Origin of the sequence: Sphaerisporangium sp. NPDC005289 (assembly GCF_040607455.1) — a bacterium.
GTDB lineage: Bacteria > Actinomycetota > Actinomycetes > Streptosporangiales > Streptosporangiaceae > Sphaerisporangium > Sphaerisporangium rhizosphaerae.
Genome location: NZ_JBEXGS010000011.1, coordinates 1 through 112333, shown reverse-complemented (window position 1 = coordinate 112333; position 112333 = coordinate 1). Strand labels below are relative to the sequence as shown.

The 112333-nt window shown below is 70.9% G+C and carries 108 protein-coding genes, 4 tRNA genes, 4 pseudogenes and 1 riboswitch (1 of these 117 cut by a window edge); of the genes and pseudogenes, 56 read left to right on the top strand and 60 right to left on the bottom strand.

Annotated elements, in window-relative coordinates; translation table 11 throughout:
- Both ABZT47_RS20615 and ABZT47_RS20610 read right to left on the bottom strand, forming a co-directional pair.
- A protein-coding gene (locus tag ABZT47_RS20615) for a hypothetical protein (protein ID WP_354844175.1) crosses the window boundary here: on the bottom strand, positions 1-97 show its 5' portion. The gene continues 728 nt to the left of window position 1, outside the view; 97 of the gene's 825 nt are visible here — the first part of the coding sequence; the start codon lies at positions 95-97; the stop codon falls past the left edge of the window.
- A gap of 188 nt (positions 98-285) precedes the next feature.
- The gene (locus ABZT47_RS20610; protein ID WP_354844172.1) at positions 286-2877 is read right to left on the bottom strand and encodes a tetratricopeptide repeat protein; all 2592 of its coding nucleotides are present in this window, start codon (positions 2875-2877) and stop codon (positions 286-288) included.
- 673 nt (positions 2878-3550) lie between these two features.
- Here ABZT47_RS20610 and ABZT47_RS20605 point away from each other — a divergent pair.
- Positions 3551-4021 carry a hypothetical protein gene (locus ABZT47_RS20605; RefSeq protein WP_354844169.1) on the top strand — a complete coding sequence of 157 codons (471 nt, stop codon included), beginning with the start codon at positions 3551-3553 and terminating at the stop codon, positions 4019-4021.
- Between the two features lie 114 nt (positions 4022-4135).
- Here the strand turns inward: ABZT47_RS20605 and ABZT47_RS20600 are convergent.
- Positions 4136-4429 (bottom strand): annotated as a pseudogene (locus ABZT47_RS20600) (NADAR family protein).
- Between the two features lie 423 nt (positions 4430-4852).
- Positions 4853-5536: a hypothetical protein gene (locus ABZT47_RS20595; RefSeq protein WP_354844166.1), complete on the bottom strand. Its 684-nt coding sequence runs from the start codon at positions 5534-5536 to the stop codon at positions 4853-4855.
- 836 nt (positions 5537-6372) lie between these two features.
- Between ABZT47_RS20595 and ABZT47_RS20590 the strand changes: the two genes are divergently transcribed.
- On the top strand, positions 6373-6930 hold the full coding sequence (locus tag ABZT47_RS20590; protein ID WP_354844164.1) for an SRPBCC family protein: 558 nt from the start codon (positions 6373-6375) through the stop codon (positions 6928-6930).
- A 442-nt stretch (positions 6931-7372) separates the two neighbouring features.
- Here ABZT47_RS20590 and ABZT47_RS20585 read toward each other — a convergent pair whose 3' ends face one another.
- The 3 genes and pseudogenes from ABZT47_RS20585 to ABZT47_RS20575 all read right to left on the bottom strand — a co-directional run.
- A complete protein-coding gene (locus ABZT47_RS20585) occupies positions 7373-7516 on the bottom strand; it encodes a hypothetical protein (RefSeq protein WP_354844161.1) in 144 nt (47 codons plus the stop codon).
- A gap of 224 nt (positions 7517-7740) precedes the next feature.
- Complete coding sequence (locus tag ABZT47_RS20580) at positions 7741-8178, bottom strand: hypothetical protein (protein WP_354844646.1); 438 nt, start codon at positions 8176-8178, stop codon at positions 7741-7743.
- Positions 8179-8191: 13 nt separating this feature from the next.
- Positions 8192-8410 (bottom strand): annotated as a pseudogene (locus ABZT47_RS20575) (DUF4277 domain-containing protein); the annotation flags it as partial.
- A gap of 694 nt (positions 8411-9104) precedes the next feature.
- Between ABZT47_RS20575 and ABZT47_RS20570 the strand changes: the two are divergent.
- Positions 9105-10283: a cellulose binding domain-containing protein gene (locus tag ABZT47_RS20570; RefSeq protein ID WP_354844158.1), complete on the top strand. Its 1179-nt coding sequence runs from the start codon at positions 9105-9107 to the stop codon at positions 10281-10283.
- 466 nt (positions 10284-10749) lie between these two features.
- On the opposite strand, the gene ABZT47_RS20565 is transcribed toward ABZT47_RS20570, so the two are convergent.
- Positions 10750-10822, bottom strand: a tRNA-Arg gene (locus ABZT47_RS20565).
- A 155-nt stretch (positions 10823-10977) separates the two neighbouring features.
- Complete coding sequence (locus ABZT47_RS20560; protein ID WP_354844155.1) at positions 10978-11211, bottom strand: RNA-binding S4 domain-containing protein; 234 nt, start codon at positions 11209-11211, stop codon at positions 10978-10980.
- A gap of 185 nt (positions 11212-11396) precedes the next feature.
- Here ABZT47_RS20560 and ABZT47_RS20555 point away from each other — a divergent pair, with 185 nt between their 5' ends.
- Entirely contained in the window at positions 11397-11966 is a 570-nt protein-coding gene (locus ABZT47_RS20555; protein ID WP_354844152.1) for a hypothetical protein, read from the top strand.
- A gap of 192 nt (positions 11967-12158) precedes the next feature.
- Here the strand turns inward: ABZT47_RS20555 and ABZT47_RS20550 are convergent, their stop codons facing one another.
- The 5 genes from ABZT47_RS20550 to ABZT47_RS20530 all read right to left on the bottom strand — a co-directional run bounded on the left by ABZT47_RS20550 (position 12159) and on the right by ABZT47_RS20530 (position 16064).
- A complete protein-coding gene (locus ABZT47_RS20550; RefSeq protein WP_354844150.1) occupies positions 12159-12614 on the bottom strand; it encodes a MaoC family dehydratase in 456 nt (151 codons plus the stop codon).
- Positions 12615-12623: 9 nt separating this feature from the next.
- Positions 12624-13031, bottom strand: coding sequence for a TIGR03668 family PPOX class F420-dependent oxidoreductase (locus ABZT47_RS20545; protein WP_354844623.1), 408 nt, complete (start codon positions 13029-13031; stop codon positions 12624-12626).
- Between the two features lie 189 nt (positions 13032-13220).
- Entirely contained in the window at positions 13221-13859 is a 639-nt protein-coding gene (locus ABZT47_RS20540) for a maleylpyruvate isomerase N-terminal domain-containing protein (RefSeq protein WP_354844147.1), read from the bottom strand.
- 150 nt (positions 13860-14009) lie between these two features.
- Positions 14010-14960 carry a DUF418 domain-containing protein gene (locus tag ABZT47_RS20535; protein ID WP_354844621.1) on the bottom strand — a complete coding sequence of 317 codons (951 nt, stop codon included), beginning with the start codon at positions 14958-14960 and terminating at the stop codon, positions 14010-14012.
- A 447-nt stretch (positions 14961-15407) separates the two neighbouring features.
- Positions 15408-16064 carry a cadmium resistance transporter gene (locus ABZT47_RS20530; RefSeq protein WP_354844144.1) on the bottom strand — a complete coding sequence of 219 codons (657 nt, stop codon included), beginning with the start codon at positions 16062-16064 and terminating at the stop codon, positions 15408-15410.
- 244 nt (positions 16065-16308) lie between these two features.
- Between ABZT47_RS20530 and ABZT47_RS20525 the strand changes: the two genes are divergently transcribed.
- Entirely contained in the window at positions 16309-16788 is a 480-nt protein-coding gene (locus tag ABZT47_RS20525; protein WP_354844141.1) for an NUDIX hydrolase, read from the top strand.
- 135 nt (positions 16789-16923) lie between these two features.
- On the opposite strand, the gene ABZT47_RS20520 is transcribed toward ABZT47_RS20525, so the two are convergent.
- A complete protein-coding gene (locus ABZT47_RS20520; RefSeq protein ID WP_354844139.1) occupies positions 16924-17229 on the bottom strand; it encodes a hypothetical protein in 306 nt (101 codons plus the stop codon).
- A gap of 1184 nt (positions 17230-18413) precedes the next feature.
- On the opposite strand from ABZT47_RS20520, the gene ABZT47_RS20515 reads away from it, so the two are divergent.
- Positions 18414-18737 carry a hypothetical protein gene (locus ABZT47_RS20515; RefSeq protein WP_354844136.1) on the top strand — a complete coding sequence of 108 codons (324 nt, stop codon included), beginning with the start codon at positions 18414-18416 and terminating at the stop codon, positions 18735-18737.
- Positions 18738-18869: 132 nt separating this feature from the next.
- Here the strand turns inward: ABZT47_RS20515 and ABZT47_RS20510 are convergent, their stop codons facing one another.
- Positions 18870-19688 (bottom strand): sugar nucleotide-binding protein, encoded by an 819-nt coding sequence (locus ABZT47_RS20510; RefSeq protein WP_354844134.1) that lies wholly within the window; start codon positions 19686-19688, stop codon positions 18870-18872.
- A gap of 44 nt (positions 19689-19732) precedes the next feature.
- On the opposite strand from ABZT47_RS20510, the gene ABZT47_RS20505 reads away from it, so the two are divergent.
- The 3 genes from ABZT47_RS20505 (at position 19733) to ABZT47_RS20495 (ending at position 22113) form a co-directional block, all read left to right on the top strand.
- On the top strand, positions 19733-20575 hold the full coding sequence (locus tag ABZT47_RS20505; RefSeq protein ID WP_354844131.1) for a helix-turn-helix domain-containing protein: 843 nt from the start codon (positions 19733-19735) through the stop codon (positions 20573-20575).
- Positions 20576-20649: 74 nt separating this feature from the next.
- Complete coding sequence (locus tag ABZT47_RS20500) at positions 20650-21261, top strand: dihydrofolate reductase family protein (protein ID WP_354844128.1); 612 nt, start codon at positions 20650-20652, stop codon at positions 21259-21261.
- Positions 21262-21498: 237 nt separating this feature from the next.
- Positions 21499-22113 carry a hypothetical protein gene (locus ABZT47_RS20495; protein WP_354844125.1) on the top strand — a complete coding sequence of 205 codons (615 nt, stop codon included), beginning with the start codon at positions 21499-21501 and terminating at the stop codon, positions 22111-22113.
- Between the two features lie 97 nt (positions 22114-22210).
- Here the strand turns inward: ABZT47_RS20495 and ABZT47_RS20490 are convergent.
- Positions 22211-22300 (bottom strand) — tRNA-Ser (locus ABZT47_RS20490).
- A gap of 392 nt (positions 22301-22692) precedes the next feature.
- Positions 22693-23256, bottom strand: a complete 564-nt coding sequence (locus tag ABZT47_RS20485) for a YceI family protein (RefSeq protein WP_354844122.1) — start codon at positions 23254-23256, stop codon at positions 22693-22695.
- Positions 23257-23357: 101 nt separating this feature from the next.
- Between ABZT47_RS20485 and ABZT47_RS20480 the strand changes: the two genes are divergently transcribed.
- On the top strand, positions 23358-23858 hold the full coding sequence (locus ABZT47_RS20480; RefSeq protein ID WP_354844119.1) for a MarR family transcriptional regulator: 501 nt from the start codon (positions 23358-23360) through the stop codon (positions 23856-23858).
- On the opposite strand, the gene ABZT47_RS20475 is transcribed toward ABZT47_RS20480, so the two are convergent.
- Both ABZT47_RS20475 and ABZT47_RS20470 read right to left on the bottom strand, forming a co-directional pair.
- Positions 23839-25434, bottom strand: coding sequence for a long-chain fatty acid--CoA ligase (locus tag ABZT47_RS20475; RefSeq protein ID WP_354844116.1), 1596 nt, complete (start codon positions 25432-25434; stop codon positions 23839-23841). The genes ABZT47_RS20480 and ABZT47_RS20475 overlap by 20 nt on opposite strands.
- Before the next feature lie 192 nt (positions 25435-25626).
- The gene (locus tag ABZT47_RS20470; protein WP_354844113.1) at positions 25627-26166 is read right to left on the bottom strand and encodes a SigE family RNA polymerase sigma factor; all 540 of its coding nucleotides are present in this window, start codon (positions 26164-26166) and stop codon (positions 25627-25629) included.
- A gap of 293 nt (positions 26167-26459) precedes the next feature.
- Between ABZT47_RS20470 and ABZT47_RS20465 the strand changes: the two genes are divergently transcribed.
- The gene (locus tag ABZT47_RS20465) at positions 26460-27401 is read left to right on the top strand and encodes a hypothetical protein (RefSeq protein ID WP_354844110.1); all 942 of its coding nucleotides are present in this window, start codon (positions 26460-26462) and stop codon (positions 27399-27401) included.
- A gap of 2 nt (positions 27402-27403) precedes the next feature.
- Entirely contained in the window at positions 27404-28246 is an 843-nt protein-coding gene (locus tag ABZT47_RS20460) for a MauE/DoxX family redox-associated membrane protein (protein ID WP_354844107.1), read from the top strand.
- Between the two features lie 124 nt (positions 28247-28370).
- Here the strand turns inward: ABZT47_RS20460 and ABZT47_RS20455 are convergent, their stop codons facing one another.
- Positions 28371-29168, bottom strand: a complete 798-nt coding sequence (locus ABZT47_RS20455) for a hypothetical protein (RefSeq protein ID WP_354844104.1) — start codon at positions 29166-29168, stop codon at positions 28371-28373.
- A 276-nt stretch (positions 29169-29444) separates the two neighbouring features.
- Positions 29445-30626, bottom strand: coding sequence for an ATP-binding protein (locus ABZT47_RS20450; RefSeq protein WP_354844101.1), 1182 nt, complete (start codon positions 30624-30626; stop codon positions 29445-29447).
- Between the two features lie 337 nt (positions 30627-30963).
- On the opposite strand from ABZT47_RS20450, the gene ABZT47_RS20445 reads away from it, so the two are divergent.
- The 4 genes from ABZT47_RS20445 (at position 30964) to ABZT47_RS20430 (ending at position 33696) form a co-directional block, all read left to right on the top strand.
- Positions 30964-31752, top strand: a complete 789-nt coding sequence (locus ABZT47_RS20445; protein WP_354844099.1) for a M15 family metallopeptidase — start codon at positions 30964-30966, stop codon at positions 31750-31752.
- A 153-nt stretch (positions 31753-31905) separates the two neighbouring features.
- Complete coding sequence (locus ABZT47_RS20440; protein WP_354844097.1) at positions 31906-32529, top strand: hypothetical protein; 624 nt, start codon at positions 31906-31908, stop codon at positions 32527-32529.
- Positions 32526-33116 (top strand): hypothetical protein, encoded by a 591-nt coding sequence (locus ABZT47_RS20435; RefSeq protein WP_354844094.1) that lies wholly within the window; start codon positions 32526-32528, stop codon positions 33114-33116. The genes ABZT47_RS20440 and ABZT47_RS20435 overlap by 4 nt, the downstream gene beginning before the upstream one ends.
- A 13-nt stretch (positions 33117-33129) precedes the next feature.
- Positions 33130-33696, top strand: coding sequence for a hypothetical protein (locus tag ABZT47_RS20430; RefSeq protein WP_354844091.1), 567 nt, complete (start codon positions 33130-33132; stop codon positions 33694-33696).
- Here the strand turns inward: ABZT47_RS20430 and ABZT47_RS20425 are convergent.
- Positions 33632-34951, bottom strand: coding sequence for a hypothetical protein (locus ABZT47_RS20425; protein WP_354844088.1), 1320 nt, complete (start codon positions 34949-34951; stop codon positions 33632-33634). The genes ABZT47_RS20430 and ABZT47_RS20425 overlap by 65 nt on opposite strands.
- Before the next feature lie 76 nt (positions 34952-35027).
- On the opposite strand from ABZT47_RS20425, the gene ABZT47_RS20420 reads away from it, so the two are divergent.
- The 4 genes from ABZT47_RS20420 (at position 35028) to ABZT47_RS20405 (ending at position 37918) form a co-directional block, all read left to right on the top strand.
- Positions 35028-35942, top strand: coding sequence for an NUDIX hydrolase (locus ABZT47_RS20420; protein WP_354844084.1), 915 nt, complete (start codon positions 35028-35030; stop codon positions 35940-35942).
- A gap of 79 nt (positions 35943-36021) precedes the next feature.
- Positions 36022-37053: a permease gene (locus ABZT47_RS20415; protein ID WP_354844081.1), complete on the top strand. Its 1032-nt coding sequence runs from the start codon at positions 36022-36024 to the stop codon at positions 37051-37053.
- 5 nt (positions 37054-37058) lie between these two features.
- Positions 37059-37766, top strand: coding sequence for a TIGR03943 family protein (locus ABZT47_RS20410; RefSeq protein ID WP_354844618.1), 708 nt, complete (start codon positions 37059-37061; stop codon positions 37764-37766).
- 62 nt (positions 37767-37828) lie between these two features.
- Positions 37829-37918 (top strand) — tRNA-Ser (locus tag ABZT47_RS20405).
- A 101-nt stretch (positions 37919-38019) separates the two neighbouring features.
- Here the strand turns inward: ABZT47_RS20405 and ABZT47_RS20400 are convergent.
- On the bottom strand, positions 38020-40452 hold the full coding sequence (locus ABZT47_RS20400) for an AAA family ATPase (RefSeq protein ID WP_354844079.1): 2433 nt from the start codon (positions 40450-40452) through the stop codon (positions 38020-38022).
- Positions 40453-40566: 114 nt separating this feature from the next.
- Between ABZT47_RS20400 and ABZT47_RS20395 the strand changes: the two genes are divergently transcribed.
- Positions 40567-41523, top strand: a complete 957-nt coding sequence (locus ABZT47_RS20395; RefSeq protein WP_354844077.1) for an NAD(P)H-quinone oxidoreductase — start codon at positions 40567-40569, stop codon at positions 41521-41523.
- A gap of 15 nt (positions 41524-41538) precedes the next feature.
- Entirely contained in the window at positions 41539-42063 is a 525-nt protein-coding gene (locus tag ABZT47_RS20390) for a bacterial proteasome activator family protein (protein ID WP_354844074.1), read from the top strand.
- 84 nt (positions 42064-42147) lie between these two features.
- On the opposite strand, the gene ABZT47_RS20385 is transcribed toward ABZT47_RS20390, so the two are convergent.
- Positions 42148-42945: an HAD family hydrolase gene (locus ABZT47_RS20385; RefSeq protein WP_354844071.1), complete on the bottom strand. Its 798-nt coding sequence runs from the start codon at positions 42943-42945 to the stop codon at positions 42148-42150.
- 238 nt (positions 42946-43183) lie between these two features.
- Here ABZT47_RS20385 and ABZT47_RS20380 point away from each other — a divergent pair, with 238 nt between their 5' ends.
- Positions 43184-43387: a cold-shock protein gene (locus ABZT47_RS20380; protein WP_189164413.1), complete on the top strand. Its 204-nt coding sequence runs from the start codon at positions 43184-43186 to the stop codon at positions 43385-43387.
- Between the two features lie 159 nt (positions 43388-43546).
- Here ABZT47_RS20380 and serS read toward each other — a convergent pair whose 3' ends face one another.
- The 4 genes from serS to ABZT47_RS20360 all read right to left on the bottom strand — a co-directional run bounded on the left by serS (position 43547) and on the right by ABZT47_RS20360 (position 47898).
- A complete protein-coding gene (gene serS / locus ABZT47_RS20375; protein ID WP_354844067.1) occupies positions 43547-44806 on the bottom strand; it encodes a serine--tRNA ligase in 1260 nt (419 codons plus the stop codon).
- Positions 44807-44903: 97 nt separating this feature from the next.
- The gene (gene pheA / locus ABZT47_RS20370) at positions 44904-45824 is read right to left on the bottom strand and encodes a prephenate dehydratase (RefSeq protein ID WP_354844064.1); all 921 of its coding nucleotides are present in this window, start codon (positions 45822-45824) and stop codon (positions 44904-44906) included.
- Positions 45825-45962: 138 nt separating this feature from the next.
- Entirely contained in the window at positions 45963-46382 is a 420-nt protein-coding gene (locus ABZT47_RS20365) for a DUF4446 family protein (RefSeq protein WP_354844061.1), read from the bottom strand.
- Positions 46383-46404: 22 nt separating this feature from the next.
- Entirely contained in the window at positions 46405-47898 is a 1494-nt protein-coding gene (locus ABZT47_RS20360) for a glycosyltransferase 87 family protein (RefSeq protein ID WP_354844058.1), read from the bottom strand.
- 640 nt (positions 47899-48538) lie between these two features.
- On the opposite strand from ABZT47_RS20360, the gene ABZT47_RS20355 reads away from it, so the two are divergent.
- Positions 48539-51103, top strand: a complete 2565-nt coding sequence (locus tag ABZT47_RS20355) for a hypothetical protein (protein WP_354844055.1) — start codon at positions 48539-48541, stop codon at positions 51101-51103.
- A 595-nt stretch (positions 51104-51698) separates the two neighbouring features.
- Here the strand turns inward: ABZT47_RS20355 and mptB are convergent.
- From mptB to ABZT47_RS20340, 3 genes and pseudogenes are all read right to left on the bottom strand, one after another.
- A pseudogene (mptB, locus tag ABZT47_RS20350) lies at positions 51699-52604 on the bottom strand (polyprenol phosphomannose-dependent alpha 1,6 mannosyltransferase MptB); the annotation flags it as partial.
- A gap of 448 nt (positions 52605-53052) precedes the next feature.
- The gene (locus ABZT47_RS20345; RefSeq protein WP_354844052.1) at positions 53053-53796 is read right to left on the bottom strand and encodes a glycosyltransferase; all 744 of its coding nucleotides are present in this window, start codon (positions 53794-53796) and stop codon (positions 53053-53055) included.
- 1092 nt (positions 53797-54888) lie between these two features.
- The gene (locus tag ABZT47_RS20340) at positions 54889-55239 is read right to left on the bottom strand and encodes an STAS domain-containing protein (protein ID WP_354844049.1); all 351 of its coding nucleotides are present in this window, start codon (positions 55237-55239) and stop codon (positions 54889-54891) included.
- Between the two features lie 269 nt (positions 55240-55508).
- Here ABZT47_RS20340 and ABZT47_RS20335 point away from each other — a divergent pair, with 269 nt between their 5' ends.
- Positions 55509-55967, top strand: coding sequence for a hypothetical protein (locus ABZT47_RS20335; protein WP_354844046.1), 459 nt, complete (start codon positions 55509-55511; stop codon positions 55965-55967).
- A gap of 136 nt (positions 55968-56103) precedes the next feature.
- Here the strand turns inward: ABZT47_RS20335 and ABZT47_RS20330 are convergent, their stop codons facing one another.
- Both ABZT47_RS20330 and ABZT47_RS20325 read right to left on the bottom strand, forming a co-directional pair.
- Complete coding sequence (locus tag ABZT47_RS20330; RefSeq protein ID WP_354844043.1) at positions 56104-57231, bottom strand: HAMP domain-containing sensor histidine kinase; 1128 nt, start codon at positions 57229-57231, stop codon at positions 56104-56106.
- 46 nt (positions 57232-57277) lie between these two features.
- The gene (locus ABZT47_RS20325; protein ID WP_354844040.1) at positions 57278-58006 is read right to left on the bottom strand and encodes a response regulator transcription factor; all 729 of its coding nucleotides are present in this window, start codon (positions 58004-58006) and stop codon (positions 57278-57280) included.
- Positions 58007-58287: 281 nt separating this feature from the next.
- Between ABZT47_RS20325 and ABZT47_RS20320 the strand changes: the two genes are divergently transcribed.
- The 4 genes from ABZT47_RS20320 to ABZT47_RS20305 all read left to right on the top strand — a co-directional run bounded on the left by ABZT47_RS20320 (position 58288) and on the right by ABZT47_RS20305 (position 60831).
- Positions 58288-58455 (top strand): hypothetical protein, encoded by a 168-nt coding sequence (locus tag ABZT47_RS20320; protein ID WP_354844038.1) that lies wholly within the window; start codon positions 58288-58290, stop codon positions 58453-58455.
- Position 58456: 1 nt separating this feature from the next.
- Positions 58457-58726: a DUF6412 domain-containing protein gene (locus ABZT47_RS20315; RefSeq protein ID WP_354844035.1), complete on the top strand. Its 270-nt coding sequence runs from the start codon at positions 58457-58459 to the stop codon at positions 58724-58726.
- 112 nt (positions 58727-58838) lie between these two features.
- Positions 58839-59507, top strand: coding sequence for a membrane protein insertase YidC (gene yidC / locus ABZT47_RS20310; protein WP_354844032.1), 669 nt, complete (start codon positions 58839-58841; stop codon positions 59505-59507).
- A gap of 124 nt (positions 59508-59631) precedes the next feature.
- Positions 59632-60831: an arginine deiminase gene (locus ABZT47_RS20305; RefSeq protein ID WP_354844029.1), complete on the top strand. Its 1200-nt coding sequence runs from the start codon at positions 59632-59634 to the stop codon at positions 60829-60831.
- Here ABZT47_RS20305 and ABZT47_RS20300 read toward each other — a convergent pair.
- Together ABZT47_RS20300 and ABZT47_RS20295 are read right to left on the bottom strand one after the other, a co-directional pair.
- Positions 60814-61248 carry an ATP-binding protein gene (locus tag ABZT47_RS20300; RefSeq protein WP_354844026.1) on the bottom strand — a complete coding sequence of 145 codons (435 nt, stop codon included), beginning with the start codon at positions 61246-61248 and terminating at the stop codon, positions 60814-60816. The genes ABZT47_RS20305 and ABZT47_RS20300 overlap by 18 nt on opposite strands.
- Before the next feature lie 152 nt (positions 61249-61400).
- Entirely contained in the window at positions 61401-63287 is a 1887-nt protein-coding gene (locus tag ABZT47_RS20295) for a PAS domain S-box protein (protein WP_354844023.1), read from the bottom strand.
- Positions 63288-63448: 161 nt separating this feature from the next.
- Between ABZT47_RS20295 and ABZT47_RS20290 the strand changes: the two genes are divergently transcribed.
- The gene (locus ABZT47_RS20290; RefSeq protein WP_354844020.1) at positions 63449-64012 is read left to right on the top strand and encodes a methylated-DNA--[protein]-cysteine S-methyltransferase; all 564 of its coding nucleotides are present in this window, start codon (positions 63449-63451) and stop codon (positions 64010-64012) included.
- Positions 64013-64077: 65 nt separating this feature from the next.
- On the opposite strand, the gene ABZT47_RS20285 is transcribed toward ABZT47_RS20290, so the two are convergent.
- The 4 genes from ABZT47_RS20285 to ABZT47_RS20270 form a co-directional block, all read right to left on the bottom strand.
- On the bottom strand, positions 64078-65430 hold the full coding sequence (locus ABZT47_RS20285; RefSeq protein ID WP_354844018.1) for a cytosine permease: 1353 nt from the start codon (positions 65428-65430) through the stop codon (positions 64078-64080).
- A riboswitch (TPP riboswitch) is annotated at positions 65421-65547 on the bottom strand. Its footprint overlaps the gene before it by 10 nt.
- A 24-nt stretch (positions 65548-65571) precedes the next feature.
- Positions 65572-65904, bottom strand: coding sequence for a rhodanese-like domain-containing protein (locus ABZT47_RS20280; RefSeq protein ID WP_354844016.1), 333 nt, complete (start codon positions 65902-65904; stop codon positions 65572-65574).
- Positions 65905-66101: 197 nt separating this feature from the next.
- Entirely contained in the window at positions 66102-66980 is an 879-nt protein-coding gene (locus tag ABZT47_RS20275; protein ID WP_354844013.1) for a DNA-formamidopyrimidine glycosylase family protein, read from the bottom strand.
- Positions 66981-67055: 75 nt separating this feature from the next.
- Positions 67056-68462, bottom strand: a complete 1407-nt coding sequence (locus ABZT47_RS20270; RefSeq protein WP_354844011.1) for an LCP family protein — start codon at positions 68460-68462, stop codon at positions 67056-67058.
- A gap of 273 nt (positions 68463-68735) precedes the next feature.
- Here ABZT47_RS20270 and ABZT47_RS20265 point away from each other — a divergent pair, with 273 nt between their 5' ends.
- Together ABZT47_RS20265 and ABZT47_RS20260 are read left to right on the top strand one after the other, a co-directional pair.
- Positions 68736-70103, top strand: a complete 1368-nt coding sequence (locus ABZT47_RS20265; RefSeq protein WP_354844008.1) for a hemolysin family protein — start codon at positions 68736-68738, stop codon at positions 70101-70103.
- Positions 70100-71140 (top strand): hemolysin family protein, encoded by a 1041-nt coding sequence (locus tag ABZT47_RS20260; protein WP_354844005.1) that lies wholly within the window; start codon positions 70100-70102, stop codon positions 71138-71140. Before ABZT47_RS20265 ends, ABZT47_RS20260 begins: the two co-directional genes overlap by 4 nt.
- Before the next feature lie 395 nt (positions 71141-71535).
- Here ABZT47_RS20260 and ABZT47_RS20255 read toward each other — a convergent pair.
- Positions 71536-71618 (bottom strand) — tRNA-Leu (locus ABZT47_RS20255).
- Between the two features lie 93 nt (positions 71619-71711).
- Here ABZT47_RS20255 and ABZT47_RS20250 point away from each other — a divergent pair.
- The 7 genes from ABZT47_RS20250 to pknB all read left to right on the top strand — a co-directional run bounded on the left by ABZT47_RS20250 (position 71712) and on the right by pknB (position 80549).
- Positions 71712-72452 carry a DUF3662 and FHA domain-containing protein gene (locus ABZT47_RS20250; protein ID WP_354844003.1) on the top strand — a complete coding sequence of 247 codons (741 nt, stop codon included), beginning with the start codon at positions 71712-71714 and terminating at the stop codon, positions 72450-72452.
- A gap of 17 nt (positions 72453-72469) precedes the next feature.
- A complete protein-coding gene (locus tag ABZT47_RS20245) occupies positions 72470-72937 on the top strand; it encodes an FHA domain-containing protein (RefSeq protein WP_354844001.1) in 468 nt (155 codons plus the stop codon).
- A complete protein-coding gene (locus ABZT47_RS20240) occupies positions 72934-74226 on the top strand; it encodes a Stp1/IreP family PP2C-type Ser/Thr phosphatase (protein ID WP_354843999.1) in 1293 nt (430 codons plus the stop codon). The genes ABZT47_RS20245 and ABZT47_RS20240 overlap by 4 nt, the downstream gene beginning before the upstream one ends.
- 30 nt (positions 74227-74256) lie before the next feature.
- The gene (locus ABZT47_RS20235) at positions 74257-75600 is read left to right on the top strand and encodes an FtsW/RodA/SpoVE family cell cycle protein (RefSeq protein WP_354844615.1); all 1344 of its coding nucleotides are present in this window, start codon (positions 74257-74259) and stop codon (positions 75598-75600) included.
- Positions 75597-77051, top strand: coding sequence for a penicillin-binding protein 2 (locus ABZT47_RS20230; protein ID WP_354843996.1), 1455 nt, complete (start codon positions 75597-75599; stop codon positions 77049-77051). The genes ABZT47_RS20235 and ABZT47_RS20230 overlap by 4 nt, the downstream gene beginning before the upstream one ends.
- The gene (locus tag ABZT47_RS20225; RefSeq protein WP_354843994.1) at positions 77048-78598 is read left to right on the top strand and encodes a serine/threonine-protein kinase; all 1551 of its coding nucleotides are present in this window, start codon (positions 77048-77050) and stop codon (positions 78596-78598) included. The genes ABZT47_RS20230 and ABZT47_RS20225 overlap by 4 nt, the downstream gene beginning before the upstream one ends.
- A gap of 82 nt (positions 78599-78680) precedes the next feature.
- Positions 78681-80549, top strand: a complete 1869-nt coding sequence (gene pknB / locus ABZT47_RS20220) for a Stk1 family PASTA domain-containing Ser/Thr kinase (RefSeq protein WP_354843992.1) — start codon at positions 78681-78683, stop codon at positions 80547-80549.
- 239 nt (positions 80550-80788) lie between these two features.
- Here the strand turns inward: pknB and ABZT47_RS20215 are convergent, their stop codons facing one another.
- The 3 genes from ABZT47_RS20215 to ABZT47_RS20205 are packed head-to-tail and all read right to left on the bottom strand — an operon-like array spanning position 80789 to position 82187.
- Positions 80789-81361 carry a gamma-glutamyl-gamma-aminobutyrate hydrolase family protein gene (locus ABZT47_RS20215; RefSeq protein WP_354843990.1) on the bottom strand — a complete coding sequence of 191 codons (573 nt, stop codon included), beginning with the start codon at positions 81359-81361 and terminating at the stop codon, positions 80789-80791.
- Positions 81358-81516: a hypothetical protein gene (locus tag ABZT47_RS20210; RefSeq protein ID WP_354843988.1), complete on the bottom strand. Its 159-nt coding sequence runs from the start codon at positions 81514-81516 to the stop codon at positions 81358-81360. Before ABZT47_RS20210 ends, ABZT47_RS20215 begins: the two co-directional genes overlap by 4 nt.
- A gap of 56 nt (positions 81517-81572) precedes the next feature.
- The gene (locus ABZT47_RS20205) at positions 81573-82187 is read right to left on the bottom strand and encodes a class E sortase (protein WP_354844612.1); all 615 of its coding nucleotides are present in this window, start codon (positions 82185-82187) and stop codon (positions 81573-81575) included.
- A 252-nt stretch (positions 82188-82439) separates the two neighbouring features.
- Between ABZT47_RS20205 and ABZT47_RS20200 the strand changes: the two genes are divergently transcribed.
- Entirely contained in the window at positions 82440-82685 is a 246-nt protein-coding gene (locus tag ABZT47_RS20200; RefSeq protein ID WP_354843986.1) for a cell division protein CrgA, read from the top strand.
- 126 nt (positions 82686-82811) lie between these two features.
- On the opposite strand, the gene ABZT47_RS20195 is transcribed toward ABZT47_RS20200, so the two are convergent.
- Positions 82812-83687 (bottom strand): rhomboid family intramembrane serine protease, encoded by an 876-nt coding sequence (locus tag ABZT47_RS20195; RefSeq protein ID WP_354843983.1) that lies wholly within the window; start codon positions 83685-83687, stop codon positions 82812-82814.
- Positions 83688-83872: 185 nt separating this feature from the next.
- On the bottom strand, positions 83873-84406 hold the full coding sequence (locus ABZT47_RS20190) for a peptidylprolyl isomerase (protein ID WP_354843980.1): 534 nt from the start codon (positions 84404-84406) through the stop codon (positions 83873-83875).
- 190 nt (positions 84407-84596) lie between these two features.
- Between ABZT47_RS20190 and ABZT47_RS20185 the strand changes: the two genes are divergently transcribed.
- The gene (locus ABZT47_RS20185; RefSeq protein ID WP_354843977.1) at positions 84597-85067 is read left to right on the top strand and encodes a hypothetical protein; all 471 of its coding nucleotides are present in this window, start codon (positions 84597-84599) and stop codon (positions 85065-85067) included.
- Positions 85068-85223: 156 nt separating this feature from the next.
- A complete protein-coding gene (locus ABZT47_RS20180; protein ID WP_354843974.1) occupies positions 85224-86507 on the top strand; it encodes an AI-2E family transporter in 1284 nt (427 codons plus the stop codon).
- A gap of 19 nt (positions 86508-86526) precedes the next feature.
- On the opposite strand, the gene ABZT47_RS20175 is transcribed toward ABZT47_RS20180, so the two are convergent.
- From ABZT47_RS20175 to lpdA, 4 genes are all read right to left on the bottom strand, one after another.
- Positions 86527-86730: a DUF6203 family protein gene (locus tag ABZT47_RS20175; RefSeq protein ID WP_354843971.1), complete on the bottom strand. Its 204-nt coding sequence runs from the start codon at positions 86728-86730 to the stop codon at positions 86527-86529.
- A 77-nt stretch (positions 86731-86807) separates the two neighbouring features.
- Positions 86808-87311 (bottom strand): RICIN domain-containing protein, encoded by a 504-nt coding sequence (locus ABZT47_RS20170; RefSeq protein ID WP_354843968.1) that lies wholly within the window; start codon positions 87309-87311, stop codon positions 86808-86810.
- A gap of 10 nt (positions 87312-87321) precedes the next feature.
- A complete protein-coding gene (locus ABZT47_RS20165) occupies positions 87322-87831 on the bottom strand; it encodes an RICIN domain-containing protein (RefSeq protein WP_354843965.1) in 510 nt (169 codons plus the stop codon).
- Between the two features lie 105 nt (positions 87832-87936).
- Positions 87937-89337: a dihydrolipoyl dehydrogenase gene (lpdA, locus tag ABZT47_RS20160; RefSeq protein ID WP_354843962.1), complete on the bottom strand. Its 1401-nt coding sequence runs from the start codon at positions 89335-89337 to the stop codon at positions 87937-87939.
- A 489-nt stretch (positions 89338-89826) separates the two neighbouring features.
- Here lpdA and ABZT47_RS20155 point away from each other — a divergent pair, with 489 nt between their 5' ends.
- The 6 genes from ABZT47_RS20155 (at position 89827) to ABZT47_RS20130 (ending at position 94048) form a co-directional block, all read left to right on the top strand.
- Positions 89827-90225 (top strand): hypothetical protein, encoded by a 399-nt coding sequence (locus ABZT47_RS20155; RefSeq protein ID WP_354843959.1) that lies wholly within the window; start codon positions 89827-89829, stop codon positions 90223-90225.
- A gap of 148 nt (positions 90226-90373) precedes the next feature.
- Positions 90374-90976, top strand: a complete 603-nt coding sequence (locus ABZT47_RS20150) for a helix-turn-helix domain-containing protein (protein ID WP_354843956.1) — start codon at positions 90374-90376, stop codon at positions 90974-90976.
- A 61-nt stretch (positions 90977-91037) separates the two neighbouring features.
- The gene (locus ABZT47_RS20145; RefSeq protein ID WP_354843953.1) at positions 91038-91580 is read left to right on the top strand and encodes a DinB family protein; all 543 of its coding nucleotides are present in this window, start codon (positions 91038-91040) and stop codon (positions 91578-91580) included.
- A 349-nt stretch (positions 91581-91929) separates the two neighbouring features.
- On the top strand, positions 91930-92712 hold the full coding sequence (locus tag ABZT47_RS20140) for an alpha/beta hydrolase (RefSeq protein ID WP_354843951.1): 783 nt from the start codon (positions 91930-91932) through the stop codon (positions 92710-92712).
- Between the two features lie 537 nt (positions 92713-93249).
- Complete coding sequence (locus ABZT47_RS20135; protein ID WP_354843948.1) at positions 93250-93663, top strand: ribonuclease domain-containing protein; 414 nt, start codon at positions 93250-93252, stop codon at positions 93661-93663.
- A gap of 7 nt (positions 93664-93670) precedes the next feature.
- Positions 93671-94048, top strand: coding sequence for a barstar family protein (locus ABZT47_RS20130; RefSeq protein WP_354843946.1), 378 nt, complete (start codon positions 93671-93673; stop codon positions 94046-94048).
- A 27-nt stretch (positions 94049-94075) separates the two neighbouring features.
- Here the strand turns inward: ABZT47_RS20130 and ABZT47_RS20125 are convergent, their stop codons facing one another.
- Positions 94076-94927: a DUF72 domain-containing protein gene (locus ABZT47_RS20125; RefSeq protein ID WP_354843943.1), complete on the bottom strand. Its 852-nt coding sequence runs from the start codon at positions 94925-94927 to the stop codon at positions 94076-94078.
- 72 nt (positions 94928-94999) lie between these two features.
- Between ABZT47_RS20125 and ABZT47_RS20120 the strand changes: the two genes are divergently transcribed.
- Positions 95000-95542, top strand: coding sequence for an NUDIX hydrolase (locus ABZT47_RS20120; protein WP_354843940.1), 543 nt, complete (start codon positions 95000-95002; stop codon positions 95540-95542).
- A gap of 8 nt (positions 95543-95550) precedes the next feature.
- Here the strand turns inward: ABZT47_RS20120 and ABZT47_RS20115 are convergent, their stop codons facing one another.
- Positions 95551-96666 carry a hypothetical protein gene (locus tag ABZT47_RS20115; protein WP_354843937.1) on the bottom strand — a complete coding sequence of 372 codons (1116 nt, stop codon included), beginning with the start codon at positions 96664-96666 and terminating at the stop codon, positions 95551-95553.
- Positions 96666-97709, bottom strand: coding sequence for a hypothetical protein (locus ABZT47_RS20110; RefSeq protein WP_354843934.1), 1044 nt, complete (start codon positions 97707-97709; stop codon positions 96666-96668). The genes ABZT47_RS20115 and ABZT47_RS20110 overlap by 1 nt, the downstream gene beginning before the upstream one ends.
- Before the next feature lie 173 nt (positions 97710-97882).
- Between ABZT47_RS20110 and ABZT47_RS20105 the strand changes: the two genes are divergently transcribed.
- Genes ABZT47_RS20105 through ABZT47_RS20095 form a run of 3 tightly spaced genes read left to right on the top strand, consistent with a single transcriptional unit; the run spans position 97883 to position 100411 of the window.
- Positions 97883-99100, top strand: a complete 1218-nt coding sequence (locus ABZT47_RS20105) for a helix-turn-helix transcriptional regulator (protein WP_354843932.1) — start codon at positions 97883-97885, stop codon at positions 99098-99100.
- Between the two features lie 26 nt (positions 99101-99126).
- Positions 99127-99621 carry a glutathione peroxidase gene (locus tag ABZT47_RS20100; RefSeq protein WP_354843928.1) on the top strand — a complete coding sequence of 165 codons (495 nt, stop codon included), beginning with the start codon at positions 99127-99129 and terminating at the stop codon, positions 99619-99621.
- Positions 99622-99667: 46 nt separating this feature from the next.
- Positions 99668-100411 carry an N-acetyltransferase gene (locus ABZT47_RS20095; RefSeq protein ID WP_354843925.1) on the top strand — a complete coding sequence of 248 codons (744 nt, stop codon included), beginning with the start codon at positions 99668-99670 and terminating at the stop codon, positions 100409-100411.
- Between the two features lie 98 nt (positions 100412-100509).
- On the opposite strand, the gene ABZT47_RS20090 is transcribed toward ABZT47_RS20095, so the two are convergent.
- From ABZT47_RS20090 to ABZT47_RS20075, 4 genes are all read right to left on the bottom strand, one after another.
- A complete protein-coding gene (locus ABZT47_RS20090; protein WP_354843922.1) occupies positions 100510-101265 on the bottom strand; it encodes a hypothetical protein in 756 nt (251 codons plus the stop codon).
- On the bottom strand, positions 101262-101756 hold the full coding sequence (locus ABZT47_RS20085) for a sigma-70 family RNA polymerase sigma factor (protein ID WP_354843920.1): 495 nt from the start codon (positions 101754-101756) through the stop codon (positions 101262-101264). Before ABZT47_RS20085 ends, ABZT47_RS20090 begins: the two co-directional genes overlap by 4 nt.
- Positions 101757-101840: 84 nt before the next feature.
- Positions 101841-102764 (bottom strand): RNA polymerase sigma-70 factor, encoded by a 924-nt coding sequence (locus ABZT47_RS20080; RefSeq protein ID WP_354843917.1) that lies wholly within the window; start codon positions 102762-102764, stop codon positions 101841-101843.
- The gene (locus ABZT47_RS20075) at positions 102761-103678 is read right to left on the bottom strand and encodes an FAD-dependent oxidoreductase (protein ID WP_354843914.1); all 918 of its coding nucleotides are present in this window, start codon (positions 103676-103678) and stop codon (positions 102761-102763) included. The genes ABZT47_RS20080 and ABZT47_RS20075 overlap by 4 nt, the downstream gene beginning before the upstream one ends.
- Positions 103679-103716: 38 nt before the next feature.
- Between ABZT47_RS20075 and ABZT47_RS20070 the strand changes: the two are divergent.
- From ABZT47_RS20070 to fmdA, 4 genes and pseudogenes are all read left to right on the top strand, one after another.
- Positions 103717-104091: pseudogene (locus ABZT47_RS20070) on the top strand (DUF4232 domain-containing protein); the annotation flags it as partial.
- A 583-nt stretch (positions 104092-104674) separates the two neighbouring features.
- Complete coding sequence (locus ABZT47_RS20065; protein ID WP_354843912.1) at positions 104675-104917, top strand: hypothetical protein; 243 nt, start codon at positions 104675-104677, stop codon at positions 104915-104917.
- Between the two features lie 86 nt (positions 104918-105003).
- Entirely contained in the window at positions 105004-105285 is a 282-nt protein-coding gene (locus tag ABZT47_RS20060) for a zinc ribbon domain-containing protein (protein WP_354843909.1), read from the top strand.
- Positions 105286-105321: 36 nt separating this feature from the next.
- The gene (gene fmdA / locus ABZT47_RS20055; protein ID WP_354843906.1) at positions 105322-106575 is read left to right on the top strand and encodes a formamidase; all 1254 of its coding nucleotides are present in this window, start codon (positions 105322-105324) and stop codon (positions 106573-106575) included.
- Positions 106576-106682: 107 nt separating this feature from the next.
- On the opposite strand, the gene ABZT47_RS20050 is transcribed toward fmdA, so the two are convergent.
- From ABZT47_RS20050 to ABZT47_RS20040, 3 genes are read right to left on the bottom strand one after another with little or no spacing between them, the layout of a single operon-like run.
- A complete protein-coding gene (locus ABZT47_RS20050; RefSeq protein WP_354843904.1) occupies positions 106683-109427 on the bottom strand; it encodes a bifunctional YncE family protein/alkaline phosphatase family protein in 2745 nt (914 codons plus the stop codon).
- A 3-nt stretch (positions 109428-109430) separates the two neighbouring features.
- On the bottom strand, positions 109431-110789 hold the full coding sequence (locus tag ABZT47_RS20045) for an ABC transporter permease (protein WP_354843901.1): 1359 nt from the start codon (positions 110787-110789) through the stop codon (positions 109431-109433).
- Positions 110786-111868, bottom strand: coding sequence for an ABC transporter ATP-binding protein (locus tag ABZT47_RS20040; RefSeq protein ID WP_354843898.1), 1083 nt, complete (start codon positions 111866-111868; stop codon positions 110786-110788). The genes ABZT47_RS20045 and ABZT47_RS20040 overlap by 4 nt, the downstream gene beginning before the upstream one ends.
- Positions 111869-112333: the final 465 nt, after the last annotated feature.

Sequence of the window (112333 nt, the reverse complement as noted above, 5' to 3'; positions counted from 1 at the left end):
CGCCGGCCAGGTCGTGCCGGGCCAGCCACTCGCCCGCCAGTCGCAGATCGGCCGAACGGACCGATGGGCCGGCGTCGGATAACGGTTCACGAGTCACAGCGCCTCCTTTGTCGCAAGGTTTGTATCAAGATGATGCGTCATAGCTTGCGACAAAGTCAACGTCCCGCGCTCGGACGCCGTCCGGACAAAGGAGAAGGCCCGCCCCGGGTTTCCCTGGTGACGGGCCTTCCGGCCGGCGCGGCCGACAGGACTCCAATACCTGACCTTCTGATCCGTGGAGGAACGTCAGCCCGTCCCTGACAGGTCCTTCAGATGGGCGGCGACCTCGTCCGCCTCGGGGACGTCGAGCGCCTGGTAGAGGGCCAGTGCCTGTCGCCAGTGATGGCGGGCCTCATCGATGTCGCCATCGGCCTTCGTGGCGTGGGCGAGGCCGTTGTGGGCGCGGGCCTGCTGGTACCGATCGCCCAGCTGGCCGGCGAGGTCGAGCGCGAGGATGTACTGGTGGCGGGCCTGTTCAGGCCGGCCACCGGCCAGATGTGTCTCCCCCAGGTCGTTGCGGACGTCGATCTCGCCCATGGGATTGCCGATCTCGTGCCAGAGGGCAAGGGAACGGTGGAGATGGTCCACCGACTCGTCGAGATGGCCCTGCCTTCGGTACACCGCGCCCAGGTTGTTCAGCGCCGCCGCCTCGCCGGAGCGGGTCGCGATGTCCCGGGCCACGGTCAACGCCTGCCGGTGATGGTCGAGGGCCTGCTGGTACCGGCCGAGCCGCTGGTGCACGTAGCCGAGCTCGTCCAGCGCGCTCACCTCACCGATCCGATCGCCCAGTTCGCGAGCCAGAGTGAGGGCCCACCGCTGGTACTCGAGGGATCGTTCATAGTGCCCGAGCCGCTCAGCGACCACGCCGAGGTTGCCGAGCGCCCGGATCTCACCGACCCGGTTGCCGATCTTGTCGAACAGGCTGCGAGCCTGCTGGTGGAAGTCGATGGCCTCCCGGTAGCGGCCGGACCGCTCGGCCACCACACCGAGGTTGCCGAGTGCGCGAGCCTCACCGGCAGGGTCGTCGATCTCCCGGGCCAGGTCGAGAGACCGCCGAAGATGTTCCGCCGCCTGGGGGTGCCGGCCCCGACGGAGACAGCCGATGCCGAGGTAGGTCAGCGCATGGACCTCGGCGGCACGGTCGCCGCTGCTGTGGGCGGCATCGCGCGCGTGGGTGTGAGCGGCGACGGAGTCGGCATAGTGGCTTCCGGCATCCAGGTAGCGGAACAGGGTGGTGGCGATGCGGGTGGCGTGGGACGGCCAGCCATGTGCGGCGGCATGACCCGCCGCGGCGATCAGATTCGACCGTTCTTCGTCGAGCCATCCGCGGGCGGCCGCGAGATCTTCCAGAGGCGGAATGGACATGACAGATGGGGGTACGCGTGGCCGGCTGTGCTGTTCGGCCGGGATCAGCAGGTCCATCGCGGCCGAGGCCGTGAACAGGTGGTAGTCGAAAAGGCGGGTGAGAGCGGCGCGGCGGGCGGCCGGGCGATCCTCCTCGTCGGCACGATCGGCGGCGTACGCACGAACCAGGTCGTGGAAGAAGAATCGGCCCGGGACACTCTGCTGCAGAAGATGATCGCCGCATAACTCGTGCAGCCGCCGGCCGGTGGTCCGCACGTCGTGGTCGGTCAACGCCGCGGCGGCGTACGCGTCGAAGTCCTGGCCAGGGTGGACGGCGAGGAGGCGCAGCAGCCGTTGGCGGTCGGGCGACAGCCCCTGGTAGGACAGCCGCAGCGCCATTTCGACGCCGGTGTCCAGCCGATTGTGGCGGTGGCGCGCTTCGAGCCGGTCCGCGTGGTCGGTGACCGTCCAGTCGGCCTTGGCCCGCATGTGCCCCGCCAGCAGGGCCAGCGCCAGCGGCAGGTGCCCGCAGCGACGCGCCACCCTCTCCAGGGCGGCGGGATCGTCCCCCATGGCGACGCCCGGCACGGCCGAGAGGAGGTAGTCCTGTGCCTCGCCGGGCGCGAACACGTCCAGCGTCACCTGCGTCGATCCCGGAAGGGTCGTCAGGCTGCGCCGGCTGGTGACCAGGGCGACGCATCGGGGGTCGTCGGGTAACAGGGGCTCGACCTGCTGCTCGGTGGCGGCGTTGTCCAGTACGACGAGAGTCCGGGTGCCGGCCAGCCGTCTGCGGTAGGCGGCCGCGCGGTCCGCGAGGCGGGGTGGGATGAGCGTGGCCGGCATGCCGAGGAGCCGGAGAAACCCGTCCAGGACCGCATCCGGCTCGGCAGGTGGCTGAGCCGGGTCGGGGTGGAATCCTCGTAGATCCACGAACAACACGTGGTCGAACGGCTCGTCGGCGGCCAGCACCCGGCCCACCTGGAGTGCGAGCTGTGTCTTCCCGACACCGGCCATGCCCTGGATGGCCGAGACGACCGTCGCGCCGGCATTGCCGCCCTGCCGTAGTGACCGTCGAAGCCGGTCGATCTCGGAAGAACGCCCGATGAAACCGGAAACGCTCCCGGGCAAGGTGCCCTGCACTCGTACCTGACGCGCGGCCTGCGTCTCACCGTGGATGACGCGGAGCACCTGACGCCACTGCGCGAGATAGCCGGCATCGTCGTGCAGCGCCTGTACCACCGCGACCAGCAGGTCGTCGTTCACCCGCCGGCGTCCGGGCCGGAAGCAGTCCGCGATGGTGCTCCTGCGTGCCAGCTCACCGGAGGGCCGGCCCGCCGCGAGCCAGGCGGCGTTGATACGGTCCTTGATCACGTTGTACGACGGGTTGCCGGCCCAGATCTTCAGCCGCTGGGCCTTTTCGATCAGTTCGTCCAGTGACCGTGCCTCGCCCGGATCCGGTAGCGGGACACCGTCTGCGGCGGCGGATGTGCGCACCCACTCTCCTCATGACCTCCGCCGCCCCCCCGCGGCGTCCGATCTTCGCAACGGTAGTGCGCGCCTCGGCGCCCGCCAAGTGCGAGCGTCCGGGATCGTCCGGGAATCCGCGCCACGGGCCATCCACCCGCCACCATCGGTGTCGCGCCGGCCGTGCCGGCCGGTGTGAAGGACGACGTCTGGGGCGGATCACCCAGCCCGAACGGGGAGAGAACATGCGACGAAGCATCCGGATCACACGGACGCACTGCCGACGCCGTACGTCGGCGACCTGATGAACGACAATGTGCTGACAGTCAAGATCTGGCGGGGCTGACCTGCCGCACCGGATGGCTCACCGGCCCGCCAGGCGGTGAGCCATCCGCGCGCCCGCCGACGGCTCACTCGGAAACAACACACCAAGTGAAGCCAGGCCGCCACCGCGGCTCGCCTCACGTGACGACACGGCCGGCCCGGCCGTCAGTGGTCGTCCCGGTCAGGCGGAGCAGTTCGACTTGCACGAAAGCCGATTCGGACGGAGCGGCATCGACGTAACTTCCAACGCCAATCGCCTACTTATTGACATCAACAAGACTTCATTGACCAGAGAGGTCGCAGAAAAAGACAGATGACCCCTCGCAGAAATAGGTAAAGTCGGCGCGACCGCACTGCTTGACCATCGAATGGGAACAACATGCGTCCGCACCCTCTGTCACTTGCCCTTCTGCTGTCCTCCCTGACCGTTGCGGCCTGCGGCAGCGGCGAGCCCGAAGGCGCGGACACACCGCAGGAGACATTAACGAGACTCACCGCGTTCATCGCCAACGACAAGGGCGAGGACGCTTGCGATCTGATGTCGCCGGCCGCGCAGGAGTTGTTCGCGCGCGAGAATGAGATGAGCACCTGTGAGCAGGCCGTCAACCTGTTCCACGGCAGGATCACCGATGCGGACGCCTATCGGAAGATGGTTCCCTCCGGCCTCAAGACAGAAGGCGCCAAGGCCGAGGTCAGTGGATATTGCGGCGAAGGATGGACTCTCTCCGCGGGCACAAAGCCATCGGAGACCCCCAACAGGCTGGGAACCTTGACACTGCGCAAGACCGAGAAGGGCTGGCTGATCCACGACTACGTCAGCAGCAGGAGCTACTCAAGCTGCGGCGGGTGAGCCGACACGATCACCTCCGCGACGCCAAACCACCCTCGCGCAACCCCTCGGCCACACCGGCAACGAGCCTAGCAGCGCCGACTCCGACCGCCCCTGGCGCGCCCCAGCACGCGATCATGCCATGACCGAAGGCGAGCGCCGAAGAACCTGCCTTACCTCCATCAGAGCGAACCCCAGCAGGTTCAGTCCGTGCCACGACTCCGGATTCTCGGCTTCCTCGTCGTCGGCCGCCAATCCGATCCCCCATACACGATCGACGGGACTCGCCTCCACCAGCACCCGCTCACCAGTTCCCAGCAGGAACTCCCGCAAGTCGGCATGCTGCTCGAACTACTCCGCCGGCCACCACTGCGACAGACACCCGGCCCCGGCCCCACCGGAACGCGGAGGTCGATGCCCCCAGAACATCAAGTACTTGATCCGCTCACCCCGCTTCGCCACCTCGACCAGTCCAGCCACATCCCGCACATCGACCGCCTCCGCCATGCCCGCACCCTCCCAAATCAGGATGGTTCAAGCCAACACCTTTCCGAGTGATCGCGTACGTCCCGCTTTTCAGGCGGAACAACCACGCTGCTGGCGTACCGCAGACCATGGTCAGAGAGTTGTGACCAACTGTCGAAAGACGCTCCCGTGCGGGGATGTTGCTATCACTGCTGCTGTCAACGCAGCCATGGTCATCCCGTGACGAGGCGTGCGGCAGCCTACCTTGGCCCGCGGAAGATCAGTGGCGGACGGCCGGTCGAGCCGTCCGCCACCCGCCACCGCACCCGTGGAGGAACTCGACGCCACCACACCCTTGTCTCTCTCACCCGCTGCCCTTTCGTGCCGTCATCGACGATGTGCCAGCGCCCGGCCCAGCAGCCGCGCCGCCTTGCGGGGCACCCCCATGCTCTCCGGGATGGTGACTCCTCTGTCATTCAGCATTCCCCAGCACGACAGGTGAAGTCCGTTCTCCCAAGAAGAGACGGCACCCTCGGAAAAGCAGGCGAGAAGACCGCTCCGCAGGGCGGGCGCGTCGGCGAGAAGCCGATCCGAGACGAACAGATCGCCGGGTAACAACGTTTCGGTGTCCTTCATCAGCGTGTGCGTCGTAGGCGTGGAGATTGCGACACCGATTTCTCCGTACAACGGGTCGGCATCCACGATGATGCGGCGCACGAGGTCGACGAAGTCACACCCGCGTTCGCGCGCCCTGCGCAGCTCGGCGCCAGACTGCAACTCCTGCGGAACTCCGAGTGATTTCGCCGCTGTGAGCAGGGAAACGGCGTGATCGTCATCGCGGTCCGCGAAATCGTAGCCGACCACGATGAGACCCGACGGCTTGCGCCGGAAGCCCATCCGGATGGCGCGTTGTCCGGGATCGGCGTCGGAGGCGATGGCCAGCAGGCGGTCCGGCTTCAGGCCGAGCTCTTGGTAGTCGGCTCCGAGATCACTGACCATCTTGAACCCCCGCGCGCGGGGGGCCACCCCTATCACGCCGGTCGGCTCGGCTCCCGCGGCGATCAACGCCACGCACACGCGCGAGAAGAGCGCCCTTTCCCATATTCCGCATAGAGCCCTGCACTCAGATGCGGAGGTTCCGGATAAAGGTCGCTCCTGTCCATCGCCTCACCTTACTTCAGCTGCTCGAGTATTCTGCGAAGCTGCGATTGACGACACGGAGATTCTGGCCGCACGATTCAACGACTCGGGCGTATTTGAATGGCTTAGAGATTGGAGGGGCGCACGAAAACCGCTGCGGTTTCCGCACGACCGATGAGGACTACATCGAGGCGGAGAAGATCGAATGGGAGGTGATAATTCGTTGGGGTAGAGAGATTCGCGAGCAACGCGGGTGGCCTCGTCCCGCTTTCCAGGGAGACCTACGGGAAAGCCAGCCCATTCGCTTCACGGACCTGGAGCGCATCGCGGGGGCGCGCCCTTCGGGGCCGGTATCTTGACGGCGATCACGAAATCCACAGCGGGCCGCTCAGCGTAGTGAACCGTGCCGACCTCGACAATGGAGTCCTTGTATTTGACAGGAGACATGAAGGCGAGAAGTCAATTGAAAACGTCGGACATCTCATTGCTTACTCAGCAAAACTCCTTGATCTTATCTCACACATAACATGTCGTGCTGTGGCAGGTGTAGCCCATAGCTACGACGATCTGTACGAGGTGGGGCAGCTCGGTACCATGACGACTTCTCTTGCTAGTGCTGTGACCGCATAGGTTCGCCCGGTATCCGGGTCAGGCCTTGATCGCCAACCGAGGGCATGTGGAACGCCTCGGCGAAGCGTTGTCGTACCCCCGGTGTAGCGTCCGGGCCGGAGTCGGGTTCATGCTCTGCGGTTAACGGAGGCACGCGGATGACGAGTACGACAGGCGAGCCCGTGGTGGTGGTGTCCCGGCGCATCGGGGCCCCGGCGGAGGAGATCTTCCGGATCCTGGCCGACCCCGGACGGCACCCGGACCTCGACGGCTCGGGGATGCTGCGCGGTGGCGTCTCCGACGCCGTGGTCTCGGGCGTCGGGGACGTCTTCGTGATGCGGATGCATTACGAGCGATACGGCGACTATGAGATGAACAACCACGTCGTCGAGTACGAGCCGGACCGTCGCCTCGGCTGGGAGCCGAGGCCCGGTCGCGGGCACCCGGATGCCACCGCGCCCGGGGCCGCGTGGGGCCACCGCTGGATCTTCGATCTGCTCCCGGACGGAGCCGGGGCGACGGTCGTGACCGAGACCTTCGACGGTTCGCGCATGCCGGAGGACAAACGCGCGGAAGTGGACAGCGGGCGCGCCTGGTGGCAGACGCAGATGGCGAGCACCCTGGAACGCCTCGCCGAACTGTGCGCCGCCCGGTATGCGGTCACAGCACTAGGGAGATCTCGCACCGCGGCTGAGGAGACACGTCCACCTGCCTAAAAGTAGGGTGCCGGCGAAGCAGGTGGCCGCCTGGGGCGGGCAGCAGCGTGGAGGCCCTCCTGCCGACCTACGCCAAGTGCCTCGTGGGTCAAGACGAGACCTCCATGCGCTGGATCAGCGAAGTCCTACGCCCCAGCACACGGGAAGGCATTGGGAAAGACGGGTCGGACGCACCGGATCACCCCCACCCCCCACCCGAGGGTGCCACGGGGTGCCACGCGCAGGGGTAGAGCTATCTCCCACCCCTCGAGGGCGCGGACCGCGAGAGACGACCGGGACAGCATCCCGGGGCATCACTTCCCCAGATGGCGAAGCGATGGACGCAGACCCTCGGCGCTGCAGGGGCACACGCTGTCGTGTATCCCTCCGGCCGGGCACCGCAGTGACGGTGTCGCGATTCGCGGCGTCCCCTTGTGGCGCTTCGCCCCCGGGGGGCGGCGGTTCAGCAGTCGATGGTGACGGAGTAGATGTAGCTTCCGGTGTTCTCGTACTGCTGGCCGGGAGGCACGGAAAGGACGACCTTGCCGCTGCTGTTTCGCAGGTGAGCGGTTCCGTGCCCATAGTTCTTGACGCTGGCGACGCCCACCGGGAAGGACCAGTTACCACATGAGGTCGGTATGTACTCGATGCCGGTCCAGCTCGCCCCCTGCCAGTAAGCACGAGTAGTTTTGCGGGCAGTAGCTGCTGGCGCTGGCCGGCGGCGCGACGGCCACGCCGAGCCCGGCAAGAGCGATGGCGGATGCTACCGCCGCAAGCATCTTCCTCATCGAGATCTCCGTTTCGTCTTGGGCCACCTCGCGCGCATGACCCTCAGCATCGAGAGCATCGCCGGCACCCGGTCGGTGCCTCAACGGCGGCCCGGTCCTGGAGAGGATGACGCCCGCGGCTTGCCACGAGCTGCGGACCGGCCAGCTTCTGCAAGCCCTGCATCGCCCCGATGACCTGCCCGACCTCACCGGCCGCGCCGTCATAAGCGCGGTGAAAGACCGGGATCGCGCCCTCGCCGCTGACCGCGATCCCGGCTTGAACCTGCTTCAGATCCGGCCGCCGGTCCTTGGGGTGGCCGAATCGCGGGCGGGCGAAGGCGGGATCGGCATCGTCGTAGTCGCCGTGCAACGAGATGGAGGTCATGTCCCAGTGCAGGCGCGTCACGTCCAGGCCGAACGCCTCGATCGCGGCCAGCCCGACCGACCCGGCCAGCAGGTCCAGATGCGGCGATGGCATCCAAAGCGCGGCCGATGCGGTCATCGTTGAGCAGATCAGGCTCGATACCGAAGGCCTCGCCCACCGCCCAGGCACGCGCCCACTCCTGCACGTGCACCAGCGGCGCGGGTGAGGTCAGCCGGTTGGCCACCAGCACCTCGATCACCTGCCCATGAGTCAGCTCCGCGACATCCCGCACCGGGCAGGCCGCATCCACCAACTCCCGGATCCGTAACCGCGCACAAAACCCCGCGATAACCGGCAACGCCTCGAGCATCTTCTCGACACTGGCCCCGCCCCACTGCGCACGCTGTCTTACCAGCCAGGTCATACCGAAACAACGATCACCACAGCAACCCAGCGATCTCCATTCAACCCGACCTGCGGAAAACGGGGCTAGCCGCTCTCACTGCCGAACAGCATCCGCTCGTCACGACGTGACAGATGCCTGCGATGTGTTTGAGGCAGCCTGCGTTGCGTCAATAGACGCTCCAGGAATCTGGTCCCGACCATCCTCAAGGTCACACGCAGCTGCTGACCGCGCCCGCATCTTCCTGGCCGACCGCCCACCGTGCGGCGTACACCTTGCGCTGTGGCCGATCACGGTCCACCAGCACTGAGAGGCCGGTCCGGGAGATTAAGTCCGTTCCGCCCGCAGCCCACGGGATCACCCTCACGTAGGGCGTCGCGTACACAATTCGAATCTAAAACGACACGGCCGCGATTCCGGACGACGACAGAATCCGACTTCACAGCGCGCCCGCGGCGCCCCATTGACCGTTCTCCCCGAACGCTGGCACGAGGTTGTCCAGGCGCATCCAATGATGAACGCATGTCGATCCGTAGTATGGGACCGCCTTTGTTGAGAGTTCGCTTGTTGAAGCCGTCCCCCGGAGGCCCCAATGACCCACCAACCTGTCATACCTGTACCCGAGGCTGCCCCCACCCGGCCTCGTCCGCGTGCGCGCTCCGTGAGCGTCGTGCTCGCCATGCTGGCCGCCGTGGTCGCCGGCATCGGGCTGGTCGCCGGCACTGCCGGTGCGGCGACCATCCAGTCCGCAGTTCCCGCAGCGGCCACCCCCACGCCGAGCAGCACTGCGGGCGTCCTGCCGACCCCGAGCACGACGCCGACCATCTGCCCCACGTCGCCGACGGCGCTCATTCCATGGGGGACGGCGAGCCCAGCCGTGGCCAATGGCGACACCGTGCCGCCCACGCCGCACGGCGGGCCGGTCTTCACCGAGTGCGGACCGACCGTCGTGGTCAGCTGGGCGCCCGCCACCGACAACGTCGGCGTGGTCGGCTACTACATCCTGCGCAACATCAACCAGTCCGAACAGTTCTACCGCTACTTCGTGACGGGCACCTCGTTCGCGGTCAGCCACGTTGAGGGGCACGAGGTCTACACGGTCACGGCCGTGGACGCTGCCGGCAACGCCTCCGGACTTGGCCAAGCCATCACGGGATGCTGGTCGGCGTCCTGCCTGCCGTCGCCGTCGCCGTCGCCGTCTGGTGGGTACCCGTACGGCTACCCCGGCAATCAGATGCTGACGGTCAACGGGTCAACCGCCACCGTGAGTTGGGCCGCGGCCGGCAGCGTGCCTGTCGTGAGCTACCTGGTCGGCCACCAGTGGTACGAGGTCGGCGGGACGGTCCACGCCGAGTTCGTCACCGTTCCGGGCACCACGACCAGCCAGACCCTCAGCATCGCCGCCCCCGGCCTCCACACTTTCTGGGTCAGCGCCCTGGACGCGGCGGGCAACATCTCGCCGGCGCCCAACTATCTCGACTACGGTGTCCCCGTGCCGAGCCCGACCGTGCTCCCACCCACCAGCTGCACGGTCACCTACACCATCAACAGCCAATGGCCCGGCGGATTCCACACCGACGTGAAGATCCTCAACACCGGCAAGACCACCGTCCACGGCTGGCGGCTCACCTTCACCTTCGCCAACGGCCAGACGATCTCCCAGATCTGGAACGCCGTCCAAGTATCCAACGGCGTGTCCCCCACGGTCGCCCACGCCGACTGGAATCCGGACATCGCGGGCGGGGCCACCGTCTCCTTCGGATTCATCGGCACCTGGACCGGCACCAACTCGCGGCCCGTGGAGTACGCGCTCAACGGGTCGAAATGCTCAGCCGCCTGACCGGCGCAGCGGAGGCGCCAGCGCGCTGATCCGTCGGCTCGACGTCGTGGAAACGGATCGGCTCCGACCTGATTCTGTCGGGATCGATCTGACACACCCTGGGGTGCGATCCCGGCCGACCCGGCCTGGATCCCTGGCAGCCCTCACCGCAGTCGTCACAGACGCTAACCCGGTGGCCACGCCTCCGGCCGACCCCCGGCGGGCCGCCTCGATAACCAGCATGCACTGACCGTAACGGGAACAAGCCCCATCGTCAGAGGAAAGCCGTCGAAACGTCAGGGACCGTCTGCGGCACCGGACCAAGGAATGGCACGGTGTGCTGTCGGCCTGCGAGACTCTGTGGGAAGGCATCGGGAAAGATCAACCGGAGTCAACGGCTGACGGCCGGACATAGCCGGACACCGGCAACTGATCTAGAACACGAGAAAGCCCAGATCATCGGCTGATGATCTGGGCTTTCGTGCTGCGCGGCCGGGAGGACTCGAACCCCCAACCTTCTGATCCGTAGTCAGATGCTCTATCCATTGAGCTACGGCCGCCTGCTTGCCTCGACAAGCATAGCGGGTCTTCGGGGGTGCGCCGAACCGATATCGGGGGCGAGTTCGCGTCCGGTGGGAGTGGCCGCTGGGAGGGCAACCGGAGGGGCGCGGTGGTTGCGGAGAGGGTGGGAGTTGGGCGGGGCGACCGGGCGGGGTCAGGGGGCGGTGATCACGTGGATTTCGAAGCCGTCGCCGCTGACCACCTGGCCGGAGCGGATCTTGGCGCGTTTGCGCAGCTCCACCTCACCGTCGACCATGATCTCGCCATCGACGATGAGCAGCCCCGCCACCCCGCCGGTCTCGGCGATGTCGCAGATCTTCAACAGGTCGCACAGCGGGATGTACTCGGTGTGCAGGCGGAAGGTCTCCTCCCGGAATCTCGCGTTCACGTCATCAGCATAGGCATCACCCGGCAGGCCGGAGACATCGGTGATCGAGAGCGGGCGGGGCCGCCAAACCGGACAATACATCTGCAAAGTTTCGCGTTCGTGGGCGTGGCGCGATCCGGGGGTGGCAATGAACCACCTCGATCACATGAGGTGGCTCTGAGGGTCAGGACCTGCGGATTGAAGGCATGAACCATCAGCCAGGGATGTTCGGGACAGGCGGTCTCTCGGCGCAGGTCGCCGTGGCCATCGCGCTGACCTGCCTCGGAGCCGTGGTCGTCGTCGCGGCGCTGCTCAGGCGACGGCGCCACAAGGCGGTGGTGGCGCAGGCGCACACGGAACACGTCACCGAGCTGACCCGGAGCCTGCTCCGCACCCAGTACGACTATCCGCGCCCCAGCCTGGCCGACCTGGTGCAATCGAGCCGGAAGAGCGGCCTGACGATACGCCTCCACGTGGCCGGCTCGCCGCAGATGCTCCCCGACCCCGTCGACCTCGCCGGCATGCGGATCATCCAGGAGGCTCTGACCAACACCGTCAAACACGGCATGCCGAACGCGACCGTGGTGCTGGGGTACGGGCCGGGGCTGCTGACGGTGACCGTGGACAGCCCTATGAACGGGAAGACTCCCGCCTCCCGGGGTCCACACGAAGGACTGGCGACCATGCGCCGCCGCGCCGAGAAGATCGGCGGCTGGGTGTCGGCCGGGCCGTACCAGGGCGGCTGGCGGGTCCACGCGGAACTTCCGTTCCGATAGGTGTCAGCTGCCGCGCTCGGTCGGCGATGAGGCGAGCCCGTGCGTCCAGTCGGCCGTACCGCCGTACCACCGGAGCGCAGGTCGAGCACGGAGCCGGATACTCGGCAATCTCGGCGAGCTCGGGCTTCGCGGCCGCGTGCAGGCGGCGCTCCTGTGCGCGGGCCCGTGAGGTCAGCAGCCCGCGCTGCGAGGTCAGTCGGTGATGTAGAGGGAGAGGGACTCGGCGACGCAGGCCGGGCGGCGTTGGCCTTCGACCTCGATCGTGATGCGGAGGTTGGACAGCGTGCCGGAGGGGGTGCCCTTGACGTCCACCAGCTCGGCTCCGGCGCGGATGCGGCTGCCGACGGGCACCGGCGCCGGGAAGCGGACCTTGTTCAGCCCGTAGTTGATGCCCATCTTCAACCCGTCGACGCGGAACATCTGCGTCATGAAGGACGGGAGCAGGGCCAAGCTGAGGTACCCGTGGGCGATCGTCCCGCCGAACGGCCCGTCCTTGGCCCGTTCTTCGTCGACGTGGATCCATTGGTGGTCGTCTGTCGCGTCCGCGAACAGGTTGACCTGTTCCTGAGTGACCTCGCGCCATTCGGTGTACCCCAGGTGCTCACCGACGGCGGCTTTCAGCTCGGCGACTCCGGCGAAGATCCGCATGCCCGAATCTTATTCGGCCTTCTCGGGCACGGCCAGAGCCGACCAGCCCGAGTAGCGCGTCACCTCGACCAGGATCACCGGCCCCTCCGGCACGCGACCACGATATTGCGGGTACTTCGCGACAAGCGGGGCGAGCAGTGCGGGGAGACGCTCGTCCCCCCTCTCCACGACCGTCGCGAAGCCGTCGGCCCGCACCCACCACAGGGTCGTCCAGTCTTCGTGGTAGTGGTCCACGAGGACGCACACGTTCGGATTGACCTGGATGTTCCGCAGGCGCCGCAGCCGCGCGCCCGACTTGGGCTTGTGGTCGACGGCGGTGACGAGGCGATCGCCGTCGAGGGCGAAGGTGACCGGCACGAGATGCGGACGGCCGTCATCGCCGACGGTCGCCAGCCTCGCCACCCGGGCCTCGGCCATCCTGCCGCGGGCCCATCCGGCGCCGGCCCCGTCCGAACCGATCTCGACCGTGCCCACTCGCGTATCCAAGCACGTCCCGCCCACGCGGACGGTGACCGCCACGGGCGGGCCGGCTCAGACGGACGAACGCACGCGGCGGCGCCGGCCGGGTCGTGCCAGCAGCCAGGACGGTCAGGAGGGACCGGGGCTTCAGAACGCGGCGATGGTGGCCGGCGCGCGCTCGGCTCTGCTCAGGGCGCGCAGGACGGCCGTCGCACCGTGGCGGCGCACCGCGAGGCGGGACAGCAGGCCGACCACCGTCTCGACGGCGCTCTCTGTAAGTTCCGGAGTCGGGACCCCGACGCTGACCGCCAGGTCGTCCGAGTGGACGGCGAGCTCCATCAGGCGAGTGACCAGCAGGTCGTCGAGCGTCAGCGACCATGGCCCCCAGATCGGCATCCGGACCGTCCGATCCGCCGTCCCCGGCAGGACCTCGGCGAGCTCCTCGACGGCTGAGGCGGCGCGATCGGCCAGGGCAGCCGGCCCTTCGGCCGCGACCTCCTCGCCGCCGAGCCGGATGCCGACGTTGAACTCGTCGTCAACGCTCGCGCCGACCCACCGCGCCCGCTTGTAGTGCTCCAGGAGCGGGATGGTCTCCTCCGAAGGGACCGGCCCCGCGAGGACCTGCCGGACGACGAAGATCTGGTAGGCCAGGTGGCCGGCGAGACCGCTCACGGCGAACTCGGGCAGTGCGCTCGGCTCCTTCCAGGCGCCGGCGACGGCCGGTTCACGCAGCAGTCCCACGGCCGCGCGCGCCGCGGACAGGAAGTCGTCTTTGATGCCGCTCATCCCTGTGCTCCCTTCACGAGCCCATACCGCCTCACGATCTTGTCACGTCCGGTATGGGCGGTGAAGCCGAAGCTCCCTTCCGACCGCCGAGCGGGAGCGACCGCCGACACGAAGCGACCGCCGACACGGAACAGCCACGGCCCGTCGCGCTCAATGGGCGCGGCGCAGGGGTGGGCGGCGGGCCCAGGTGGCCCAGCGCCAGAGCCATTCGAGTGGGCCTTGCCGGTACCGGCGCAGCCACAGCGTGGACCACGACCACTGGACGGCGAGGATGGCGCCCGCGAGCGCGAACACCGCCGTCCACGACGAGCCGGCCGGCACTCCGAGGACACGGACGGCGAACAGCACCAGCACCGTCGCGGTCAGGTAGTTGGTCAGCGCCATCCGGCCCAGCGGCTCGAACACGGCCCGCAGCGCCGGCCGGAGCGGCGTCCTGAGCAGAAGCAGCAGGACGCACACGTACACGCCCGCCAGCAGCAGTCCGGGTACGGCCAGCGCGAGGGCGGGGCTCAGGCCATGGGAGTCGCCCGCTCGCGGACCCCCCTGCCACCACAGGGCGGGCGCCGCCCCCGCCGCGAGGACCAGGCCGAGCACGGCCGGACCACGCGCCGACCGCTCGATCCGGTCGACCACCCCGTACCGGGTCAGCGCGGAACCCAGCAGGAACAGCGCGGGGACGAGCATGGTCCCGCCGCCGTAGAGGGTCAGTGCCACCGCGGCGAGCACAGCGGCGAGGACGGCCACCGCCCAGCGCGGCAGCCAGGTCGAGGGCAGCAGCACCAGCAGGCCCACGACGGCGTAGACGGTGAGGATGTCGCCTCGCCACAGCAGCATGTGCGCCAGGCCGAGGCCGGACAGCACCAGCAGCCGGCGCAGCAGGACCACCCGCGGATTGGCGGTCCGGTCATGGGCCGATCGCAACAGCAGCGAGAATCCGACGCCGAACAGCAGGGAGAAGATGGGAAAGAAGCGCTGCTCGACCAGCATTCCCATCCACGGGCTCTCCAGGGCGGCGGACGAACGCCGCATCGCGTCGTCCACGTTGGCGATCGGCTGGACGTTCGCCAGCAGGATCCCGCACAGTGCGAACCCGCGCACCACGTCCAACGCGACGATCCGCGTCCGACGCGTGGGAGCCGTCGCGGGGGCACGACCGGAGCCAAGCGTCGAGGGGGCATGACCGGCGCCGAGCGTCACGGGAGGATGATCGGCACCGGACGTGGCAGACGTTCGACCGTCGATGGGCGCCGCGGACGGACGACCGGCGCGGGGCCGCGCGGGCCCCGCGCCGACGTGGGACGCCAAGGGTGGGGGATCTTCAGGGGGCATGGTGTCATCCTGCGGTCCCCCGCGCGCGCGGACATGAGCCGAAAGCCCGGTTCACCATCGCCACGGCCGTACTTTCGGCCGACCGGACACCGAGGCGACGACCACCCGCATGGTCGCCGGTCGGACACCGAGGCGACCACCGTGGTCGCCGGTCGCACATCAAGACGACCACCGTGGTCGCCGGTCGCGCACCGAGGCGACGACCAGTGGTCGTCTTGCTCACAGGAGCTCGACCAGGCGGCCGGCGACGCCGGATTCCAGCACGATCACCGCGCCGATCGCGACGAAGACGAGCGGCACCAGCCAATGTCCGAACCGCTCCACGAACGCGATGATCTTCTTGTGGGAGCCGAGCCAGTACCCGGCCGCGCACCACACGGCGATCAGGACGGCGAACGCGGCGATGGTGACCAGACTCGCCGTCAGGCCGATGGTGCGGAACATCGGCGTGTACACCGAGAGGTTGTCCGCGCCGTTGGCGATCGTGACGCCCGCCACCGAGAAGGCCCCGCCGGCCACGGCCACCGGCGCCCCGCCCTCCTGTCCCCCCTCACGCCCGGCACCCCGTCCACCGTTCCGGTCACGATGGCGGGCGCGGAGGGCGGAGATCAGACCGCGGATGCCGAAGGCGAGCGGTACCAGACCCAGCAGGCCGACCCAGCGGTCGGGGATGATGGTGAGGCCGAGGGCGGCGATCGCGGAGACGGCGACCAGCACGGCGATGCCCGCGTACTGCCCGGCGACGATCTGCCGTGCGCGGGGCTCGCGGCCGGCGCGGGCGGACAGGAACAGCACGGTCAGGATGATGATGTCATCGACGTTCGTGCCCGCGAAAACAGCGCAGGCGGTGCCGAGGGTCGCGACCAAGCCATCCATGAACGGCCAGCCTATGGCGAATACGATCGCGCACTCGACCCGGTCGCGGCCCAGGCCGCAACGCCGACCACCTCGCTCCTACCGGGCATGGAGGACCAACCGGATCTCCCATGACCGGCAGGACTGCAGAGGTGCCGTCTACGTCTCAACGTCGGCAGACGCCATGGCCGCGGGAACCGGCGCACGACTCCACCAGCGGCGAGCCTGGGTCGCCACCTCCAACTTCAGCTCGTACGGTGGCCAGGTGGACGATCCAGATCTCGCCTTCATCGCCGGCCTGCCACGCGTGCGCGCCGCCGCCGGTGCGCTCATCCGCGACGACGCCGGCCGCGTCCTGGTGGTGCGTCCGACGTACAAGCCAGGGTGGGACATCCCGGGCGGCATGATCGAGTTGGACGAGTCTCCCCGGGCCGCCTGCGCACGGGAGATCAAAGAGGAGCTGGGCATCGTCGCGTCGCTCGGAGCGATGCTCAGCGTCGACTGGGTTCCGCCGCGTCCTCCGTGGGACGGCGGCCTCATGTTCCTCTTCGACGGCGGTGTGATCACTGCGGCTCAGGCGGCGGACATCCGCCTTCCCGCCGACGAACTCGACGGCTTCATGTTCGCCGCATCTGAGCAGTTCGATGACCTGCTGCCGTCGTCCCTGGCGCGGCGGGTGACCGGTTCCCTGCATCGGCTGGGCGCCGGCGCCTGTTACCTGGAGGACGGCCTCCCGGTGGACTGACCGGCCACGCCGCCCGGCTTCACAGGGGCGTGGCCCTCGGCTCAAGTTGAGACGACAACGGGCCGGCTCCGCGCTCGAGTGCGTCGCGGGTCGCGTCATTCTCCGCGACGCCCGAACGGCCGCCTTGCCCGTCGGTCACTCTGGCGGTTCTCGCAGGCTTTCCAGTTCTACCTGCTGTGCCGCCAGGATGCGGGCGATGGCCAGTTGGACGATGGTCTCTATGGCCTCGGGGTCGGCCGCGGCCGTCGACTCATAGTGCGTCAGCGCTTTCCGGCAGGCTTCGACGGCACGGAGCTGTGCCCGTGCTTGCTCGGCCTGTGCGCGTTCTCGCAGGGGGATGACCCCTCGCGCCCTGTGTTCTCGCAGGTCCGTCAGGGCGTCCAGTGCGGCTTGTTCGGTGAGGTCGAGTTGGGCCTTGATGAGCTCTACAGAGGAGTTCATGGTGGTGCCTTACGTCCTTGACCGGCGCTCGATGCGTCCCGTTCGTCGACAGCGTTGTCCTTAGCGTGGTCCTTGCGGTCCCTAATCCCCGTTCAGGTTGGACGCAGGGTCGAGGCACATGGTTGTCCTGCCGTGTCTGGGAATTCCATGAGAACCGCGCGATGCCGCCGGCGACCGGATCCGCCTGCCACGTCGAAGCGCCGAGTCACCGACACCGCCCGGCGACACCTCCACAGCCGGTGTCCGACGTCGACGTCCCCGCTGCCGGTTCTTTCCGCATCCGATGTCCCCACTGCTGTCCTTTCCCACATCCGGCGTCCACGCATTGGGGCTCACCACCCGACGTCCGCCCGTCGGACCCGAACATCCGTCGTCCATGCATCCAGCGTTCAAATTTCGTGGCCGCGCATTCGCAATCCGCGATCCCCGGTCTTCGTCTCCGGATCCTCACATGATGATCTCCACCCTCCACATTACGGCGGCACGATCTTCACCCGCCATTTTCCTAACGCCTCAAACATCGATAAGAGCCGACATAAACCTTAACTCGGACGCATACCGTCACCGGCTGGATACCATCGGATCACCGGGCCAGGCGAGATTTTCCGATGGTCCCCGAATCTCATGCGAGGGCCTTTCGGGCCCTGTAGTACTGGCAGGAGCCGCCGTGAACCCCGCCTCCACGCCTTCCCCGCCGGAAAATCCGCCCCAGCCCTCTCCGCAAAGCGGCGGCGAGATCCGCCCGAACCGTTGGCGGCCGAGCTGGAAAGCCATCTTGGCTCTGCTGGCCGCCACCGCCGCCGGGGTCGCGTCCACATTGCTGGTCGACGGAGTGAACTCGGGCGTACGTTACGTCACCCAGCCGAAAGACCCCTTCGGCTGGACGGTCGACCTCAACCCCGAGGACGCGGACTACTGCCACAAGTACGTCATCGACCACGACCTCAAGGAGGTCGGCCCTCGCCCGGAAAGCTGGGGCATGCTGTACGGCTGGGCACGCGACCTCAAGGCCGCCGACGGCGAGACCTCGACCGTGGACGTCTACGTGCAGGGATTCACGAGTTCAGCCGTGGTCCTGCGCCGTATCCGCGTCGTCGTGGATCGGCGCCTTCCCCCCCGCCCCGGGTCACACGTACTGGATGGGGGCCGGCTGCGGCGGACGGCTCGAAGTGCGGGAACTGGCGGTGGACCTGGACGCGGCCACTCCCGTGCTCGAACAGGTGGCCTCACAAGGAAGGCCCGCGGCCGAGTTCCCTTACAGCGTCTCGGCAGAGAGCCCCGAGGCGTTCCGCGTCAAGGCCACGACCACGCGGAACCTGTATGAGTGGCATATCGAACTCGACTGGTCGAGCCAGGACAGGACGGGCACCACCCGCATCGACGATCTCGGCCGTTCTTTCCGCACGACCAGGGCGGCCGAGACCGGTTACACCTGGTCGGCACCCAATGCGGACACGACGAAAACCTGGTGTGAGAATGTCCACGGCATCGTCTGCCCGAAGTCCTGAACCGGCGCGGACCGGCACCCGGCATACCCCGAGTTCGCGGAATCCATCGAGTGGGTCGACGAGGGCGCGTGTAGCGGCTCTGACTCGCATGCGGGCGGCTTTCCCGGAGAAAGCCGCGATCACCATTCGGCCTCAGGACAGAAAGCACCGCGCACCGCGCAGTACGGTCCGGATTCGTCGCTGGGTCATGTCGCATTCCAGGCGCACGTCGGCCGGGCCGGACAGGCCGGTGTCCGCTCGCCGGCCTGCGGGCAACCGGTCCGCGTCGAGGCCGTCTCGTCGGGCGATGAGCAGCCCCAGCTCGTACCGGGTCATCGCGTCGGTCCCGGCGACATGGTGGACGCCGTGGTACTCGGACGCGGCGAGTTCGAGGAGCGCCGCGGCGAGATCGACGACATGCACGGGACATCGGACGACGTCGGTGAACAGCCTTCCTTTCACCTGGCCGGTGGCCAGTGAACGCACCAGCGCCTCGTGCGGAGAACCACCGTCACCGATGATCAGGGATGTCCGGGCCAGCACCGCGGTCGGCGCGATCGCGCTCACGGCGGTCTCGGCAGCGGCCTTGGCGGCACCATACGGGGTGATCGGGTCAGGAACGCACGTCTCGTCATAGCGAATCGCGGCCCCGGAGAACACCGCGTCGCTGGACACGTGGACCAGTCGCCCGCCTGTCGCAGAGGCGGCGAGGGCCACGTTCGCGGATCCGGTCGCCGTGGTCGCCCAGTCTGTCTGCCGGTACGCGGCATTGATGACGACCTCCGGGCGAACCGATCGGACCAGCGCGCCGACGTCCTCTCGTCGGCGCACGTCAAGCGGCAGCCACTCGACACCCGTGGTCTCTCCGGACCGGCTCGAATAGGTCGCGATCACCTCGTATCCGGCGCTCGAACTCTGCCGGACGAGTTCGCCGCCAAGGAATCCGCTGCCACCGACGATCAGGACTCTCATGGCCGGTCACCCTAGCCCGGGCCCTCTTCGGCCAGACTGAGCCCATGGAGTACGTCGGCCGGGTGCCCGCACCGCCGCTCGACCGGTTCATCGACGACATCTACTGCCTGACCGGAGTGCCACGCCACCGCCTGATGAACGTCCCGCCGATGCCGTCGGCACACCTGTTCATCAACCTGGGCGGACCCACCCGCCTGTGGGATTCCGACCCTGCGGTACCGCCGGCGGTGTTCGCCGATGGGTGGTTCATGGGTGTATGGACCAGGCGTTTCCTTCTCGAATACCCCGAACGGGTGCGACTCGTCGGCGTGCACTTCAAACCGTGGGGGATCTCGCCGTTCGTGGACATGCCGGCGGACGAACTGCGGAACCGATGGGTGCCGGTCGACGCCGTCTGGCAGCGGTCCGTGGACCGGATCCGCAATCAGGTCGGTGACCTCGCATCCGCCGCCGAAACGTTGCGCGCACTGGAGGAGGAACTGCGATCGCGGCTCGCCGAGGGACCATCGCGCGGTCTCGACCTGGTCCAGCACACGGGTGGACGTCTGGAGTCCTCCCACGGCGTGGTCCCGGTCAGTGTGCTGGCGGATTCCGCCGGGGTGAGCGGCAATCATTTGGCCACGCAGTTCAGGTCCCATGTCGGGGTCACCCCCAAGCGGGTGGCGCGCATCTACCGCTTCGCGCGGCTGATCGTGTCCGTGGACGCGCTGCGTCCGGTCGACTGGTCGGAGCTCGCCCAGACGGCGGGCTACTTCGACCAGGCCCACTTCATCAGGGAGTTCAAGGACTTCACCGGCCACACTCCGACGGAATACCTGGCCCTGCGGCGTCGATTCCCCGCCGAGCCGGGATTCCCGCCGGACAGCGGTCCGATGCCCGTTGATTGATTTTTTACAAGCTCGCTCGTGCCCGGAGACGCCACGATCGGAGGCGAACGCGCAAGGCGACCCAAGGAGAACCCGTGGGCACAGTGATCATGCACAACGTGGCGTCGGTCGACGGCTTCATCGCCGACGAGAACGACGAGGTCGGGCCGCTCCACGATTGGTACTTCAACGGGGACACCCCGATCACCGGAGGCGGTGACCAGCACTACGGCCATTCCGGATCCGGAAGCCGCATCAAGGTCCCACGCGCATCGGCGGAGTACGTCCGGTCGGTGTGGGACGCGATGGGCACGATCGTGATGGGCCGTACCCTTTTCGACCTGGTGAACGGCTGGGAGGGCCGGCCGCCCGCCGGCGAGCACGTGGTCGTGGTGTCCCACCGTCCCAAGCCCGAGGGGTGGCACCCCGAGGCGTCGTACCACTTCGTGGATGACGTGACGGCTGCGATCGACAAGGCCCAGGAACTCGCCGGGGACCGCATCGTCGCCGTGAACGCCGGCGATGTGGGCGGCCAGATCCTCGCGGCCGGCCTCGTGGACGAGGTGGCGATGGACGTGGTGCCGGTGGTGTTCGGGTCGGGCAAACGCTTCTTCGGCGGCATCGACAAGCAGCACCTGCTGGAGGACCCCCACGTGGTGATCCAGAGCGAGCGGATCCTCCACCTGAGGTACAAGGTACGCCGCTAGATCCCCGACGCCGTCGATATCGGCGAGCTCAACACCACACTCCTATGGACGGCTCTGAGCTCCCTGGACTGCAACTCCGCGTCAGAAGTGCATGGTTCGCGGCCAGCTCGACGTCTGAGGCCTGTCCCTGCTCTTGGGCGGGTTCGCCGGCCGTATGAGGAACCCGGTCGGGCCCGCCGTCGCGGATGGCCGCGTGGACCGCATCACCCCTGCCTGAGCCGTGACTAGGGTGCTGTGGTGGGCACATCCCGATCCTCTTGGCGTAACACCACCCATGACTGGGCGGCCGACGTCGATCTCGGTCACCTCGCCGGTATCCGAGGGGACCCGGCCGAGTTCGCCCCCGGCGGCGTCCGGCACCTGATCCTCGAGGTCCTCGCCTACGCGGCCGACGAGGCGGCGAGCACGGGCGCCGGACGCTGCACCGTCACCCTCCACCCCGACGGCTCGGTCTCCGTGGCCGACGAGGGGAGAGGCACCGACACCCGCTTCGATGAGCACGGGCGGCCGGTGAAGAAGCCCGTCATGGCGTCCAAGGACCTGCGTTTTTTCGACGACCCCGGCGCGGAGACGCTTCCCGACGGGCATCCGCGCCGTGGCATGTCCGTCGTCGCCGCGCTCAGCGAGTGGCTCGTCCACACCAACCGCCGCCTGAGTGGATCTTGGGTCCAGCGGTACGAGCAGGGCGTCCCTGTCTCCGGCCTGGAGACCGTCGCCGGCGATGGTGTCACAGGGACGACCGTGCACTTTCTGCCCGACCTCCGCCTGCCCCCACTCGCCGGCGACCTGCGCCGCTTGGCGGACGGCCGGCCTGGCCTGGTCGTGACCGTCGACGACCGCCGTGGTGGCTGACCGATCGAGGTCTGTGCCAGCTGGCAGAACCGCGACCCTGACTGTTCGGGCAGCAGAAAGGCCCCCGCCCGATAATCGGGAGAGGGCCTCTGAAGTGCGGAGGCTCGGGGATTTGAACCCCGGATGGGCTGTAGACCCAAACCGCATTAGCAGTGCGGCGCCATAGACCTGACTAGGCGAAGCCTCCTGGTGCCCGACCGGCCTGTTGAGGGCCTGACTGGCTCAGCACAGAGTACCGGCCTTGATGCTAAGCGGCAAAGTGGATTCGGCGTGGCAACCGAACATGTCGCGCAAGAGCGGTTCGTCGGCCTTCATGCCCGGGCCGCGGGATGTCCGGATGCCGGGGCGGAAGACGGCCGCGCGCCCGGGTTGCGGGGTGTCCGTGTGCCGGGTGTTGAAGACGGCCGTGTGCCGGGTGTTGAGGACGGGCGTCTGCCGGCCTGGCGGTGTTGCATGGGGGGTGGAGGACCGATGGCCAGGGCCGGGGAGTGGGCCGGCCCTGGGGGTCCATGGGGAGGAGAAGGTTTCCCACACACTCTGTCCACAGGCTGTGGACACAGGGTGTCGCGACACCGGCGGTCAGGCGCGGCGCTGGGCCTCGCCCTCGATCTCGATCTTGATCTTCTTGCCGACCAGGACGCCGCCGGTCTCCAGGGCGACGTTCCAGGTGAGGCCGAACTCCTCGCGCTCGATCTCGGTCTCGATCTCGAAGCCGAACAGCTCCTGGCCCCAGGGGTTGGTGCCGGCGCCACCGTACTCGACCTTCAGCGTGACCTCCTTGGTGACGTCACGGATGGTGAGGTCGCCGACGACGACGAGCTCGTCGCCGGAGTGGCTGACGACGCGGGTGCTGCGGAAGGTCAGCTCGGGGAACTTGTCCACCGCGAGGAAGTCGTCGCTGCGCAGGTGGTTGTCGCGGTCGTCGCTGCCGGTGTCGATGCTGGCGGTCTTGATGGTGAGCTCGGCCGAGGACTCCATCGGGTTCTCGGCGATGGTGACGGTGCCGGCGAAGTCGCCGAAGCGGCCGCGGACCTTGCTGACCATCATGTGCTTGGTGACGAATCCCACGCGGGTGTGGGCGACGTCCAGGTCGAAGACGCCGGGGGTCGGGATGGCGATGCCTTCCCAGGTGCGAGTGCTCATGTTCCATCTCCCGTGGACTAGTGGATCGCTGGGCTTGATGCTTGCTCCAACAGATGTCTACCTGAGGAATATTCCACCCGTCAACTAACGTCGTCTAGAGTATGAGCGTGACACCAGCTGACGACCCCCGGCTCACGGCGATGGGCCTGATGGCCGAGGTCTACTTGGGCCTTACCGCGAAGATGAACGCCGCATTCACCGCCTCAGGATTGTCCGAGATCGACTTTGAGACATTGATCCGCCTGTACCGGTCCCCCGGCCGCAGGCTCCGCATGAGCGACCTCGCGGCCCAGACGTCGCTGTCCACCAGTGGGGTGACCCGCGTCGTGGACCGTCTGGAGCGCGAGGGCCTGGTCGAGCGGGTGGCCTGCGCCACCGACCGCCGGGCCTCCTACGCGACGCTGACCGACGCCGGCGCCGCCCGCCTCGAGACCGTGCTCCCCCAGCACATCGAGGACATCGAGACGTGGTTCACCGGCCTGCTGCCCCCTGAGCGACTGGAGGACTTCCTGGCCAGCTTGCGCATCATCCGCGACGTCGTGCGGCCCTGTGCCACCGCCGGCGCGACGGACCTTTCGGATCTCAGCTCTCGACAATCGTGAGCTCCCCGCGGGCGTGCATCTCGCGCAGGCTGCGCTTGGCGAACTTGCCGACGCTCGTCTTGGGCACCGCATCGATGAAGGCCCAGCGTTCGGGCACCTGCCAGCGCGCCACCTTCCCCGACAGGAACTCCCGGAGCTCCGCCACTCCGGTCGTTCCGTCGAGCACGACGCATGCCAGCGGACGCTCGCCCCAGCGTTCGTCCGGCACCCCGATGACCGCCGCCTCCACCACGGCGGGATGCCCCATCAGGGCGTTCTCCAGCTCGACCGACGAGATCCACTCCCCGCCGGACTTGATGACGTCTTTGGCGCGGTCGGTCAGCGTGACGTAGCCGCGCGCGTCCAGTCGGCCCACGTCGCCCGTGCGCAGCCAGCCGTCGTGGAACCGCGAAGGGTCCTCCTCCAGGTGGTAGGACGCGGTGACCCACGGCCCGCGCACCTCCAGTTCGCCCACCGCGACCCCGTCGGAGGCCAGCACGGCGTCGCCCGCGCCGACGATGCGGGCCTCGACGCCGGCCAGCAGCCGCCCCTGCGTGGCCCGCAGGTCCCAGGAGTCCCCGTGGGCGACCGTCGCCAGCGGCGAGGTCTCGGTCATGCCCCACGCCTGCACGACCTGGACCCCGAACTCGTCGGACAGCGCGCGCATCAGCGACTCCGGCACCGCCGATCCGCCGCACGGCACCAGGCGCAGGGACGACAGGTCCGCCCCGTGCCGGCGGGCGTGGCGCAGCAGGTCGCCCCAGATCGTCGGGACGGCGCCCGAGACCGTCGGCCGTTCCTCGGCGATGATCCTCGCCAGGTGCTCCGCCTGCAGGAAGCGGTCGGGCATGACGAGCGAGGCCCCGGCCATCAGCGCGGCGTACGGCAGTCCCCAGGCGTTGGCGTGGAACATCGGCACGATCGGCAGCACCCGGTCGCGGCTGGACAGGCCCATGGCGTTGGCCGTGCACACGCTCATGGAGTGCAGGTAGGCCGAGCGGTGGCTGTAGGCGACCCCCTTGGGGTTGCCCGTCGTGCCGCTGGTGTAGCACATGGCCGCGGCGGCGCGCTCGTCCAGGTCGGGCCAGTCGAACGCGTCCGGGGCCTGGTCGAGGAGCGTGCGGTAGTCGTGCACCTGCTTGCCCGCGGAGGCGAGCGGCGCGGTGTCGGCGGCCCCGATGACGATCACGTGCCGCACGGTCTTCATCTCGGGCAGGATCGGGGCGAGCACCGGGACGAGCGAGGCGTCCACGATGACGACGTCGTCCTCGGCGTGCCCGGCGATGTAGGCGATCTGCTCGGGGAACAGGCGGATGTTGAGGGTGTGCAGGACCGCCCCCATGCTGGGCACGGCGAGATAGGCGGTCAGGTGCTCGGCGCTGTTCCAGCCGAAGGTCGCGACCCGCTGGTCGCCGTCCACGCCGAGGGCGCGCAGCGCGCCCGCCAGCCGCGCCGCCTCCCGGGCCAGTTCCCCGTAGGACATGCGGCGGTAGCCGTCGCCGGTGTACGTCACGACCTCGCGGTCGGCGAACAGTCCGGTGCCGTGCCGCATGATCGAGGTGATGGTGAGCGGATGGTCGGGCATGGTGCTGCGCATCTGACGGACCTCCGCTGGCGAGCCCCGGCCTGGGCGCCGGTTCGTGATTGTCGTCCGGCTCCGAGTCTCGTCCGCTCCCGCGTCTCAGACAAGCGCTCGTTCACACCGGCCCGCGCCACAGAGCCACTCGTTCGCCTCCTCCCCCCGAGGGGGCGACTCGTTCACCTCCACCCGCCGCGGAGGGCGACTGGTTCAGACGGGCTCGCGCCCCATGGACACGTGCGGCCGGGCGTCAGGGCGGCAGGGCTCGACGACGACGAGGTCACCGCGCAGTTTCGCCATCGCGCGGGACACCGTGCTCTTCACCGTGCCGATGCTGATGCCGAGAACTCTGGCGATCTCCGGCTCGGTCATGTCCTCGTAGTACCGCAGCACGATCGCCGTGCGCTGCCGGACCGGGAGCCGGTTGATCGCCTCTTCCAGCAGTTCGTGGATCTCCCCGGGCGTCGGCCCGTCCCTGGACGGCGTCTCCGGCAGTTCCTCCGAGGGGTACTCCTCCAGCCTCCTGCGCCGCCACCAGGAGATGTTGATGTTGACCATCGCCCGGCGGACGTACCCGTCCAGCGAGGCCCGGTCGTTGATCCGCTCCCACGCCAGGTAGGTCTTGGTCAGGGCCGCCTGGAGGAGGTCCTCGGCGTCCGCGGGCTGGCCGGTGAGCTGGTAGGCCATGCGCAACAGTGCCGGACCGCGGGCAGCCACGTACTCGCGGAACTCCTCGTCTTTACCGCTCATGCGATCACCGGTGCCGTGACGAAGGCCATGATGAAACGATCTCGACGTCAGAATCGCAGCCGGACGCCCTGATACGGCTGATCCGTCATCCAGGTTTCGTCCCGGCGACGGCAAAGATCACCACAGGGTCATGGCATGCTGGGGCGTCGACGAGTTCCTCCCGGAGTGGGAAATTTTCTACGCAGGTCGTCGCGGAGGAAAAATCCTCGTCCCGAAATGAGCGGCGGCGGCGACGATCTGTGTGACCCTAGGGGACGACGAGGAGACTCGCGGCGGCGACCGGGGAGGGGCCGATGGGAGTTGAGCGTCGCCATGCGCTGGCGTCGGCCGCACTCGGCAGGACCACCGTCCCCGTGAGGGCCGAGGCCGAGGAGCCCGCCCCGCTCACCGGCGTCGCGGGTCAGATCATCGACATCAGCCCCCACCTGGTGATTCTGGAGAACCCGGACGGCGTGGAGGAGCGGCTCGTCATCGCGCCTTGGGCGACCGCCTGGCACGGCAGCCCCGTGAACCCCGTGGACCTGCCCGCAGGCACCCGCGTGATGATCCGCGCCCGCCAGTCCGGCCGGGTGGCCGAGCGCCTGTGGGGCGACATCACCCGCGTCACCGGCATCGTCCTCACCCTGGGCAAGGACGGCAGGGACCTGACGATCGAGCTCGACGGCGGCCCGCACCGGGGCCGGCGGGTGATCGTCGTCCCCTACGCCGCGTCGGGACGCATCCGGGTGCGCCATCCCCAGCTCGAACCGGGATACCTGTTCGACGCGATCGGCACGCGGCGCGACGGGGTGACCCACGCGCGGCTGCCGGCGACCTCGCAGCCCACCTACCGCGCCGCCTCCGTGCCGGCGCCCCCGCACGCCTACCGGGCGGTCCAGTCGAAGATCTCCGGGGCGGCCGCCTGGTCGGACGCCTTCGACGACGGCGAGGCCGGGGTGGCGTACCCGATGCTGGAACGTGCCGATTCCGAGTGCGAGGACGCGGGCGTGTCCTGCACCGGCCTTCCCTACCTCGCGCTCGGCTCCATGCTGTACGTCGGGAACGTGTGCGAGAGCCGCTCGTCGGTGCTGCCGATCGTCGCCTGCGGATGCATGGCCGGGCGGTTCTGCGACCGGTGCGTGGAGTGCGGCACCTCGCCGCGGGGCCGCATCGCCGAGCTGTCGCCACTGTCGTACGTCGAGCTCGGGGGGGAGCTCACCAACGGATGCTTCAACGCCCGGGTCGGATTGGGGTGACCGTGGACACCGTGACAATCGCCGCCGCCGCGCTCGCGCTGCTCGCGCTGCTCCTGGTGCTCGGCGGCGCGGCGAAGCTCGCGACCGCCGGGAGCGACGCCGATCCGGGCGGGCTGTCCCGCCTCGGCCCCGGTGTGCTGGTGCCCGAGCGGTGGCGCGGGCAGTTCATGATCTTCTGTGCCGCCGTTGAGATCCTGCTGGCCGCGGGGCTGATCTTCACCCGCCATCCTCTGCCCCGCTGGGGGACGGTCACCTTCTTCTCGGTGTCCACCTATGTCCTGTGGGAGCTGCGCCGACGGCGCCCGGACGTAGGCTGCGGCTGTTTCGGCGAGGCGAGCGGCTCCCCGGTGGGGCTGCGCTCGATCGGCCGCGCCGCCGTCCTTGCCGCGATGGCGGTGCTGGTCGCGCTGGTCCCGGTGTCGGGCGCGGACCTGCTGATGCGAGCCTCCTGGAACCTGACGTCGGCGCTCGGAGCCGGCCTGGCGCTGCTGGTGGCCCTGTCGCCCGAGTGGGGCGAGGCGATCGCCCGGCTCAGGCACCGCGCGCCCTGCGAGCAGCGTGCCGTCCCGGCGGCGCGGGCCGTCGCGCGCCTGCGGGCGAGCGCCGAGTGGCGCTCGTACGCGCCGCTGCTGGTGACCGACGAGCCGTCGGACTCCTGGCGCGAGCTGTGCTGGCGCTTCTTCGTCTACCCCGGGCGCACGGCCGTCGGGGCGCGGGCCGAGGTGGTCTTCGCGGTGTACCTCAGCGGGCGCCGGCCGCCGGTGCGGGTCGCCGTCGTGGGCGCGGAGAACCCGGCCGGGGCGGACCTTCTCCGAGAATCTAGCGGTGTATCGGTCGGAGGCTAGAAAGCCCTAGACGACCGGAGACGAACCGGCGAACCGGCCGAACCGGCGGACGGCCGAACCGGCGGACGGGGGCCGCGAACCGACCTGGACGTGCCGGAGAACGGGCCGGAGGAACGCCGCCTGTTCACCAGGGGGCGGTGAGGGTGACCATGAAGGCGGCGTGGTCGGTGTGCGACATGCCGTACTTGTCGGTGCGGACGAAGGCGAACGAGGTGGACGCGATGACGTGCTGGACGTCGCCGTCGCCCTTGCGGAAGTAGCCGGCCGGCACGCAGTTCTGGGCGTTCTCCGGGTCGGACTTGTCGTACTCGAGGTTCAGGTCGCCGCCCACGACGGTGGGCAGGGCGCCGTATTGGGCGTGCGACTGCGGGATGTACTCGTTCATCAACTGCTTGCACTGCTGCAGCGCGACCGGCTCGTCGGCGGCCGACAGGTGGGTGGTGCACGCCCAGAACCCGCCGAACCGGCCGCACCCCCACGCACGTCGTTCGCTGCCGGAGTCCTGGGTGGAGTACCACCCGCCGGCGCTCGCGGTCTTGCCGTAGCGGGGGACGCTGAAGACGGCCACCCCGTACGCGCCGCGGCCGCCGGTGCACTGGATGGCGGCGGCGACGCGCTCGTCCTGCACCTGCCGGAACTCGTAGTCGCCGTTGCCCATGGCGGAACGGAGCGGGGCGACGTCGCCCTCGCAGATCTCGTTGGCGGTGAGGACGTCCGGCCTCACCCGGCCGATGAGCGACTGGGCCTCGGGTACGGCGGCGCCGCCCTCGTAGCAGCCCGCGTATCCGCTGTTGCAGAGGTTGACCTGCAGAACCTTGAACGTCGTGGCGGCCCGCGCCGCGGTGGAGCCTGCCGGCCCCACCAGCGAGCCGAGGAGGACGACGACGACGGCCGCGCGGAGGCCGCCTCTCACGCCGATCATGCGCTTCATACGGCCCATCACCCCGTGCGGTCGCGTAGCCGACTCCGGATCATCACCGCGTTCCATGGTCACGGTAAAACAGCCCTGAATGCTTGTCGATGCCCCGATGTGAGACGCACGGCGGCGCGTGGTGACCGGCCACGCCGACCGGCCACCACGCGACCGCACACCGCGAATTCAACTCTCTACGGCTCTCTAGCTTCCCCTCTAGAAAGCCGTAGAGAGGTCAATGGGGGCGCAGGGACGCTGCGCCCTGTCTCGGGGTGCGGGCGCGGCCTACAGCGGCTGCGCCCGGAGGAACCTGCCGAAGTGCGGCACGGTGAAGGCGATGAGGCCGCGCTCGGCGCTGAAGATGAGTCCTTTCTTGATGAGACTGTCACGGGCCGGCGAGAGGCTCGACGGCTTGCGCCCGAGCAGCTCGGCGACGTCGGCCGTCGGCACTGGCTCGTCGCCGACCGAGGCCATCGCGTGCATGTAGTCGCGTTCGGCGGGGGTGGCGCGCTCGTAGCGACTGCCGAAGAAGCCCACCGCGAGCTCCTCCTCGGCCTCGGGGGCGGCCACCCTGATGTCGTCGGCGGTGATGGGGCTGCGCGGGGCGAGATCCCAGGCGACCTTGCCGTAGGCCTGGACGAAGTACGGGTAGCCGTCGGCGGCCTCGTAGAGGGCGTCGAGCGCCTCGGGGGTGAACTCGACCTCCTCACGCGCGGCGGGGGCGATGAGTGCCAGGTCGGCGGCATCGCGGTCGAGCCGGTCGATGCGCGCGTAGCGGAACAGGCGCTCGGAGTAGCTCTTGCTGGCGCTGAGGACGCCCGGCAGGTGGGGCAGGCCGGCGCCGACGACGATCAGCGGCCCGCCGCTCTGCGACAGCTCGTGACAGGCGGCGCACAGGGCCGAGATGTCGGCCGGCTGGACGTCCTGCATCTCGTCGATGAACAGGGCGACCCCGACGCCGAGGTCGGTGGCGACGGAGGCGGCGTCGACGAACAGCTCGGTGAGGTCGATCTCGAGATCGCCCGAGTCGGCCCGGCCGCGGCCGGCCGGGACGTCGATGGCGGGCGACCAGTGCGAGGTGCCCTTCGCCGCGCCGGGATCGCGCATGGCGAACGCCTTGAGCACGCCGAGGAACTCCTCGATGCGCTCGGGGGCGCGGTGGCGGGGGGCCAGCTCGCGGATCGCCATGTGCAGCGCGGCGGCGACCGGACGGCGGATGGACTGCTCGGGACGGGCCTCGATCTTGCCGGTGCCCCAGAGCCGCTGCATGGCCATGGACTTGAAGGTGTTGAGCAGCACGGTCTTGCCGACGCCGCGCAGCCCGGTGAGGACCATGCTGCGCTCGGGACGGCCACGGGCCACCCGCTCGAGCACGACCTCGAACTGTTGCAGCTCACGATCACGCCCGGCGAGCTCCGGAGGGCGCTGCCCCGCACCGGGGGCGTAGGGATTGCGCACGGGGTCCACGCTCTCGGACTTTATGACCGGATATAGAGGCCGTCCTAGATTTCCGTAGAAAGCGCTACGGCGTGTCGCCGATCGACGGGAGGCGGAGGGCCGCCCGGACGCCTGCCGGACGGGGGGCGAGAGCAACGCCACCTCACACCACCCTTCGCCTGGACCCTGCCGGACCGAACCCGTGTTCGATCCGATGCCGAAGACTGTAGCGCCTCCTCGAACATGTGCGCGAGCACTTCCGGGTAAAACGCGCGGCACACCTCCGACAGGGCCTCGCTCGGCGGGTCCGGACCCCGGACATCACAATTGCGTCACGAGCGGCGTCAGGATGGCCTTACTCTGGCGTATGCGCCACACAGCCACGCACCGCCACCTGGGCCTCGCGGTCCTGGCGTGCGCATCCGCCACCCTGACCGCGTGCGGCGGCTCCGGTTCCGGCGTCGTCGCCGAGCCCGCGCCTCCGTCCGTGGCCGCGCCGCCGTCGTCCTCCCTGGAGAGCCCTACGGCCGGCCCGACGGCCAGCCCCGCGCCGCCGTCCGCCACGCCGTCGCCCTCGCCCACCGGGCCGCCGCGCTTCGCGGCGAAGGTCACGGCCGTCACGGCGGCCCAGCTCCGCCATTCCTGGCGGCCCGGCTGCCCGGTCTCCCCGAGCGGCCTGCGGAAGGTGACGATGACGTACTGGGGCTTCGACGACAAGGCCCACACCGGCGAGCTGATCGTGAACCGCTCGGTCACCGACGACGTCGTGGCGATCTTCGGGCAGCTCTACCGGTGGCGCTACCCGATCGCCCGCATGGAGCCCGTCGACGTCTACAAGGGCAGCGACTTCGACTCCATCGAGGCCGACAACACCTCGGCCTTCAACTGCCGCAGGACGACCGGGGCGAGCAGCTGGTCCAAGCACTCGTACGGCAACGCCATCGACCTCGACCCCCGGGAGAACCCATGGGTCGAGCCCGACGGCTCGGTCGCGCACGACAACGCGCGGCGGTTCGCCGACCGGCCGCTGCGCAGGCCGGGTGTCATCAACCCGGACGACCGCGTAGTGCGGCTGTTCGAGCAGCACGGCTGGGAGTGGGGCGGCTACTTCAACGGCGCCAAGGACTATCAGCACTTCAGCAAGGGCGGCGGCTGATCCCCGCCGAGGCCGCGGACCGCCACGCAGGCCGCCACTCGGGCCGTCACTCGGGCCGTCACGCGGGCCGATCTTCGCGCGAAGAACGGCAACGGTGGAGGAATCGTGACATTCGCGGCCCTCGCCGGGTTTTGCCGGATAAGATCGCTGGCCGTGACGACTCCGGTGCCCGACCCCGGACCGACGGAGTCACGCCGGGGACCGCTGCGGCCGTGGATCGCCCTCACCGCCGTTGTGTTCGCGCTGGCCACGGTGCTCGCGCTGTCCTGGCCGGCGGGCGGCCTCCAGGAGGCGAAACCGGAGATCCCGCACCGCCGACTCGGTGAGACCAGCGCGGGCCACCGTTTCGCGGTGAAGCCGTACAAGGTGGCGTACGTGACCAAGGACCCCGCGCCGGGCTTGGGCGACCCCAAGGACGGCCGCTTCCTGGCGATCGAGCTCGAGGTCGAGAACGTCAGCGACCAGACCGCGACCGTCGACGACCTGTCCGCCGTCACCTACCTGAAGATCTCCCCGGGCAGCGTGGTGCTCGACCGGTTCAAGGACAAGACGGCCGGCTTCGTCATCCGCGACGCCGGCTTCGACCGCACCCAGCTCCAGCCCGGCCTGGTCGAGCGCGTGAAGTTCGTCTACACCGTCCCGGCGGGGACACCCGACCCGACGAGCCTCACCGCCGCCTTCCGGGACGAGGACTACGGGCCGTGGTTCACCTCGGAGCTGTCCGACTGGCTTCCTGGCGGGACACTGGCGATCTACGACCTCGAGGTGTCCCGGTGAGGCGCGCGATCATCGGAGTGCTCACCGCGGCGCTGCTGCTCGCGGGCATCGTGGCGGTGCGCCGCGCCACTCCGGACGCCGACGCGAAGTACGCGCCGATCGCGTCGGTGGGCGAGATGGGCGAGCAGGTGAACACCGCCGCCTTCCAGCTCCGCGTGGACCGTGTCCAGCTCGGCCGGTCGGTGCGCCTGGAGGACGCCTACGGCCTGCTCGGGCAGCCGAAGAGCACCGCGGGCGTCTGGGTGGTCGTCTGGGCCACCGTCGCCGCCACCACCGAGGAGGTGACGGTGCAGGGCGCACGACTGCGCACGGCCGACGGCGCGGAGTACCTGGCCAGTTCGGTGTCGGGCACGCTCGACAAGACCGCCCTCGCCCCGGGCATGCCCTCCTACGGGCCCATCCTGTTCGAGGTGCCCCCCGGCAGACTGGCCGGCGCGGCCCTGGAGGTCACCGTCCACAGCGTCAAGAGCCTGGACCACCTCGGTCCCGCGGCCGCCGTCGACCTGCGGCTGTCGGGCCCGTACACCAAAGCGCTCATCGAGCAGGCGCCGGCGTCCCTGACCGTCGGGCCGGTGCGCGATCTGTGAGGCGGGACGAGCCGTGAACTGGAAACGCGACCTCTGGTATGGCCTCGGCCTGCTGGCTCTGGTCCCCGCCGCGCTCGCCGCGCAGGTGCTGCCCTGGCGGGAGCGGTACGAGACCCTCGCCGGCAAGGGCGGGCGGGAGGCGGTCGCCGCGCACGGGCAGGCGGCCCGGTTCAACGGCATCGAGTGGCGTCTGAAGAGCATCACCGAGGGCCGGCCGCAGGACCCCACGGCCCGGCCGCTGCCGCCTCGCACGAAGGTCGCGATCGTCGTCGTCGGTCTCAGACCGCTGACCGAGCAGGCGAGCAAGTGGTTCGGTGCGATGGGCGGCACCTGCAAGATCAGGGTCACCGACGCGGCGGGGCGCACGTGGGGGCCGTCGATCCGCAGCGACCTGGCGCCCAAGTCGGGGCTGTCGCCCTCGTGCTTCAACATGGACGCCGACTTCAAGCTCGCCCCCCTGCCCGTCGGTCGGGAACTGACCGTCCAGACGGTGTACGTCGTGCCCGCCGACGCGTTCAGGACCCTGCGGGTCGAGGTGCGGGTGGCCCCGGAGCCGGGAACGGTACGGCTGCTCCCGTAGGCGCGGGCGGCGCGTCAGGCCCGGCCGCGGGGACGGCCGGACGGACCACCGAGCGGGCAGCCGAACGGCGCAGCGCCAGGTCGAAGGCGACGGCGAGCAGGCAGATGCGCAGCACCTCGTGGAGCAGGTCGACCGGGAAGACGGCCGCGCCCTCCCACATCTGCCACCACAGGATCTCGTGCGCCCCGATGAGCCTGGTCACGCCGATGAAGCCCACCGCCGCGAGCGCTTCGAGCGCCACGTAGATCAGGCAGAACGTCAGGTAGAACAGCACCCCGCCGCTGAGGACGAATCGGAAGCCGTTCACCAGCGGGACGTACTTGTCGCGGATTCCTCGGGAGAAGAACTCCGCGACGGCCTGGACAGGGGTCGGCAGCCGCTGCCAGAGCCGTGAGACGTGCGGCTCGACCCGGGTGCCCTCGATGACCTTGGCCTCCTCGGTGATCGAGGAGCTGTAGACGACGGCCGCCATGGCGAGCCAGACCAGCGGCTGGACCAGGCCGTCCTTGAAGTCGGGCAGGTACGGGGCCGCGTACTCGCCGAGCTGCCGGAGCGTCTGCAGCAGGGGGACGCGTTGGAACAGGCCCGTGAAGTCCGCCCAGACGACCCGGCCGGTCAGCCAGTCGACGCCGTCGCCGGTCCAGTTGCCCAGCGAGATGATGCCGAAGTACATCCACATGCATTCGAACGTGCTGTTGGCCACGCCGAAGACGCGCCTTCCCGTAGCGCCGTAGAGGCGCTCGAACGCCACCTTGACCGCGAAGATCACGGCGGTGATGACCATGATCAGGACGTTGACGTTGAACAGGTCGTTCAACAGGCCGATGTAGCTGAGGTCGATCGTCGGGTGGAGCTCGTTCAGCAGCCGCTGGAAGGCGCTGAGGTCGTCGGTGAACAGGCCCCACGCGCTGTAGAAGATCAGGAAGGGCAGGAGGGTGTGGGCGATCGCGTCGACCAGGTCGCGTTCGCGCTCGTCGGCCGTGCGGGCCTGCACCGGCCGCGCGCCGAGCGCGCGACCGGCGATGTTCAGCATCGCGATGTAGGCCGTCAGCGTCACCAGCACGCCGAGGCTCAGCACGCCGAAGGCCAGGTAGGCCCGCCATCCCGTGGGCTCGGCGACGCGCACGGCGGCCAGCAGCACGCCTTGGTGGACGAGCCGGCCCAGGGTGTAGTAGAAGGCCAGGGGCAGGAAGAGGCGCCCCGCGAGACGGAAGGTGTCGTAGGGCAGTCGGACCGGAGAGAGTGAACCGTCCATCGCCGTTGGATGCTAGCGGTCCGAAGGCCGACGAACGGTGCGATTCGGGCATGGCGCCGTAAGGCAGGATGGAGACATGGCGGCGAAGGACGGCGACGGCTGGGCGCTGTGCGAGCGCGGCCACCGGCACTGGGGGCTGCACGGCGCCTCAGGGCTGCTGGCCGTCCACTTCGACGCCGGGGGCACGCCGCACGTCCTGATGCAGAAGCGCTCGTGGTGGAGCCATCACGGCGGCACGTGGGGGCTCCCCGGAGGCGCGCTCGACAGCCATGAGGACGCCGTCACCGGCGCCCTGCGCGAGGCGCTGGAGGAGGCCGCGCTGAGCGGCGAGAGTCTGCGCGTCCTCGGCGTCCACATCGACGACCACGGCGGCTGGGCGTTCCAGACGGTGATCGCCGAGGCGGACGCGCTGCTGCCCGCCGTCCCGGCCAACGACGAGAGCACCGACATGCGGTGGCTGCCCGCCGACGAGGTGGGCGGCGAGACGCTGCACCCGGGGTTCGCCGAGACCTGGCCGGCGATCAGGCCGTCGCTGCCGCCCTCGGTGGTGGTGCTGGACGCCGCCAACATCGTCGGCGCGCGCGCCGAGCACGGGTGGTGGCGCGACCGGGCGGGCGCCGCGCGGCGCCTGCTGGCGGACGTCGAGCGGCTCGTGGAGCACGGCCTGCGGCCTCCGGAGGGGTTCCCGGCTCCGGCGATGTGGTTCCCGCGCGTGGTCATGGTGCTGGAGGGCGCGGCCAAGGGCGTGCGGTCCGGCGGCACGGCGGGCGTGGCGGACACGGCGGGCGTGGTGGGCGTGGTGGGCGTGGTGGAGGCGCCTGCCAGTGGGGACGACGCGATCGTGGACACAGTGCGGGAGAACCGCGAGGTCAGGCCGTGGCAGCGGGTTCTGGTCGTCACCGCCGACCGCGAGCTGCGCCGGCGCGTCGCCGAGCTGGGCGCCGCGGCCGTGGGTCCGGGATGGCTGCTCGGCCAACTCCGGCGGGTGTAGCGTCGGACCGTCGAACCGCCACCCCCCACGCCTTATCCGCGCATATCCCCCCAATATCCAGAAAAATCTCCAAACCTTGATGAGCGACCGAACCGCACTCGACTGGACCGCCGAGCCCGACAGTCCGGTCCCTCCTCCGACATGGGGACGGCGCGCACCCGAGGCACACGTGCTGCCCTGGGTGTTCGCGGCGCTGGCGGGTTTCCTGCTGATCGGCAACCTGCTGCTGTCGCCGCACCTCACCGCGCCGGCCGTCACCACCTGGTCGACGATCTTCGTGACGATCTGCGTGCAGGCCATCCCGTTCCTGGTGCTGGGGGTCACGCTGTCCGCGGCAGTCACCACCTTCGTGCCGCCGTCCTTCTTCGAGCGCGCGCTACCGCGCCGGCCGTACGCCGCCGTGCCCGTCGCCGGCGCCGCCGGGCTCGTGCTGCCCGTCCGCGAGTGCGCCTCCGTCCGGGTGGCCGCCCGCCTGATGGCCCACGGCGTCGCCCCGCCGGCCGCGCTCGCCTTCCTGCCGGCCTCTCCGGCGGCCAACCCGGTCGTCCTGGTGGCGACGGCCGTGGCCTTCCCCGGCGAGCCGCTCATGGTCCTGGCCCGCTTCGGCGCCTCCCTCGTCGTCGCCGTGCTCGCCGGCTGGGCCTGGCAGCTGCTCGGCCGCCCCGGCCCGCCACGCGTCACCACCGCACCGCCCGTCCCCGAGGGCGCCACCCGGCGCGCGGCGTTCCTGGCGGCGGTGCGCCACGACTTCCTGCACGCCGGCGGCTTCCTGGTCATCGGCGGGCTCGCCGCGGCGACCCTGAACGTGGTGGTCCCCCGCTCGTGGACCACCTCCCTCGGCGAGGTCCCCTGGTTGTCGGTGCTGGTGCTCGCGCTGCTGGCGGTCGTGCTGTCGGTCTGCTCCGAGGCCGACGCCTTCGTCGCCGCCTCGCTCACGACCTTCTCCCCGACCGCCAAACTGGTCTTCCTGGTCGTGGGGCCGATGGTCGACCTGAAACTGATCGCGCTGCAGGCGGGGACGTTCGGGCGGGCGTTCGCCGCGCGCTTCGTCCCGCTGACGCTCACGCTCGCCATCGTGGTCGGCGTGCTGGTGGGACGGGTGCTGCTGTGAACCGCATGGCCCAGAACCTGGTGCTCGCCCTGGTGGGCGGCGCGCTGCTTCGCGTGTCGGCCCTGTCCACCGCCTACCTGAACTACGTCAGGCCGGGGTTCCGCGCGCCGCTCGTCGCGGCCGGCGTGATCCTGTTCGCGCTCGGCGTCTTCGGCCTGGTCCAAGAGTGGCGCAGGCCCTATCCGCCCTCGGGAGAGGCGGCCACGCGCCGCCGGTCGCACGGCCCGCGGGTGGCCTGGCTGCTGTGCCTTCCGATCGTGGCCGTCTTCCTGATCAACCCGCCCGCGCTCGGCTCGTTCGCCGCCGCACGGGACCAGACGCCCCAGCCGCGGCCGGCACCAGGGGGGTACGGCGCCCTGGCCGGGGACGCGCCCACGGCCATGCCGGTCGGGGAGTTCATCGGCCGCGCCTGGAGCGACGGAGGCCGCACGCTCGCCGGGCGCCGGGTCAAGCTCACCGGGTTCGCCGTCCCGTCCGGGAACAAGGGCCAGTGGTACCTCGCCCGCATGCGACTGCGGTGCTGCGCGGCCGACGCCTTCCCGCTGAAGGTCGCCGTGCTGGGCGTGCCCGCGCCCCGTCCGGACACCTGGGTGGAGGTGACGGGCGCCTGGGTGCCCGTCACCTACGACCGCCTCCCCAAGGGCACGGCCGCCCCCGCGTTGACGGCCACCGCACTGGCCAAGGTCGCCCGGCCGGCCGAGCCGTACGAATAGGCGCGGGGCCCGCCACTCGCGCGCGAACGCCCGGCGGGCAACGCTATCGTTGGTGTCGCACTGGAGGGTTCGCATAGTGGACGAGTGCAGCCGCCTTGAAAGCGGCCAGGTCGGCGACGGCCTCGTGGGTTCGAATCCCACACCCTCCGCCACCGGCCTCCCGTGATCCACTCAGACGCGGGCGGCCCACATGCGGCCGCCGCCTCGGAATGCGACCGCCGCCTCGGACGCGGCCCGCTCAGATATGGCCCGCTCAGATATGGCCTCCCTGCGCGCCGCCGAAGCCGTCGCCCACCGAGGCCGCCAGCAGCAGGTAGGCCTCCCGCGTGGCGGGCTGCAGCCGGTCGAGGTCGATCTCGGCGCCCTCCTCCAGGTGCGGGTCGTACGGCACCCTGATGACGGCACGGCAGCGCGCCGCGAAGTGCGCCTCCAGCCGGTCGAGATCGACGGTGGACTTCGACCTCGGCCGGACGCTGCACAACACGACCGTCGCGGCCTTGACCAGGTCGGCGTAGTGGTGCGCCTCCAGCCAGTCGAGGGTCGCCGACGCGGCCCGCGCGCCGTCCACCGACGGCGAGCTGACCAGAACGAGCTGGTCGGCCAGGCCCAGGACGCCCGACATGGCCGAGTGGAGCAGGCCGGTGCCGCAGTCGGTCAGGCAGATGGAGTAGAAGTTCTCCAGCACCTGCGCGACCGCCTGGTAGTCGGCGGCGCTGAACGCCTCCGACACCGACGGGTCGCGGTCGGAGGCGAGGATCTCCAGCCGCGAGGGCGCCTGCGAGGTGAAGGCGCGGATGTCGACATATCGCTTGATCTGCTGCCGCTCGTTGAGCAGGTCGCGCACGGTCGCCGAGGTCTCCAGCTCGACCTTGTCCGACAGCGTGCCGCGGTCGGGGTTGGCGTCGACGGCGATCACCCGGTCTCCGCGCACGGAGGCCAGCGTGGCGCCCAGCCCCACGGTCGTCGTGGTCTTGCCGACGCCGCCCTTGAGGCTGAGCACGGCCACGCGGTGGTGACCCGTGGCGACGGGGGTGCGCGCCCGCGAGACCAGCTCGCGGCGGCGGCGCACCTCGGGCGACTCGCCCGGCTTGATCAGGCCCGCGGACGCCTTGAACACGATCTTGCGCCAGCCGCGTGCGGGAGCGTTCCTGCGCCCGCGCAGCAGGGACACCGGGTCGAGGCTGTCGGCCGTCGGCCGCACGCCCGTGACGCCCTTCGCGCCCGCCGCCTTGGCGCCCGGCTGCTGCCGCGCCGGGACGCCGAACGCCGGCTGGGCGGGCTGCGGCGTCGCGGCGGTCTGCCTGCGGCGCGGCCGGTACGGCTCGCGCTCCTCCGGAGCCTGGTCGGGCACCAGCGACTCGCCGGGCGGCGCGGAAGGGGCGTGCGTGGCGGCCGACGAACCCTGGGCCGACCGGCTTGGGGAGGCGGCGGGGAAGGCGGGGGCCGGGGCCGCCGGGGCGGCGGCCGGCGGCCCGGCGGCGGGGGGCGGCACGGCCTGCCGGCCCTCCTGCGGCGCGGGCAGGCCGAGGTTCTCGGTCGGCTGCTCGTACATCGGACGCTCGACGCGGGGGACCACCACGTCGTCGGTGTCCGCGCCCGCGGCGAAGGCGTTGAAGCGCTCCTGCTCGGGGTCCGGCTCGGACGGCTCGGCGGCGGGCACCGCGGCCTCCAGCCAGCCGCGCACCGGCTGCTCCGGGGCCGTGTCGGGCTCGGGGTCCTCACGCTGCTTGGACGGCTCGGCCTTGCCGCCGCCGAGCGGGTCCTTGGAGAGCCAGTCGGCGCTCGGCGCGGAGCCGGGCTTGTCGGTGAGCGGCCCGAAGGTGAAGCTGTCGGTGTCGTCGCTCACGGCCTCGGCGCCGGCGGCGGCCGAGACACCGGCGCCGGAACCCTCAGGGGCCTCCGAGCCCGCCGAGGAGCCCGGGCGCTCGCCCAAGGCCCCGCCGGACCCGGCCGGACGCTCGCCGAACGACGCGAACGCCCCCGTGCCCGAGGACGGACGCTCGCCGAACGCGCCGGCGCCGGACGAGGAGAGCCCGCCGAAAGCGCCCGCACCCGACGACGGCGCGGGACGCTCTCCGAAGGCGCCCGTGCCCGACGAGGCCGGACGCTCACCGAACGAACCCGTATCGGAGGAGCCTGGACGCTCACCGAACGAACCCGTGTCCGAGGAGCCTGGACGCTCACCGAACGAGCCCGCGCCCGGGGAGGCGGGGCGCTCGCCGAAGGCGCCGGCGCTGGAGGAGTCCGGCGGCGGTTCGGCCTTGGTGTCGGCGCGTGACAGCGGCTCGCCGGGCGCCGTGATCGGCGCGGCGAACGCGGGCTTGCCGGGCGCCGCGGACGGCGGAGGGTCCAGCGGGCCGGTCCAGGCGCCGGTGCCCAGACCCTGGGTCGAAGGCGGGCGCACCTCGCGCGTCTCGCCCTCGGCGCGCCCGGCGCGCCCGGCGTGGCCGTCGTCGTGCTGCCCCGCGCCGTTCGCGGGGTCGCCCGCGGCGCGGAACAGCGGGGACGCGGGCGCCGGAGGCTCCGCGGGCACCATGCCCCACGGGTCCTTCGGGTACGGCGAGGCGGCGGTGTCGTCCGGGGTGACGCTCACCGCGAGGGGGGTGTCCTCGTTCTCCTTGATCGCGTCGAGCCAGGCGAGCTGCTCTTCAAGGGAATGAGGATCCTCACGATCGTGTCTTGCCACCGTGTTCCCCCTCGGGACTGGGCTAAAGGGGCAGCAAATAGAAGGAAGATTACCGCCCGCTATCACGACCAACGTGGTCAACCGCCGACTTGGCTACCCGGATAGTTTGGTCACATGCACGCGATCGCTGTTACCCGGCCCGGCGGACCAGAGGTGCTGGAGTGGCGGGAGGTCCCAGATCCCCGCCCCGCACCAGGGGAAGTGCTGATCGAGGTGGCCGCCGCGGGCCTCAACCGCGCCGACCTGCTGCAGCGCCAGGGGCACTACCCGCCGCCGCCCGGCGCGTCGGAATTCCCCGGCATGGAGTGCTCCGGAGTCGTCGCCGAGGTGGGCGAGGACGTCGAGGGGTTCCGGGTCGGCGACGAGGTGTGCGCGCTGCTCGCCGGCGGCGGGTACGCCGAGAAGGTCGCCGTCCCCTGGGAGCAGGTGCTCCCGGTGCCCGAGGGGGTCTCGCTGGTGGAGGCGGCGGCGCTCCCCGAGGTCGCCTGCACCGTGTGGTCCAACGTCTTCATGGTGGGCAGGCTGCGGCGCGGTGAGACGCTGCTGGTCCACGGCGGCGCCAGCGGCATCGGCACCTTCGCCCTCCAGCTCGCCAAGGCCTTCGGCTCCCGCGTCGTCGTCACGGCCGGCTCGGCCGACAAGATCGCGCGGTGCCTGGAGCTCGGGGCCGACGAGGCGGTCAACTATCGCGAGGAGGACTTCGCCGAGAAGGTCACGGCGGACGTCATCCTCGACATCATCGGCGCGAAGTACCTCGCCAGGAACATCTCGGCGCTCGCGACCGGCGGCCGGCTGGTGGTGATCGGGCTCCAGGGCGGCGCCAAGGGCGAGCTCGACCTCGGCAGACTGCTGGCCAAGCGCGCCTCGATCCACGCGACCGCCCTGCGCACCCGTAGCGTCGCCGAGAAGGGCGTCATCGTCCGCGGCGTCCGCGATAACGTGTGGCCCCTGGTGGGCGCCGGTTCGGTCCGGCCGATCGTCCACGCGGTCATCCCCATGGCCGACGCGGCCCATGCCCACCGCGTGCTCGAATCAGGGGAGCACATCGGAAAAGTCCTGTTGGTCAGGTGAGCTAGGTTGAATGACATGAATGCTGAGGAGAGCACCCCGCACATCGTGGTCGTGGGCCCCAACGGTCTGTCGGTCGAGGGTGACGGCGGCGAGCAGCACGAAGAGCGCTCGGTCGCCGAGCTGGTGGAGCAGCCCGCCAAGGTGATGCGCATCGGCAGCATGATCCGTCAGCTGCTGGAGGAGGTCCGCGCGGCGCCCCTGGACGAGGCGAGCCGCAAGCGCCTGAAGGACATCCACCAGAGCTCCATCAAGGAGCTGGAGGACGGCCTGGCGCCCGAGCTGGTGGACGAGCTCGAGCGGCTCACGCTGCCCTTCACCGGCAACGACAGCGCGCCGAGCGACGCCGAGCTCCGCGTGGCGCACGCCCAGCTCGTCGGCTGGCTGGAGGGTCTCTTCCACGGGATCCAGACCACCTTGTTCGCCCAGCAGATGGCCGCGCGCGCCCAGTTGGAGCAGATGCGCCGAGCCCTGCCCGGCGGCATGTCCGGCGCCGTGGCCCCGGAGGACCAGCCCCACCGCAGTTCCGGTCCCTACCTGTAAGACCTTGTAAGACCTGTCAGCACGTGTGAGATCCCTCAGGCGATGCCGCGCGGCCGCCCCCGGCGTCCGGGGCCGCGGGGCGCGTCAGCCGAAAAGCTTCTCCAGGACGATGGCGACGCCGTCCTCGTCGTTGGCCGCCGTCACGTGGGTGACGGCGGCCAGCACGTCCGGGTGGGCGTTCGCCACGGCGTAGGACGTGCCGGCCCAGCCCAGCATCGGCAGGTCGTTCGGCATGTCCCCGAACGCGATCACCTCGGCCGCGCCGACGAGGTGCCGCTCGGCGAGGGTGGCCAGCGCGCTCGCCTTGGTCACTCCCTGGGCGCTCATCTCGATCAACGCCCGGCCGCTCGAATGGGTGGCCGTGAGCAGGTCGCCCACGATCTCGTCCACGAGGGCGTGCAGGATGTCGGGGTCCATGGAGCGGTGGAAGGCCAGCAGCTTCGCGCCAGGCCGGGAGATCAGCCCCGAGACCCCCATGCGGAGCCCTGAGACCTCTGTGCTGTCCCAGCCGCCGAGCCGGAAGCTCGTCTCGTGGGCGAAGCCCCCTTCGTACTCCACGGAGAAGCTCAGGCCCGGGACGCGGTCCTTCAGCCGGCCGACGGCCTCGGACAGCACGTCGGGCTCGATGAGATGGGACTCGACGATGCGCTCGGCGTGCAGGTCGTACACCAGCGCCCCGTTGGCGCAGATGGCCAGCCCGCGGTTGCGCACCGCCCCGGCGACGTTGCCCATCCACCGGGGCGGCCTGCCGGTGACGAACACGAGCGTCGCACCGGCCTCCTCCACGAGCGCGAAGGCGGCCGCGGTGCGGGGCGAGACGGTGCCGTCCGAGCGCAGGGCGGTGCCGTCCAGGTCGGTGGCGACGAGTCTGGGGCTGACCATAACAAGCTCTAGTTTGCCCTGTGTTGCCCCGAGCTCGGGTGTCAGCCCTGGGAGTAAAAGATTCTCGCCAGGAGGGGGGAACAAAGGCCCTCTGATGGTGTTAGATGTGGTGGCGTTGTATTAGCTGAACCCGATGTGCAGAACCAGCTTGACTGTCTGAGCGGCCCCGGGAAGCTGTGCGACACAACCCGGGGTTCGCGAGGTGTGAACCCCAAGATCAATTGCAGGGAGAGCTTTAATGGCTCAAGGAACCGTCAAGTGGTTCAACGCCGAGAAGGGCTACGGATTCATCGCCCCAGACGGTGACGCTCCGGATGTCTTCGTGCACTTCTCCGAAATCGTCGGCAACGGCTACCGCAGCCTCGAGGACGGCCAGCGCGTCGAGTTCGAGGTCACGCAGGGACAGAAGGGCCCGCAGGCGTCGCAGGTCCGCGCCGTCTGACCACTGACACACAGAAGGCGGGGTTCGCGTCAGGCGAACCCCGCCTTCGTGTTTGTCCAGACCCGAACGTTCTGACAAACCGGACATACATCTCAGACAGTATGAGAGTAAGCCGCTTATCCCCATCAGGGGATAAGCGGCTTACTCAGCAAGAAATAGCTACTTGACCGGCTCGAGGACGTCTAGTCCGACATAGGGCCGCAACGCCTTGGGGACCACGACAGAGCCGTCGGCCTGCTGGTGGTTCTCCAGGATGGCCACGATCCATCGTGTGGTCGCCAGGGTGCCGTTGAGGGTGGCGACGTGCCGGGGCTTCTCGTCGGTGTCCCTGTAGCGAACAGCGAGCCGCCTGGCCTGGAACTCGGTGCAGTTGGACGTCGAGGTGAGCTCCAGATAGCGGTTCTGCGTCGGCAGCCACGCCTCGCAGTCGAACTTGCGGGCGGCGCTCGACCCGAGGTCCCCCGCCGCGGTGTCGATCACGCGGTACGGCAGCTCGACCTTGGTCAGCATCTCCTTCTCCCAGGCGAGCAGGCGCTGGTGCTCCTCGGCGGCGTCCTCCGGGCGGCAGTAGGAGAACATCTCGACCTTGTCGAACTGGTGGACCCGGATGATGCCTCGCGTGTCCTTGCCGTACGAGCCCGCCTCGCGGCGGAAGCAGGACGACCAGCCGGCGTAGCGCCGGGGCAGCGACCCGCCGTCGAGGATCTCGTTCCAGTGGTAGGCCGCCATGGGCGCCTCGGAGGTGCCCACCAGGTAGAGGTCGTCGGCCTCCAGGCGGTACACCTCGGCGGCGTGCGAGCCGAGGAAGCCCGTGCCGGCCATCGCCTCGGGCTTGAGCAGCACCGGGGTGATCATGGGCGTGAAGCCGGCCTCGATGGCCTGCTGCATGGCCATGTTGAGCAGGCCCAGCTGCAGCCGCGCGCCGGCCCCCGTCAGGAAGAAGAACCGCGCCCCGGAGACCTTGGCGCCGCGCTCGGCGTCGATCGCGCCCAGCATCTCGCCCAGTTCGAGGTGGTCGCGCGGGGTGAAGTCGAACCGCGGCTTCTCACCGACCTCCTCCAGCACGACGTAGTCGTCCTCGCCCCCGGACGGGGCCTCCTCGATGATGTTGGGGACGGCCATCAGCAGCTCGTCCAGCTCCTTGGCGAGCTTCTCGGCCTCGGCCTCCGCCCCCTTCACCCCGGCGGCGAGGTCTTTCGCGCGCGCGAGGAACGCGGCCCTCTCGTCGCCGGAGGACGAGGAGACCGACTTGCCCACGCTCTTCTGCTCGGCGCGCAGAGACTCATAGGCGGTCAGCGCGCTTCGGCGGCGCTCATCGAGGTCGAGCAGCGTGTCGACGACCGAGTCGTCCTCACCGCGGGCACGCTGCGACGCCCGTAGCCGGTCGGGGTCCTCACGAAGGGTACGCAGGTCAATCACGTAACAAAGGCTACCGATGTCCGAGCGGCGCTCGCGCGCCTATCGCCCCGACATGTGATCCGTCACACCCGGCCGCGACGCGCCGCCGGGCGCACCGTCACATCCCGCCGGTGCGGATCTTGTCGATCCAGCCGGAGGCCTCGGTGAAGTCGGACTCGGAGGTGCCGTGCTTGAGCTGCGGCGACACGCGGTCCGCTCGAGGGTAGCTGCCCAGGAATCGGACCTCGGCGCACAGCCGGTGCAGACCCGACAGCGCCTCGCCCACGCGGGCCTCGGCGACGTGCCCCTCGGCGTCGAAGTGGAAGAAATAGCGCCCGATGCCGTCACCGGTCGGCCGCGACTCGATGCGGGTCAGGTTCACCCCGCGCACCGCGAACTCGCTCAGCATCTCCAGCAGCGCGCCCGGGTGGTCGTCCCGCAGGAACGCCACCAGGGACGTCCGGTCGGCGCCGGTGGGCACGGGCGGCGGGCCCGGCCGCGCCACCTGGACGAACCGGGTGACGGTGTCGTCGCGGTCGCCCATGCGCGCGGCGAGCTCGTCCAGGCCGTAGTGCTCGCCGGCGATCGCCGGGCCGATGGCCGCGTCGTACGGAGAGTCCTCCATGGAGACCTCCAGCGCCGCGGCGGCCGTGGACGGCGCGGCCACCACCACGGCGTCGGGCAGCTCACGGGCCAGGAAGTTGCGGCACTGGGTGATCGCCGCCGGATGGGTGTAGACGCGCTTGATGTGCGTCATCTCGGTGCCCGGCCGCACCAGCAGCGAGAACTCCACCGGCAGCAGCAGCTCGGCGGTGATCAGCAGTGGATCGCCCCAGGCCAGCTCGTCGAGCGTGACCGTGATCGCGCCCTCGACGGAGTTCTCCAGCGGGACGACCGCCCCGTCGGCCTCCCCCGAGCGCGCCGCGTCGAGCGCCGCCGTGACATTGGCACAGGGCAGCCGCTCGGCATCCGGGGCGAGGATGCGCAGGGCGGCTTCGCAGAACGTCCCCTGCGGCCCGAGGTAGGCGATTTTCGGCATACCAGAAGGCTACCTGCCGCAGGTCACCGCCCACCTGGCATATTTACCGGTTTCTTGCCACGCCTTCCCCGAACGATCCGAAATGATCCGGAACGACCCCGCGTCCCGCGCCAGGACCCGGCCCGGAGACGGGCACCCCTAACGCCGGAGACGCTGTGGGGCGACATCGGGGCCGATGCCGAGGCGCGCGGCGCGGACCGCCTGCTCCTCCTCGGGGGACAGCGGCTGCAGCCCACGGCCACTGCGCACCGGCCGCGCGTACGTGCGGGTCTCGGTGCGGCCGTTTATCGAGGTGAGGACGACGCCGTCGCCCAGGCCGTCGATCATGGCCACCGAGAAGGACAGGCGGCCGGTCATCTCGGCCAGCGCGTCGTAGCGGAACACCGCCACATCGCGGATCGCCTTGACGTCGACCACGCCGTCGATCGCGCAGCGGCGGCCCAGCACGTCGAGGCAGTCTTCGACGGCGCCGCGCGCGCTGCGCAGCGCCAGCAGGCCGATCGCCACCCCGGTCATGCCGGCGATGCCGCCGATCAGCGCCATTACAGTTCCGAGCACATCACGAAGAGTAATGGATCAGTCACGGAATCGCACGCGAACCCAGACGCCGCCCATCGTCCGGGCTCGTTTCGTCCGGGCTCGTTTCGTCCGGGCTCGTTTCGTCCGGGCTCGTTTCGTCCGGGCCGGAAACGCCTGCGGCCGGACGGCGGCCGAGCAGCCACACCAGGGCGACGGCGCCGAGCCCGAAGGCGTCCTGGACGACGCGCCCCGCCACCGGGCTGAGCACCGGGATGCCGGCGGCGCGCAGCGACACCCCCCACCAGGGGATGGGCAGCACGTAGTACAGCCAGACCCCGGCCACGACCGCCGCCCCCGTCAGGCCGGACGACACGGAGGCTCGGGCGCCTGCACCCCGCCCATCGGCGGGCCCGCCGGTGAGGGCTCCACCGGCCAGGGTCCCGCCGGCCAGGGCCCCGCCGGCCAGCGAACCGCGGGCCAGCGGACCCTCGGCCAGAGGGCTGCCGGCCAGAGGGCTGCCGGCCAGAGGGGTGCGGTCGCCGAGTGCGCGGCCCGCGAGCGCGGCGAGGACCACGACCAGCCAGGCGAGATGGTGGATCCACGCCACCGGCGAGACGAGCACCGCCATCAGGCCGGTCAGCGCCACCGCGGTCATCCGGTCGCCCCGCAGCAGGGCCTCCCGGGCGCGGCGGAAGCCGTACCAGGCCACCACGGCCACCAGCGCGAGCCAGATCAGCGAAGTGAGCCACCCCGGCAGGTAGAGCCGCAGCAGCATCCCTCGGATGGACTGGTTGGTGGTGGCGTTGTTCGCCCCGACGCGGTCGCCGTCGAGCAGGGCCGAGAACCAGAAGGACGCGGCATCGTGCGGGATCACCAGGAAGGGCAGCACCGTCAGCAGCGTGGCGGTGAAGACGGCCATGAAGAACGCCCGGCGCTGCTCGGGCACCGCGTCGCGCCCGAACCCCGTGACCAGCAGATAGACCAGGAAGACGCCGGGAGTGAGCTTGATCGCCGTCGCCAGCCCGATCAGCATGCCGCGCGGCCACCACGGCCGGCGCGCGACGCAGTCGGCCAGGCACAGCATGACCAGCAGGATGTCCACCTGCCCGAACCGGATCTGGTCGCGCAGCGGCATCAGGTACAGGCATGCCGCCGTCACCACGCCGAACACGACGGGCCCCGCCCAGGCGGGCCGCAGCCGCGCGAGCGGCTCACGGAAGCCGAACCAGGCCGTGACGCCCAGGCAGGCCAGCACGCCGGCCGTCCACACCCACTGGGCCGCGGGCCACGACATCACGGCCAGCGGCACGGCCAGCAGCGCCGCGATCGGCGGATAGGTGAACGGCAGGAGCTGCGGCGCCGGCGTGACCGCGTCGTAGACGGGGAGCCCGCGCAGGAGGCTCTCACCGCCCGTGCGGTAGACGTCCAGGTCGACCAGGCGCTGGTCGGCGGGGTTGGTCAGCCAGTAACGCACCAGCGGGACCGCGGCCACCCCGATGATCAGCAGGGCGATCGGCCACGCCCACCAGTGCCCGCGCCCCCCACCAGTCCTCACGACGTGGCAGGCTACCCCCTTCCCCGCACCCCCCGCCGCCCACGCCGACCAGCACGCCCCACCACCAGCACCGCTCTCCGGCCGGTGACCACCACCTGCACCCCTCCCCGGCCGTGACCCACCGCAGAAGGCCACCGGCATCGCCCTGCCTCCACCCACTTCGCGGCGCCCGAGCGCCGGCCGTCCACAGGCCGATCGCACGTGGGAGAGGGGGTCGGGGTTCTGGCTATGGTTTGCAGGGCGGAGGTGGTCGGCGCACGTGGAGGCGAGGTTCCCGGTGGACAAGCGAACGACGGTCCCGGGTGGCCGCGCGTCCGGAACCGGGCGGCGCCCCTGGCGGCTCCCGGCCGCAGCGCTGCTCGGCGCCATGGCCCTCGCCGTCCTGCCCACCACCGCCCACGCGAGAACAACGCCCCCGCGGGCCACCACCACACCTACCGAAACGACAGACACAAAGACCACCCACACGGGCACAACGGACATCCACGCCACCGCCCAAGCGGGAACAACCGGCCCCCAGGCCACCGCCGCCCATGCCGGGGCAGCGCACACCCAGGCCCTCCACGCGGAGACGACGGACACGCGCACAACCGCCACCCATGCGGGGACGGCCGACCCGCGGGCCGCCGGGCGGGCGCAAATGGCGGACGCGCCGGCCGCCGGGGCCGGGGTGAGTCCTCGCGCGCCGGGTCACACCCGTACCGGCGGGGCGGCCACCGGGCGGGTCGTGCTCGTCGGGGTCCCCGGGTTGCAATGGGCGGACATCAGCCAGAGTGGAACGCCCAACCTGTGGAAGCTCGTCGCGAACGGCGCTTCGGCGTCGATGTCGACCCGCGCCTACCCCCGGCCCGACCACGCCAGCACGTGCCCGGTCGCCGGATGGCTGACGGTGTCGGCGGGCAGGCGAGCCGGCTCGGCGGCGAGCGAGTGTGCGCCGCTCCCGGTTCCCCAGGTGAGCCTGGACGGCTCGGCGAGCGTGCCCGGCTGGCCGGCGCTGGCGTCGTTCAATGCCGCCACGTCCTACCGCGCGACGATCGGGTCCTTGGGCCAGGCCGTGCGCGACGCCGGGGGCACGGTCGCCGCCGTCGGTCCGGGAGCCGCGCTCGCCGCAGCCGACAAGACCGGAAACGTCCAGCGCTATGCCGATAATGCGGGATCGCTCGGTGACCTGAGCCGGTACAACCTGGTCGTCGTCGAAGCGGACGACCTGGCGCGCGCCTGGATCACCCGGCCGCCGGCCGCCGCGAACGCCCCCACTACTGACCTGGACGCCGACGCTCGCGCCCGAGCGGCCGCCGCGGCCGACGGCGCGATCGGCCGTCTGCTCCCCCTGGTGCCCCCCGGTGCCACCATCCTGGTCGCGGGCCTGTCCGACACCTCCACCAGCGCCCACCTCCACGTGGCGATCGCCCAGGGTCCGTCCCCGCAGGCCGGGCCGTACCGCCACGGCCACCTCACCGCCACCTCGACCCGCCAGGACGCATTGGTCGCGGTCACCGACGTCACCACCACCGTGCTGCGCCTGCTCGGCGCCCCGGTCCCCGCCGAGGCCGTGGGGCGCCCCTGGACCTCGGGTGGCTCGGCCCCGGATGACGTCTCGCGCATCGTCACCGAACTGGCGGACGCCGATCTCGCCAGCCGGGTGCTGGTGCAGGTGCGGGCGCCGTTCTTCGCCGTCTTCGTCTCCGTCCAGCTCCTGTTCTACGGGCTGACCGCCCTGGCCATGCGCCGCCGCTGGCCCGGCTCAGGCATGCCGGCCACCACCACACTCCCTTCCACAAGCACGGGACCGGGCACTGAACCGGACGCCGGACCAGGCGCGGGACTCGACACTGGACCGGGCACTGGATCAGGCGCGGGGCCGGACACCGGGCCAGACGCGGCACTAGACCTTGAACCAGGCACTGGACCGGGCGCGAGGCCGGACACCCGGCCAGGCGCGGGGCTAGGCACTGAAGCAGGCGCGGGGCCAGACACCGGACCGGGCGCTGGGCTAGGCACTACACCGGGTACCGGACCGGGCGCTGGGCGGGACGGGAAAGCGGGGAGCGCTCCGGACGCGCGTGGGGTTCACGTAGGGGCGCGTGCCGGCGCCGGTATCGGCGCGCGTCGCATGCTGCGCGGCTGGGCTTCATGGGTACCGGTCGCCACACAGGTCATGGCCGTGCTGAGCGGGGCCGTGGCCGTGTCCACCTTCCTCGCGCAACTCGTGCCCTGGTGGAGCCTGAGCCGTCCGATGACCGCGCTCATCGTGACGATCATGGTGTTCACCGGCCTGCTGGCCGGCCTGGCGTTCGCCGGGCCCTGGCGGGCTCACCCGCTCGGGCCGCTCACGGTCGTGGCGGCGGTGACCTCGCTCGCCTTGCTGGCCGACGTGGTGACCGGCTCGCGGCTCCAGGTCAACGCGGTCACCGGGTACGAGCCGGTGACCGGCGGCCGGTTCTACGGTTTCAGCAACATCGCCTTCGCCGTGTACGCGACCGGCACCCTCCTCGCGCTCGCCGGGGTTGCGCAGGTGCTGGCCGAACGGGGCCGGCGCGTGCTCGGCCTGTCGGTCTGCCTCGGGTACGGGTTTCTGGCGATCTTCGCCGACGGGTGGCCGGGGTGGGGCGCCGACTTCGGCGGCGTCCCGGCGTTCGTGCTGGGGTTCGCGGTGTTCATGCTGCTGTTGTCCGGGCGGCGGGTCACGGTGGTCAGGCTGGCGGCCGTCGCCGTCGCCGGTGCCGTGCTGATCGGCCTCATCGCGGTGGCCGACTGGCTGCGGCCGAGCGACCAGCGAACCCACCTGGGCGCGTTCGTCCAGCAGGTGGCCGACGGCGAGGCGCTGCCGGTCGTCGGCCGCAAGATCGGCGCGATGCTCGGCACGCTGGGCAACTGGCAGCTCACCGTGCTGTCGCTGGCCGCCCTGGCGTTCCTGTTCCTCGTCCTGGCCAGGCCGTCGCGGTGGGGGGCCCCGGCGCTCGGGCTGGCCTACGCGCAGGCGCCGGCGCTGCGGGCGGGGCTGTTCGGCGTGCTCACCACGGCACTGGCCGGGTTCCTGGTCAACGACTCGGGCATCGCCATTCCGGCCATGGCGCTCACGGTGGCGGTGCCGCTGACCCTCGCCGCGTCGATCCGCGCGCTCCAGAGATCAGTGCCCACCACGCCAGAGCGACCGTCAGCGCCAGCAGGATCCACGGCACCACCTGGGACCGCAGCACCGTGACGAGCAGGTTGTGCAGGTCCTGCGGCTGATACTCCTGGCGGGCCGGCAGGTAGGCCGCCGAGAGCACGGCCAGCCGCGCCACCAGGAAACCGTCCAAGAAGGTCGCCGGGACGGCCGCCAACAGCGCGAACCCGAGCCCGTCGTACCAAGGCAGGGCATAGGGCGTCGCGAACAGCCAGGCGGCCACAACGACGACCGCGACCCCGGCTTCTTCCCGCCAGACCGCCCGTGTCTCTTCCCTCCAGGCGCCCCGCGCTCCCCCACCGCCTCCGGCATCCCCCACCCGCGAGAGCGACCCGTCCTCGTGATCAACGCCCGCCACCCGCCGGAGCGACTCACCGCCGTCCCCAGCGTCCACCACCCGCCGGAGCGACCCACCATCGGCTTCGGCACCGGTCACCCGCGAGAGCGACCCATCCTCGTCCCCACCGCCGGCCACCCGCCGGAGCGGCTCATCGCCGTCCCCGGCCTCCATCACCCGCCGGAGCGGCCCGCCGTCGTCCTCGCGGCCTGCCGTCTGCTGGGGCAGGCCCCGGGCGCTTGCCGTACGCGGGAGCAGGCCCGTGGTCAGGCCGTACGGCTCTCGCAGGGCCCGTGACAGCGTGAGGGCGAGGAAGACCAGGAGCGCCACGGACCCCGCCTGGATCCAGACCCGGTACCCCCCCGATCCGAAGGTCGCCTGTAGTCCACCCAGGACCACGTGCCACGGAGAGGCCAGCGAGATCGACTTGGTGGCGTGCAGGACGGGGTCGAGGGCGTGCGGCCCGGCCAGGGCGTACGCCACCAGGACGGTCGCCGTCGCCGTGCCGGCCACGACCGCGAGCGACCTCGGACGCGACCGCAGCGCCCACGCCGGCCCGAGCGCGACCAGGCCGGCGTTGGCCTTGACCGCGATGCCCAGGCCGAGCAGCGGCCCCGACGCCCAGCGGCGCCCGCTCGCGCCGGCGGCCAGAGCCGCCACGACCAGGGCGATGGCGAGGGTGTCGACGTGCATTCCGGCGACCAGTTGGTAAATGACGAGCGGGTTGGCGGCCCAGAGCAGCGCGGCGCGCGCCTGCCGGGCTCGGTCTCCGCGCACCGTGCGGTGCAGCAGCCACGCCGTCACGACGAAGGCGGCGGCGTTGACGGCGGCGAGCGCGAACACCGTCAGCCGCACCGAGCCGCCGCCGACCAGCGCTGCCAGCGCCTGCACGGCCGTGGCCACCGGCCCGTAGACGCTCGGCTCCTCCTGCCACGGACGCTCGACCGCGGCGGCCAGCGGGTCGCCGGGCAAGGTGTCCGCGCCCATGGCGTACGGGTCGTGCCCGAGGACGGCCATCCGACCGTAGGCCGCGTAGTTGAGGTGGTCGGCCGATCCGGAGGGCGGCAGGAAGGCCAGCACCACGGCGGCCAGGCAGCCGCCGAGCAGCAGCAGACGCGGATCGGGCGCCCACCCGCGCCGCAGGGCGAGCAGCCCGGCCGCCAGGCCGGCGGCGCCCAGCAGCACGGCCAGCGACTCCATGGCGATGACCAGGTGGTCGCCCGGCCTCAGGGAGAGCGAGTACGGCGGCTGCCACCCCGGCCCGGGAAGCGGCGGCACGGCGGCCGAAGGCCCGAGCGCGCCGATGGCGACGGTGACCAGGACGCTGAGCGCGACGCCCGCGACGGCGACGACCGCCAGGACGCCGGGCGCGGCGCGCGTGGCACTGACGCCCGCCCACCCTTCACGGCCCACCGGCCCGACCCGAGTCACCGCACGATTCCAGCACATCCGCGGCCCCACCCGAGCCACCCCTCACCGACCCCCCGGACACGCCGGGACATCGGTAACGCGGCGACACTGCTCACGCCGAGACAGTGGCCACGCAAACGACACCGGCACCGGCACCGGCACGGAAGCGGCACCGGCCACGCCGGGGCACTGATCACGCCGGTCGAGGGCGGTGTTGGTCATGCGGGTGTGGTGGAGATCAGCGGCGGGGGCCACGTACGGCGCTTGTGATGTCGGCGACGACTCGCTCGCGGGCGGCGATGGCCAGCGCGACGTCCCGGAACTGGCGAGCCCGGTGGATCTGGGCGCGCCAGTCGGTGCCGGTGGCCCGGTGGGACATCTCGACCTCGACCTCCATGACGCGAAACCCTTTGCGCACCAGGTCGATCGTCATGCCGGTCTCGACCCCGAACCCGTGCGCGAGCGGGCGGGCCGCCTCGAAGGCCGCCCGGGTGAGGCACCGCTGCCCGTTGAGCGGCTGGCCGGCCTCCCAGCCCGAGGCACGCCTGATGCCCTCGCGGGCGAGACGCACGACGAAGCCGTGCCCGCCCAGCTTGACCCGGGTGGCGAACCTGGCGATGGTCATGTCGGCGGAGCCGGCCCGCACCGGTTCGACCAGTGGCGCGGCGCGGCCGGCGGTCTCGGCGAGGTCGGCGTCCAGGAACAGCAGGTGACGAGCCCCCTGCTCGTCGAGGAGACGCACCGCCTCGGCGCCGCTCTCCATCGCCGCGGCCTTGCCGCGGTTGCGGCTGTGGCGCACGACGCGCGCCCCCGCCGCCTTGGCCACCCGGCCCGTGGTGTCGGCCGAGCCGTCGTCGACCACCACGACGAGGTCGACGCCCGGGATGGCCAGCGCCGCGGTCACGGTGGCGCCGATGCGGTCGGCCTCGTCCTTGGCCGGGATGATCACCGCGGTGTCGGGCTGTGCGGATGGGTCGCTCATCGCTCCTCGTCCGATCGGCTGCCATGTGACGGTCGACCGACGCTAGCACCGATCAGCGCCGGCGCAACGCCCCGTCACGCCCCTTGTGCACGACCATGCTGGTACCACCAAGGCCCCGTCACGCCCCCCGTGTAGGGCCGCCCGTACCACCAAGGTCGCCTCACGCCCCTTGTGCACGGGCCATGCCCGTACCACCGAGGCCGCGTCACGCCTCTTGTGTAGTGCCATGCCCGTATCACCGAGGCCCCAGCCGACCCCGTGCGCGGCCATGCCGTAACCCGGTGCAAGCCCCTGCCGGGGCTTCCCTGCCAGACCTCGCCAAGCCCCTGCCGGGACGATCCACGCCAGACCTTGCCAGGCCCTCCATGCGCAACGCCGCCGAGGCCCTGCCGCCGCTTCGTACGGGACTCGCTGACCGTGCCGAGCCTCGTGCGAGACCCTGCCGAGGATTCCAGGCGAGACCGACCCTGCCGAGACCCTGCCCGGACCTCCATGCGAAACCCCGCCGAGGCCCTACCGCGGCCCCGTGCCAGACCTTGCAGGACCTGCCGAGCCCTCGTGCGAGTCCCTGCTGGACCTGCCGAGCCCCCGTCCGAGACCCTGCGGGGGACTCCCGCCGGGACCATGCCGAAGGCTCCCGCCGAGTCCCTTGCGGGGATTTCAGGTGCGAACCCTGCCGAGATCCCGCTGGGGCCTTCATGCGCGCCCCCCGGATCGACGTGGCCCTGTGCGAGGTCCTTTCGGACCTCGCCGAGCCCGTGCGGGACCTCTTGCGGGACCCGCATGCGACTCCCGGCGAGACCCTGATGAGGACCTTCGCCGAGAACCCTGCCGGGACTTCCAACGAGAACCCTGCCGGGAACTCTCACAAGCACCCTGCCGGGGCTTTCGCCGGGGGCTCTGCCGGGGCCTTTCGCCGAGACCTCGTTGAGACCGGGTCGAGACCTGGGGCGAGGCTCGCCGGGGCCCCGTGCAGGGGGCCGCGGTGGGAGGCTCGGCCAGGGCCCTGTGCTGAGGGCACGGCTGCGCTGCGCGCGCGGTCACGTCCCGCCGGCCGGGCCGGGGCCAGGACGGCGGGAGGTGGCCGCGCGGTCAGCCCGGGTGTTCGGCGGTGAGCAACTCGGCCGGGATGGTGTCGTGCACGGTGAACACCGAATCCAGCCCCGTCACCTGGAGGATCTTGCGGACGGCGGGACGCGGCGAGGCCACCTCCAGCACGCCGCCGCGTTCTCGCATCCTCTTGAGCGCGGACAGCAGGACGTTCATGCCGGTGGAGTCGCAGAACTCCACGCCGGACATGTCTATGACGACCCTGTCGGGCCCGGTCTCCAGCAGGCGGGCGAACTCCGCCTGGAGACGAGGCGCCGTATATAGGTCGATTTCGCCGGCGACCGTCAAGATGGCGTGTCCGGCATGTGATCGAGTCGAGACCTTGAGCTCCACAGCGGGCACACTAGCGCCGTACCGCCCCCGGGTCACGCTCTACCGCTATAACCGAAGAGTCGTCCGCCCTTTGTTCCCCGTTTCGGCCTCATGGAAACGCTCCGTGCGCGAAGCTTGACGCTATGCGACACCGGCTCGGCCGGAAGGGGGGGAGGCCCGGAACCTCCGCGTCCGGTCGTCACTTCGAGAGGGAGGGACGGGCGTGGAGCGTGACGAGCCCGACATCGCCGATGAACAGTGACATACCCGAAGATCCTGGACGACAATGCATGCGCGAGCGGCTGGAGAGCATTCTCGCCCGCACCGAGAAGGCGCGCGCCTGGGGAGCCGCCGCCCTCCCGCTGCAGTCATTGCTCAACCGGGAAGGCTACGTCCCGATCAAGACACGGCTCACGGTCGACGACCTCGACCTGCTCATGGCCGCGCGCGAGGAACTGCTGTGCTTCGCCGAGCTGGGCCTGCGCCTGCTCGACCTGCACCAGCCCCGTGACGCCGGCGGCATCACCAGCGACGCCGCGCATCCGATCCTGCGCTGCCGCAGCTGCATGTGGCGCTGGCCGTGCCCGACGTTCCGCGCCATGTCCGAGGCGCTGGAATCCCTGCCGCCCGCCATGCCGCGGGAGGAGGTCCTCCCGGCCGGCGTCCCCCTCGGCGGCTTCTCCGAGGTGGACGCCCCCGGCCCGCTGGAGGCGGTCGCGCCCGGCCGCCCGGTGGCCGCGCACCTGTGAAGGCCCTGCGTACCCGTCCGATGGCCGCACACCTGTGACCCGCGAGCGCGCTCGCCCGGTGGCCGCGCATCTGTGAACGGCCCGCGCGTCCGTCCGGTGGCCGCGCACCTGTGAAGGGCCCGGCGCGCCCGTCCGGTCAGGCGGTCGACTCAGAGATGGGCAGGCTGATCTCGAAGCGGCAGCCCGGGCCGTCGTTGACGACCGCGATGGCGCCTTCGTGGGCCTCCACGATGCCGCGGGCGATGGCGAGCCCGAGGCCGGCGCCTCCGTCCTTGCCCGGGGTGCGCGCGGTCTCGCCGCGGAAGGCCACGTCGAAGACGCGCGGCAGGTCGTCCTCGGGGATCCCGCCGCAGCAGTCGGCCACCGACAGCCGCACGGTGCGCTCGTCGGCCTCCGCCCGCACCACCACGGCGCCGTCCTCGGGGGTGTGCCTGATGGCGTTGACGACCAGGTTGCGCAGGGCGCGCCCGAGTTCGGCCGCGTCGGCGTAGATCGGCAGCACCGGCTCGGCTTCGCCGGTCAGCCGCACGCCCTTGGCCTTGGCCACGGCCTCCACACCCGCGAGCGCGTCGGCCACCAGGTCGCCGAGGCCGACGCGGTGCGGCGAGAGCCGCAGCGTGCCGGCGTGGATTCGCGACAGCTCGAACAGGTCGTCCACCATGTGCGACAACCGGTCGACCTCGTGCCTGATCTGGTTGTGGTAGCGGCGCACGGTCTGGGCGTCCTCCACGACGCCGTCCTCCAGCGCCTCGACCATGGCGCGCATGCCGGCGAGCGGCGTGCGCAGGTCGTGGCTGACCCAGGCCACCAGCTCGCGCCGCGCCCCTTCCAGGGCCCTCTCCCGTTCGCGTCCCTCGCGCAGCCGCTCGTACGCCTGCGCCAGCGCCTCGGCGATGGTGGTGAGCTCGGCCGGGAGCGGACCGGCGGGCGGGACGAAGTCGCTGGAGGGGCTGACGTCCTCCACGGCCGCGACCAGGCTCCTGCTGGCGCCGACGACCTGCCGGGCCACCGCCAGCGCGACGCCGAGGCCGACGAGCCCGGCAACGGCGACGACGGTGAGCACGACGTTCTTGGGGTGGCCGTCGATGATCATCTCGATGGTGATGGCGACCACGCCCGCGAGCGTGGCGGCGACGGTCACGACCGCGACGACGGCCAGCATGACGCCGATCGACCGGCCGCGCAGCAGCCGGAGCACCGCGAGGCCCAGCCCGGCGATCACCAGTCCGAGGCCGCCGGTGACGGCGACGATCTGCAGGATCATCGGAGCCCGCTTCCGCACCGGCACGTCGACTGCCGGCGTGCCCCCATCATGAGTCCTTCTCCGTGGTGGGCGCGTCGTCCACGGGCTCGTACCGGTATCCGACCCCCCACACGGTCACGATGCGGCGGGGCGCGGCCGGGTCGGGCTCGATCTTCTCGCGCAGGCGGCGGACGTGGACGGTGACCGTCGAGGTGTCGCCGAACGACCAGCCCCACACCTGGTCGAGCAGGGCGGCGCGGCTGAACGCCTGGCGCGGGTTGCGCATGAGGTGGGCGAGCAGGTCGAACTCGCGGGCCGTGAGGGTGATCTCGCGTTCTCCGAGGCGCACCTCGTGGGCGCCCACGTCGACCAGCAGGTCACCGTCGCGCAGCACGCCCGTCCCGGAGGTGACCAGGGCCCCTCGGGCGCGCCGCAGCACCGACTGGACGCGCAGTGCGAGCTCGCGCGGGCTGAAGGGTTTGGTGACGTAGTCGTCGGCGCCGGTCTCCAGGCCCACGACACGGTCGATCTCCTCGCCGAGGGCGGTCAGCATGATCACCGGGACCGGCCAGCGTTCGCGCAGCTTCTTGCAGACCTGCAGGCCGTCCATGCCGGGGAGCATGAGGTCCAGGACGAGCAGGTCGGGCGGGTCGGCGAGCGCCCTGCGCAGCGCCTCGGCCCCGTCGCCGACGCTCTCGACGGTGTGCCCGTCACGTTCCAGGTATCTGACGACGACCTCGGCCACGGTCGGGTCGTCGTCGACGACGAGGATGCGCGGCGGGGAAGCGGTACTCATCATCGGCCCCCCAGCTCGCCCAATTTGTCACATTTTATCGCCACAAAGCACCTGGAATAACAGAATCGACTACCCGGTAAAACCGACATAACAGACGACACGCGAAATGGACCGTCCCCCACGGACAATGACACCGCACAGTGAGCCCGTCCGGGAGGGCGCCACCACACCCGTCATCACTTCGTAAGAGCCGTGTGGTGCGTTGCCGTCCGGAAGGTCACGATCCGGGGAAAGATCGGTGTCGCCTCGCGGCCGGGGCCGGTGCGACGTACCTTCTGCATATGGCCCGCATTGTGCTCACCATCCTCGGAGTCCTCCTCGCGCTCTACGTAGTGTTCGGGCTCCTCATCCCCCTCATCACCGGCATCCTGAAGATCTTCCTGATCATCGCCGTGATCGGTGTCGTCGCCGTGGCGGCGGTCACGGTGGTGGGCAAGCTGACGAAGTGACATGACCGCCTTCCACGCCACCTTCGCGCTCCTCGCGCAGCTCCTGGCCGGTCAGACCGGCCCGGGGACGCTGGCGACGGTCGGCCTGGTGGGCGTCACGCTGATCCTGTTCGCCTGGGCGCTGGCCCGGCCGGCCGCGCAGCCCGCCGTGGCGGTGGCCGCCGGCATGCGCCCGCGCGCGGCGCACGCGGTCTTCGTCCGGCTCAGCCACCCCGCCGCGCCCGGCCGTCCCCAGCCCAGAGCCCCTTCGCTCAGCCCCGCGCCCGTCTAGCGCGCCGCCACCAGAGCGTGGCCGCGCGAGCGGCGTCCCGCCCGCCACCGGCGGCGCCGGACGCCTGACGGGCGCCTCGTCATGTCCGCACACCGACGAATGGGGCTCTTTCATGCTTTCACTGCTCGACACCGTCATCGACTTCGCCTACCGGCTCATCGGCGCCGTCGGCTCGTTCACCGGGCCGGTCGCGGCGATCGTCCTGTGCACCATCGCGGTGCGCCTGCTGCTCCTGCCGCTCAGCGTCCGGCAGGCGACCGCCCACAAGGCGCGGCTGCGCCTGGCACCGCAGGTGGCCAAGCTGCGCGAGCGCTTCGCCCGCGATCCCGAGCGGCTGGTCCGCGAGACCTCCAAGCTGTACGCGGCCGAGGGGACCTCGATGTTCGCCGGGCTGCTGCCCGGCCTGGCGCAGGCGCCGTTCTTCATGGTCGTCTACCGCGTCTTCGTCTCGGCGACGATCGCCGGCCATGCCAACCTGCTGCTCGCCCAGAGCGCCCTCGGCGTGCCGCTGGGCGAGCACTTCGCCGCCGCGCTGGCGTCCGGCGGCCTGTTCAGCGCGCCCGTCCTGGTCTTCGCCGGGCTGTTCGCGCTGCTGGCGGTGGTCGCCTGGATGACCTGGCGGCGGATGGACGACACCGTGGCTCCGCGCGCGCTGCGCCTGCTGCCGTTCGGCACGATCGTCGCCGCCGCCGTCCTGCCGCTCGCGGCCGGGCTGTACCTGCTGGTCAGCACCGCGTGGACGGCCGCTGAGCGCGCGGTCCTGTACCCCCGGCCGGCCTGACCCGGCCGTCCCGGGCACCCCCTGCCGGCCCGATACGGCGACCTCGCGCCCTCATGGAGGTTTGTACGCCATTAACGTGGAATGCCGGGAACGATGACCGCACGCCGACCGGGAGGTCCGAACGATGAACGGTGCCGACAGCGAGGTCGGACGGCTGGAGACAGTGCTCCTGCACCGTCCCGGCGCCGAGCTCAAGCGGCTGACCCCCCGCAACAGCGACAAGCTGCTCTTCGACGGCATCCCATGGGTCGGCAGGGCCCAGGAGGAGCACGACGCCTTCGCCCAGGCGCTGCGCGACCACGGCGTCGAGGTGCTCTACCTCACCGAGCTGCTCCAGGACACGCTGGAGTACGACGCCGGGCGTGAGGAGATCATCGGCGCCGTCCTCCAGGAGCGCCAGCTCGGCGACCGGCTCGCCGAGCTGGCGCGCCGCCACCTTTCGGAGCTGCACCCCGAGGACCTGACCCAGACTCTGATCGCGGGCCTGGCCCGCGAGGAGCTGAAGACCGGCCGGGGTCTTGTGTACGAGCTGATGGACCGCCACGACTTCGTGATCGACCCGCTGCCGAACCTGCTGTTCACCAGGGACTCCAGCGTGTGGATCGGCGACCGGGTGGCCGTGACGAGCCTGGCCATGCCCGCCCGCACCCGCGAGAGCCTGCTCACCCGGTTGATCTACACCTACCACCCGAGGTTCTCCGGTACCGGCCACCTGTACGAGCCGTGGCTGGAGCACGTGGAGGGCGGGGACGTGCTGCTGATGGCGCCCGGGGTCCTCGCCGTGGGCACCGGCGAGCGCACCACTCCGGCCGGGGTGGAGCGGCTGTGCCGGCGGGTCTTCGCCGCGGGGCTGGCGCACACCGTCCTCGCGGTGCCGATCGCCCAGCAGCGGGCCACCATGCACCTGGACACCATCTGCACGATGGTGGATTTGGACACCGTGGTCATGTACCCGCCGGTCGCCTACTCGCTGCAGGCCTACACCGTGACCTCGGCGGAGGGCGGTGAGCTGCGCGTCTTCGAGCCCCGGCCGTTCCTGGAGGCGGCCGCGCAGGCCATGGGGGTCGAACGGGTGAAGGTGATCGACACCGGGCTGGACCCGGTGACCGCGGAGCGCGAGCAGTGGGATGACGGCAACAACACTCTGGCGCTGGCGCCGCGGGTGGCGGTGGCCTACGAGCGCAACGTGGAGACCAACGCCCGCCTGGAGGCCGCGGGTGTGAAGGTCATCCGAATTGCGGGCAGCGAACTCGGCAGCGGCCGGGGAGGTCCACGCTGCATGTCATGCCCTGTAAGCAGGGAGCGTCTAGCCGCACTCGCGTAGGGCCCCTATTTCGGGCGTCCGAACTTGCGAATTAAGGACAGCGACCGGGGCGTGGATGACCGCCCACACCGTGGTCACGTCTTCGTCGTGACGCACCCCCCAGCGCTCGGCGAGGAACTCGACGATGCCGAGCCCCCGGCCGCCCAGCGAGGACAGGGCCGGCCGGCCCGCGCGGGGCTCCGTGGCCGCTCCCCCGTCACTCACCGTGACCTCGAGGTGGTCCTCCGCCCACTCCCACGTGGCCATGATCTGGCCTGATGGGAGGGGGTGGGCGTGACGCAACGCATTGCTCAGCAACTCGCTCACCACCAGGACGGCGTCCTCTATGGCGGTGGCGAACACCCCGCATGCCTCGAGATCGGCGCTGAGACGCTGGCGTGCGACGGCGACGCTGGTCGGCGCATACGGCAACAGCACGACGCCCTCACTTCCCCGTTCTCCTGCATTTCCCCCTGAGGAAAACACATCCCAGTACGACCGAAATGCCCCGTTCGATGGTTCTGGAAACCGCGCGGCGATCATTGCTTGTGCAGATTCGACAATAGGCGCGGTCATCTGTGACCAGCTCGTTACCGCTTCGGTGTGTCGGATCCGATATAGGCGTCGGCGATGCTCAAAACGAATCGCATTCGGGTGCCACCGCCGGGACGCGCGTGCGCGGTCACCTCACCGCCCTGCGCACGAGCGAGGGTGCGCGCGATGTAAAGCCCGAGCCCCACGCCGCCGAAACGCCGGCGGTCGCCGCTGTCGGCCTGGACGAACCGCTCGAAGACCCGCTCGCGGTCCTCCGGCGCGATGCCGACGCCCTCGTCGTCCACGGCCAGGACGACGCGGCCGTCCTCCGGCCAGGCCAGCACCCTGATCAGGCCGCCGTCCGGCGAGTACTTGAAGGCGTTCTCCAGCAATTGGCCGAGCAGGATGTCGGTGGCCAGGGCGTCCCCGTCGACCAGCGGCAGGTCGCCCGGGATGTCCACCTCCACGTGGTGCCGGTCGGACAGCACCGGCATGCCCAGCGTCGCCGCGCGCACGCGCTCGCCCAGGTCGAAGCTCTCCAGCCGGATCTTGAACTTCTCCCCGCCCGCCCGCGCGCCGAGGAGCAGGTGGTCCATGAGCCGGCCGAGGTCGCGCGCCCGCTCGGCGATGGTGCGCACGGCCGAGCGCCGCTCGACGTCCGACAGCTTGTCCCACCGCGCGTCCAGGGTGCTGGCGAAGCCCTGGACGACCGTGATCGGCGTGCGCAGCTCGTGGCTGGTGGTGGCCAGGAACAGGTCCTTGGCCTCCTCGAGCTCCTTGGCCAGCGTCACGTCGCGGAAGTCCACGACGACCTCGGCGGTCTCGCCGATCCCGGCGCTGACCACGTCCAGCCAGCGGCCGGAGGGGAGTTGCGTGGTGAGCTTCTCGCCGGGCCCGGGCAGCGGGAACGGCGGGTGGACGCCGATCACCTCCGCCGCCGTCAGGCCGGTCAGCTCCTCCGCGGCGGGGTTCCACTGGGTGACCCGCCCGCCCCCGTCGAGCACGGCGATGCCGTCCGCGCTGGCGTCGACGACGGCGCGCTCGTGCGCCCGCTGCCGCACCGCGTCCTGGTAGGCCATGGCGTTGGCGAGCGCGATGCCGGCGTGCCCGGCGAGGAGCTCCAGCAGCTCCAGCTCGATGTGGCCGGCCTTGTGCTCGGCGAACAGCGCGTACAGGGCCCCATAGGGCCGGCCGCCGACCGCGGCGACGCCGAGCGCGATGGTGTGCAGGCCGGGCAGCTCCGACCAGATCAGCTCGTCCAGCACCGCCTGGTCACCGGTCTCCAGCAGCACGGTCTTGCCGGTGCGCAGCAGCTTGCCGACCAGGCTGGTGTGCAGGTCGGCGGTCGCGCCCTTCACCCGCTCCGGCAGGCCGTGGGTGCTCACCAGCCGCAGCCGCTCGTCCTCGATCAGCACGAAGCCGCCCGCGTCGGCCCCGGTCAGCTCGGTGAGGCTCGCGGCGATGCGGTCCAGGACCGGCTCCAGCTCCAGCTCGGCGTTGATGTCGCCCACCACGTCGGTGAGCCGCCGCACGAGGCGCGCGCGGCGGGCGGCCCGCTCGCGGGCGACCGCGTCGTTCTCCGCCGGGTGGTAGACGCTCACGTACCCGAGCAGCGCGCCGGCCTCCGACCGCAGCGCACTGATGTCCACGCCCACGTCCAGCAGCGAGCCGTCGCAGCGCAGGCGCTTGGTGCGCAGGGAGACCGGGCCGCCGGTGCGCACCCGTTCCAGCACCGCGTTGTGCTCGGCCACCAGCTCGTCCGGCACGAGCGGCGCCCGGCGCCCGGTCATCTCGGCCGCGGACCAGCCGAACAGGCGCTCCGCCGCGGGGTTCCAGATCAGTACGGTAAGATCACGATCGAGGGTTACGACGGCATTGGGCGAGCTCGCGATGACAGCGCGGGCAAAGCCGTCATCGAGGTTGTCTCCCCTGTCGTCACTCATGACCCCCATCGTGCCCGTTTTTGCCCCCGCGCCTTGGCACTTTCGATGTGCGAATCATCGCATTCGGCGCAGCGGCCGATGACATGGGCGCCACTCCCTCCGGCACGGCCGGGAGCAGGGCTCCCTCCGATACGCTGCCGGTAGGCGAGAGGGGTACGGCCATGACGACAGGGGATCTCGAGGCCCTGGTGCGGGTGACCGCTCCCGGCTATGTGGGCGAGACCCCGCCCGAGGTGGCCTTCGGCACCACCGACACGCCGGTCGGGCCGCTCGCGCTCGCCGTCACCGCGCGCGGCGTGGTCGCGTGCAGCTACGAGAACGAGCACGTCATCTTCGCCCGCGTCTCCCGCGAGATCGGGACGTTCATCGGCCCCGACCCGCGGCGCCTGGACCCGGTCCGGCGCGAGCTGGACGCCTACTTCTCCGGCAGGCTGCGCGCGTTCACCGTTCCGGTCGACCTGCGGCTGGCCACGCCCTTCGCCCGCACGGTGCTGCAGATGACGATGGCCGTGCCCTACGGCCGCGTGACGACCTACCCCGAGATCGCCGAGCGCATCGGGCGTCCGCAGGCGCTGCGCGCGATCGGCAACGCCCTGACGGCCAACCCGGTGTGCGTCATCGTCCCCTGCCACCGGGCGCTGGAGGCGCCGGGACGGCCGGGAGGTTACGCCGGCGGCCCCGCCGCCAAGGAGGTCCTGCTCCGCCTGGAGGCCGCGGCGGACTAGGCGCACTCGATCGAGGCCGGCGACCGGCTACGACGGGGCCACCGACTACGACCAGGCGACGGGTGCTACCGGGCCACCGGCGCGTCGGTGAGGGCGGCGCCGTCGCGGGCGCGCCGCCTCAGCAGGCTCACCAGCAGCGTCGCCAGCGCCGAGACGACGAACGCGGCCAGCGCCGCGCTCATCCACGGCTGCCGCTCGAACCCGATCAGTCCGCGGAGCGCCGCCCAGCGCTCGTCCCACCACTCCAGCGTGGCCGCTCCGGTGAACACCCAGTACGCCACGAAGCCGAGCAGCCATGGAACGAGCATCGCCCAGCGGGAGGGCGCGTCCTGCGAGGTGTCCCACCGCGCGGCCCCGCCCAGCACGAAGTAGTCGACCACGAGCACGGCGAACATCGGGACGAACACCGCGCCGATCACTCCGAGGAAGGCCCCGTAGGAGTTGACGTTGGCGAACAGCGCGACGCCGGTCGTCAGCACGCCCACTCCGACCGAGAAGACCCGCCGGTCGACCCGGGGCAGCAGGTTCTGCAGGGACATGGCCGTGGAGTAGACGTTGGCGAACGACTGGTCGGCCTCCCGCAGCACCAGGACGCCGAAGAACAGCGCGCCGAGCGGCACCGCGACGAACGCGTTCCACACCCGCTCAGGGTCGTTGCCGACCAGGGCGAGGGCGACGATGCCGAGCACCAGGCACGCCACCTGGGCGATCGTGTAGCCGGTGACCACCCCGGCGAACGCCGCCCGCCCGGACCGCGAGTGCCGGGCGTAGTCCGCCGCGACCGGGACCCAGGAGACCGACAGCGCGATCACGTAGTCCACGGCGGGGGCGAACGCGTTCCAGCTCCCGCCGCCCAGGTGCGGCGCCTCGCGCAGCAGCGCCACCGCGAGCCACACCATCGCGACGACCACGGCGGCCGTCACGAAGCGGCGCAGGAGGCGGATGGCGCCCAGTGGGCGGATGGTCAGGGCGATCGTCAGCGCCCCGGCCACCAGTACCCACACGGCGTACGGCACGGAGTCGCCGAAGACGGCCCGCGCGCCTTTGGCGATCACCCACAGCTCGAACGCCCCCCAGCCGAGCATCTGGACGATGTTCAGCACGGTCGGCAGGTACGACAGCCGGGCCCCGAACAGCCCGCGCAGCAGCACCATCGCGGGCGCGCCCGTGCGCGCGCCGGGGATGGCCGCCAGGCCCACCATGACGGTGCCGACCAGGCTGCCCACCACGGCGGCCAGCACGGCCGCGACCATGCTCAGCGGTGCGCCGCCCAGCGGGTCGAGAAGGTACAGGGCGCCGGAGAAGCCGAGCAGGCTCACCCCGAGGTTGGCCCAGAAGGCGCCCTGGTCGAGGAATCCGAGGGTCTTCGGAGGGGCCTCGTCGAGGGTCAGAGGGACTTCATCGACGGCGGACGTCATCGCACGCTCCCTACGCCGGCATTACCCGGACAGGTTCCGGCGGTCGGCGGCGCGCCCAGCCCTCGCTGGGAACCGCCCTCTCAGCCCGGTGACGCCCGAGCTCCCGCGCTATGTATTTTGCGCGATTATTACATTCGGCCGTCAGGCGACGTAGGGCTGCCCCCCGTTCTCGGCGACCATGGGACGCCCGGCCGCCTCCCACGAGTGCATGCCGCCGCCGACGTTGACGGCCTCGCGGCCCACGTGGTTGAGCCAGGCGGTGGCCTGGGCGGACCGGCCGCCGACGCGGCACACGACGTACACCGGGACTCCGGCGGGGATCTCCTCGACCCGCTGCTGCAGCGTGCCGAGCGGTATGTGGACGGCCGTCGGGGCGTGGCCCGCCTGCCACTCGTCGGGCTCGCGCACGTCGAGCAGGTAGGCGTCGTCGGGCACGGCCCCGGCCTGGATCTCTGGGACGGTCATGCCGACCATTGTCCCCGCTTCGCGAGCCTTCCGCCCGCTAACGGAGGGTTGTCGCGCCGTGACGCCGGGAAGTTTTCCCTTCGCGCACCGGGCGAAGCACCGCAAAACACCTCAGAGCCCCCGCGCGGCCGGCCACCTGGGACCACCACTCGCGCGGCGGGAACGGCCCCGGGGCGAGCGGGCCCACCGGACGAGCCGAGGCCGCCTCACTTGAGCAGCCGGGACATCCTGCGGTCGGCCAGCGGCTTGCCGCCGGTCTGGCAGGTCGGGCAGTACTGCAGGGAGGAGTCGGCGAAGGAGACCTCCCTGATCGTGTCCCCGCACACCTCGCACGGCTCTCCGGCGCGCCCGTGGACCCGCAGGCCGGACTTCTTCTCGGTCTTGAGGTCCTTGGCGGCCAGACCGCGCGACCGCTCGACGGCCTCGCGCAGGGTGGTGACGATCGCCTCGTGCAGGTCGGCGACCGCGGTGTCGCTCAGCGAGTCGGCGATCTTGAAGGGGGACATCTTGGCCGCGTGCAGCACCTCGTCGGAGTAGGCGTTGCCGATGCCCGCGATGATCTTCTGGTCGCGCAGCAGCCCCTTGATCTGCGTGCGGCTGCCGCTCACGATGCCCTTGAGCACGTCGGGGGTGAAGCCGGGCGCCAGCGGATCGGGGCCGAGGCTCGCGATGCCGGGCACCTCGACCGGATCGGTGACGACGTAGACGGCCAGGCGCTTCTGGGTGCCGGCCTCGGTGAGCTCGAAGCCCGGCGCCCGGCCGTCGTCCTCGGGGGCGAACCGCAGCCGCACGGCCAGCGGCCCCTTGCCCGGACGCACCGGCCTGGCTCCCGACAGATCCTCCCGCCAGCGCAGCCAGCCGCCGCGGGCCAGGTGGGTGACGAAGTGCAGCCCGTCGCAGTCGAGGTCGAGGAACTTGCCGTGGCGGGCCACGGCGGTCACCGCCAGACCGCCGAGCGAGGTGACCGGCGGCCGCACGGTCTTCAGGGCCTGGAAGGCCACCACGTCCACACCGGCGACCACGCGGCCGACGGCCCGCTCGCGCAGGAACTCGGCGAGCGACTCCACCTCGGGAAGCTCGGGCATGCCATCACACTAACCGCTGACCGAGGGTCCGCCCGGTGAGCGGCCGGCGGGCGCGCGCGGCCGCTCACCGCGGGCCTACTTGGTGAGCACGTCCTTGGGCACCGGCTTGTCCTCGGCCAGGGAGCCGAACAGCCGCAGCGCGCGCTGGGTGTCCCATTTGACGACCGCGGCGCCGTTGATGGTGGGCAGCGAGCCGATGGGGACGGCGGTGGCGACCGGGTCGCCGCTCATGGCCATCCCCAGCGACAGCAGGTCGAAGGTGCCCGTGCCGCCGTCGACGGCGACCGAGTCGGTGGCGGCCATCGCCAGCGGCACCGAGCGGAAGGGGTTGACCAGCACGCCGGGGCTCGCGGCCTTCTTGACCACGGCCGAGAAGAACTGCCGCTGGCGCTGGGTGCGGTCGAAGTCGGGGATCGCGCCGGTCGCCCGGGTGCGGACGAAGCCCAGCGCGGTGCCGCCCTCCATGTCCTGGCAGCCCTTCTTCAGGTTGATGCCGGCCTTGGGGTCCTTGATGTTCTGCTTGACGCAGATGTTCACCCCGCCGATCGCGTCGACGATGCCGACGAAGCCGCCGAACCCGATCTCCATGTAGTGGTCGAGGCGGATGCCGGTGACCTTCTCCACGGTCTTGGCCAGCAGTTTGGGGCCGCCGAAGGCGTAGGCGGCGTTCAGCTTGTCGCTGCCGTGCCCGTCGATCGGCACGAACGAGTCGCGGGGCAGGCTGACCAGGGTCGGCCGGCCGCTGCCGGCCGGCACGTGCAGGAGCATCATCGTGTCGGTGCGCTTGCCGACGGCCCGGCCGGTGGCGAGCTTCTTGCGCTGGGCGGCCGTCAGCCCGGCCCGGCTGTCGGAGCCGACCAGCAGCCAGTCTTCGCCCGGGGTGGCCGCCGGACGCCCGGCGTAGTCGGTGAGCGAGTCCACGACGTTGAGCCGGGAGTTGATCCAGAAGAACCCGCCGACGGCGAGCACGATCAGCAGCACCAGCACGACCGCGAGGACGCGGAGCACCAGACGGCCGATGCGCCGGGGAGGACGAGGCGGACGAGGCGGCTGGTCGCCGCCCGAGCCGCTTCCCCCGCCGGGCGGCTGCGTGCCGGGCAGCGGACGCACCGGCGCCTGCCCCGCGCGCGGCTTGCCGTACACGCGCGACGCCCTGCCCCGGCCCTCGCCCGAAGGCGCGGTGGGCGGGGCCTCGCCTCCCGCGCCGTACTGCTGCAGGACGGTGGCGTCGTCGTCCGGCCCGCCGGCCGGCGCGCCGCCGCGCCCGCGCTCACCCTCGTGAGCCGGCGCCCCCTGCGGGAAGCGGTGCGCGGGCTGACCGGCGGAGTACCCGCCCGCCGCCTGACCCTCCGCCCGGCCCGCGGCCGGCGCGCCGTACGCGCCCTCGCCGCCCGCCCCAGCAGGGCGCCGGAGAGCCCGCGTCGGCCCCTCTAGGGTCTCGTCGGATCCCCCCGACCCGCCGTTTCCCGGCCAATCGCCCACTTTCCCGTCCCCGTCCTGTGCCAAGAGCCATCTCTGCATCGAAGCTACGCCGTCGCGGAGGCGACGGTAGCTCTCTCACCAAGGTTTTCTCCGGTAAAAGTACGCAGAGTCACAGTAAGTCACCAATGTTGGGTCGCGGGAAACATTGCCCGCCCCCCGGCCGTTAGCGTGTACGACGACATCTAGCGAAAGGACAGTCGTGTCCGCTCCGGACCCATGGAGTACCTGCCCGTGCCACGGCACGGGCCTCGTCAAATATCGGACGGCTGAGCTGTGACCATCGTTCTCGGTCTGGCCGCCGTCCTTGTTCTCACCCTGACGACCGGTTTCTTCGTCGCCCAGGAGTTCGCGTTCGTCGCCTCCGACCGGGCGGCGCTCCGGCAGCAGGCCGCCGCGGGCGACGCCGCCGCCGAGCGGGCTCTGAAGGTCACCGGCAGGCTCTCGTTCATGTTGTCGGGCGCCCAGCTCGGCATCACCGTGACCACCTTGCTCGTCGGCTTCATCACCGAGCCCGCGCTCACTCCGCTGATCAGCCCCGGACTGGCCGCCGCCGGAGTGCCGCAGGCCGCGATCCCGGGCGTCGCCGTGACCCTCGGGCTGGTCGCCGCCACGGTCGTGCAGATGGTGCTCGGCGAGCTGGTGCCCAAGAACTACGGCATCGCCCGGCCCGAGCCGGCGGCCAAGTGGCTGGCCCGTCCCACCCTGGCCTACATGGCCGTCGCGGGACCGGTCATCCGCTTCTTCGACACCTCCGCCTCCCGCCTGCTCCGCCTGGTCGGCGTCGAGCCGGTGGAGGAGGTGGAGCGCGGCGCGACCCCGGAGGAGCTGTCGCGCATCATCGCCGAGTCCGAGGCGGCCGGTGAGCTGTCCGGGCGCCTGTCCGACCTGCTGGAGCGCGCCCTGGAGTTCGGCGACCGCACCGCCGAGGACGTCATGGTGCCTCGTCCCCGCGTGGTCTCGCTGCGTGCGGGACGGCCCGCCTCCGACCTGCTGGACGCCGTCAAGTCCTCCGGCCACTCCCGTTATCCCGTCCTCGGCGCCGACGGCGGCGACGTCGTCGGCGTGACCGGCCTGCGCGAACTGTTGCGGGCACCCTCGGACGACGTGCCCATCGAGCGCATCAGCGTCACGCCGCTGCTCGTGCCCACCACGCTCCCGCTGCCCGCGCTGCGGGAGCGCATGCGCGCCTCCGGCCGCGAGCTGGCGTGCGTCATCGACGAGTACGGCGGGCTCGCCGGCGTCGTCACGATGGAGGACCTGGCCGAGGAGCTCGTCGGCGAGCTGGTCGACGAGAACGATCCCGACCCGGCCGAGGCCGTCGCGCTGGAGGACGGCACCTGGGACGTGCGCGGCACCCTGCGCCTGGACGAGGTGGAGCGCGCGACCGGTCTGCGCCTGCCCGAAAGCGACGACTACGAGACCGTGGCCGGGCTGATCATGTCGCGCCTCGGCCGCCTCGCCGAGCCCGGGGACGAGGTGAGCGTCCCCCTGACCGACGAGCAGGACCTTCTGGAGGCCGGCGAGCCGGCCGGGAGGGAGGCGGTGGTCACCGTGCTGGACGTCCAGCGCAGGATCCCCGACCGGGTGCGGCTCGTGCCCCGGGCCGCCGACGCGGCGGTCATGAGCGGTGAGGCCCGGTGAACTCCGTCACCGCCCTCCTGCTCGGCGTCGTGCTGCTCGTCGGCAACGGCCTGTTCGTCGCGGCCGAGTTCGCCGTGGTGTCCGGCAGCCGGCACCGCCTGGAGGAGGCCGCCGCGGGCGGAGGCCGCCTCACCAAGGCGGCCGGACGCGCAGCCCTCCGCAACGGGCGGGAGCTCTCGCTCATGCTGGCCGGCGCGCAGCTCGGCATCACGCTGTGCTCGCTGGGCCTGGCCATGGTCACCGAACCGGCGATCGAGCACCTGCTCGAGCCGGTGTTCGGGCTGGTCGGGCTTCCCGAGTCCGCGCGCGTGGGCGTGGCGTACGTCATCGCCCTGGCGGTCATCACGTTCCTGCACATGGTCGTGGGGGAGATGGCGCCCAAGTCCTGGGCGCTGACCCGCCCTGAGCGGACGGCCCTGGGCCTGGCCCTGCCGTTCCGCGGCTTCACCTGGATCGCCCGGCCGGTGCTCGCGGCGCTCAACGGGCTGTCCAACGGCCTGCTGCGCGCCTTCGGCGTCCGGCCGCGCGACGAGCTCGCCACGACCCGGACGCCGCCTCAGCTGGCCATGCTCGTCGGCGAGTCGGCCCGCATGGGGCTGCTGGACCGGGACGAGCACGACCTGCTCACCAGCGCGCTCCGCGTCCAGTCGCAGACCGTGGAACGGCTGACGGTGCCCATCGCGCGGGCCACGGCCGTGCCCGCCGGCGCCCCGGAGGCGGTCGTGCGGCGGACGGCGGCGGCGTCCGGCCACCTGCGGCTGCTGGTCAACGGCGGCGCCCCGGAGGACGTGCTCGGCGTGCTGCACGTCCGTGACACGCTCCTGAACCCCGGTACGCCGCCGGAGGAGCTCATGAGCCCCGCTCCGCGCCTTCCGGCGTCGGCGACCATCCCGGAGGCCGTGGAGCGCCTGCAGGACGCCCACGCCCATCTGGGCCTCGTCGTGGGCCGGGACGGGCGGGTGGCCGGCATGGTGAGCCTGGGCGACCTGGTCGGCGAGCTGCTGAACGCTCGTGCAAGCACCCCGAAAGCGGGCTGAAAGCCAGGACGGCTAGACATCCGTGAGCGGATCGACCACATCGGATGTGAAGAACGGGCCATCGCGCGCCCGGCGGGGCTTCTCTCGCCGGGCGCCGCGGACTACCTTGATCGAAGCCCTTTCATCACAGGGGTGTCTTGCGCCTCCTGCGGGGTAACGCCCATCGGGAGCCGCGGGACCTCGAACCTTCGGGGGTTCCAGGGGTCGACTCCTTGGACGACGCAACCCCGGAGGACCGATGACCACCACCGAACCACCCAGGCGCGCAAAAAACGCCCCTGGGAAGAAGCATCAGCTTCGACCATGCGGGCCTCGGGGGTTCCAGGGGGTGTCCCCCTGGGGTAACACAAAGGCCCCGAGGGAAGAAGCTCTGCTTCGACCATGCGGGGCCCGAGTGGGCGAGGAGGGATTTGAACCCTCACATCCTTTCGGACACACGGACCTGAACCGTGCGCGTCTGCCATTCCGCCACTCGCCCTTGTTGAGTGCGGTCCAAAGGCTAGCACGGATCCGTGCATGCCACCGAACCCGGATACGATCCTCCTAGACGATGGAGGAAGGGAGGTACCCGGTGGGAGTCCTTCAGCGCTTCGAGCGAAGGCTCGAAGGCTTGGTCGAGGGGGCCTTTGCGCGGGCGTTCAAATCTGACCTTCAGCCGGTCGAGGTCGCCAGCGCGGTTCAGCGGGAGATGGACGAACGGGCCGCGATCGTGGCGCAGGGCCGCACGCTTGTGCCGAACGACTTCGTGGTGGAGCTGTCCACGACCGACAGCGAGCGGCTGGAGGTGTACGCCGACAGCATCGGCCACGAGCTCGCCAACCTCGCCAGGGAGTACGCCAAGGAGCAGGGGTACTCGTTCGTGGGACCTGTCCGGGTGCGCTTCGAGACCGCCGACGATCTGGCGGTGGGCCTGTTCCGCATCCGCTCGGGGGTGATCAGAGGGGCGACGGTCGAGCAGGACGAGATCCGGCAGCCCGTTAGCGATCTCCCGGCGAGCAAGCCGAGCGCGTTCGCCGGCCGTCCGCGCCTGCTGGTGTCCACCCAGGACGACCCGCAGGGGCAGCGGTCCTTCGACCTCACGACCCCTGTGACGCTCCTCGGACGGGGCACCGACTGCGATCTGCGGCTGGTGGACCCGGGCGTCTCCAGGCACCACGCCGAGCTCAGGGTCGAGGGGCCGACAGTGGCCCTCGTCGATCTCGGTTCAACCAACGGCACATTCGTCAACGGCCAGCCGGTTCGCCGGATCGAGCTCCAGGACGGCACCCGCGTGACCTTGGGGCGCACGACTCTGGTGTTCCGGCGCGATTAAGGGTAGACAGACGGTCCATGTCCGAGCTCACTCTGCTGCTGATCCGGCTCGCGTTCCTCGCGGTGCTGTGGTTCTTTGTGATTGCCGCGGTGGGAGTGATCCGGACAGACTTGTTCGGATCACGCTCGACCGCTCCCGCGGCCGCGCGCAAACCCGTCAAGCCCGCTCGCCAACCAGCCAAGCCGAAGAAGGGGGAGCCGAAACAACTGGTCGTTACGGGTGGTCCCCTGCAAGGAACCATCATCAACCTCACGGAGACGCCAATCACTATCGGTCGGGCGAATGACGCCACGCTGGTTCTCAGCGACGATTACGCTTCCAGCCGGCACGCCCGGCTGTTCCCCCAGGACGGTCAGTGGATCGTGGAAGACCTCGGCTCGACCAACGGCACCTATCTCGACCGCTCCAAAGTGACCCGCCCGACTCCGGTGCACCTCGGCCAGCCGATCCGCATCGGTAAAACCGTCATCGAATTGCGCAAATGACAATCGCACTCCGCTACGCCGCCCGCTCGGACGTCGGCCTCCTCCGCGAAGGAAACGAGGACTCGGCGTACGCGAGCCCGCGCCTGCTCGCCGTCGCAGACGGCATGGGCGGGCACGCTCACGGTGAGGTGGCCAGTTCGGTCGCCATCACCGCCATGTCGTCCCTCGACCGGGACGCCTCCGGGGGTGACCTGCTCAGCGCCATCGAGGCCGCGGTGCGCGACGCCAATCGCAAGCTGCACGAGATGGTCGGCCGTGATCCCAGCCTCAAGGGCATGGGCACCACACTCACGGCCATGCTGTGGTCGGGCACCCGCGTCGCCCTCGTCCACGTCGGCGACTCCCGCGCCTACCTTCTCCGCAACGGCGAGCTGTACCAGATCACACACGATCACACCCTGGTGCAGTCGCTCGTGGACGACGGGAGGATCACGCAGGAGGAAGCCGCCAGTCATCCTCAGCGCTCGATCTTGCTGCGCGCCCTCGACGGCAGCGGCGAGGTCGATCCAGATCTGTCGCTTCGCGAAGCGCAGATCAACGACCGCTATCTGCTCTGCTCGGACGGCCTGTCCAGCGTCGTCAGCGCCGAGACCCTGCACCACACCCTGACCACCGTCGACGAGCCGGACCAGGTCGTCCGCCAGCTCATCGACCTCGCCAACCGGGGCGGCGGCCCCGACAACATCACCTGCATCGTCGCCGACGTCGTCGAGATCGAGGAAGGCCAGGTCGTGGCGGGTGACGCCGCGGTCGTGGGCGCCGCCGGGTCCAACCGGCTGCGTTCCCAGCCTCCCGACACGCCGGCGGGGCGCGCGTCCACGATCACCGCTCCCCAGCCTGTGATCGTGGACGACGACCTGGATGACGAACCCGCGGGCGGCCCGGCGGCGAACGCCGTGGCCGCCCCGCGGCGTGTCAAGCGGCGGCGCGCGTGGCCGATGGCCGTGGTCGTGGTGGGGCTTCTCGCGGTGGCCGTGGGAGGTGGTGGCTATTTCGGGTACCGCTGGACACAGGACCAGTACTACGTCGGCGCCAAAGGCGACGAGCTAGTCTTGTTTCGCGGGGTTGACACCACCATCGGACCGATCCAACTGAATTCCGTCGCGCAGAGCACCGGCCTTTCGGTGTCGTCCATCCCCGAGCCGGAGCGCGATCAGGTGCGGCGGGGCATCCCCGTGGCCGACCTCCAGGCAGGACAGACGAAGATCAACGACCTCAAGGCCAAGTCCGGCGGCGACCAGAAGACCACGCAGCCGACGGCTTCCCCGACCCCCACGGAGTCCTCGTAAGTGAGTGCCGTAGACGACGCGGCCGTCCCCATGACCGCGAAACGGCGCGGGGCGCAGCTTGTCATGCTCGCCTTCGCCGTCGCGATCGTCATGGTCGCCTACGCCAACGTCGGTCTGGGTGAGGGCGGCAAGGTTCCCGCCGGCATGCTGGGCTACGGGCTCGGCCTCGGCGGGCTGATGCTGGCCGCCTACTTCGTGCTGGCCAAGTTCGCCCCCTGGGCCGACCCCCTGATTCTTCCGCTGGTGACGCTGGTCAACGGCCTCGGCCTGGTGATGATCTACCGCCTCGAGCTGGCCACGAAGCTCGCCTCGGCCAACACCCAGCTCTTCTGGACCGCGCTCGGCGTCGTGATGTTCTCCGCCACGCTCATCGTGCTGCGCGACCATCGGGCGCTGCAGCGCATGACCTACACCGCGGGCTTCGTGGGCCTCGGGCTGCTGATCCTGCCCATGACCCCCTTTCTGGGCAAGCAGATCAACGGCGCCCGCATCTGGGTCCAGGTCGGCGGCTTCTCCATCCAGCCCGGCGAGTTCGCCAAGCTGGCGCTGGTCGTCTTCTTCGCCGGCTACCTGGTGGCCAAGCGCGACGTGCTGGCGCTGGCCGGCCGCCGTCTGCTCTTCATCGACCTGCCCCGCGCCCGCGACCTCGGCCCGGTGCTCATCACCTGGGTCGTCAGCGTCGGAGTCCTGGTCCTGGAGAAGGACCTCGGCACTTCCCTGCTGCTGTTCGGCGCCTTCATCGCGATGCTCTACGTCGCCACCCAGCGCACGTCGTGGGTGCTCATCGGCGTGCTGCTGTTCGCGGGCGGCGCGTTCGTCGCCGGGCAGCTGTTCAGCCACGTCGGCGACCGCTTCCAGGTCTGGCTGAACCCGGGCGACCCTGAGCTGTTCAACCGCGTGGGCGGCAGCGAGCAGCTCATGCAGGGCCTGTTCGGCATGGGGTCCGGCGGCATCCTCGGCACCGGGCTCGGCCAGGGCCACCCGTACCTGATCCCGCTGTCGTTCTCCGACTTCATCTTCGCCGCCACCGGCGAGGAGCTCGGGCTCACCGGCCTGATGGCGCTGCTCATGGTGTACGCGCTGATCGTCGAGCGCGGCCTGCGCACCTCCATCGCGGCCCGCGACCCGTTCAGCAAGCTGCTGGCGGGCGGTCTGTCGTTCATCCTGGCCTGGCAGGTGTTCATCATCGTCGGAGGCGTGACCAACCTGATCCCGCTGACCGGCCTGGTCACGCCGTTCATGTCGCAGGGTGGGTCCGCCCTGCTGGCGAACTGGATTCTTATCGCGCTTCTGGTACGCATGTCTGACGCGGCACGGCGGCCGCCGCCGCAGGCGATCCAGGACGAAGGGCTGACGCAGGTGTTCCAGCGATGAACGGCACGCTCAAGCGGGCGGCGGTCGCCTGCCTGGCCATGTTCGCCCTGTTGATGATCAACGTGAACTACCTCCAGGCGGTCAAGGCCGACCAGCTCCGCGCGGACAACCGCAACAAGCGCAGCTTCTTCGCCCGCTACGAGAGCGAGCGCGGCATGATCACCGCGGGCGGCGAGACGCTGGCCAAGTCGGTCGACACCGGCGCGGGGAAGGACTTCCGCTTCCAGCGCAAGTACGTCGACGGCCCGGTCTTCGCGCCGGTCATCGGGTTCTTCGCGCCCGAGAGCGAGCGCGGCATCGAGAACGCCGAGAACCAGTACCTCAACGGCAGCCACCCCGACCTGTTCGTCCGCCGCACGGTCGACCTGATCACCAGCAAGCCGACGCGCGGCGCGGCGATCGATCTGACCCTGGTGCCCAAGGCGCAGCGGGTCGCCTACGAGGGCATGCAGAAGAGCGGCAAGCGCGGCGCGGTGGTGGCGCTGGACCCCAAGACCGGCGCGGTGCTCACCATGGTGTCGGTGCCGAGCTACGACCCGAGCCCGATGGCCGTGCCCGACAAGGCCAAGGCCGCCAGGGTCTACAACAAGCTCAACTCCGACGACAACGAGCCGCTGATCAACCGGGCCACCAGCAAAACCTACGCCCCTGGCTCGACGTTCAAGGTGATCACCTCGGCGGCCTACCTCAGCGAGGACGAGTCGCGCGATGTGAACACGACGGTGGACGCGCCGGACATCCTGCCGCTGCCGGGCACCACCATCGGCCTGCGCAACTACCACGGCGAGTCGTGCGGCGGGCGGGCCACGCTCATCGACGCGCTGACTATCTCGTGCAACACGGCGTTCGGCACGATGGCGCTGGAGATGGGCTACGACAAGCTCCAGGAGCAGGCCGCGAAGTTCGGCATCGGCCAGGAGATGAACATCCCGCTGAACGTGGTCAAGAGCGACATCGGCCCCGACGAGGGCAAGGCCGCGCTGGCGCAGACGGCGATCGGGCAGCGCAGCAACCAGATGACGCCGCTGCAGATGGCCATGGTGGCCGCCGGCGTGGCCAACGAGGGCAAGGTCATGAAGCCCTACCTGGTCAACAAGATCCTCAGCCCGGACGGCGACGAGATCGACAAGGCGCGCCCGCAGGAGCTCGACGAGGCGATCAGCCCCGACGTCGCCGACAAGCTGCGCCAGATGATGATCAGCGTGGTGCAGAACGGCACCGGCACCGCCGCCCAGCTTCCGAACATCACCGTGGCCGGCAAGACCGGCACGGCCGAGACCGCGAAGGGCGCCGCGTCGCACGCCTGGTTCATCGCCTTCGCCCCCGCCGAGGACCCAAAGGTCGCGGTCGCGGTGTTCGTCGAGTCCGGCAGCGCCGGCAACGACGCGACCGGCGGCGTCGTCGCGGCCCCGATCGCGCACGACGTGATGCAGGCGGTGCTCGGCCAGTGAGTTTCGCCGACCGGGTGCTGAACGACCGCTACCGGCTGACCGGGCGCATCGCCGCCGGCGGCATGGGCGAGGTCTGGCGCGCCACCGACCGGCTGCTCGCCCGCGACGTCGCGGTGAAGCTGCTGCGCCGGCACGTGGCCGCCGACCCGGAGTTCCGCGAGCGCTTCCGCAACGAGGCGCGCATCACCGCCGCCCTGTCCGACCCCGGCATCGCCCAGATCTTCGACTACGGCGAGCAGGACGACCTGGCCTACCTGGTGATGGAGCTGGTGACCGGCGAGCCGCTGTCGGCGATCCTCGGCCGCAACGGCACGATCAGCCCCGAGGCCACCCTCGACGTCATCGCCCAGACCGCGCGCGCCCTGCACACGGCGCACCGGGCGGGCATCATCCACCGCGACGTCAAGCCGGGCAACCTGCTGGTCACCGAGGCCGGGCTCATCAAGGTCACCGACTTCGGCATCGCGCGGGCCCTGGAGGGCTCGCGCATCACCATGACGGGCACCGTGCTCGGCACCGCGCAGTACGTCAGTCCCGAGCAGGCCTCCGGCAGCACGCTCACCCCCTCGACCGACCTGTACTCCCTCGGCGTGGTGGCCTACGAGTGCCTGACCGGGCAGCCGCCGTTCACCGGCGGCAACCAGGTCACGATCGCCCTGCGCCACCTGAACGAGCAGGTGCCCCCGCTGCCGGAGACCGTGCCGCGGCCGGTGCGCGACCTGGTCGCGGCCATGCTGGCCAAGGCCCCCGAGCACCGCCCGCCCACCGCCCGCGAGCTGGCCGACCGGGCGATGGTGCTGCGCGACTCGCTGGTGAAGGCCCACGACTCGCACCTGAGCATGCTGACCGATCCGTCGGGCTTCGCCGTGCGCAGGGCCGTCGGGGAGTCCGGCCGGCCGTTCGGGTCCGGCGCCGCGCCCGTCCCACCGGCCGGCGCCGCGTTCCCGGCGACCGGCGCGGTCCTTCCGGGAGCCGGAGCGGCCACTCCGGCGGCCGGCGCGGTCACTCCGGCGGCCGGCGGCTTCGGTGGTCTGTACGACGACACCACCGCGGACGTCCCGCCCGCCACGCCCACCCGCATCGGCCGTCCTCCGGCGGGCCCCGGCCCCGGGCCGGGGCATCCCCGGCCGCTTCCGCCGCCGGGGCGCCGCCGCCGGCGCCGGGCGATCGGGCTGTTCGCCGCCGCGGGGTGCGCGGCCGCCGTCGGGTTCGGCGCGCTGGCGACCGGCGGGATCCCCGAGCTGGGGACGGACGGCGGGCCGAGCGCGCCGTCCGATCCGGTGACCGGCGGCCCGGTGTCGTCGTCGCCGACGCGCACGTCAGCGGGATCCGTTCGACCCAAACCGGTGAAGTCTGTCAAGCCGTCGGCGTCACGGTCGGCTACGGTAAGCACGTCGGCCACGCCCACCCGGCCGCGCACGCCGACGCCGATCCCGTCCGCTACTCCGACCCCTACTCCGACGCCCACACCGACCCCCACGCCGAGTGAGACGCCAAGCCCCAGTGCATCCGCAAGCACCACAATCCCCCCGAACGGGGAGACGTAATGCGGTGGGGGGTCGATGATGGACACCGGCAGCCGCACCGCGGGCCGGTACCCAAGATGAACGGCAAGGGACTGTGCAGGAAATGACTCAGCCTCGGCTACTCGGTGGTCGCTATGAGCTCGACGGAGTCGTCGGGCGCGGCGGCATGGCCGAGGTGTATCGCGCCCGGGACATCCGGCTGGACCGAGTTGTCGCGATCAAGACACTCCGTTCTGATCTGGCGAGGGATCACACCTTCCAGGCCCGTTTCCGCCGCGAGGCACAGTCCGCGGCGTCTTTGAACCACCCCTCGGTCGTCGCGGTGTACGACACCGGCGAGGACATGACGGACGCCACCCCCGTGCCGTACATCGTCATGGAGTTCGTCGACGGGCGCACCCTGCGCGACCTGCTGCGGGCCGACCGGCGCCTGCTGCCGGAGCGCGCGGCCGAGCTGGTCGACGGCATCCTGCGCGCGCTGGACTACAGCCACCGCGGCGGCATCGTCCACCGTGACATCAAGCCGGCCAACGTCATGATCACGCTCGCCGGCGACGTCAAGGTGATGGACTTCGGCATCGCCCGCGCGATGGCCGACTCCGCCGCGACCATGACGCAGACCGCGCAGGTCATCGGCACGGCCCAGTACCTCTCGCCCGAGCAGGCCCGCGGTGAGCGCGTGGACGCCCGCAGCGACATCTACTCCACCGGTTGCGTGCTGTACGAGCTGCTCACCGGCCAGCCGCCCTTCACCGGCGACTCCCCCGTGGCCATCGCCTACCAGCACGTGCGCGAAGACCCGATCCCGCCGTCGCAGATCGACCCCGACATCCCCAAGTGGGCCGACGCCATCGTCCTGAAGGCCATGGCCAAGGACCCGGCGCACCGCTACCAGAGCGCCGCCGAGATGCGCGCCGACATCCAGCGGGCCCTGAGCGGCATGCCGGTCGACGCCGCGCACACGATGGCGATCAGCAACAACAACTACACCGGCCAGCAGACCCGCACGCTGCAGGCGCCGGGCGGGCCGGCCACCCAGCGCACGAACGCGGTGCCGCCCTACGAGTACGCCCCGACGCAGGCGGGTGGCGGCGGCGGCCGGTACGAGCGCCGGCGGGCCGCCTCCGGCGGCAACACCGCGCTCAAGACCGCCGCGTGGATCCTCATCCCGCTGCTGGTGATCGGCGCCTTCATCGGCATCGGCTACGCCTTCCTTAGCTCCGACGGCGGCGGGCAGCAGACCGCGAGCGAGGTCTCCATCCCGCTGGTGAAGGGGCAGACCGAGGACGCCGCCAGGGCCAAGCTGGAAGACCAGGGCCTGAAGGTCGAGGTCGTCCAGGAGTTCAGCTCCGACGTCGACAAGGGCACCGTCATCGGCACCGAGCCCGCGGCCGGCGAGAAGGCCGCCAAGGGCGCCACCGTCCAGCTGAAGGTCTCCAAGGGCATCAAGCAGGCGGTCGTGCCGGACGTGGTCGGAACCACGGTGGACGAGGCCACTGAGACGCTCAAGAAGAACAATCTCAACGTGCAGGTGGTCAGCGTCGTCTCCGGCAAGGAGCAGCAGAAGGTCTTCCAGAGCAAGCCGGCCGCGGGCGAGAAGGTCGACGAGGGAAGCATCGTCAAGATCTACGTGCCCAAGGCGCAGACCGAGGTGCCGGATGTGACGGGCCAGACCGCCAAGGAGGCCACGGCCACCCTGCGCGGCGCGGGCTTCAAGGTCAGGACCGTCGAGCAGACCAGCGCGGACGTCCCCCAGGGCAACGTCATCAGCATGAGCCCGAAGCCGGGCTCCAAGCTCACCCCGGGCATGACGATCACGCTGGTGGTGTCCTCGGGGCCGCCGGAGGAGACCTTCCCGACCGACGAGCCCACCGACCAGCCGACCGACCCCAACCAGCAGCCGACCGACCCGAACGAGCAGCCCACCGACGACCCGTTCAGCGACCCGCCGCCGGACAACTTCGGCAACTGACGCACCGTCCGCTCAGCGCGGTGTGAGCCCCTTCCCGGCGTCCGGGGAGGGGCTTTCCCGTGTGCGCGAAGGCGACCGCCAGGGGCGAAGGGTCTGCCGGAGATGGCGGGCTGCCGAGGAGGGCGGGGAGTGCGGGCCGACGGCGGGGCGCGCGCGGCCGGACATGAGAAGAGGGTCTCCGCCGCTCGGGGGCGACGGCGGAGACCCTCATTCGGTAGTCGTCTCAGAGCCGCCCGGCGTTACACGATTTGGGCGAGCCAATTTCCGAGAAGTTCGTGCCCGTGCCGGGAGAGCACGGATTCGGGGTGGAACTGCACGCCTTCGACCCGCGCGGTGGCGTGCCGCACCCCCATGATGACGCCGGTGCCGGTGGCGGCGGTGACGGTCAGCGTCTCGGGCAGGGTGCCGGGGACGACGGCGAGCGAGTGGTAGCGGGTCATGGTGACCGGCGAGGGCAGCCCGGCGAACACGCCCTCGCCGTCGTGGACGATCTCGCTCGTGCGGCCGTGCATCAGCTCGGGGGCCCGGGCCACGGCGGCCCCGTAGGCGACGGCGATGGCCTGGTGCCCGAGGCAGACGCCGAGCAGGGGGAGGTCGCGCTCGGCGCAGAAGCCCACCAGGGGCACGCTCACCCCGGCGGCCTCGGGTGTTCCGGGGCCGGGGCTGATGAGCACGCCGTCGAAGCCCTCGGCGTCCCGCAGGCGCACATGGTCGCGTGGCCGGACGTCGCAGTCGGCGCCCAGCTCGCGGAGGTACTGCACGATCGTGTGGACGAAACTGTCGTGATTGTCCACCACGAGCACGCGGCTCATCGGCCTACGGTCGCCCGGTCGACGGGCATGTGCGGCTCCAGGGAAGGGAACACGAAATACCAGAGTACGACCCCCGCCGCACCGGCCAGCACGAGCATCGTCGCCAGCTTGACCCCGGTTCCGCCGGGGATGACCCGCCAGAGCCATCCGTACATCGGCCGCCTCGCTTCCTGGAAAGATCCGGTGGGAGTGTCGGGCAGGGGCGCCGCCGTCAGGTGCGGCGGTCGCGCTTGGCGGACAGGACGCCGTAGACGACCAGCCGCTCCCGGGCGGAGTACTCGGGGTGGCAGGTCGTGAGGGTGATGACGGCCTCGGTGGGACGCGCGCCCGGGCGGTTGGGCACCGGCGCTATGACGTCCACCTGGTCCGGCGTGACGACCTGCTTGCCGGAGACGCGGTAGGTGTAGCGGGCCTCGGGGGCGTCGATGACGATGGCGTCGCCCCGGCGCAGCTCGTCGATGCGGTTGAAGGGGGCGGCGTAGGTCGTGCGGTGGCCGGACAGCACGAAGTTGCCGACCTTGCCGGGACGGGCCGTGCCCGGATAGTGTCCCGGCCCGCGGCGCAGGTCCTCCTGGCCGACGCCCTCCAGGACGGCGTATTCGTAGTCGCGCCCGAGGCGGGGGATGCGGATCATCGCGACGGCGTCGCCGAGGTGGATCTTGCCGAGCTTGGCCACTTTGGCGGTCTGCCGGAGCTGCTGCTTGAGGATGTGCTGGTACCACTCGGTGTAGGAGCCGGTGCCCCAGAGCAGGTAGGCGCAGAAGAGGAGCATGGCCACCCCGGCGGTCACGCTGAGCTCGCCGCAGGTGCGCAGCAGGGTCCTCATATCCACCGCCAGAAGGCATAATCACGACATATCCGGAGTAGCGGAGGAGGCGTGCGGATCACGCCTGCGCAAGCCAGCGTAGGCAGGACCCCTCGCGGCGTCCCGGCGACGATCGGCGCTTGACTTACTTTTTGCGCGTGAATCGCCGTTCGCCGCTTACGCCGACTAGGCTTACTGCGGTCTTCACAGGCCAGCGATTACGCTGGCTGCCAGTGCCCGCGACACCGCGCGGGCCCCACCAGGAGAGCTGCCGTGCCCAAGTCCAACACCCGCAAGAAGGCGGTCTACACCCCGCCGCAGAAGTCGCAGCAGGTCAAGGTGAGCCCCCGCTGGCTGGCGCCGACGATGGTCGTCGCCTGGATCATCGGCATCCTGTGGATCGCGGTCTTCTACATCGCCCCGACCACGCCCGGCATCGCCGCACTGGGCAACTGGAACCTGGGCGTCGGTTTCGTCCTGATCATCTTCGGTGTGGTGCTGTCCACCCGCTGGCGTTGAGGCGTGTCCACTCGCCGGCGGCCGAACCGGTCACGACCGGACGCGCACGGCGAGTGACGTTTTCCACAGGTTTTATCCACAACCTGGGGAAGCAAGCCCGGGGCTCCTCCGGGAAGCGTCCCCCGCTCAGGCCCCGAGCGGGGGCATGAGCGCCACCAGGGCGACGCAGGCCGCGAGCACCACCAGCACCGTGCCGAGCTGCACGGCCTTGCGGTTTCCCGAGGGCGCGTAGGCGAACAGCGCGGTCACCAGCGTTCCGGTGACCAGGCCGCCGAGGTGGCCCTGCCAGCTGATGCCCGGGATCACGAAGGTCAGCACCACGTTGATCCCGATCAGCCAGATCACGCCCCGGGCGTCGTAGCCCAGGCGCCGGGCGACGACGAACATCGCGCCGAAGAGCCCGTAGATCGCCCCGGAGGCGCCGACGGCCGCCGAGCCGAACAGGTAGACGGCGACCGAGCCGCCGAGCGCCGCGAGCAGGTAGACGCTCGCGAAGCGCACCGAGCCGAGCATCCTCTCAAGCTGCGGGCCGATGACGAACAGAGCCCACATGTTGAACAGGATGTGCCAGTAGGACGGCGGGGGCGCGTGCAGGAAGGCCCCGGTGATCAGCCGCCACCACTCGCCCATGGCGACGTCGTAGGACGACATCTCGAAGCGGCCGAGCACCTGGGCCGGAGCGACGACCTCGCCCAGGTAGGCGAGCACGTTGATCGCCAGCAGGGCCCACGTCACGATCGGAGTGGTCACCGGCCTGCCGCCGAAGGGCGCCTCGGCGCGGCGGACCGTGCGGCTGCCCTCGCGCACGCACTCGACGCACTGGTGGCCGACCGCCGCCTCGCGCATGCAGTCGGGGCAGATGGGCCGCTCGCACCGCTGGCACCGCACGTAGGTCTCGCGGTCGGGGTGCCGGTAACAGGTGGGGACCGCGTCAGAGGGACCGGGCTCGGAGTGGTCCTGCGGCCGGTCGGACGGACTGGGGTGGTCTGGCTGAGTGGTCATCGCCTGTTCGAGGCCCCTTCACCTGTGCGCGCCTATCCACAGACTGCCACCCTACGCACGCCGGCGAGCGCGCGGTGCCATGGATCGCCACATCCGAGTGCGGCCGTGGATGGCCGCATCAGGGTGCGGCCGTGGAGGTGTGCCCCTGGCGGCCTCGCGGCCGAGGCCGCCGGGGCGCGGCCGCCTCAGGACTGGACGCGCTCGATCACGACCTCCTGGATGACGACGTCGGTGAGCGGGCGGTCCTGCCGGGTCGGCGTCTTGACGATGGCGTCCACGACGTCCTGCCCCTCGATCACCTCGCCGAAGATGGTGTGCGCGCCGTTGAGGTGCGGGGTGGGGACGACGGTGATGAAGAACTGCGAGCCGTTGGTGCCCCGGCCGAAGCGCTTGCCGGCGTTGGCCATGGCGAGCAGGTAGGGGCGGTCGAAGCGCAGGTCGGGGTGGATCTCGTCGTCGAAGTCGTAGCCGGGGCCGCCGATGCCCTGGCCGAGCGGGTCGCCACCCTGGATCATGAAGCCCTGGATGACCCGGTGGAAGATCGTGCCGTCGTACAGCCTGTCGTTGGTCTTCTGCCCGGTCTCGGGGTGGGTCCACTCGCGGGTGCCCTCGGCGAGTTCCACGAAGTTGCGCACGGTCTTGGGCGCGTGGTCGGGGAAGAGACGGAGCTTGACGTCACCCAGAGTGGTGCGGAGTTTTGCGATGAGATTCTCAGCCACGGGGGCTGCCCCCTTCGATATGTCGGGTTACCCGTCGGTTTTGCGTTGTTTCGTCCACTATGGCGCAATGGCCTACCCCGCATCCTCCCATGCCGCGTCAGGATTGAGCCGCTTTCGATCGGGAAGGTGAGCCTGCAGGGCCCCGAGGACAGGGGAGGTTATCGTGTCCCTGACACTGAGAAGACGCCGTGTGAGCATGGTCATACCGATGGCGGCCACGCGGATGGATCGGATGAAGACCCAGGCCATGCGGACGGCCGACCAGGTCCGTCCGATGGCGCACACCGCCCGCGAGGTCGCCGCGCACCGCATCGAGGACGCCCGCGTCTGGGCGGCGCCCATGCTCGACCGTGCGGCTCATTCGGTCGAGGACGAGATCGCGCCGAAGGTCAGCGCGTTCCTCGCCCGCGCCGCCGAGCGCGTCGATCCGGCTCCGTCGATCAAACGGCGGAGCCGCTGGTCGATGCTCGCCCTGGCGGCCGGCGTGGCGGCCTGCGCGGTGGGCATCGTGCTCTACCGCAACAACAGCCGCCAGTGGGCCGACACCATGAAGGACACCGGAGCCGATGCCAGCAGGTGGCCCGGCGAGAGGGTGGACGACATGGGCGGCGCCGAGGAAGGCGGCATGAGGGCCGACGACACCTCGCGCAAGATGTACTGAACCGAGCGGCGAGGCGCCCTCCGGAGCATCCGGGGGGCGCTTCCTGCCGTCCTGGGGGCGGTCACGCGTCGCAGCCGATAGTCCATATCGCGAAATTCCGGCATTTATCAGGCACGGAGCGGGACTGAACCCGCCTCCGCCGGGCAGCAAGGACGCGTGTCCGACACTGGCAGCTCCGAGCGCGCAGACATCTCCAGCGTGTTCCCCTCGTTCCCCGCGGAAGGCGCCGAGAACCCCGGCGCGTCCGACGCCGCACCCACGGACGCGGGCGTGGCCGGCGACCCCCGCCCCGCGGCGCCCTCCGGTTCCTCCGAGGTGTCCCGCACGGCCGGCGACCCGGCCGGCGACGGCGCGGGAGAGCCCCGCAAGATCGACCCCAAGGAGTACGAGCAGCCGTTCGGCCGGCCCGGCCGTCCGTTGCGGAGCAACCCGTTCATGTTCGGCCTGACCGCCGCCCTGGGCGTGCTCACCGCCTGGCTGCTCGTGCAGTCCATCGCCTCCGCCGGGTCCGCCATCGTGCTGATCATCGTCTCGCTGTTCCTGGCGATCGGGCTCAACCCGGCCGTGGAGGCGCTCCAGCGCCGCAACCTGTCGCGCCGCCTGGCGATCACGATCGTGTTCGGCGGGGTCATCGCGTTCTTCGTGGCCTTCGGGCTGGCGATCGTGCCCCCGCTCACCGACCAGACCACCGGCTTCATCCAGCACCTGCCGGAGTACGTCCAGCAACTGCAGAACCACCCGGTGATCCGCTCCGTCGACCAGCGCTACCAGGTGCTGGAGAAGCTGCAGCAGTACGTGACCAGCGGCAGTCTGGCGAGCCAGATGTTCGGCGGCCTGCTCGGCGTGGCGAGCGTCGTGATCAGCGCGCTGTTCAGCGGGCTGACGGTGCTGGTGCTGACGCTCTACTTCCTCGGCTCGCTGCACTCGATCAAGGAGACCGGGTACCGGCTGGTCCCGCGTTCCCGGCGGACGCGCGTGCGGCTGCTCGGCGACGAGATCCTCAGGCAGATCGGCGGCTACGTCGCCGGCAATCTGATCATCTCCCTGATCGCCGGCGGGGTGACCTTCGTCTTCCTGTCGGTGCTCAAGGTGCCCTACGCGCTGGCCCTGGCCATCTTCGTGGCCGTGACCGACCTCATCCCCATGGTCGGGGCGGTGGCCGGGGCCGTGGTGGCCTCCGGCGTCGGATTCCTGACCTCGGTGCAGGTCGGCATCGCGTGTGTGATCTTCTTCATCGTGTACCAGCAGATCGAGAACTACGTGATCTCGCCGCCGGTGTTCAAGTCGTCGGTCGCGGTGCCGCCGGTCGCCACGATCATCGGCGCGCTGCTCGGCGGGGCGCTGCTCGGCATCGTCGGCGCGCTGCTCGGCATCCCGCTGGCGGCCGCGGTCCTGCTCCTGGTGAGAGAAGTGGTCTTCCCTCGCCAGGAACGGGTGTGACCGCGGGAGCCCGTGCCCCTTACCGGCGGCCGCCCGCCACGGGACGCCGGCCGGCGTACGGGTTGCGGGACGAGCGGCCGGGCTCGCGCAGCGCGTCGCGACGCTCGCCGGGCTGGTCGCCGCGGCGCTTGCGCATCAGCCACCATCCGACGCCGAGGACGACGAGCCCGAACGGCGTGCGGGCCAGCCAGCGGGTCGCCACGAGTTTCAGCAGTTTCTTCATGCGTTCTCCTCGGTCCGGTCGTTGCGCCTGCCTCTACCCTCCGGACCGGTGAACATGCTGGTGCGGGGCCCGCGCGGTCACAGCCTCCACTTCTGATTGCTCCAGCGGTTGCAGTCCCACAGGTGGACGCGGGCGCCGTTGCTCCCGACGCCCTTGAGGTCGGCGTCCAGGCACCGCCCGCCGGCCAGGCTGTAGATGGCGTGGCTGCGCCGGTCGTACAGCCACTGCTGGTTGGCGCCGCCGTTGCAGTCCCACAGTTGCACCCGGGTGCCGTTCCTGACGAGGTTGCCGCGGTCGGCGTCCAGGCAGCGGCCGTTGACCAGGTTCCTGATGGTGTGCGTGGCCGGGTCGTAGCTCCAGGTCTGGTTCGCCCAGCCGTTGCAGCTCCACAGTTGGATGCGGGTGCCGTTGCTGCCGATGCGGCCGAGGTCGGCGTCCAGGCAGCGGCCGTCGGCGCGGTTGTGGATGGGGCCGCTCCCGGCGCCGCCGCCGGCGGTCGCCGAGGCGGCGGTGGCGGTGGCGGCGAGGCAGCCCGCCGCGACGAGGAGCGTCCTTACCGCTGCGAGAAGGTGGCGTCGCATCTCAGGCCCCTCAGATGGTCCACTTCTGGTTGGCCCAGCCGTTGCAGTCCCAGAGCTGGACCTTGGTGCCGTTGCCGCCGATGCCGTTCAGGTCGGCGTCCAGGCACCGCCCGTTGTACATGCTGTAGATCGTGTGGCTGATGGCGTCGTAGATCCACTTCTGGTTGCTCCAGCCGTTGCAGTCCCAGAGCTGGACCTTGGTGCCGTTGCCGCCGATGGTGTTGAGGTCGGCGTCCAGGCAGCGGCCGTTGTACTGGCTGCGGATCGTGTGCGTCCGCACGTCGTAGGTCCACTTCTGGTTGTTCCATCCGTTGCAGTTCCACAGCTGCACTTTGGTGCCGTTGCGGCCGATGGTGTTGAGATCGGCGTCCAGGCACCGCCAGTTGGCGTGGTTGCGGATGGGGCCGGGCGCCGCGGCCGCGCCCACGGCGGGCGAGGCGCCCGTCGCGGCGGCGAGGACCGCCGCGCAACCGGAGGCGACCGCGAACGTCCGAGCCGCTCTGATGAACTTCCCCCGCATGATGTCCGATCCCTTTCACGTGTACGCGTCGCTACTCTCGGTAGTCGAAGCTACACGCCAAGTGATGACACCGGTGCGGTTGACACGTCGGCGCGTCCCGGGGAATCACATGTTGATCATGTGGCCCGCCAGGCCGTGGATCGCCTCCTTCACCGCCTCGCCGAGCGTCGGGTGGGCGTGCACGTTGCGCGCCACCTCATTGACGGTGAGGTCCCACTGCTGGGCCAGGGTCAGCTCCGGCAGCAGCTCGGTGACCTCGGGGCCGATCAGGTGCGCGCCGAGCAGCTCCCCGTACCGGGCGTCACTGAGGATCTTGACGAACCCCACGGCGTCCCCGAGCCCGTGCGCCTTGCCGTTGGCGGTGAAGGGGAACTTCGCCACCTTGACCTCGAAGCCCTTCTCGCGCGCCTGGGCCTCGGTGAACCCGAAGCTGGCGATCTGCGGCTGGCAGTAGGTGGCGCGCGGGATCATGACGTAGTCGAGCTCCATCGTCTCGGCCTCGGCGATGGTCTCGGCGGCGACGATGCCCATGGACTCGGCCGCGTGCGCCAGCATGAGCTTGGCGGTGACGTCCCCGATGGCGAAGATGTGCGGCACGCTCGTGCGGCAGAGCCCGTCGATGTCGATGGCGCCGCGCTCGGTGAGGCGCACGCCGGTGTTCTCCAGCCCGTAGCCCTCGACGCGCGGCTGGAAGCCGATGGCCTGCATCACCTTGTCGGCCTCGAGCGTGCGCCGCTCGCCGCCGCTCGACACCGTGACCTTGACCTTCTCGCCGGACTCGTCGATGTCCTCCACCCGGGTGGAGGTCAGCACCTCGATGCCGAGCCGCTTGTACCTGCGCGCCAGCTCGGCCGAGACCTCCTCGTCCTCCAGGGGCACGATGCGGTCGAGGAACTCGACGATCGTCACCTTGACCCCGTAGTTGCGCAGGACGTAGGCGAACTCGACGCCGATGGCGCCGGCGCCGGCGATGACGATGCTCTCGGGGAGGGCGTCGCTGAGGATCTGCTCCTCGTAGGTGACGACCCGGTCGCTGACGGAGGTGCCCGGGAGCAGCCGCGTCGTCGCGCCCGTCGCGATGATGCAGTGGTCGAACGTCACGGTCTCGGCGCCGCCGTCCGAACGGGCCACCTGCAGCGTGTGGGGGTCGGTGAAGGTCCCCCGGCCGTCGTACTCGGTGATGCCGTTCTTCTTCATCAGGAAGTGGACGCCCTTGACGCGTCCGTCGGCGACCTTGCGGCTGCGCTTGAACGCCTCGCCGTAGTCGAAGGTGACCTTGCCTTCCACGTGGATGCCGAAGGTCTTGGCCTCCTGGGTGAACAGGTGGGCGAGCTCGGCGTTGCGCAGCAGCGCCTTGGAGGGGATGCAGCCCACGTTGAGGCAGACACCGCCCCAGTAGCGTTCTTCGACGACGGCCGCGCTCAGGCCGAGCTGGGCGGCCCGGATGGCCGCGACATACCCACCGGGGCCGGCTCCGACCACCACGACGTCATAATGAGCAGTCATGCACCGGACCATATGTGGTACCGGCGCGTGCTGCCGCACCGGGGTCCATGGGCCCAGAGATCCGGCCTGACGGACATGACAGCCCTTGTCCCGATATCCAGGCACTTCTCCGCGCGATTACCAGTCGCGGCTTTCCGCGCGAGAAAGCATCCTTCTTCCGTACGCAACGGACACTAAGCGGGAAACGACCATATGAGTATTAAGGGCCAGGTTCCCCGAAATAGCGGTTCGAGCGGCGGGCGCACGGGCCGCCGAGGGTGCCGAGTTATAGCAAGATCAAGACGAGCAAGTCCGCTGAAGTCGGGAAATATGGAACCGAAGACCACAACAAGAGATTAAGCACATCGCAAAAGTGGCAGTTATTCGTTTGTCCGACGTCGCCCGAGGAAAACAGACAAGTAGCGAGACTCACTGAGTCACCACAGCATTCACCGCGATGCCGCTGAATGCACCCTTCAAGCACCCGAAGTCGTCCAAGGGGGATACGCAATGCCCAACGCCAAGAAGTTCGTGAGCACGCTGACGATCTGCGCAGCGCTCACCGGGGGCATGCTCGGCCTGGGGGCCGCGACCACGATCACCGGCGCGAACGCGGCGACCACCATCACCAAGGGGGGCGGGGGAGATTACCGGGACTGGTCCCGTCACCGTAACCGCAACTGGAACCGCAACTGGGCGCGCAACTGGAACCGGACCTTCGCCCGCAGCTGGGCGCGCAACTGGGCCCGCCACCTGAACCGCAGCCTCAGCCGCAGCGCCAACGTCAACCGCCAGGCCCAGGCGATCAACATCCGCCTGATCTTCCCGAACTCGACCGGCACGCCGGTCAGCGCCACCGCCACCTCCACGCCGACCACGACCACCTCGACGCTGCCCCAGGTTCCCTGACCGGGCGAGCGCCGGCCGCCCCGCGGACCGTGGCCCCGCCGCCAGGCCACGGTCCGGAAGGGCGTGACGTCCAGGTCATTTCCCGGATATCGGCCCGACAACTTCCTGCGTCTTGACAACTAATACTTTCGGCTGAGACCGTATAGCCATGTTGGATGTAGCGGTCATCGAGGACCCGGCGGCGGCCGAGGTCTCGCTCGATCCGGTGCGGGCCCGTCTGCTGGCCGAGCTGGCCGTCCCCGGGTCGGCCACCACGCTGGCGGCCAAAGTCGGCCTGCCGCGGCAGAAGGTGAACTACCACCTCAAGACCCTTGAGCGGTACGGGCTGGTCGAGCTGGTGGAGGAGCGGCGCAAGGGCAACGTGACCGAGCGGGTCATGCGCGCCACCGCGGCGTCCTACGTGATCTCGCCGGTGGCGCTGGCCGCCGTCGCCCCCGACCCGGCGCGCTCGCCCGACCAGATGTCGGCGCGGTGGCTGCTGGCGGTGGCCTCCCGGCTGGTGCGCGACGTCGGGCAGCTGATCACCGGGGCGGCCAAGGCGCGCCAGAAGGTCGCGACCTTCGCCATCGACGGCGAGATCCGCTTCGCCTCGGCCGCCGACCGCGCCGCGTTCGCCCTCGAGCTGGCCGAGGCGGTCACCACGCTGGTGGGCAAGTACCACGACGAGGGGGCCGCGGGCGGGCGCGACCACCGGGTCATCGTGGCCGTCCACCCGAGCACCCGGCCCGACACCGGCACGGCGGAGTCCTGAGGGTTCTGAGCGCGGCGGGCGGGGCCGAGACTGTCGGCCCCGCCTGGCATGCTGCGGAGCCATGACTCAGATTCCCGCCGAGAACTTCTCGCCGTCCTGGGGCGACGGCTCCCGCGCAGACCCTCCCCTGGTCGGCGACGAGCGCGAGATCCTCACCTCCTATCTCGACTGGCATCGCCACACCTTCGAGCTCAAGTGCTCCGGGCTCCCGGCCGAGCGGCTGTCCGACAGGAGCGTCCCGCCGTCCGCGATGAGTTTGCACGGTCTGATCCGCCATCTCGCCGCGGTCGAGCGCTGGTGGTTCCGCCTGCAGTTCGCCGGCGAGGACGTCCCGATGCTCTACTACTCCGACGACGATCCCGACCAGGATTTCGGCTCCCTCGACGGCGATCCCGCCGAGGCGCTGGAGGTCTGGCGCGCCGAGTGCGCCCACTCCCGCCGCATCGTCGAGGCGGCCTCCCTGGAGGCGACCGGCACACGCCGCTCGACCGGCGAGCCCGTCTCGCTGCGCCGCATCCTCGTCAGCACGATCGCCGAGTACGCCCGGCACAACGGCCACGCCGACCTGCTCCGCGAGCGCATCGACGGAGCCACGGGCTTCTAGGCCGCTTCGCCCCACGCACACCGGCAGGCCTCAGGAGCACGCGTCCGACCGGCCGGGCGGCTTCGTGCCACCAGCGGGCCCACCGGGCGCCAAAGGTCTCCAGCAGCCGGGGCAGATCGGCGTCCTCGTAGGCCGCGCGACCAGGCTCCCGGTCATGACGGCCGGTATATCACCTCGGCACGCGATGACGGCACGCTCCGAAGACATCTTTGTTCTTGACAATTTTAGTTTTCGGTGGCACCGTAGGAAGTGCGGCGGGCGGTGACCGCGGAAACGAGACCATCGCCTCCCACCCGAACGGCACCCACCCGCATCCGACCGGATGACGTCCATGGAAAGAGTGATCACAATGCAGAAGGTCACGTCGGCAGACGGCACCACCATCGCTTACGACCGCTCTGGCACCGGGCCCGCGGTCATCCTGGTCGGCGGCGGCTTCGCCGAGCGGACCAACCCCCTGTTCGTGGCGGTCGCCGAGGAGCTGTCCTCCCGGTTCACCGTGTTCAACTACGACCGCCGCGGCCGCGGCGACAGCGGTGACACCGAGCCCTACGCCGTGCGGCGCGAGATCGAGGACCTCGACGCCCTCATCGAGGAGGCCGGCGGCTCGGCCCTGGTGTTCGGCGGCTCCTCCGGCGGCGCCCTGGCCCTGGAGGCCGCGCACGCCGGATCCAAGATCAGCAAGCTGGTGGTGTTCGAGCCGCCGTACGTCACCGACGGCAGCCGGGCCGCCCTGCCCAGCGAGAAGGAGATCAGCGACCTGGTGCGCGCCGGCCGCCGCGGCGACGCGGTCGAGCTGTTCATGGTCAAGGGCGCCGACGTCCCCGCCGAGATGATCGGGCAGCTGCGCGAGCAGCCGTTCTGGGCCGGCATGGAGGACGTCGCCCACACCCTGGCCTACGAGGCCGCCATCGTCGGCCCCGGGCCGGTGCCCGCCGAGCGCTTCGCCTCCGTCACCGTTCCGACGCTGGTGCTGGTCGGGGCCGAGAGCTCCCCGCGCATGCAGGACGCGGCGCGCGCGGTCGACGCGGTCCTGCCCGACTCGCGGCTGGCCACCCTGGACGGCATGGCGCACGGCCAGCTCGACACCAAGGTCCTCAGCGCCGAACTGGCGGACTTCTACTCGGCATGACCGGCCGTGAGCACGGCGAGGGGGCGGCGTCCGCGCCGCCCCCTCGTCGCGAGCCGGGCGGTGGAAGCGCCGGTCGTCCAGGGATCACCACGCATGACCTCCGTGCCCTCGGCGCCGCCAGGGATCTTCACGCATAATCTGCGTACCCTCGGATCATCACGCACGATCTGCGTGCCCTCGGCGCCCTCCAAGCATCACCACGCACGACGTGCGAGCCCTCGGCGCACCGGCATCAGCGCGCACGATCTGCGTGCCCTCGGCGCCGTCCGGAGATGACCACGCGTTACCTGCCGGCTCCCGCGTCGTCCGAAGATGAGCACGCGCGACCTGCGTGCCCTCGGCGGCGTGCGGCCCGCCGGCGGTCGCTCGCCACCGCCGTGCACCTAGCCTGGACCGGTGTGGACGGGGAACCGGCCATCCGCGACGGCGAAGGCTACGAAGAGTTCATTCGGCTTTCGGCGACCGTTGTCGTTATTTGACAGCATTTGTCGGTGATCATCACAGGGTCCGTTCGCGCATCCCCCGCAAGGAGGCCACGTGCACACCCTGCAACGCCCGCGACCTTTCTGGCCGGCACGGCTGACCGTCGTGCTCGCCGCCCTCGTCTCCCTGACCGGCCTGGTCGGCATCACCCCCGCCGACGCGTCGGTCTACGGCTCCTGCACCATCTCCCGCTGCGCGGACGCGCGCTCGGCCGACTCGATCTGGGCCTCCAAGGGCTACCCCACCACCAGCGGCTGGTACTCCTGGCCGGACGGCCGCTACAACTACACTGGCGGGCGCTTCTACAACCGCGAGGGACAGCTCCCCAGCGGCGCGACCTACTACGAGTACGACGTGTACTCCCGCGCGAAGGGGGCCGCCCGTGACGCCTACCGCATCGTCGTCAACCGCAGCACCGGCGTGACCTGGTTCTCGCCCAACCACTACACCGACTTCTACCGGCTCTAGGAAACCCATGACACCCGCCGAGCGTCCGCTGCCCCGATGGCTGACGGTGTCCACCGGCCCGGCGCCGGCGGTCGTCGACGGGAGCGCGTGCCGCACCCGCGCCGCCCTCTTCGAGGAGGCGGCGCGGGTCCTGCGCTTCCCCGGCTACTTCGGCCGCAACTGGGACGCCTTCGCCGACTCCCTGCGCGACGCCACCGGCTCTGGGCCGGTCGCCCTGACCGTGGAGCACGCCGAGGACCTGCTCGCCGCCGAACCGCCCGCGCAGCTCGCCACCCTGCTCGACGTCCTGGCCGGGGCCGCCGGCGACGGGCTCACCGTGACCCTGCGCACCGACCCGGCCCACGAGGCCGCGCTGCGCGACCGCCTGTCCGCCGCCCTCACCTGAGCCACGGCGAGACGCTGGGACGACGCGCTAGAACAGGGTCAGCGGCTCGGCCGGCAACGGGTCGGGCAGCGGCTCCAGGGTCGGCACCTGGGCGCGCACGTCGTCGTGGAAGCGGCGGGCGAGCATCAGCGCGTCGGCGTTGTCGGGGGTGTGCACGAACACCGTCGGCGAACGGCCCTCGCGCAGCCATTCCGCCACCGTGGCCACCCACGGCCGCCACCCCTCCACCGTGCGGGCCGCGTCGTCCCGGCCCAGGTAGCGGACGATCGGGCGGTCGGTGAGCGCGGCCGTCCGGCGCGGGACCCGCGGTTTCCTCGTCCACGCCTCCCGTTCGGCGTCGCTGCTCGGCGGGCTCTGGAAAAGGACCGTGGTGTCGAAGGGCACCCACTCGGCCCCGGCCCCCGACAGCACCCGTTCGAGCAGCCCCGCCGACCGCTCGTCGTCGAAGAACGCGCGGTGGCGCACCTCGACGGCGTAGCGGTACCCGCCGGGAAGCCCGCGCAGGAAGCCCGCGAGCGCGCCGGTGTCGCCCGGGGCGAAGGACCCGGGGAGCTGGATCCACAGCGCGTGGGCACGCGGCCCGAGAGGCTCGATCGCCGCGAGGAAGGCGCGCAGCTCCTCCTCGGCGCCGGACAGCCGGCGCTCGTGCGTGATCGACTTGGGCAGCTTGACCACGAAGCGGAAGTCGGGGCCGGTCTGCCGCGCCCACGACTCCACGGTGCTCCGCGCCGGCGTCGCGTAGAACGTGGTGTTGCCCTCCACCGCGTCGCACCAGGTCGCGTACGCCCGCAGGCGCTCGCCGGGGGCGAGCGGATGGGGGAGATATCGTCCCTGCCACGGCGTGTGCGTCCACATCGCGCATCCCACATGAAGCCGCATGCTCCGACGCTACCCTGCGGACCGTCCTCGGCCGCCTGCCGCGGAGGGACGGCCCGGGTAGGATGCGGCGTCATGACCGACGCGCACGCCGTGGTGCGGCAGGTGTCCTCCAAGGTCGTCTACAGCAACCGGTGGATGACGGTGCGCGAGGACGCCATCGAGCATCCCGACGGCTCCCCCGGCCTGTACGGGTACGTCGTCCGGCCCGACTTCGTGCTCGTCGTCCCGCAGGAGGACGACGGCTTCCACCTGGTCGAGGAGTACCGCTACCCGATCGGCCGCCGCTCGTGGAGCTTTCCGCAGGGCTCCGCGCAGGCCACCACCCGCGAGGAGGAGGCCCGCAGGGAGCTGGCGGAGGAAACCGGCCTGCGGGCCGCCGACCTGCGGCACATCGGCCGCCTGGACAACGCCCACGGCATGACCGACCAGGGCCTGCACGTGTACCTGGCCACCGGGCTCACCGAGGGCCAGGCCGAGCGGGAGCACAGCGAGCAGGACATGCGCCAGCGCTGGGTCTCTCGCTCGGAGTTCGAGCACATGATCCTCACCGGCGCCGTCACCGACTCCTCCTCCGTGGCCGCCTACACCCTGCTCCTGCTCCACGAGCGCGCCTGACGGGCCGATCAGCGGACGGCGTGCGGGCGGTAGGCCAGGAAGCCGGCCGCCGGGGAGATGCCGTCGCTCAGCCGCCGGTGGTCGGTGCCGTAGCCACGACGCTGCTGGTAGGCCCAGTACGAGGTGTGCCGGGCGTCCGCCCACCGTTCGAAGATGATCACCTGTCGGCCGGCGGCCGGGCCGGTGGCCCTGATGACCAGGTCGCCGGGCCGCAGCGCGGCCACCGCGACGCGCGTGCTGTAGCGGGGCGAGACCAGCCCCCGCGAGTCGGGGCCGGGGCCGCCGAGCCGCAGCGCCATCGCGGCGTAGCCGGAGCCGTCGGCCCGGTAGCCGCCGTACCGCTTGACCTGGCTGTAGGGCACCCGTTTCACGGTCCCCGGGTTCCAGGTCAGGGCCCTGGCGATGACCTGCGCCGGCGTCAGGCCGGGGACCGGCCACAGCTCCTCGACGATCAGCCGCGCGTCCGCCGCCTGCGGCTGGTACCGCTCCGGGTACTTCGAGACCTGGACGCGCTGGCAGACCTCGCCCACCACCGCCGAGCGCCACGAGCCGTCGGGGTACTTGCGCAGCATCTTGTCCAGGAACGCGCCGGTCGCCCACGCCACGTCCAGCCGCTGGGCGGCGGTGCCCCACGTGGCCCGCTGCTGGAACACGCCCAGGCTGTCGTGGTCGACCTCGCGGTCGATGTTCCGCACGCCCGACTCGACGATGGCCGTGGTGACGGCGATCACCGCGGCCTCACGGGGCAGCGCGCGGGCGCGGACGGCCGCGACGACCGCCCGGGCGCAGGTGACGCGGTAGCCGTCCAGGTACCCGCGCATCTTCATCGTCATCCGGGTGTCGAGCCGCGCGGCCAGGTCCGCGTCCCCCGCCGTCACCGCCGCGCCCCCGCAGGGCGCGGTCGAGACGGCGGCCCGCGTGGTCGAGACGGCGGCCCGCGTGGTCGAGACGGCGGCGGCCCGCGCGGGTGTGCCGGGAGCGGTCACCGCGGGTGTGCCGGGAGCGGTCACCGCCATCGCCGCCGCGAGCAGGACCGCCGTCCCGGCGCCTGCCGCGCGGCCCCCCGCGTGCCGGGACGATCCGGCACGCGGGGGCGTCCTGCGCATCAGGTGTGGCCTGGGCACTAGCGGATCCTCGTGGGACGGTAGGCGTGGAACTGGGAGCCCGCGGTGAGCCCGTCCTTGACCACGCGGTGGTCGGTGCCGTAGCCGGCGCGCTGCTGGTAGGCCCAGTAGGAGGTGTGGGCGGCGTCGGCCCACTTGTCGAAGATGACCACCGCGCGCGCGGTGTTGCCGCCCACCGGATCGATCACCAGGTCGCCTTGGAGCAACTGCGCCATCGCGATGGGACGGCTGTAGGCGCTGGAGGCCAGGGCGGTGGTGAGCGGTCCGGGCTTGGGCAGGCCCAGCGTCATCGACACGTAGCCGGAGCCGTCGGTCCGGTAGCCGCCGTACTGCTTGGCCTGGCTGTAGGGCACCCGCTTCGCGGTCCCCGGGTTCCAGGACATGGCCCGGGCGATCACCTGCGCGCGGGTGACCGTGGGAGGGGGCGGCGGCGGCGCGTCCTCGCGGATGTTCAGCGCGCGGTAGGGCTTGTACTCGCTTCCCGACGACAGGCCGTAGGTGCGCGTGCGGTAGTCGGTCCCGTAATGGCCGCGCTGTTCATAGGCGTAGTAGGAGCTGTGCGCCGAGTTGGCCCACTTGTCGAAGATGACCACATGACGGGTGGTGTTGGAGCCGATCGCGTCGATCACCAGGTCGCCTCTGCGCAGCTCCGACATCTGGATGCGGCGGGTGTAGGCGCTCTTGGCGAGCCCGACGGTGATCGGTCCGGGCTTGGCCAGGCCCAGCGCCATGGAGGCGTAGCCGGAGCAGTCGGTCCGGTAGCCGCCGTGCGTCTTGGTCTGGCTGTAGGGCACCCGCTTGGAGGTGTGGGGATTCCACGTCTTGGCGCGGGCGATCACCTGCGAGCGGGTGATCGGCGCGGCGGCCGCGGCGGCCGCGAGTTCGGGCACCGCGGTGGTGCCGGTGCCCACCACCGCGGCCGGGACGCCGGGGGTGGGGGACGCCGCGTGCGCCGCCGCCGCGGGGGCGAGGCCGCCGCAGGTGACCGCGGTGATGAGTGCCAGGTGTCCCGCCGTGATCCTGAAGCTTCGGTCCGAGGGCATGTGCTCTCCTTGTCCCTGCCGTTTGATCGTTCGGTTGGCCGGCCGAGCACACACGCTGACAGGAAATTCCTGAAACGCTTCGTGAAATTGGTGAAGTTGGGACAATAGCCGCCTAGGTGTCGACATGACCTGCGATGACTCAGACCGCTGGGACAAGGTTGGGACGAACCACCGTGGCGAATGGAACCGGAAACCCGAGCCGGAGCCGACGGCTGCGCCCGCTCCCCGACGATCTCCCCGAGCCGACCCGCGTGCTGCTGCGGGAGCTGCGAGCGCTGAAGGAACGGGCGGGACTCGACCTGCGGGCGCTGGAACAGGCCACCCACGCGAGCCGGTCGTCCTGGGGGCGATGGCTCTCTGGTGAGACGTGGATCCCGCTGGACGCCGTGGAGGGGCTCGCCCGGCTGTGCCGTGCGGACGGGCGTCGCGTACGCGAACTGTGGGAGTCGGCCGAACAGGCGCGACGCTCGGCGGAATGGGACCCCCCCGCCGACACCGCCACAGCCACCGCCACCGCCACCGACACAGCCATCGACACAGCCATCGACACAGCCACCGCCGCCGTCCTGGACCCGGCTCACCCCGGCCCCCTGAGCAACGGGTCGCCGGACCCGGAGACCTCCGTCGGCGCGACCACGGCCCTGGAGACCCGGGTCATCGAGGGTCAGGCCGTCCGGGATGCCGGGCCGGCGCCCGGCGCGGTGGCGCCGCGCGGGCCGGCGGAGCGACTGAGGCGGCGGTTCCTGGTCGGTGCGGCGGCGGGCCTGGTCGTGGGCATGGCCGCCGGCGTGGTGCTCGCCATCTCGGCCCTCGGCGGCGATGCGGGCGGCGAGGCGCGGCGCACGGCCACGCCGAGCACCGCGCGCACCACGGGAGCGGCGGGCGGAACGGTGACTCCGCCGCCCGTCATCGCCCGGACGGCGATGATCGCCCGTGCGGGCGGCTGGCGCCCGGCCACCGCTCGGCGCGTCCCCTACAGCCAGTTCAAGACCTACGAGGGGTACCGGACCGACGGCTCCGGCTACGTCTCCATGGCGCTCGGGCTGCCCCGGCCGGGCCCGAACACCATCAGCCTGGCCTCGCGTGCCTACAGCCGTCCCATCAAGATGGCCGAGCTGCGCCGGGGCGACCTGGTGATCGATCCGGTGGGCGGCAACACCGCGCGCGCGGTGGTCATCTTCGACAAGTGGGCCGACGCCGCCCACACCTCCTACTGGGCCTACCAGCAGCGCGCCGGCTACGGCACCGACCACCGCGTGGTCGAGGACGGGCTCACCGCGGGCTCCCAGTTCCACGCCTACCGTCCGGTCAACCTCCGCGACGACGCCGTCGCCCCCGCGACCGCCGCCTCCCGCACCGCGACCGCGACCGCGATCCCTCTGCCGGACTGAGGAACGAGCGTGTCTAGAGTTGCCCCATGACTCCTCGGGATATTCCGGTGCGCACACTTGCCGATGCGCCGACCACGCTGGCGGAGCTGACCGGCGACGCGGTGACCCTGGTGGTCAACGTCGCGTCGAGATGCGGCCTCACCCCTCAGTACGCCGGCCTGGTCCGGCTCCAGCAGCGCTTCGGCGAGCGTGGTTTCACGGTCGTCGGCGTTCCCTGCAACCAGTTCGCCGGGCAGGAGCCGGGGTCGTCCGAGCAGATCCAGGACTTCTGCGTCACGACCTACGGCGTGGACTTCCCCCTGCTGGAGAAGCTCGACGTCAACGGCGATGACCGCCACCCGCTCTACACGTCCCTGGTGGAGACCCCGGACGCCTCGGGCGACGCGGGCGACGTCCAGTGGAACTTCGAGAAGTTCCTGCTCGACCGCGACGGCGCCGTCGTCGCGCGGTTCCGCCCGCGCGTCGAGCCCGAGGACCCGTCGGTCATCGAGGCCATCGAGAAGACGATCGGACAGAACTGACGCACGGCCTCTTGGCGGCGCATGGCCGCGTGGTGACAATCGGGTCATGGACCTGCGCATCACCACGCTCGCGGAGCGCCCCGAATTGGAGTCCCGGTTGTGGGCGATGCCCGACAGCTGGCCGGTCTTCATGAAGGAGGACCCGGTCGCCGACCTGTTCTACCCGGTGGTCGGCGCCGAGTACGCGGAGTTCGCGCTGGTCGCCGAGGACCGCGACCAGCCGGGCGAGCTCGTCGCGCGCGCCTTCTCGGCGCCCTTCCTGCTCGAAGGCGACGAACTGCCCGACGACGGCTGGGACGGCGTGCTGTGGCGCGCGGCGAGGGCGCGACGCCGCGGGCGGGCGCCCGACGCGATCTCGGCGCTGGAGATCACGATCAGGCCCGACATGCAGGGGAAGGGCCTGTCGGCGGTCATGCTCGGCGCGCTGCGCGACCAGGCGGCACGCCTCGGCTTCGGCGAACTCTTCGCTCCGGTGCGCCCCAGCGGCAAGCACCTCCAGCCGCGCACCCCGATGGCGGACTACGCCGCCCTGCGCAGGGAGGACGGCCTGCCGGCCGACCCCTGGCTGCGCGTCCACGTGCGGGCCGGCGGCGTCATCGAGAAGGTCGCCCGGCGATCCATGGTGGTGCCGGGAACCCTGGAGGAGTGGCGAGGCTGGACGGGCCTTGCTTTCGACGACTCCGGCGAGGTGGAGGTCCCGGGCGCGCTGGTGCCCGTCCACTGCGACGCCGACCACGGCCACGCCGTCTACGTCGAACCCAACGTCTGGGTGCGCCACCGGCTCCCCTAGCCGCCGTCATCGGTTCCGGGACGTGAGAGAACAGGGCCGGGCGACCCCGGGGAGGGAGGTCGCCCGGCCCTGCCGTCGCGGCGGGGATCCCTGACGATCTAGCCCTTGTACTCCGTCTTCAGCTTCTGCTTCTCCGTGAAATCGGGGTCGTTCTTGGGGTCGGTCTTGGGGTCGTTGTTCGGGTCGGCCTGGTCCGGCTTGCCCGTGGGCTTGCCTCCGTGCCTGGGGTCGCGCGGCGGGCCCTTCGGGACGTCCGTGGAGCAGGTCAGCGGGGCGTCGTTGGGCACCAGGACCATCGAGACCGCGACCCGGCTGGTGGATTCGGGCTGGTAGTCCTCGGTCCGCATGCCGATGACCAGCTTGGTCGCCGGGGGCATCGCCGAGGGCGTGAAGATCATCACGGGTTCCCCGTTGGGCTGGCGTCCGTCGTGCAGGACCTTCCTGAAGTCCTTGTCCAGGTTCTGCGAATGGTCCGTCGGCTCACACCACTTGTTGATGGTGATCTGGGCGGGGATGCCGGCCTGGGCCAAGGTCCGCTCCATGGTCGCCGGGTCCAGCGACTGCCGCTTGGTCATCTTCACGGTGACCGTGCCGTCGGGGTTGCTGTCGACGGAGAACGCGGCCAGGTGCACGTGCACCTGGTTGCCGGACGCGAGTGGCGGCGCGTTCACCTGCGGGTTGTCGAGCACGGGCGTCAGCGCGAGGCCGGCCGCCAGCGCGGCGCCGCCCGCGGCCCCCGCGATCCTGCGGCGGCGGCGCGCCCGGCCCGCCGCCACGACCTTCTGCACCGGCGTGCGCATGTGCACCCCGGCCATCGAGTCCCGTACCGCGTCCAGCACGTCGTTGTCGTTCATCGTTCGCCCTCCTGGCTGTTGACTGGTGCGAGGTGACCGCGCATCGCCGCGACGGCGCGCGACAGATGTGCGGTCACGGTTCCTGGAGCGATCCCCAGCGCGCCGGCGGTGGTCTCGGTGTCCAGATCGAGGAACACGCGCAGCGCCACCACCTCCCGCTGCCGCCGTGGCAGGCGCCGTAGCGCCACCAGCAGAGCGGGGTCCACGCCGGCCACGTCCGCCCCCGCGGGATCCACGGCTTCGTGGTCGGTCAGCGCGACCTCGTGACGGCGTCGCCGCCACCAGGTGACCCGGGTGTTGAGCGCCACGCGGACGATCCAGGCGTTCGGCGCCGGATGCCTGCTCACCTTGCGCCAGGACGTCCACGCGCGGGTGAACGCCTCGGCGACCAGGTCCTCCGCCAGCTGCCGGTCGCCGGTGGCGGCCAGCACCGCACGGAGGCAGGCATCCCGGTTCTCCCCGTAGAACTGCTCGAAATCCAGATGCTCCACGTCCCCTATACGCACCAGCCCGCCCGGACGCTTACCTGCTTCGCGTCCCGCTCCGACCTGTGCCCTGGGCGGGCACGGGCGCGGCTATCGGGGCGTGCCGAGGTCGCGGGTGGTTCCCGCCGCGACGGCGTGAAGTTTGTCGGGGTTGGCGACGTTGTGGATGGCGGTGATCCGGCCGTCGGCGTCGAAGTCGAAGGTGACGGTGGCGATCACCCGGCCCGGGCCGCGGAACACCATTCCCGGACCACCGTTGATCTCGGCCGGTTCCGCGGTCATGTCGGCCGGCTCGACGCCCTGGTAGGCGACCTCGCCGATGGCCGCGAACCAGGCGGCGACCGTCCGCGCGCCCACGACCGGACGCAGCGCCTGGCGCACCTTGCCGCCGCCGTCGGTCCACAGTGTGACGTCCGGGGACAGCAGTTCCATGAGGGTGTTGATATCGCCTCCGGTCGCGGCGGCGAGGAACCGCCCGGTGACCTCGCGCTGCCGCGACCTGTCGGCGGTGAAGCGCGGCCGCCGGGCTCGCACGTGCTCGCGGGCGCGGTGCGCCGCCTGGCGCACCGCGGGCTCGGAACGCTCGACGGCCACGGCGATCTCGGCGTGGCTGAAGCCGAAGACCTCCTTCAGCACGAACACCGCGCGTTCGAGCGGGCTCAGCGTCTCCAGCACCACCAGCATGGCCATCGACACCGAATCGGCGCCCGCGACGTCGTCGGCGGTGTCGCCGCTGGTCAGAAGGGGTTCCGGGAGCCACGGCCCCACATAGGTCTCGCGCCGGCGCCGGGTCGAGCGCAACCGTTCCATCGCCAGGTTCGACACGATGCGCGCCAGGTACGCCTTGGGGTCGGCCACCTGCGAGCGATCGGCGGCCGACCATTTGATCCAGGCGTCCTGCACGGCGTCCTCGGCGTCGGCCACGGTGCCGAGCAGACGGTAGGCCACGGAGAACAGCAGGTTGCGGTGTTCGTTGAACACCTGCTGGTCGTGGTCCGCGGACGGGTGCGTCATCGCACGCCCCGAGTGCGGGTGAAGCGGCCGCCGCGCGGCCAGAAGGCGCCCGAGGCGGGCATCTTCTTCATGCGGCCGTAGGTCGGCCAGGGGGAAGCGCTCACCGTCTCCTTATAGCGTGCGGCCAGGCGGCCGGTCAGATACACCCGTCGCGGGCTGTCGTCGGGGTGGGTGAACTGGACGACCGCGTCGTGCCGGCCGAGGCTCACCGGCGTGTGGTAGTAGCCGAAGCGGAACGGCTTGGGCCGCCTGCCGTCCAGCGCGCGGACGATGGACACCGCGGCGTGCACCCCGGTGGGCATGCCGCTCTGGCAGGTCCCGTGCATGACGCCGTAGCCCTGGCGGATCGCGGCGGCGTCGCCCACGGCGTACACCTCCGGGTGCGACACCGACCGGAGCGCCTCGTCGGTGACCACGCGGCCGCGCTCGTCGACGGTCAGGCCCGCGGCGGCGGCCAGCGGCGACACGCGGGTGCCGCCGGTCCACAGGACGACGTCGGCGGCGACGCTCTCCCCGCCCGCCAGTTCCACCGCGCCGGGCAGCACCTTCACCACCTCGGCCCCGGCGCGCACGCGGACGCCCAGGCGTTCGAGCGCCACCCGCAGGTACGCCCCCGCCTCGGGGTGCATGGCCGCTCCCGGCTCCTGCCGGCCAAGGAGCACGACGTCCAGCTCGGGGTGCCGCTCGGCGAGCTCGGCGGCCGACTCCACGCCGGTCAGCCCGCTGCCGCAGACCGCGACGGTGCCGCCGCCGAGCCGGGCCAGCCGGCCGGCCAGCGCCTCGGCGTCGCGCGCGTCGGCGAGCGTGTAGGCATGGTCCTCGGCGCCCGGCGGTCGCCGGCTCGGGCGTACAGGCCCAGGCCGCCACGTGGGCCACCGCCGCCTCGAAATCCGCCACCGCCTCGAAATCCGCAACCGCCGGCGAGTCCGCCGTCGCGCGGTGCCGTACGACCCAGCTCAAGGCGAGCATCGGACGGGTCGACGCCGGAGCCGGCCAGCGGTACGCGCCGCTCGTGTTCACCAACACCTCGGCCAAGACGTGCTGGGTCTACGGCTTCGTCGGGCTCGTCATGATCGACGGCAAGGGGGACGCCCTGCGGACCAGGACCCGCAGGGAGAGCGTCACCCCGCACCGGGTCACCCTGCGGCCCGGCGGCCAGGGGCGGGCACGGCTGCACTGGACGGTCATGAAGGTGGGCGCCGAGAAGGCCTGCCAGCCGGCCGCCCGCCTCATGATCATCCCGCCCGACGAGGTCGCCCATCTGGAGATTCCCTTCAAGGCGAGCGTCTGCGACGACGGCCGCGTCGACGTCACCCCCTTCCGCTGACCGGACCGCCCACGCCGGCCGAGGCCCGGCCGGCGCCCCAGGCGGCGTGGCCGGACGTCGGCGGGATCCGGGCGGGAGGCCGTCCGCAGGCCGGACGTCGGCGTGGTCCTGGCGGGAGGCCGTCGGGCAGGCCGGACGTCGGCGTGGTCCGGGCGGGAGGTCGTCCGGCAGGCCGGACAGGTCTTCCCGTCCGAGGGCGTCGTCCCCTCTGGTTCTTCCTGTTTCCTCCCAGTACCCCACCAACGATTCCGCCGCTTTCTCGTCCGGCATTTTCCGCCCCTGTGGCGCCGCTTTGAATTCCCCGGGGAATCGCCGGCCGGACTTCCGCCGGAGACACGGTTCCCCTGGTGGACGGAGCCTGCACACTCTCGGAGGCGCGATGCCGTATTTCTCTGACGCATTCGAGGTATCGCGTTCACGCGGCCATCCGCCAAAAGCGATATTTGCCGCCGCCTGGGCGATTTCGCCAGATATCGGGATTAGTGTGGATGTTCAGCGCCGCATCGGCGTGTCCCGGGACCCGGACCCGGCGCCGGTCATCCCGCCATCCGGGCTCGGCTCTCACCTCAGGGAGTGATCTCTGATGCTCAAACGCCTCCTCTTCGCCGCCGCGCTGGCGGCCTCCACGTTCGTCGTCACCGGCGCCGCCCAGGCGTCCAGCCCAAGCGTCTGCGCATCGGCCGGACACCGCGCCCCCTCCTCCTCCGACCTGTGCATGTGGAGGGACGACGGCTGCTACTACTGCTACAGCTACAGGACCGCGCGGTGGGACCAGCAGTATTGCGGCGGCGGCGACGACAGCGGTGACAGCGGCGACGGGGAGTAGCCGCATCGGCGACCGGCCGTCACGGCGACGGCGGTCCTGCGGAGCATCACCCGACGGGGCCGCCCACGCATCCACGGATGTGAGCTATGGCGACATATGGCTATAACTGTCCGCATTGCCGCGAGGTCGAGGTGACTTTTCCGATCGGCACCGCACCGGCGGAGGCGTCCTGCCCCGGCTGTGGCGCGGCGTCGGCCCGGGCGTTCTCGGCGCCGACGCTGGTGCGCACGCGGGCCGCGGTGTCGGCTCACGTGCGGCGGGCCGAGCGCAGCGCCTCCGAGCCCGAAGTCGTCACCTCCCTGCCGGGGCGCCGCCCCAGCGGCGCGGTGGCCCTCCATCCCGCCGCCGGCCGCCTGCCGCGGCCGTGACCGTCCCGGTCGCGCAGCGCCGAAAGGAGCCCAGCCGTGCCAGAGTTGATCTTCCCGCTCGACTCGGACAAGAGGTTCACCGACCAGGCCAAGATCGGCCACAACCGCTGGCACCCCGAGATCCCGCCGGTGGCGTGGGTCAAGCCCGGCGACGCCTTCCGGGTCCACTGCCGGGAGTGGTTCGACGGCGCGATCCACAACGACGACTCCGCCCAGGACATCCGTGACGCCCCGCTGACGACGGTGCACGCGCTCAGCGGCCCGTTCGGGGTCGAGGGAGCGGAGCCTGGCGACCTGCTGGTCGTGGACATCCTCGACCTCGGCCCCATCCCGCAGGAGGACAGCGGCCCACTGGCCGGTCAGGGCTGGGGCTACACCGGCATCTTCGCGACCGAGAACGGCGGCGGCTTCCTCACCGAGCAGTTCCCCGACGCTTACAAGGCGATCTGGGATTTCTCCGGGCAGACCGCTACATCGCGCCACGTCCCCGCGGTGGCGTTCACCGGCATCGTCCATCCCGGGCTCATGGGCACGGCGCCGTCGGCGGCGCTGCTGTCCAGGTGGAACGCCCGCGAGGGGGCACTGAGAGCCACCGACCCGCGAAGAGTGCCGCCGCTGGCCCTGCCCCCCGAGCCCCGGGACGCCGTCCTCGGCTCGGTGCCCCGGTCGGACTTCGACCGGATCGCGGCCGAGGCCGCCCGCACCGCGCCTCCGAGAGAGAACGGCGGCAACCAGGACATCAAGAACCTGACCAAGGGCTCGCGGGTGTTCTATCCGGTGTTCGTGCCCGGAGCGAACCTGTCGGTCGGCGACCTGCACTTCTCCCAGGGCGACGGCGAGATCACCTTCTGCGGCGCCATCGAGATGGGCGGCTTCGTCGACCTGCGGGTCGAGCTGCTCAAGGACGGCATGCGGACCTACGGGGTCGGTGAGAACACCATCTTCATGCCGGGCCGCACCGCCCCGCAGTACAGCGAGTGGCTCGCGTTCTCCGGGGTGTCGGTCACCCTGGACGGCGAGCAGCGCTATCTGGACTCGCACCTGGCCTACCAGCGGGCCTGCCTGCACGCGATCGACTACCTGACGGCCTTCGGCTACCACCCCGAGCAGGCGTACCTGCTGCTCGGCGCCGCGCCGATCGAGGGCCGGCTGTCGGGGGTGGTGGACATCCCCAACTCCTGCGCCACCGTCTACCTGCCCACCGCGATCTTCGACTTCGACGTCCGTCCGGGCGCGTCCGGCCCGGTCTGCGCCCCCCGGGGCGCGGCGCCGCACGCCCGCTTCGAGTGAACCCGCCGACGGCGCAGCGGCCCACCCGGGCCCCTGTCCACCGACGAGCCCGAACAGGCGACGGCCCGCCGGGATCACGGCGGGCCGTCGCGTGAGGTGCCCGCAGGTCAGCCGTCGTTCTCCGACGACGGAATGGCCGCGCCCGGCACCTGGTCCGGCGCGTAGAACTTCGTCTCACCCGGGTAGGGCTTCTTGAAGTCGTGCGCCTCGTACCACGAGAAGTGGTCCATCTGCACCGGGCTGACGGAGTCGGCCCGGGCGGCGGGCCCGCTGAACGGCTGCCGCGACTTCCAGGCCGCCCACTTCGCCGCGACCTCCTTCTGGTCGGCCGGCACCTTCGCCGTCGGCGCGGCCGCGGCGCTCGGGTTCTGCGGCGCCGGGGTGTCCGCACCGCAGGACGGCAGGTTCGCCGCCGACAGACCCAAGGTCAGCGAAGTGCGGTTCGGCAGGAAGGTGAAGGGCCTGTAGTCGGGCTTCTTGGTGAAGGCCCGGCTCATCGGGGTGGCGGCGGTGTCCTTCTGGTTCATCGGGTGGATCCCGAGGATCTGCTCGATGGTGCGGATCATGTTGATCTGCGTGTAGTAGCGGCTGTCCACCGTGCCGTGCTGGGCCCAGGGGCTGATGATCTGGATCGGGGCACGGTGGCCGTCGACGTGGTCGGTGCCGGCCTGGGAGTCGTCCTCGACCACGAAGATCGCGGAGTCCTTCCAGTACGGGCTGTGCGAGATGGTGTCCACGATCTTGCCGACGGCCAGGTCGTTGTCGGCGACCTGGGCGGCGCCGTTCACCGGACCGCCGGTGTGATCGCTGGAGAGCCAGAACATGTTCAGGTTCGCCGGGCCGTTGGCCTCGAAGTCACGCTTCCAGATCTGGTACCGGTAGATGTCCGGGACGCTGGTGTCGAACTTCGGGAAGCCGTGCACCGACACGTCGTTGAGCGACGGGATCGGGGAGGAGGAGTTCAGGGTGTACTTGGTGTCCTGCCCCGTCGACTCCATGTCCTTGGTGTCGCAGTACAGGTTCTGCCAGGTCGCGCCGACCGGCTTGGTGAGGAACTGGTGGAACTCGCCGAAGTTCCGCACGGAGTCGCCCGCCGCCTGCGCGCCGCTCCAGATGAAGCCGGTCCGCTGGTGGCCGAGCGCGTCGTCCTCGGTGTCGTAGCTGCGCAGGTACTCACCGGCCGAGGACTCGGTGTACTCGGGGTTGTCGGCCTGCATCAGCCAGTTGTGGCCCTCGGCGGAGTTGGTGCCGATGTCGTAGGTGTTGTCGTACAGCCCGAACTGCTTGGCCAGCGCGTGCTGGTTCGGCGTCACGTTGTCGCCGTACTGGGCCAGCGAAGGGTCGCCGTTGCCCTGCGGAAGGTCGCCGAGGACCTGGTCGTAGGTCCGGTTCTCCTTGACGATCAGGAAGACGTGCTTGATCGTCGAGGGGTCGCCCAGCCGCTTCGGGACCGCCTCGGCCTTCTGCTTGTTGCCGTGCGCGACCTTCAGGTCGTTCTTGCCCCAGCCGTTCTGGGCGAAGACCTTGGCCGTGTACTCGGCGATCTGCCTGTCGTCCGGCAGCGTGAACCGCTGCAGGCTGGAGGTGGTGTCGTGGGTGCCGTGCCCGGCGGCGGTGGTGGGGCGGCGGGCGTCGATGCCACGGGTGTTGGAGACCAGCACCTGGTCGCCGACGGTGGTGATCTCCGCGGGGAAGTAGTCCGTCGGGAGCAGGCCGACATAACTGACCGGCTCCTGCGGCGAGGTGTACCGGTAGACGGCGACCGCGTTGGCGCGTCCGAGGGTGACCAGCAGGTGGCCGTCGTCGGTGAGCGTCACCGCGTCGGGCTCGTAGCCGACCTGGGACTCCGGCCACGGCTGGGTGGCGATCGTCTGGACGACCTGGTCGCGGGCCGTGTCGATGACCGACACGTCGTTCGTGGCGGTGTTGGTGACGAACAACGCCCCGTTCTTGGCGTACAGGGCGGTCGGGTGCAGACCGGTCTCGATGCTCGCGACGGCGGCGGCCGGGTTGGCCAGGTCGATGACGCTGACCGTGCCGGTGGTGGCGGCACCGGTCTTCGGGTCGGCCGGCACCTGGGTGCCGTAGGAGTTGATCGTCGTCTCGCCGGGGTTGGCCGGACGGCCGCCCTCGTTGCTGACGTAGAGCTTGGTCCCGACCGCGACCAGGTCACGAGGGGCGTTGCCCACGGCCCAGCTCTGCTGGATGGCGCCGGTCGCCGCGTCGAGGGCGACCACCCGGTTCTGGCCGTTGACGGCGACGTACACGGTCTTGCCGTCGGCGGAGAACACCGGCTCACCCACCAGCGCGCGCTTCGAGCCCTGCGCGGCGATGGTGACGTTCACCGGGTTGGCGAGGCTGCCGTCCGCGTTCACCGTGAACCTGGTGAACCCGTCGGCCCGGCCCAGCCACAGCTGCGAACCGTCGGGCGAGTACGTGGGGCCTTCCTGGCCCACGTCGTTGCCGCTGATGCGCAGGTTCGCCGCCGCGTTGTTGCCGACGAGCTGCTGCACCTTCCAGTTCTTCAGGTCGACGATGACGAGCGCCATCCCGCCGTCGGTGATGTTGGCGGCCAGGTGGGTGCCGTCCGGGCTGACCGTGGACGACATGATCTTGCCGTTGTCGATGACGAGGCGCTCGCCGATCGGGTCGAGGTACTGGGCGCCGGAGACGACCAGGCCCTTGCCGGTGGTCTGGCCGACCTGGTCGGTGCCGAACATCTCAGTGGAGGCATAGGCCATGCCACCGCTGACGACGACGAGGGCGGCGGTGCCCACCGCGAGAAAGCGGCCGGTGTGCCGACCGGAGAGACCAAAACGGGTTTTCTCCACGCGCTTGCGTTGGACGTGCATGAATCATTCCTTCGGGGTGCCGGCAAGCAGGTCGACGTTTCCGTCGAACTGCCACAGGGGGTTGGGCGCGTCTCCGGCCGGAGTACGCACCTGGAAGAAGCCGTTGACCTCCTTGGGTCCGTCTCCGTCTGCGACGTACCGCCCGTCCGCGGTGACGTCGAGCTGGTAGATGGCCGACCCCACGGCGGTCGTGCCGGGGAGGTGCCAGGACACGACACACCGCCAGTCGTTGCCCGGCCCCTCGTCCGGCACCCGGGAGCCGCCCTTATCGCAGGATGCGGTGGCCCCCAACCGCGCCTCGGTGACATCGGGACGATTGAGCTCCCGCGTCTGCAGCCGGTAGAGGTGGGCGAACGCCGTGGCGAGCGAGTCCTGCAGCTTCACCTTCCCGATCCCCGAGCCGGTGGCCGGGGTCGCGACGGCCACCACGCCGACGGTCAGGGCCACCAGCGCGGCCAGCGGCAGGACCGCCGCCGCCAGGACCTGCCGGCCGGAGCCGTCGTAGGTCAGGTCGGTGAAGTCGCGGCGCAGGAACAGGCGGTAGGCCAGCGCGGTGGCGGTGACCGCCCACACCAGGCTCACCGCGAGGCCCATGAGCAGGGGACCCGTCTGCGCCGGATCGGTGAACAGCCCGCGCCAGGCGATGAAGGCGTTGCTCGGCAGGGCCAGCCGCACGGCCACCGGCAGCGGGAGCAACTGCGCGAGCTGCAGCGCGAAGGCGAGCAGCGCGGGCACCAGCAGCCCCATCGGAGAGCGGCCCAGGGCCACCGAGCCGAGCAGACCGACCGCGGCGAACGCCAGCGTCGGCGCCAGCGCGCAGGCCCACGCGAGCAGGACCGTTCCGGCCGCGTCCGCCGGGGCCAGGAGATGGCCGTCCAGGCCGGCGAGCTGCCGGCCGCCGACCGCGGCCAGGCCGCCGGCGATGCCCGACGCGGCCAGTCCGGCCACCAGCAGCAGGATCACGGTGAGGCTGGCCAGGGTCTTCGCCACGAAGATCCGCCGCGGGGAACGCACCGCCACCAGGAGATGGCGCCAGGTGCCCAGCCGGTCCTCGGCGGCGAAGACGTCGCCGGCGACCAGCGCCGTCAGCAGCGGCAGCGCCCAGCTGCACGAGAAGTCCAGCACGACCAGCGCCCCGGCCCAGCCGGTCGCGTTCATCCATCGGCCGAAGACCGTGTCGGCGGGCAGCGTGCTCTGCAGGCTCACCGCGGCCACGAAGGCCGCCGGGCCGATCCAGCAGGCCGCGAGCAGCAGGCGGATCCGCCACTGCGAGAGCAGCTTGACCAGCTCGAACCGGTAGGCGCGCGTCACCGGCGCCGGGTGCGCGCCGGTGCGGGGTTGGGTCAGGGTTGTCGCGGTCATCGCGCGTCCTGCCGTCCGGCGCCGGTCATGGCGGTCCCTTCTTGGTCGGTCCGCGCTGCTTCCTGGCCGGTCCGCAGGGATGTCTCGTGCTCGGTTCCTGTGGGAGCGGTCATCGCGGGTGTTTCGTGATCGGTCCGTGTGGGCGCGGTGCCGGTCAGGGCCAGGAACGCGGCCTCCAGGGGCGCCACCACGGGTCCGAGCTCACGGAGCGCCACGCCGGCTCCCACCAGCCGGACGACCAGTTCGTCCAGAGCCGTCACCGGCCCGCGGACGACGACGTCGGCGGCGTCCGCCCGTTGGCCGAGGTCGCGGCCGGGCACGACGCGGAGCCCGGGCGCCTGTGACGCCAGCCGGCGAGCGGCCTCCGGGTCGGAGGTGACCAGCCGGTAGTCCAGCTCGCCGCTCTCGGCGGCGAGCCTGCCCACCGGCCCGGTGAAGACGACGCGGCCGGTGGCGAGGATGGTGACCTCCGAGCACAGCACGGCGAGGTCGTCCATCCGGTGGCTGGACAGGACCACGGCGGCCCCGTCCTCGGCCAGTCCGGTGATGACGCGGTGCACGTGCTGCTTGCCCGCGGGGTCCAGGCCGTTGGCGGGCTCGTCGAGAACGAGCAGTCGTGGCTTGGTGAGCAGCGCGGCGGCCAGTCCGAGCCGCTGGCGCATCCCGAGCGAGAAGCCCCGGACACGGTCGTCGGCGACATCGGTGAGTCCCACCTGCTCCAGCGCGTCGTCCACGCCGGCGGCGCCGCCGGACTCCTGCCGGCGCAGGGACGCCAGGGCCGAGAGGTTCTGCCGAGCCGTGAGCGAGGGATAGAGCCCGGGGCCGTCCACGAATCCCGCGACGCCGTCGGGTACGGCGAGCGTCCGCCCGACCGGCGTGCCCAGGATCTCAAGGTCACCGCTGTCGGCGACCGCCAGGCCCAGCAGCAGACCCAGGAGCGTCGTCTTGCCGGCGCCGTTCGGGCCGACCAGACCGTGGACCTGCCCGCCCGCCACGTCCAGGTCGATGCCGTCGAGTGCGATCACCTCGCCGAAGGACTTGGTGATCCCGCGCGCTCGGACCGCGGGGCTGCTGTGCATGTCGGTCTCCCTTGGCTTGATCCCCAGCCACCTGAACTTAGAGATCGCGGTTGACCCTGGAGCGGCGCACAGTCAAACGTTGCGTAAATCCCACACAACCCGCCGATATCCCCATAAACCACCGAAACCCGCCTCAATCCGGCGATCTGCGTAATCGCCCTGGTCAAGGCCGCCTACGACCTCCCCGCCATGGCGAGGGGAGGTCGCCGGTCCGGAACGGGACAACACCCGCCGAGCGGCGGTGAACGGCCGCATCGTCACTCCCGGCCCGGCTCTCGACGGGCTTTCCGTCGCAGTGAACGGCGATTCCGGCCGTCCTGTGTGTCGTTGTGCACGCTCGCGGCCGAGTGTGCATTCGTACGCAGAAGACCCCCTTGCCCGGCTCCTAACGTGAGCGTCGTCGCCGGCGAGCAGCACACTCACCGGCGGCGCAACCCGGAACACCCGGCCCCGAGCCGGAACCCT

Bases quoted from the DNA above. Each gene is read 5' to 3' on its own strand.
- ABZT47_RS20605 (WP_354844169.1), top strand. From the start codon at position 3,551: ATGCGTCCGCACCCTCTGTCACTTGCCCTTCTGCTGTCCTCCCTGACC.
- ABZT47_RS20590 (WP_354844164.1), top strand. From the start codon at position 6,373: ATGACGAGTACGACAGGCGAGCCCGTGGTGGTGGTGTCCCGGCGCATC.
- ABZT47_RS20580 (WP_354844646.1), bottom strand. From the start codon at position 8,178: ATGACCGCATCGGCCGCGCTTTGGATGCCATCGCCGCATCTGGACCTG.
- ABZT47_RS20555 (WP_354844152.1), top strand. From the start codon at position 11,397: ATGAACCATCAGCCAGGGATGTTCGGGACAGGCGGTCTCTCGGCGCAG.
- ABZT47_RS20550 (WP_354844150.1), bottom strand. From the start codon at position 12,614: ATGCGGATCTTCGCCGGAGTCGCCGAGCTGAAAGCCGCCGTCGGTGAG.
- ABZT47_RS20545 (WP_354844623.1), bottom strand. From the start codon at position 13,031: ATGGCCGAGGCCCGGGTGGCGAGGCTGGCGACCGTCGGCGATGACGGC.
- ABZT47_RS20540 (WP_354844147.1), bottom strand. From the start codon at position 13,859: ATGAGCGGCATCAAAGACGACTTCCTGTCCGCGGCGCGCGCGGCCGTG.
- ABZT47_RS20530 (WP_354844144.1), bottom strand. From the start codon at position 16,064: ATGGATGGCTTGGTCGCGACCCTCGGCACCGCCTGCGCTGTTTTCGCG.
- ABZT47_RS20520 (WP_354844139.1), bottom strand. From the start codon at position 17,229: ATGAACTCCTCTGTAGAGCTCATCAAGGCCCAACTCGACCTCACCGAA.
- ABZT47_RS20510 (WP_354844134.1), bottom strand. From the start codon at position 19,688: ATGAGAGTCCTGATCGTCGGTGGCAGCGGATTCCTTGGCGGCGAACTC.
- ABZT47_RS20505 (WP_354844131.1), top strand. From the start codon at position 19,733: ATGGAGTACGTCGGCCGGGTGCCCGCACCGCCGCTCGACCGGTTCATC.
- ABZT47_RS20485 (WP_354844122.1), bottom strand. From the start codon at position 23,256: ATGAGCACTCGCACCTGGGAAGGCATCGCCATCCCGACCCCCGGCGTC.
- ABZT47_RS20480 (WP_354844119.1), top strand. From the start codon at position 23,358: ATGAGCGTGACACCAGCTGACGACCCCCGGCTCACGGCGATGGGCCTG.
- ABZT47_RS20475 (WP_354844116.1), bottom strand. From the start codon at position 25,434: ATGCGCAGCACCATGCCCGACCATCCGCTCACCATCACCTCGATCATG.
- ABZT47_RS20470 (WP_354844113.1), bottom strand. From the start codon at position 26,166: ATGAGCGGTAAAGACGAGGAGTTCCGCGAGTACGTGGCTGCCCGCGGT.
- ABZT47_RS20465 (WP_354844110.1), top strand. From the start codon at position 26,460: ATGGGAGTTGAGCGTCGCCATGCGCTGGCGTCGGCCGCACTCGGCAGG.
- ABZT47_RS20455 (WP_354844104.1), bottom strand. From the start codon at position 29,168: ATGATCGGCGTGAGAGGCGGCCTCCGCGCGGCCGTCGTCGTCGTCCTC.
- ABZT47_RS20445 (WP_354844099.1), top strand. From the start codon at position 30,964: ATGCGCCACACAGCCACGCACCGCCACCTGGGCCTCGCGGTCCTGGCG.
- ABZT47_RS20425 (WP_354844088.1), bottom strand. From the start codon at position 34,951: ATGGACGGTTCACTCTCTCCGGTCCGACTGCCCTACGACACCTTCCGT.
- ABZT47_RS20420 (WP_354844084.1), top strand. From the start codon at position 35,028: ATGGCGGCGAAGGACGGCGACGGCTGGGCGCTGTGCGAGCGCGGCCAC.
- ABZT47_RS20415 (WP_354844081.1), top strand. From the start codon at position 36,022: ATGAGCGACCGAACCGCACTCGACTGGACCGCCGAGCCCGACAGTCCG.
- ABZT47_RS20410 (WP_354844618.1), top strand. From the start codon at position 37,059: ATGGCCCAGAACCTGGTGCTCGCCCTGGTGGGCGGCGCGCTGCTTCGC.
- ABZT47_RS20395 (WP_354844077.1), top strand. From the start codon at position 40,567: ATGCACGCGATCGCTGTTACCCGGCCCGGCGGACCAGAGGTGCTGGAG.
- ABZT47_RS20390 (WP_354844074.1), top strand. From the start codon at position 41,539: ATGAATGCTGAGGAGAGCACCCCGCACATCGTGGTCGTGGGCCCCAAC.
- ABZT47_RS20385 (WP_354844071.1), bottom strand. From the start codon at position 42,945: ATGGTCAGCCCCAGACTCGTCGCCACCGACCTGGACGGCACCGCCCTG.
- ABZT47_RS20380 (WP_189164413.1), top strand. From the start codon at position 43,184: ATGGCTCAAGGAACCGTCAAGTGGTTCAACGCCGAGAAGGGCTACGGA.
- pheA (WP_354844064.1), bottom strand. From the start codon at position 45,824: ATGCCGAAAATCGCCTACCTCGGGCCGCAGGGGACGTTCTGCGAAGCC.
- ABZT47_RS20355 (WP_354844055.1), top strand. From the start codon at position 48,539: ATGGCGGACGCGCCGGCCGCCGGGGCCGGGGTGAGTCCTCGCGCGCCG.
- ABZT47_RS20345 (WP_354844052.1), bottom strand. From the start codon at position 53,796: ATGAGCGACCCATCCGCACAGCCCGACACCGCGGTGATCATCCCGGCC.
- ABZT47_RS20335 (WP_354844046.1), top strand. From the start codon at position 55,509: ATGCGCGAGCGGCTGGAGAGCATTCTCGCCCGCACCGAGAAGGCGCGC.
- ABZT47_RS20330 (WP_354844043.1), bottom strand. From the start codon at position 57,231: ATGATCCTGCAGATCGTCGCCGTCACCGGCGGCCTCGGACTGGTGATC.
- ABZT47_RS20325 (WP_354844040.1), bottom strand. From the start codon at position 58,006: ATGAGTACCGCTTCCCCGCCGCGCATCCTCGTCGTCGACGACGACCCG.
- ABZT47_RS20320 (WP_354844038.1), top strand. From the start codon at position 58,288: ATGGCCCGCATTGTGCTCACCATCCTCGGAGTCCTCCTCGCGCTCTAC.
- ABZT47_RS20315 (WP_354844035.1), top strand. From the start codon at position 58,457: ATGACCGCCTTCCACGCCACCTTCGCGCTCCTCGCGCAGCTCCTGGCC.
- yidC (WP_354844032.1), top strand. From the start codon at position 58,839: ATGCTTTCACTGCTCGACACCGTCATCGACTTCGCCTACCGGCTCATC.
- ABZT47_RS20305 (WP_354844029.1), top strand. From the start codon at position 59,632: ATGAACGGTGCCGACAGCGAGGTCGGACGGCTGGAGACAGTGCTCCTG.
- ABZT47_RS20295 (WP_354844023.1), bottom strand. From the start codon at position 63,287: ATGAGTGACGACAGGGGAGACAACCTCGATGACGGCTTTGCCCGCGCT.
- ABZT47_RS20290 (WP_354844020.1), top strand. From the start codon at position 63,449: ATGACGACAGGGGATCTCGAGGCCCTGGTGCGGGTGACCGCTCCCGGC.
- ABZT47_RS20285 (WP_354844018.1), bottom strand. From the start codon at position 65,430: ATGACGTCCGCCGTCGATGAAGTCCCTCTGACCCTCGACGAGGCCCCT.
- ABZT47_RS20280 (WP_354844016.1), bottom strand. From the start codon at position 65,904: ATGGTCGGCATGACCGTCCCAGAGATCCAGGCCGGGGCCGTGCCCGAC.
- ABZT47_RS20275 (WP_354844013.1), bottom strand. From the start codon at position 66,980: ATGCCCGAGCTTCCCGAGGTGGAGTCGCTCGCCGAGTTCCTGCGCGAG.
- ABZT47_RS20245 (WP_354844001.1), top strand. From the start codon at position 72,470: ATGTCCGAGCTCACTCTGCTGCTGATCCGGCTCGCGTTCCTCGCGGTG.
- ABZT47_RS20240 (WP_354843999.1), top strand. From the start codon at position 72,934: ATGACAATCGCACTCCGCTACGCCGCCCGCTCGGACGTCGGCCTCCTC.
- ABZT47_RS20235 (WP_354844615.1), top strand. From the start codon at position 74,257: ATGACCGCGAAACGGCGCGGGGCGCAGCTTGTCATGCTCGCCTTCGCC.
- ABZT47_RS20230 (WP_354843996.1), top strand. From the start codon at position 75,597: ATGAACGGCACGCTCAAGCGGGCGGCGGTCGCCTGCCTGGCCATGTTC.
- pknB (WP_354843992.1), top strand. From the start codon at position 78,681: ATGACTCAGCCTCGGCTACTCGGTGGTCGCTATGAGCTCGACGGAGTC.
- ABZT47_RS20215 (WP_354843990.1), bottom strand. From the start codon at position 81,361: ATGAGCCGCGTGCTCGTGGTGGACAATCACGACAGTTTCGTCCACACG.
- ABZT47_RS20210 (WP_354843988.1), bottom strand. From the start codon at position 81,516: ATGTACGGATGGCTCTGGCGGGTCATCCCCGGCGGAACCGGGGTCAAG.
- ABZT47_RS20205 (WP_354844612.1), bottom strand. From the start codon at position 82,187: ATGAGGACCCTGCTGCGCACCTGCGGCGAGCTCAGCGTGACCGCCGGG.
- ABZT47_RS20195 (WP_354843983.1), bottom strand. From the start codon at position 83,687: ATGACCACTCAGCCAGACCACCCCAGTCCGTCCGACCGGCCGCAGGAC.
- ABZT47_RS20175 (WP_354843971.1), bottom strand. From the start codon at position 86,730: ATGAAGAAACTGCTGAAACTCGTGGCGACCCGCTGGCTGGCCCGCACG.
- ABZT47_RS20170 (WP_354843968.1), bottom strand. From the start codon at position 87,311: ATGCGACGCCACCTTCTCGCAGCGGTAAGGACGCTCCTCGTCGCGGCG.
- ABZT47_RS20165 (WP_354843965.1), bottom strand. From the start codon at position 87,831: ATGCGGGGGAAGTTCATCAGAGCGGCTCGGACGTTCGCGGTCGCCTCC.
- lpdA (WP_354843962.1), bottom strand. From the start codon at position 89,337: ATGACTGCTCATTATGACGTCGTGGTGGTCGGAGCCGGCCCCGGTGGG.
- ABZT47_RS20155 (WP_354843959.1), top strand. From the start codon at position 89,827: ATGCCCAACGCCAAGAAGTTCGTGAGCACGCTGACGATCTGCGCAGCG.
- ABZT47_RS20150 (WP_354843956.1), top strand. From the start codon at position 90,374: ATGTTGGATGTAGCGGTCATCGAGGACCCGGCGGCGGCCGAGGTCTCG.
- ABZT47_RS20145 (WP_354843953.1), top strand. From the start codon at position 91,038: ATGACTCAGATTCCCGCCGAGAACTTCTCGCCGTCCTGGGGCGACGGC.
- ABZT47_RS20140 (WP_354843951.1), top strand. From the start codon at position 91,930: ATGCAGAAGGTCACGTCGGCAGACGGCACCACCATCGCTTACGACCGC.
- ABZT47_RS20130 (WP_354843946.1), top strand. From the start codon at position 93,671: ATGACACCCGCCGAGCGTCCGCTGCCCCGATGGCTGACGGTGTCCACC.
- ABZT47_RS20125 (WP_354843943.1), bottom strand. From the start codon at position 94,927: ATGCGGCTTCATGTGGGATGCGCGATGTGGACGCACACGCCGTGGCAG.
- ABZT47_RS20120 (WP_354843940.1), top strand. From the start codon at position 95,000: ATGACCGACGCGCACGCCGTGGTGCGGCAGGTGTCCTCCAAGGTCGTC.
- ABZT47_RS20110 (WP_354843934.1), bottom strand. From the start codon at position 97,709: ATGCCCTCGGACCGAAGCTTCAGGATCACGGCGGGACACCTGGCACTC.
- ABZT47_RS20100 (WP_354843928.1), top strand. From the start codon at position 99,127: ATGACTCCTCGGGATATTCCGGTGCGCACACTTGCCGATGCGCCGACC.
- ABZT47_RS20095 (WP_354843925.1), top strand. From the start codon at position 99,668: ATGGACCTGCGCATCACCACGCTCGCGGAGCGCCCCGAATTGGAGTCC.
- ABZT47_RS20090 (WP_354843922.1), bottom strand. From the start codon at position 101,265: ATGAACGACAACGACGTGCTGGACGCGGTACGGGACTCGATGGCCGGG.
- ABZT47_RS20080 (WP_354843917.1), bottom strand. From the start codon at position 102,764: ATGACGCACCCGTCCGCGGACCACGACCAGCAGGTGTTCAACGAACAC.
- ABZT47_RS20065 (WP_354843912.1), top strand. From the start codon at position 104,675: ATGCTCAAACGCCTCCTCTTCGCCGCCGCGCTGGCGGCCTCCACGTTC.
- ABZT47_RS20060 (WP_354843909.1), top strand. From the start codon at position 105,004: ATGGCGACATATGGCTATAACTGTCCGCATTGCCGCGAGGTCGAGGTG.
- ABZT47_RS20050 (WP_354843904.1), bottom strand. From the start codon at position 109,427: ATGCACGTCCAACGCAAGCGCGTGGAGAAAACCCGTTTTGGTCTCTCC.
- ABZT47_RS20045 (WP_354843901.1), bottom strand. From the start codon at position 110,789: ATGACCGCGACAACCCTGACCCAACCCCGCACCGGCGCGCACCCGGCG.
- ABZT47_RS20040 (WP_354843898.1), bottom strand. From the start codon at position 111,868: ATGCACAGCAGCCCCGCGGTCCGAGCGCGCGGGATCACCAAGTCCTTC.